Here is a 94,969-nt window from a genome sequence, read left to right on the forward strand (position 1 = left end):
GCGGTGACGGCGCCCGACGGCGTCGGCTCGATCACGGTCGGCGGCCAGACGGTGGCGCTCAACGGCACCCACACCACCATCCCCGACGGCACGCGCGGCAGCCTGGATGTGTGGTGGAACGGCAGCGCCATCCAGTACCAGTACACGCTGCAGCACAACTACCTCGAGAGCCCGGCCACCAACAACGGCCAGGACCTTGAGGCACAGCCGCAGTTCGCGGTCGTGGTCACCGACCAGGACGGCAGCGTCGGCAACGGCGCCCTCACCATCAACATCGTCGACGACCAGCCGACGGCCATCGCTCCCGACGCGGCGGTGATGCTCAACACGGCCGGCACGACCTTCATCGGGAAGCTGGATTTCGACGGCAATGTGGACAACAATTACGGCGCTGATGGCGGCGACACGCGCTTTGCAGCGTCGCTGAACGGCACCGACAGCGGGTTCACATCCGGCGGCCGCCACATCCTCTACTCGGCGTCGCAGGATGGCCATACGCTCACCGGCTTCCTGGATGCGAACGGCGACGGCACCTACACCGCCGCCACCGATAGCGCGGTGTTTACCGTCGCCTTGAACCTCGACCACAGCTACGCCGGGACGAACGACACCTACACCGTCAATCTCATCGGCACGGTCGATGGCGGCGCGCAGACCATCGATTTCAGCAACGGCAGCGCATACAATTTTGTGGGAGGCAATGGGCCCTGGGTTGGCTACATTGACAAGACATCAGCGGATCACGACCTTCTGGTGACGCCGCTGAGCATCAGTGGCGGTACGGTCTCGAGCGGCGGAACCGTAAATGGCACTGCGAATGCACTGGGCGTGAGCGGTGGCGCCTCGATAGGCAGCGGAGAAGGCGTGCGGCTGGATTATGTGACGGGTTTGGCCGGCAGCCCCGGCAGCTCCGGTGATTACGGCACGCAGGCAAGGCAGAACGAGACCTATACCGGCCATTACGACGTCAACGGCGCTACGGTCAGTTTCGGCCTCAACGGCAGTAACTCGACCTCCGTTGAACTCTCTGCCTATATCGATAGCGGATCGGACAGCAATTCCAGCAACGGAAGCGTGACCGCCAACGAAGGCACGCCCGACTCCGTCAACGCAGTCGCCATTCAATACAACAACGCAAGCACGGTGTTCAGTTATGCCGGCCATGCGCTCAACACGTTCTACGTCGTTTCGGTTGGCGGCCATAACTTTACGGTCGAATTTGTGAACACCAGCGGCACCATACATGCCATCGTTGGCGGCATAGTCGATGGCACGACGCTAGGCCTCTACGGCGCAACAAATTACAGCGCGCTCCAGGTCGACTATTATGCCACCAACCATATCTCGACCAACGGCAGCTCTGTCACAGGTACCCCGACCAGCGACACCTTCCAGATCACGGGCTTTGGCGCGACATCGATCACGCCCGGACAGCCGGTCGACCTGCATCTGCCGGTCAATGTGGTGGATGGCGACGGCGATGTCGCCAACGGCGTCATCGGCCTGTATCTGATGCCGTCGTCACCAACGACGATTGACCATTCGGCCGACTCTGCAGGCGTTTCGCATGTTTACACTGCCACGTCCTCGCAGCCTGACGTGATAGGCTCGCTCTTCGACGACTCGATCAGCGCGGCCGGCGTTTCGGGGAATCACATCCTCTACGGGGGCGCGGGCGGCAACGACACGCTCACCGGTGGCGCCGGCAACGACACGCTCATCGCCAGCTCGGGCAACAACACCATGACCGGCGGTGCAGGCACGGACACCTTCGTCATCAATGCCGCGACGTGGACCAGCCATGGCAGCATCCATGATCTGATCACCGACTATCACTCCAGCGAGAATGATGTCGTGGATCTGAGCAAAGTCCTGGATGCTGTTTTCGGCGGCGCCCAGGCGGACGCATCCAGCGTCAGCGCGACCAAGGACGTATCAGGCAATGTCCATATCGACGTCACGCATGGCGGCTCCACTATCGAAGTGGCAACCTTGGCGGCCAATGCGGGCATCTCGAGCACGATCAACATTGTATACGACGACTCGCATCACACTGCGACCGTGCCTGTGCCATAAGGTACATGCATCTCGATCAATCAGCTTTCGCCGAGGGAAAGAATTACCTTCGGCGAAGGCTTGCCGAGAAAGAGGACAGTTGTCCTCCTTGTTCCCTGAGCGTCTGGCTAAAGCAGGGGGCGGCACAGGTGACCCAGGCAGAGCAAGCCGCCGTCTTTTACGACGGTGACTGTGGCCCAACTGGCACAGTACCTAGCCACACTCCTATGCTACACATTAGCAGCGCATGAATTCGCAATTCTGAGAGGGGCTTACATGAAACATTCCGCAAAATTGCTGGCTTCGGCCGTGGCGCTGCTCTTGGCCGGGTCGACGGGCTTCGCCGCCGACATCATCGGCGAGCCGGCAATAAACTATTGCCGCACCGTGGGCACCTCGGACCTGGTGCTGACCGACAACATGGTCGAGCTCAAGGACCATGTGGTGAAGCTGATGGACGAATCGGTCGCCGTAGCCAACAGTCCGGAATGGATTAACTCGTCGCGTCCCGCCTTCGTCTGGGCTTCGGAAGCCAAGGTCGCCTGCGGCATGGCCTATGGCTACCTCAAGACGAACTACAAGGACGAAGACGCGCTCAACAAATGCGAGTGCTTCCACGACCGCATGGTCGAGTACATGCACTGAACTGACGGGCGAGCGCTGCGCCGACCGGTTGCGATGATGGCCATGAAAGCCCGGGCGGAGGCGGACGCCTCCGCGACCCCGGCGCCGGCGGTCCGCGTGGCGCGGCAAGCTGGTTTCCGACACGATCGTTGGCGAGCCCTGGCGCTCGCCTTTGTGGTTGCCGCGGCCGCCTCCGGCTGCCAGTCGAAAAGCGGCGCGTCGGATGTGCTTGACCCATCGGCGATCGCGGCGCCCGCCGGCCAGGCGGGCAGCGCGGCGGCACCCTCACAGCCGGCAAGCAGTGCGACCCAGAGCAGCCCGACCCAGACCCTCGCGGCCCAAGTCCCTGCGGCTCAAGGCGCCGGAACCGCGAGCAGCGCTGCCGTGAGCGGCCCGACCTCGGCCGCGGCAGTGAAGGCCAACCTGACGCTCGGCACGGGGGCGACCAAGGTGACCATGCTGCTGCCGCTTTCAGCCCCCGGAAGCACGGGCGAGAACGGCCGAAAGATGTATGACGGCGCGCGGCTCGCAATGGCCGATCTCGGCGACAAGCTTTTGACGCTGACGATCCAGGATACGCGCGGCGACAGCGGCTATGCCAAGGACCTCGCGGTGAAGGCGATCACCTCGGGCACGGCCAAGGTCGTCGTCGGCCCGTCCGAGCTTGCGGCAGCGCAGCACCTTGCCAAGCTTTCCGGCTCCAAGCGGCCGCCGGTGCTGGCGCTGGCCGACAATTTCGCCGGCGGGCCTGGCGTCTATTCCGTGCGGCTCAGTGAAGCCGATAGTGCCGCGGCGGGCGCGGCGGCAATCGCCGGCAAGGGCGCCAGGAAATTCGTGCTGATGGTGCCGGCGGGCGCGGATTCGAGCGCGGTCGAATCCCGGGTCGCCAACGCGCTCAGCATTTACGGGGCCACGCTTGCGGTGACGCTGCCCTATTCGCCGACCGACGGCGGCGCCAAGGTGGTGTCCGACATGACCTCGCTGGTCGAGGCGCCCGATGCCGTGGTCGTCGCCTGCGACGACGGCAGCCCGGCCGCGGTGCTGGCGGCGCTTAAGGCGAAGGGCATTCCGGGCAAGACGGTGACGCTGATCGGCACCGACCGCTGGCTCGAGCGCCCGATGGATCCGCTCTACGAGGGCGCCTATATCGCGACGCTCGACCAAAGCGAGACCGGGCCGATCGCCGACCGCTTCAAGGCGACCTACAACTATCAGCCGGACGTCAACGTGGCCTATGCCTACGACATGGTGGCGCTGAGCGCGGGCATAGCGAGCTCCGCCGGCCCCGACGGCTTCAACAAGCAGGTGCTGGAGAACGCAACCGGCTTCCGCGGCTCGACCGGCCTGTTCCGCTTCCGCAGCGACGGCTCGAGCCAAAGGTCGATGCCGTTCTTCAAGGTGGAGAAGGGCCAGCTGAAGCTGGTGGAGAAGCAGACGTCGGGGTTTTGAGGGATCTATCAGCTATCTTGAGAAGTCGCCGCCCGGCGTGCCGGAAAGAACCGCGGTATCAGCATCGGCACCCGCCGGGCATACTCGTCGTACTCCGGAAAAGTCCGCCGCAGGGTAGCTTCTTCATGTCTAGCGCGGCGATATTGCAGGGAGAACTGCAGTATGCCCAAAGCAGCCATCAGCGCCGAAAAATGGGAAATGACCATCCCGGCGACGAGAACAGCCTCGCAAATATAGAGAGGATGGCGGACAATCGAATAGGGACCTGTCGTAACGAGGCGGCGGGCGGTGGCCATAATAGAGAAAGAACGGCCGAGCCAGTAAAGACAGAAACTCGAAGCTGTCGTACCTATGAGAATGGCGCAAAGCGCCGCTACCTGTACGGACCCGTTATCGACAGGACGCGTTAAAATCATCGCGACGAGTATCAGGAACGTCCCAACCACCGAAGTTACCCTCGGTTCAATTCCCTTCGCGGTTCCCTGCGCCGGAAGCCGGCTGATCGTCATGAACAGCTGCAGCAGCAGAAGCACCGTCGATGCAAGTTGAGTGACGATTGCCAGCGTGCTCGCGGACGTATCGTGTTGGAAGTAGAGGAACAAGGGAACAACGGTGCAGACTGCCAGGAACGTGAAGACCGATATGACGGCGATGCGCCCAAAGAAATCCTCTGTCAGCATTTCTTTTCCCCTTCCCCGAGAGGCTACTCAAGCAGCACTTAAACGGCCGTACAAGAAGATAATTCCACAGCCCTAAACGACCCGCTGCGTGAAGCTCTGATTAACCGGTTTCGCCTAAGTTAGGCGGATGCCAACGCTTACTCAGCTTCGCGTCCTCGCCCCGATTGCCGTGACCGCTTCGGCGATCACATTGCTCGCGCTCACCCCACACAGCGCCATGTTCGCGTTCTGCCTGATGTTGCCTGTCAATACGGATGGAAGGACTGCTGCGATCCCAAGTTAAGAGCTGCTACTTGCACCGAGAGCGGTTGAGTGGTTGACTTTCCCTCGGGGGTAAATGCAGGCGTGTAATCCGATGGACGTGTTCAGCTTAAAACCGCTGTTGATTTGCGCTCTCATCTTCATTCCGCTTGAGCGCGTTCTGACGCTGCGGCCGCAGAAGATACTTCGCCGAGGAATATTCACCGACCTGATCTACGCGACATGCAACGGTGCGGCGGTCAACCTGCTCCTTGGCATGATGGCGGTACCTCTCATAAACGCCGCAGCCTTTTTTGCCCCCGCGTCGGTAACGCAAGCGCTCGGCGGTCAGTCCTTATGGCTGCAGGTTCTGGAGATTGTCGTTTTGACCGATCTCGGCGTCTATGCCGTTCATCGGACTTTCCACGCCGTGCCGTTCCTCTGGCGCTTTCACTCGATTCACCATGGCGTCGAGGAAATGGACTGGCTTGCGGCCTTCCACACTCATCCCTTTGAGCAGATCATCACGAAATCGATCATACTGATTCCGGTCTTCGTGCTCGGCTTCTCGACGGAGGCGATCTACCTTTACTTCGTGATTTACACCGGGCAAGCGCTGCTGATCCATTCCAACGTCAAGCTGAACTTCGGCCCACTCAGATGGCTCATCGCCAGTCCACAGTTCCATCACTGGCACCACGCAGGCGAGCGTGCCGCCTATGACAAGAACTTCGCCGGCCAACTGGCGATCATCGATCTGCTCTTCGGCACGTTTCGCGTACCTGGATCATCGACCCCATCGAAATACGGTGTCGACGCCCCCATACCGCGAAACTTCTTCGGCCAGCTTGGCTATCCCATGGTCCCGCGCAAGCTGCTGGCGAAACCGCGATCGGCCGAGGCTTCGGACGCGGAACTGTGACCGACTTCGTCGAATCGTGGCGGCGGCTTGGGCTGCGCATCCTGCCGCCGACATGGCCGTCGCTCGTCATAGCCGTCTGCGCCGGTCTCACTTTAGGCGCCTACAGGGCGATTGCTGATGTCACAATATTCGCCGGCGCCATCGGCGAAATGGAACTCCAGACGATATCAAAAATCCCGGCCTTGGCGCGCATCTTGATTTTTATCCCGGCTTGTATCACCGATGAACTGATCTTCCGCCTTGTGGTGGTGTCGACGATCGCCTGGCTTCTGACACTGGCGACCGGCGAGCGGGTCTGGTGCTATTGGACGGCGATCCTCATAACCGCGCTGGCCATCTATCCCGCATGGCATATCGGCTATTTGCAGACACTGACGCCGTCAACGATGGTCGTGCTCCGGCAGATATTCACGCACGGTTGCGCCGGCATTCTGTGGGGCTACCTATACTGGCGATTTGGTCTTCTGGCTTCGATCTTGGGCCACATCGGCGAGCATGTGTCGCTGGAGCCGCTGACGAGTCTTCTGCTCGGCGCCTGAGAAGCAACGATCTTTGTGGAAACAGGATCAATGTAACGGGTTGCGGGCGAATTTGCGAAACTTCGTCGCCGGCGCTAGCTCGATACTGCGGATTGTTTAATTTCGACCACTGGCCCGGCGCGAACCGCACGTATGACTGCGACGGAAACCACAGCGATCGCTGCTCCGGCGAGCACATCCGCAAAAAAGTGGCCGCCTTCCGGGACTGTGGCGAGGATCATCATCGTATTAATAGCGGCCACCGGCCAAAACAGGATCGAGCGCCGCAAATTGTAAGTGATGATGATGCCCAGCGCAGTGTGAAAGGAAGGAAAGCTGGTAAGCCCTATCGTGTTGCCGATCACGAATGTGAATGGCGTGGAGCTGCGCAGTTGCGCGAGGGTCGATAGATGAGCGAGGCCTCCGATACCCGTGAAATGGCTGAAGATACCGTGGTCTGGCGCATGGAAGGAATACGCACCCGCAGCGGGCACGATTAGCATCAAGACGCCAGTCAGAAGGCCCGAGACCGCAACCAGGGCCACCAATTCCAGCATCCGCTCACGTCCGCCGCCGAGCGAATGCACCAAGAAGGCTAGCGGAACCTGGTAGGCAAGGGCAGCGTAGCAGAAGACCATTACGGCTGCCACCGACGGGACCATGTTGGCGAGCTCGACGGCTCGGATCCAGTTAAAGCCGACCGCAGCATCAAACGAGGCCAGGTAGGCGTCCATCAGCGGGCGCGTGGTGTTCGCCGCGAGGTACATGAACAGGAAACTCGCCACCGAAAGCGGAATGAAGAGCATAAGAAAAATACCTATGTTCTCCATGGAACTGACAGTGCGCACCAAAAAGGTTTGCATGGCGTCCGGGAACCTGGGCCGGCGTATCTCCACAATCCGCGCGGCCGCAACGAAGAATGCCACCAGAGGCACAGCTTTCAACAGATAGACCCAATTGGACGGGCTGAACGTCACATCCGACAGCGGGAGCATAACGAGATCGGCTGCTACAAAGATCGCCGTCACGCAAATAATGATTGCCACGTAGCGATGGGAGACTGACCGTTTCATCCCGCTTCACCATTGGCTCACGTGGCGGACTTAGGCAGAGCTAATTAAGCTGCTCCAGGATCCCAGAACTGGTTGCCACCACAATCGCGTGGTACATCTGCAAGGCTAACGCACAGATAGCGGCTGCGGATATCGGCACGCCAAACGGCACAACACCCTTGCGGTCCATATGCTGCACATAATGGCGAAATACCCCGGCCGGCAGCAGAAAGGGATTCTTGATCACACCAGCCGTGCCGATCGCGAAAACCAGCAGCAAAATGGCAAACACGAAGAGGTTGCTTCCGCCAATCAGAAGTGGCGCGATGCTCATCAGCTTGACGTCGCCGGCGCCGATCTTGCGCAAGAGCCAGAATGGAAAGAGCGCGAGGAACAGCGCGGCGCCGCCAAAGGCGCTGATTCCCATTTCCAGCCATGAGTGCGTTTGCAATGCCTGGAACTGCAGCACACCAAGCCCAAGGCAGAGCAGCAGCAGCACGTCACGGTTGGATATCCTCTGCGTGCTGAAATCTATCCACGCGATCCTTGCGAGCAGCAGGATGGCCAGCCCCTTGAATACGAGCGAAGCGGCCAGCAAGACGGTCATGACCGCTCTATGTTCCGGACGCTGGATGACAGAAGCTTCAGATTGTTGGCCACGGTCGGATCGTTGGGCGCCAGTTCATAAGCCTTGAGGAAGTTGCTGCGCGCGTCCTGCAGCTTGCCGCGCAGCAGGTAGGAATAACCGATGTTGTTGTAATATTCCGGCGTCGCGCCGAGCAGCCGGTAGGCCCGGCCATAGGCCATGTCGGCCAGATCGAAGCGCCTTATACGGTCGCAGGAGGCAGCGAGACCTAGCCAAGCGACGCCATCATTCGGAGCCAGCCTCGTCGCCTTGTAGAACAACGCGCCGGCATTGCCGTAATTTTCAGAACGGAACTGTGTCTTGGCCTCGGCGATCGCCTGGTCCGAGGCATAATAGTCGACATCGCTGATTGTCTTCAGCCCTTTGAACGTATCGCCAAAGGCAGTGTAGTCGCCCTCGGCCGGCTCATTGGTGCGAACCACGCCTCCGGTCAGGTCCGTCCCCTTCGTCTGGCAGCCGGCAAGCACGACCAGCAGCATGCTGGTTGCGGCGGCAAGGCGCATCGGCCTTATCATTTTGTGCCCCAAGGAGCCCTCCGACTCAATTTTAGAAGATAATCATATGACGGATCAGAAGAAAATGCCCTTCATTCGAATGATCACCGGCAGCATAATGATCATCAGCACCACCGGAAAGATGCAAAGGCCAAGCGGGATCGTCATCTTGACGGGCAAGGAGTTGGCACGTTCTTCCGCTTGCAGAATCCGCTGATCGCGCATCTCGGCGCTGTAGACGCGCAGGGCGTCGGTGAGACTGGTGCCCAGCTCTTCCGATTGCCGGAACAGCACTGCCAAGGCCTTCGCTTCATCCAGTCCGACGCGATCGGCGAGCTCGCGCAAGGCTTCGCGCAACGGCTTCCCTGCCCGCAATTGCAAGTTCATGATCGTAAGCTGGATGCCCAGCCATTTATGCGTGCCCGCCAGTTCCTGGCTCACCCGTTCGACCGCCGCTTCGAGGCTCATGCCGGCATCGGCGCAGGTGATCATCATGTCCATGAAATCGGGAAAGGCACGGCGATAAATCCGCTTCTGCTTATTCTCGAAGCGATCGAGCATGATGCTCGGGATGACGATACAGCCAAGGCCGATCAGGCCCGCGCCCACAAAGGCGAAGAAGCCGGGCAATCGCGCCGGCAATATCCTCGAGAGCAAGGCATACATGAGCAGAAAGCCGATGGCGACGGCTCCCAGCCGGCAAAGCGTGTAGATGAGCGGTGCGCTCGCGCCATAAAACCCGGCGCGAAAGAGCTTGGCTTCGAGAGCGTCCGGCTCGTTGCGTTCCTTCTCCATCGATCTGAAATAGGCTTCGACCGGCTTTTGCGCCGCGGCCTTCACAAGATCGTCCTGCCCAAGGATCGAGCGGCGATCCACGGACCCATCGCCCACGAGATTGCCCGCCACAAGCCTGCGCGTCTGCATTGCCGGTAGGAACGTCAAGGCGGCGAACAGGAACAGGGCTACCGCCGCCACGAAGACGGCGAGGGAGACCAGAAAGGTGAGGTCGGTCATACTCGAAAGCAGGCTCATGGTCGCTCCTAGAAATCGAAGGTGACCATGCGGTACATGATGTAGACGCCGAGCAGCGCCCAGGCTCCGAACGTCATGAACGCCGGCAGGATCATCGGACTACCCCAGACCTTGCCATAATAGGATGGGGCCACGAGCATCAGGATCAGGAACATGAAGACAGGAAACAGTGAGATTATCCATGCCGACACGCGGCCCTCTGACGACAGCGCCCTGATCTTCAATTTGAGCTTCTGCCTTTCGCGCAGGACGGATGACAGGTTCGCGAGGATTTCCGTGAGGTTCCCGCCCGTCTTGGCCTGGATAGACAGCGACACCGATAGCAGGTGAAGGCCCTCGAAGCCGACCCGCTCCGACAATTTCCGTACCGCCTGCTCGATGCTGAGCCCGAAGGTGATTTCGTCTGCAACAATGCCGAATTCCGTTCCGAGCGGATCGGACATCTCGCGTCCGACGAGACTTATTGCGACCGAGGCGGGGTGGCCGGCCCGGAGCGAACGGACGATCATGTCAAGCGCATCGGGCAATTGCCTGGCGAACTTCGATATCCGCCTTTTGCAGGCGCGGCGCAGGACAAGCAGCGGCAATGCGAATCCCACGCCCAGAAAGATCAGGAAAGCCGCCGGCGCCGAGAGACCAATCAGCAACCAGAGAAGCAACGCCAGCCCTAAACCGGCGATGAGGAACGACACCGCGAAAGTCATCGGGTTTCCGGTTATGCCGGACCGGGTATAGAGCCGGTTCAACCAGATAAAGTTGGATGCGAAGTCGCCTGAGCCGGTCAGGCCGCGCTCGCGCAGCAGGCTTTGCAGGGTCTGCTCCGCCGGCGCATCGTCAGCGAGACGACGAAGCCGGTGGTTAACCGCGAGCAGGTGCGAACGCCTACGTGTGAGGGAAACATATAAGGCCTCACCGGCAAGGATGACGGAAGCTGCCGCAACCACATAGATGAAATAAAGCAGCGTCTGTCCCGTCAGCATTACATGGCTACCTGCGGATTGAAGGCATCCTTGGCGAAATGAAGGCCAAGCGTTGCTGCCTCAGAGGCGAAACGCGGGCGCACGCCGGTGGCGCGGAAATCGCCGATGATCGTCCCGTCGGCGGCAACATCGCGCCTGACGTAGTGGTAGATCTCCTGAAGCTGGACGACATTGCCTTCCATGCCGGTGATCTCAGAAATCGAGATCACACGCCGGCCACCATCGGAAAGACGCTGCGTCTGCACGATGATATCGATGGCTGAAGCTATCTGCGCGCGAATGGAATCATGCGACATAGGCATTCCCGCCATGCCGACCATCTGTTCCAGGCGCGATATTGCATCGCGCGGCGTGTTGGCGTGGATGGTCGTCATCGAGCCTTCGTGGCCGGTGTTCATGGCCTGCAGCATGTCGAAGGCTTCCTCGCCACGCACTTCGCCGACGATGATCCGGTCGGGCCGCATGCGCAGCGCATTCTTCACCAACTCCCGCTGGCGGATCTCGCCCTTGCCTTCGACATTGGGGGGACGCGTCTCCAGCCGGCCGACATGCGGCTGCTGCAACTGCAATTCCGCCGCATCCTCGATCGTGACCAGACGCTCCTTCGATGGAATGTAGCTCGACAGGGCGTTGAGCAGCGTGGTCTTGCCGCTGCCGGTGCCGCCCGAAACCAGGATCGACTTGCGCGCTTGCACCGCGATCCTGAGCATGTCGATCATCGGCTGGCGAATCGAATTGAACGCCATCAGGCGTTCCAGCGAATAAGGATTCTTCGAGAATTTGCGGATCGACACCAGTGGGCCGTCGATCGAAACCGGTCGCACGGCGATGTTGACGCGCGAGCCGTCATCGAGGCGCGCATCCGCCATCGGCGATGACTCATCGACCCGACGGCCGATATTAGACACGATCTTGTTGATGATCCGCAGCAGATGCGCCTCGTCGCGAAAGCGGATCGAGGTTTGCTCGATAATGCCGCGACGCTCGATGAAAACGCGCTCATGCGTGTTGATCATGATATCGGTGATCGAGTCGTCCTTGAGCAGAGGCTCGATCGGACCAAGGCCGAGCATCTCGTCGGCCGTGTCGCTGGTCAGTTGATCCAGCTCGCGAGCATTCAAAGGCACGTTCCGGCCGCGCACGAATTCGCGCACGATCGGCCGAATCTCATTGAGGATTTCGTCCTTGGACGCGATTTCCAATGTCGTCAGGTTAAAACGGTCGATGAGATGGCGATGCAGCTCGACCTTGAGGGTCAGGAAGTCATCGCCCTGCGGCTCCGCTTCTGCCGCGGGAGCCGATGCCGCTCCATTCGGCGCGGCGGCGACAACCGGCGCCAGCGGCGTCTTCCGTTCGTTTGATCCTTTGATGAAGCGACCCAACATGCCGCTTACCCCCTTATATCTCCCCAGTTCGAAACTAAGCGTTAACCACGAGGGGCACAAGCGGCTAAGAAGGCCCGGGCGGATATTACTTGAGACATAGTTAAGAAATCGAGATTTGATAAATCGTTTTATTTTTCGCTTGCTTCGTGTCGACAGACTAAAGTCCTAAGACGTTCGACGACTCCCAAACATCAGACCTACTAACTCCTGTAATATAAAGGAATATGTCGTATTCCTAATGTGGCGATCGCGAGCCACGGGCGTGGCGGAATTGTGAATGAATGGTTAAGATCGCTTGAAAAATGAAACGAATCAAGCTGTTGTGCGTGGTGAGAGAGCTTCAAATCGAGTATTGAAAGGTTAAAGGATTGTTAATCCGTTTGACCGGTTTTTTTACGCGACCTAGGATTGAACGTGACGGGGGATGCTTGGGTATGGGGTTCATTCCTTGGCTCTGTCTCGTCGGGTTCAAACCTCCAAAGGGAGAAATTGGCATGAAGAAGCTCATGACGATGGCCCGGCAGTTCCGCGACGACGATAACGGCGCTGCCATGGTCGAATATTCGATTCTGATCGGCATCATCACCGCGGCGGTGATCACGTTCATCATCGCGGTTGGCGTCTATGTCACAAACGCCTGGAGCACGCTGTGCACCAATCTGGCGACCGACCCGAACAACGGCACAGGCATGAACTGCACCGGCGCTGCCGCGGCGGCCTAATACGTAAACCAGAAAATGACCGGGCCCGAAGACGACCGTCGGGCCTGGTCGAGCAAGTATATATAACAGGGCAATCTTGGGCTGAGCGTGATTTGCCGACGTTACGGCGAGTTTGCAGAATGGGGCTTGGGGTAAATGCGCGCCAATACACTGATCATGATCGTGCTCGCCGGTATATTCGGCGTTTTGGCAGTCGTGCTTGTCAATATTTGGCTGGCGGGCCAGCGCAGTGCGATGGCCAGTGGCGGACAGGCCACCAGCACGGTGGTGGTCGCGGCAGTACCCTTGAAATTCGGCGATTCGCTGACCACCGATAAACTGCGCGAAATCGCTTGGCCGGCGGGAGCAGTGCCCGCTGGCGCCTTCAAAACGGTCAAGGATGCGATGGCCGGCAACGGCGCCCGGCAAGCTCTTCAGACAATCAGCGCGAATGAGCCGGTGCTGGCCTCAAAAATTACCGGCGCCGGGCAGCGCGCCACTTTGTCGGCGGTGCTTGGCGAGGGCATGAAAGCGGTCTCCATCCGCGTGAACGACGTGCTGGGTGTTGCGGGATTTGTTTTCCCGGGCGACAGGGTCGACGTGCTTCTGACCCGGAACGTACGTGGCGATGACGGCGCCGACAGGAGTTTTGTCGACGTGCTGCTGCAGAGCGTGAAAGTGCTTGCCGTCGACCAGGTTGCCGACGAAAGCAAGGACAACCCTCAAGTCGTGAAAGCCGTCACGGTAGAAGTCAGCACCAAGGACGCCCAGAAGCTGACGCTCGCGGCGGGCGCAGGGCAATTGTCATTGGCATTGCGCCAGGCTGCCGGCAGCAAGGGCGAGGTTAACGAGAGGGTGACGCTGGCGGACCTGACCGCCGATACGCCGGACGATGTCGCCAAGCGCCAGGCTGAGCTTGACAGGCAGAAAGCCGAGGAAGCCGCGCGCAAGCAGGCCGATGAGAAGATCGATGGCTTGGCCAAGGCGGTGGAACGGGTCGGCAGCCAGATCGACCAGATGAGCAAGGTAAAACCGGTCACGGTCGTGGCCGCGGCGCCCCAGGCGCAGCCGCAGGTCAAAGAAGTGATCAAATACGTCCAGCCGGAGCCGCCGAAGCAAGCGACGATCGGCGTTTTCCGGGGCATCAAGCTGGAAACATACGAAGTGCCGCGACAAGACTGACGAAGGTCGGCGCGGCGGGCTGCCAAGGGCAGCGAATTGGGGAGACGAGGAATGCAGGGGTTTTGGTTCAGGATAGCGGCGGCCGCGCTATCCTTCGTGGTTGTACCGGCGATACTTGGCCATTCGGCCAGGGCGGCTGACCGGTTCATCGACGTGTCGAGCCCCTCGCTGCACCGCGTTTTCGTGCCCGTTTCGCAATCCGCCACGATCCAGGTGAACGCCACTTTGGGCGACATCGTGGTCGGCGACGAAAAGATCGCCGACGCGCAGCCGATGACCGACAAGACGCTCTACATCATCGGCAAAGCCGTCGGCACCACTACGGTCAACCTGTTCTCCGAGGACAAACGTTCGCTGGGCGCCATCCAGATCGAGGTCGGCCAGGATGTCAGCGACATGGCGGTCGCCATTCGCCAGGTGGCACCTAAGGCGCGCATCGAGATCGGTTCTATCAACGGTAAGGTCCGGCTTTCCGGACACGTGAAGGACGCCGCGACGCTGGCATCCATCGTCGAAGTCACCCAGCAATATGGCCCGGACGCCATCATCAACGCCGTGACGATCGACGACAGCGAGCAGGTCAATTTGTCCGTGCGTATCCTTGAGGCCAAGCGCAATGCCGGCCGCGATCTCGGCGTGTCGTTCCGAAGCAGAGGCAGCGATGCAACCAAGTTTGGAACAGGTATCGCGGCTACCACTCCAGATGGAGTAGACCCTGGTACCTTAGTTTCGGGTCTGTTGTCGAAAACCAATCCCTTTGCGACATTGATCACCCAGATCATCGACAGCAATATCAAGGTCGACCTGATCATCGAGGCGCTTGAAGCAAAGGGCGTCGTTCGCACGCTGGCCGAACCGAACCTGACCACGGTGTCCGGCGAAACGGCCAGCTTCAATGCCGGCGGCGAGGTGCCGGTTCGCAGCGTCAACGCCCAAGGTGAAGTCGAGATCGTCTTCAAGCAGTTCGGCGTCAATTTGAATTTCACGCCGGTGGTGCTGGACGACGGCAAAATCCACATCAAGCTGGCCCCGGAGGTCAGCGACCTGACTGGCTTTACCGCCGCCGGCGATCCCATCTTCACCAATCGCAAGCTGTCGACCGTCGTCGACCTGCGCGACGGCCAGAGCTTCGCGGTGGGCGGCCTGCTCTCCAGCAAGAACACCATACAGCAAAACCAGGTGCCGTGGCTCGGCCAGGTGCCGATCATCGGCGCGCTGTTCCACAATTCGAGCACGCAGAAGGAAGAGACCGAACTTGTCGTCATCGTCACGCCGCATCTTGTGCGGCCGGTGAAGCCTGGCGAGCAGTTGGCGACGCCTTTCGACAAGACGAAGCCTGCCAATGATCCGGAGCTCATGCTGCTCGGCCAGCTCGAAGTCAACAAGGACATGATCCGCATGTACGAGCATGGCGAAGGCGTCACCGGGCCATATGGCCACATGCTGGATGTCAAATCGAAGGACAAGCTGCTCTATGTCAAAAAGTAAGCTCCTGCTCGTCCTTCTCGGCAGCAGTCTGCTCGCGGGCTGCGCGGCCGACTATCTGCACAACTACGACACGATGACGCTGGCTTCGGGCGACTCGCAGAAGGCTAACCAGCTGCTGCAGACGGTCGATTCCTACAATCCGGCTTCCAACAACACGAAGATCGAAGGCAACGGGGCTCGGTCGGTCGGAGTTGTCCAGAAATACAAGCTGCCGCCAAGCACGGCCGCGCCGACGACGAACATGACAGTCAATGTCGGGCCGTCGAACGCGACTACTGGGGTGAACTGAAGAGAAGGATTCAGCGCGTCGGGCGCGCGAGGACACCCGACACGAATGGAGAGTAGGGTCATGTTGGGGACCATTCGTGAATTCTGGCGTGATCAGCGCGGCGTAGCGATGATCCTCGTTTCCATTATGCTGCCGGTTCTGGTCGGCTTTGCATTGCTGGCGATCGACATGAGCCGCGCCAACGGACTGCACAGCGATCTCCAGAAGGGCGTCGACGCGCTGTCACTGGCCGCCGCGGCGGAGCTCGACGGCAATCCGGATGCCATCACGCGCGCCAATCGGGCTTTCACCAACCTCCTGGCCAACGAGACGCTGTTTTCGACGGCCGGCAAGCATCCAATCGCGACGACCGACGTCACCATCACCTACCTGACTGGAATACCGGCGAACGACAACATCAAGCTAACCGCGGCCGGCCTCGATTCCAATGGTGTCAATTGGGCAAGCACCGACCCCAAGCTCGTAAAGTTCGCGGAAGTCACGGTGGACGCCTCCAGCACGACGGTGGACGGGGCCGGTGCCTTCGCCACGATCTTCCCGGCGAGCTTCATCGGCGGCGGCGACAGGATGGATCTCCGACCACAAGCGGTGGCCGGCTTCACCAACGCGCTGTGCCAGTTCACGCCGATGTTCATCTGCAACCCCTATACCTCTCTCGGCGCCCTTCAGACAGCCGTTTCGGGAACGAGCAAGCCGATGATCCTGCTCAAGGAGCAGACCGGCGGAAATAATGCCCAATATCTGCCCGGCAATTACGGGTTCCTGTCCTCTCCAGAGGGTGACAAATCCACGGCGACCCTTACCGAAATGTTCGCTGTGACGAACCCGCCGGCCTGTTACGGTCAAAACGGAGTTACAACACGCCCGGGCAACATTCCGCCCGTCAATAACGGTATCAACACCCGTTTCGATATTTACGATAACAGTGGGCCGTATAAGACCGACCCCAAAGTCAACCCGCCAGCGCCCAACGTGCGCAAAGGCATGGTTGTCTCCAACGCCGGAAAGAACAATTGCAGTTATTCCGCCCCGAACAGCGGCCAAGCGAACAACTATATGGCGCTCCCGCATGACACCGGCTGCTGCGCGCAGGCCGGAGTGCCTGGCAACGGCATATGGAACTTCTCCGGTTATTGGAGCGTCAATCACGGCAATGCGAGCACTTCCGGGGTGCTGACCGCGTGCGGCGCAAACCCCAGCCGTTACTGCGTTTACAAATACGAAATCAACAACCCGACGCTGAAGAGCGGCCAGGAGAAGACAGCGCCTCAGTGCAACACGACGACGCAGAGCGCGGACAGGCGGTTGCTCTACGTCGCCATTGTCGACTGTGTCAACAATACAGTCAAAGGCGGCAATCAGACGTTACCAGTTCAGGCCTTCGCCAGCATGTTCGTCACCGAACCGGCAGGAGGGCCGCCCGACGCCAACATATACGCCGAGTTCGAGGACATCAGCACCTCTGTTGGCCAAGGTACGCTGAAGAAGCTTCAGCGTAACGAAGCGCAGCTTTACCGGTAAAGCCATGCTGATCGCGCTCAAACAAATCCTCCGTCGGTTCAAGCGCGACGACGATGGCGCTATCCTGGTCGAGATGACCCTTGTGACGCCTTTCGTGTTGCTGTTGTCGGCCGGCGTCTTTGAGTTCGGGAACATCCTGAATACGCGCATGCTGCTAGACGCCGGCGTTAGGGACGCGGCTCGCTATATGGCGCGTTGCAGCAGCGATTGGAACACTTGCTCCGGATACGCAACGAACCTCGCGGTGAAGGGCGCCATAACCGGCGGCAGCACAAGGGTCACAGGATGGACCACGGACGAGGTCAAGATCACAAAGGTAAAGTCCCTTCAAGCGATCGATCCCGCTACCGGCACTGAACTTTATCTTAGCAGCACCAGCAACGTCGATGTCGTGCAGGTCCAGACGTCGTACCCTTACCCGGGCGTCGGGCTCTGGTCTTATCTTGGCTTCGGCCAGCTCACCCTAACCGTCTTCCATCAGGAGCGCGTCCTCGGATGGTGAAGCTGCGGCGCAGGTTTTGGGCAAGCGAATGCGGCGCGACGATGGTGGAAGCGGCTATAGCCATGCCGCTGCTGCTGGCCCTTCTGCTCGGTTTCGTCGACTTCGGCTACGCCTTCTACCAATGGAATGCAGCAGACAAAGCTGTGCAAGCCGGAGCCAGGCTGGCGCAGATTTCCAGCCCCGTCGCCAGCGGGCTGGCCCTCGAAGCCAAGACGCCCAGCAACTCGCTCGACGTCGGCGCCGCTGTTCCGGCCAACACCTATAATTATATCTGCACCGCCAATAGCGCGGGAACAGCCTCGTGCACCTGCGGAACGGGTGCGACCTGCCAGGATCTCACTGCAAGTCAGGCTGCCTTCGACTTCATTTTCAACGGCAGCGCCGGCCGGGCTGGAATGCATTCATACCTGCCGATGCTGACGAAGTCGCAGGTTCGCATACAGTATCAGGCTTCGGGCCTCGGTTACTGGACCCGTCCCAATGGTCCCGTCCCGACCATCACTGTCAGTATCGTCAATCATCAATTCCAATTCTTCTTCCTGCGCGGTCTGCTCGGATTCTCCAACATCACCATGCCCTCCATGCTGAGCACGGTCACGGGCGAAGATTTAAAGAGCACCTACCCATGAACGCCATCGACACCAGAGTTCTCCCAACCAAGCGCAAGCAGGTGGCGCTGTTTTCCGCCGATGCGAATTTCAAGCGAGATGTCACCACGCGCCTCGACGCGCTGGCGATCTATAACGTCAAGATTTCGGACGCGGCGGAATTCCTCAGAGGGCCGCCCGCCGACAGCCGGCCCGGCATCATCATCCTCGATCTCGGCAATGGCGAGCTGCTCGGCAATCCGGCGATCGTGGAGGCGCGCGCGGCCTGGGCGTCGGTGCCGCTGATCGCGATTTCCGACGAGCTCACCTCAGAGCAGACGCGCGTGCTGGTGCGCATGAACGCGTCCGACTGGCTGCATAAGCCGCTCGACGCCAAGGAACTGCTCAACGCCGTCACCTTCCACGACACCGGCAACCAGGGCACCAAGAGCCGCATCATCACCTTCATCGCCGCGAGCGGCGGCGCCGGCGCCACCACGCTGGCGATCTCGGCGGCGGAGCACCTTGCCTCGAAGTCGGCCGAGCGGGCGGCCGCGACCTGCCTCGTGGACCTCGACTTCCAGAGCGCCAATTGCGGCGCCTATCTCAACCAGTTCAACCAGTTCGACTTGACCGGCATCATCGGCCAGCCGGACCGGCTCGATGTCGAGCTGATGGATGTCATCAAGCTGTCGCGGCCGTCGGGCCTCACGCTCTATTCCTTCGAGCGGCCGCAGCTGCCTTTCGAGCCGCACGGTTCCGACTTCGTGTTCCGGCTGCTCGATCTCGTCGCCTACCGCTTCGACGACATCGTCATCGACCTGCCCAATATCGAGACGCCGTGGCACGATTCGGTGCTGCGCACGAGCGACGAGATCTTCATCGTCTTCGAGCTCAACGTCGCTTCGCTGAGGCAAGGCAAGCGGCTCTACAAGAAGATCCGGGAATTGCGCGGCAACAAGGTCAGCATCACGCTGGTCGCCAACAAGCACAAGCGCAAATGGTTCGGCAACCACTTCTCGCGCAGCGAGCTGGAGAAGATCTTCAAGGCGCCGCACATCAAGTCGCTGGCGCTGGACAATGCGCTCTTGGCCGACGCGCTGAATCGCGCCATCCTGCCCTCCGAGGTGGACGGACGCGCGCGCTTCAACAAGGACTTGAAACGCATGTTCAAGGAACGGCTGGACAATGCCCAGCGCTAGCTCGAAGCGGCGCGTGACGGCGCGCCTCGCGGCTGCCTGCCTGATCGGCATGGCGTCGATGTCGGCCTGCGATTTCGCGCAAGCCGCATCGGGTCTGCCGCCCCTGCCCGCCATGGGTCCCAGCCTGCGCAAGACGGTCGCTTTCCAGACCGGCGAGCAGCCGGGAACAATCATCATCCGCAAAAGCGAGAAGGCGCTCTACCTGGTGACCGCACCGGGCCAGGCGCTGCGCTACCAGATCAGCGTCGGCCGCGATGGCTTCGGCTGGACCGGAACGGTCAAGGTCGCCTCCAAAACCGAATGGCCGGAATGGCGCCCGCCCATGGAAATGCGCGCGCGCCAGCCGGAACTGCCGGCGATGGTGCCGGCCGGCCCCTACAATCCGCTCGGCGCCAGGGCGCTTTATCTCTCGCGCGACGGGCGCGACACGCTCTATCGTATCCATGGCACCAACGATCCCAAGGGCGTCGGTTTCGACGGCACGTCCGGATGCTTCCGGCTGACGAACACCGATGTGATCGATCTCTTCAGGCGCGTCGCGGTGGGCGCAAAGGTGGTGGTTGAATGACGATGATCAGCGAGCCGGACGTTCCGGCAATCGAACTCGGTCACCGGGAAACCGTTCCGGAAAAGCCCAGCCGGGCCAGGATGATCGGCGTCATCACGGTCGGCGCGTTGCTCGTCACCGCCGTCAACGTGACGGCCGCCATCTATCTCTATCGCGGCATCAACGACCTCAAGACAATCGAGGCGCGGCTGGGAGAGCTCGGCCAATTCGAGCAGCGGATTGGCGCCCGCATCGACACTGTCAACAACGGTTTCCAGAGCCGGTTCGAGACGCTTGACCGCCAGCTGCAGGCGAATTTCGGCCAGATCAACGGCAATATCGCCAGGCTGGAGCAAGGCCAGCCGGTCGCAGCCAGCGGGCCGGCGCCCAGCGCTCCCGAGCCGGCCATGCTCGACAATACCACTGTGGCGGATGCGTCCGCGGCCGACGAAGGCGGCGCCGCTCCCGCCGACGCGCAGCCTTCGTTCAAGCGCAAGGTCGCGCCCCCGGGTCCGAACCCGTCCTACCAGCGCATCCAGCAGCCCGACGGTAAGGTCTACTACAAGAAGATCAACTGAGCGCGGCGGCTGTTCCGCCGCCCGAGCCGGACCGCCCGGTTACAGATCACGCTGCAGTTCAAGCACGCGAACCGCGCGGGCTTCGGCGCGCACCCTGGCCTCGCGCAGGAAAGCGACGTGAGTGTAGGCGCAGGCCGCCAAGCCGAGGCACAGCACCAGGCTGTTCTTCAAGCTGAAGTCGAGCATGAGCGAAAAGCGCAAGCCGTTCGGTATGGCGAAAGCGGCGATGGTGCTCGCCGTTTCCGCATTGCTGCTCAACGCCATCATCTTGCCGGCGAAGATCAAGGCAGCGTGATTGGCCAGGAAGAAGCCGGCCGACCTCTTCGCCTGGCAAATCATCCAGCAGGCGCCCGCAGCGAAAACAAGGATAGCCGCGTCGACGGCCATAGACCCGCCGAGATAGACATGCGCCTGCTGCCAGAACATGGTCGAGAACGGCCGCAGCTCGAGCCAGGCGTGCCACACAGCGGGGCTGGCCGGATAAAAGCCGAGAAGCAGCGCCGCTGTCCGCTCCGCCGCCAGCAGAACCAGCATCAGGGCCGGAAAGGCAAAGAGCAGTATCGGCTTGCGCATCATGTCATCCCCTCGACATCCGATGGCCGATTCTAGGCCGCATTGGTTGCGCGAGACTTAACGCAACGCCTTGCTTTTCAAGGAATGTCGCTCATGTCTAATGTGTGGACGGGTTCAACGGTCGGGATGGCGCCGTGTCGACAGGAGCTAACGGGCTGGGCTCGAGCGGCATCACCGGCTGCCGGCACGATGCCGCGGAGACCCGCGCGTGAGCCAGGCGAGACCGCCCGGCCGCCCGCTGCTGGCCTCGACGCTCGGTTTTCTCGGGCTGTTCGCCGGCATGCTGCTGATCGCCGAGGGCAGGCGCTGGCTGCCGCCCGACCCGCCCGCGGTCACGCCGGCCCAAGATGCCGCAGACCTCAAGCCGGGCTCACAGGCCGCGGTTCAAGACACGCGGCCGGGCGAGCCGGCACGCAAGATCGCCGAGGATCTCATAGCGCCGCCGCCGCTCGACCCGTCCGGGATCGAGCGCATCGAGCCGCGCCCTCCGCTCGGCGAACTCGGGCTAGCGCCGCGACCGAAAACGCCGATGCCGCGGGATTGGCGCGAGACGCTGCTTTTTCGCCCGGTCGCGACATCCTCGGCGGTCTTCGAGGCCATGGGACACACGGTCGCCATCAGCGGGACGATCGGCATAGACCCCGACGGGACCTGCACGTTCGACAACACCGCCTGGCCGTGCGGCCAGCGAGCGCGGGCCGCCTTCAACGCCTGGCTGCGCGGCCGGGCGCTGAAATGCCTGCTGCCGCCGGATGCCGACCGCTTCGCCATCGCCGCGCCCTGCGCGCTCGGCAGGCAGGATGTCGGAGCCTGGCTGGTCTCCAACGGCTGGGCGATGGCCGCTCCCACCGGCCTTTACGGCAAGGCGGAAGCGGTGGCGAGAGAGGCCAGGATGGGCATTTTCGGTCCGCCGCAATAGCGCAATCGCGGGAAAGCCCATGACCGGCTCCGTCATGGAATTGCGTGAAAGCAGAATGGTCAGAGCGATCGAGCGATTCTAGAAAACCGTGGGCTGCTTCGGCCGGGCAGGTCATCAAGCACGCAAGCCGCGGGCCGCGGCCACGTGCGTGGGCCGGACACATCGCTTAGAGAAGAAGCCGACTTTGCATCAAATTGTACGCTTCCCTGAAACCGAAATTGCAACGGACCTCCTGTAAGCCAATGCGTCGAACAGGAGATTGGCCCTTGACCACGAAAACATCGACCGCGCCGGCTCAAACGTGGAAGCATCTCATCTTGCTGGCCGTGCTTGGCACCGCCGGCTGCGTCGCCCTTTCGCTCGCGCTGAACTATCTGCTGCTTTTCAGCGACAGCCTGACGCCGTTCGCCCGAGGGGCAGTCACGGCCATCATCGTGCCGATTGTCATCGGTCTGCCGCTGTTTGCCTTCACCGGCTGGCAACAGATCGAGATCCGCCGTTACCGGCAGGAGCTCACCAAATCCGGCACCTACGACCAGCTGACCGGATGCTTGAACGGCAAAGTGTTCACATCGATGGTCGACAGGAGAGCGGCGAGACCGGCCGGTCCGCGCTCCGGCGCCTTTCTGGTCATCCATCCGGAGCATCTGGCGTCGATCAACCTTCGCTTCGGTCTGGAATGGGGCGACGAGGCCTTGCGGCTGATCGCATCAGCCATCCGATCCTCGGTTCGCAAGGACGATCTGATCGGCCGGATCGGAACCTCGATGTTCGGCGTCTTCCTTCCGGGCGCGAGCGAAGCGGACGCCAAGGACGTCGGCGAACGCGTTCGCGGCGCGGTCGGCGAAATCTATTTCGCACCGAAAGGCGACAAGGACGTGCTTGCGATCAGCGTGGGCGGCGTCATTTTCGAGCGCGAGCTGGATTTCGAGGACATGTTTCGCTTCGCGGAGGAAGGTATGGCCGAGGCCCCTGACGAAGCCGGCCTGCGGCTGTCGCACGTCACCAACTGAAGCGGTGCGATCGGTCTGCTTCCTGGTCGCACCGGTAAACGCGGCTGGGCCGTGGCGGCGCCGGAACTGGAGGCCTCGCCCGGAATCGAACCGGGATTGAAGGATTTGCAGTCCTCTGCGTGAACCGCCGCGAGGCCTCGCAGGCGAGGCATTGCGATAGGTTGGCGCCAGACCATCGCCAAGCGCGGCCCGATGCGACAATTACAGGGAGGGCTGGTGCTGCGAGAGAGGATTGAACTCTAGGTAGTTTTAATAAAAACAATAACTTACGTGATATTTTGTAACATTGTGACGTCCAGTGAAATGACCATGCCGCTCGACCACGGTCGATCCTGTTCCCTCGAAAAGGCGCGCGCCTTTGCCTTGGCCTCCTGTTGCGATAGCATGGCGACATTAGCTGTGCCTGAAGAATCGAATTTCGCTGAGGGGGCGAGATTTCATGGAGATGCAGCAGGTCCGATATTTTCTGGCCCTGTCTAACACGTTGAATTTCACCAGGGCGGCCGAGGAGTGCAACGTCACTCAGCCGGCCCTTACGCGCGCCATCAAGACGCTTGAAGAGGAGTTAGGGGGGGAGCTTCTTCGGCGCGAGCGTCAGCATTCGCATCTGACGGAACTCGGGCGCCGCATGCTGCCGTTGCTGCAACAGTGCTATGATGCGGCCACTTCCGCCAAATCGCTGGCCAAGGCTGTGCAAAGCAGTGACGTTGCGCCGCTCAACGTCACCATCTCCAACAGTATCAACATTGCGCTTTTGGTTTCGCCGTTCACCGAGCTCTTCCGGGCCTATCCCGGTGTGCATCTCAAGATTCACCGGGGTTCACCGGCGGCAGTAATAGAGGCGCTGAGAGGCGGCGACGTGGAGTTGGCGATTGCCGGTCCGCTCGGGCAGGCCTGGGACCGCCTGGACACATGGCCGCTGTTCCAGGAAGGAATCGAGCTCGCCGTAAATTCGGATCATCCGCTCGCCCGTCGAAACGAGGCAGATGTCGCGCTGGCGCAGCTTGCCGCCGAACCTGTGCTCAGCCGGATCGATTGGGAAACGAGCGAGGAACTCGCGCGATCTCTTTCCGCCAAGGGGTATACGCCCCGGACCGCGCATGAAGTCGAGACGGACCAGGATCTGCTCGCGCTGCTCGAGGCCAATGCCGGAGTGGGCTTTGTCACCCTTACTGCTCCGCGATCCCCGACCACACGCCGGCTCAAACTTCGTGATCTGGATGTCTCGAGGATCGTTTCGGTTTATGCGGTAGCCGGCAGGCATCGCTCGCCGGTCGCGACAACCCTGCTCAACCTTTTGAGGGCCGCCGACTGGTCGTCCTTCGGCGTCAGCGAGCCCGCCTGAGCGCCGCGATCAGGTCGTCAATGTCCATGCGACGGCGGTAGTCCGGATCGACAAAGCGATCCCTGATGATCCCGTCAGTTCCGACGATGAAGGTGGCTGGAATGGGCATAAACCAGCTGCTGTTGCCCTGATAGTTGGGGATGTCGAGCCCCAGGCCCATGAGCCTTTCCATTTCGGCGCCAACCCAGATCGCGAGGTTGAGCGACAACGCATATCCATTGTCCATGTCGATCAGGAATGGGAACTGTGCACCGACCAGTGCCTTCATGGTCTTCGCAAATTTGCGACGCTCCGGCATGATCGCAACCACCTGTCCGCCCAATTCCGCGATCTCGTGGTGCACCTCGACAATCCCGATGGCGTTCAAGCGGCAATAAGGACACCAGTGACCGCGCTGAAAGGTGATGACGGCTGGCCCCTTGGCCAGGATTTCGGCGAGGCTGACGAGCCTGCCATCGTCATCAGGCAACAGGAAGCCAGGCATGGCTTCGCCCGGAGCGGGCGCCATTGTGCCGGCACCTTGCTTCTCAAGGCGATCCACCAGTCGTTCTACGGCGTCGGCGAATTCCGAATTCAGGCGGCGAACCGCCGCTGCAACTACCGCCAGACGCTCATTGAGGGGCGCATCAAGCTCGATGGCTGCCTGGACGGACTGCTCGAATGTCATTCCCTGGTCGTCGGCCGCCATGTCTGCACTTTCACACCTCCCCTACCCTACCACCGGAACCCCTCGGCAATTGCCATGTTTTTCCTGCATGGTTTTGATGCCCTGCCTGCATCGACACATGCCAGGGCCTCCGCTCTGCTTCGCTGGCCCGGGCCGGAGCGTTACACCATGTTCCTGATATCCGCTGCAAAAGTCGGGAAAGCCCAGACCATCTCAGACAGGTCTCGCGTCGTGATGCCGTGCTTCATCGCGAGCGCAAAAATGTGGATCAGCTCTTCCCCGGCATGGCCGACCAGGTGAGCTCCGAGGATCCTGCCTGTCGTTTCCTCGACGATGATCTTCGACCATGCGACCGGCTCCGCGTAAGTCCTGGCGGAGAGCCAGCCCTGCATGTCGTTCAGATGGACGTTGACGACGAAGCCGCGTTCTCTCGCCTGGGCCTCGGTCAACCCGACTGCCGCCACGGCCGGAATGCTGTAGAGAGATGCAGGTATGTGACTGTAGTCGGGCCGATGCTTCGGGCCGTCGACGATGTTGCGACCGACGATCCCGCCTTCATAGGTCGCAATCGGTGAAAGCTGCGGGGAGTTCCACACGGCATCGCCGCAGACATAGACGTCTGGATTGGAACGCGAGCGCAGATGCTCGTCGATCTCGATGCGGCCTTCGCGATGCACAATGACGCCCGCCCCGAGATCGAGGCCCTCGACATTGGCGACGCGTCCCGCGCAATTGACGGCCCGATCCGCGTCAACCCTCCATTCGGCGCCATCCTTCCCAAAGCTCACCCGCAGTCGCCCGTTGGCCTCTTCGATCTTTTTGACCCAAGCCTTGGTATGGATGCTGATGCCCAGGCGCTCACTTTCGGCACGGATTTGGGCAACGGCATCTTCGTCGAAGCCTCCGAGGAGTTGCGGCAGCGCCTCGAGGATCGTGACCTCGACGCCGGCGCGTGCATAGACGTGGCCCAGTTCGAAGGCGATAACGCCGCCGCCAATGAACACAACGGCGCGAGGCAACACAGGATCGCTCAGCACATCGTCGGATGTGGTCAGGAATTCTGCGCCGGCGATCGACAGCGGGCGCGGCTTCGAGCCGGTGGCGATGACGATGTTTCTGGCCTCGATCTCTCGGGTGCCGACGCGGATGGCATTGCTGGCCATAAATGTGGCCTCGCCGTTGATGACATGGACGCCTCGCCTTGCCATCAATCCAGACAGCCGGGATGGAATATCCGCGATGATGTCCTTTTCCCGCTCGATCAGGGCTCGCCAATCGAGCCTCGGCGGTTCGATTTCGATTGCATGATTGCCGGCTCTTCCGATCTCGTCGAGCGCGTGGGCCGCCGCAACCAGCACCTTCTTCGGCGTGCATCCGCGATTGGGACAGGTGCCGCCGAGATCGCGAGCCTCGATCATGGCGACGGAGAGTCCGGCGGCACGCGTCGCCCCCGTGACGCCCATTCCTGCATTGCCGCCGCCCAGGATCACGACGTCATACTTTTCCATCGCAGCGCCTCCGCCGACCTCAGTGAAGCTTGATCCGCGGTCTGGCGCGCCTGACGATCATCTCGCCGATCGAAGCGAGCGTTGTCTTGGCGAGCCCGTGCACCGCCCTGAGATGCATCTTGTGCAGCGAGCGATAGACGAGCCTCGCGACAAGACCTTCGATCTTCAGTCCGCCGATGAGGCTGCCGAACGCACCGTAGTCAGCAAGTGAAACGAGCGAGCCGTAGTCGCGGTAGCGATACGCCGGCGCGGCACGCCCTGAAAGACGCGCCACGATCACCTTGGCCATGTGGTCTGCCTGCTGATGGGCCGTCTGGGCGCGCGGCGGCAAGGCGTTGTCTTCACCCGGCAGCACGCAGTTCGCGCAGTCGCCGATCGCGAACACATTGTCGTCTCCGACCGCCCGCAAGGTTTCGTCGACGATCAGGCGGTTGATGCGGTCGGTTTCGAGGCCATCAAGGCCCTTCAGGAATTCCGGCGCCTTGATACCGGCCGCCCAGACGACCAATTCAGCAGGCAGAAAGAGCTTTTCGCCAAGCTGGATGCCGTCTTCGGTCACTTCGGTGACCCTAATTCCGCATCGTATCTGGACGCCCAGCTTGATCAGCAAGCGTGCCGTTGCGCGCGCCATCTCCTCAGGCAATGCAGGCAGAATCCGGGGCCCTGCTTCGACGATGGTGATGCGGATCAGCCTTTCGAAATCGATATTGTCGAGATTGTGCGACGCAATTTCGCGCATCGACTTGTGCAGTTCCGCAGCCAGTTCGACACCGGTTGCGCCGGCGCCGACGATGACGCAATGGAGTTGGCCCGGCGACAGCTGCTCATATTGCGCGTTGGCGCGCAGGCATGCGTCGACCATGCGCTTGTTGAACCGGACGGCCTGCTCGGCGGTGTCAAGCGAGATGGCGTGGCGCGCGGCGCCCAGTGTGCCGAAATCGTTGCTGACGCTGCCTACGGCCATGACCAGCGTGTCGTAGCCCAGAACACGTGGCGGTATGACTTGGCGGCCGTCATCGTCGAAGCTGGGCGCGACGAAAACCTGGCGCTTGGCACGATCGATGCCGACGACCTCGCCAATGCGGTATCGGTAGCCATGGCGGCTGGCATGGGCGATGTATTCAACCGCGTCGTGCGACGCGCTCATGGCACCGGATGCCACCTCATGCAAAAGCGGTTTCCAGATATGGGTGCGGTTTCGGTCGACGAGTGTGACGGAAAGCCGCCGGTTGCCGAACTTGCGGCCGAGGCGCGTTGCCAGTTCCAGGCCGCCGGCGCCGCCGCCCACAATCACCACGCGATGTAGTGACTTGTCCGCATGCGAAGGGGTCTCCGGGATCGTGCGGAAAAGCGCCGCGTCGTTGGCGAGCACGGCTTCCGGAATCAACCGCATGCTGGGGGTGACGATCTGCATCGATGGTCTCCGTATCTTTCTCGGCGCGGCGCATCACTCTTGGGATTCGTGGATCACGATGCCCTGAAGCATGTCGACCTCGCATTCCCAGGGCTTATCGGTGAGGACGCGCTGCCCGTGCTCGTATCCTGCCTGCCAGCGCGTTCGGATTCCCGAGCGGGTGAAATCGATGTCCTTGGTGTGGTCCTCGCCGTCCAGTCGCGGCGAAAGCAGGCGGACGAGGTGCATGACCGACGGACAGCCATAGGAGGCGAGTTCCTTGAACATCGGATCCTCGCGACGCTCCTCGGGCACGAGCCTGCCCATTTCGCGCACGACATGCCGCAACCGATGCAGTTGTTCCTGCCGAGCGACATGGCTCCGGCCGCGACTGGCGTATTGAAGGTCCTTCTGCCGCCCCATGACCTGCCAGATCGATTTTGGCTCGGTGGCGCGGGGCTGCCACATGTTGACCGCAAAGATCAGCGCATCCCGCCTTGGTCGCGCATCGAGCACCACCTCGATCGGCGTGTTTGAATAGATGCCGCCGTCCCAATAGGGCTCGCCGTCGATGCAGACCGCCGGAAACGCCGGCGGCAAGGCGCCTGACGCCATGATGTGCGATGCCGACAGGGTCATCTCGCGCGTGTCGAAGTATTTGAGCTCGCTCGTGTTGACGTTGACCGCGCCGACCGTCAGCCGCGTGTGGCGACCGTTGAGGTAGTCGAAATCGACCAGATTGTTCAGCGTCCTTTTGAGCGGATCGGTGGTGTAGTAGGAGGCATTCTCGACACCGACCTTGCGGTTCACTCCAAACATGGCGCTCGGGTTCGGTTCGAAAAATCCCGGGATGCCGCGCATCACCGTGCCCATGTTGGCAAAGATGTTGCTCGGGACCATCATCCGGAAAAATTCGTCGAATGGACTGCTCCGGCTCACACCATCCCAGAATTCCTGAAGCCTGGGCAGACGATCGCCGGGCCTGTTCCCGGCGATCAGCGCGGCGTTGATGGCGCCGATGGAGGTGCCTATGACCCAATCCGGTTCGATGCCGCCTTCGACCAGTGCCTGATAGACGCCGGCCTGATAAGCGCCGAGCGCGCCGCCGCCTTGAAGGACAAGGACGGTCTGACGTTTGACGTCGCCCTGGTGTCCGGTCGCCGGTTCTGCTTGCGGGGCGGACAGGTTTTGCGTGATCTTGTTCATGGCCTTCGCTCCTCGTGCAGGTCTAGTGAGCGGTCCAACCGCCTTCGATCGGCATTACGGCGCCGGTGATCGAGGCCGCCTCGTCCGACGCCAGGAACAGACACAGCGCGGCAACCTGCTCGACGGTGACGAATTGTTTGGTGGGCTGCGCGGCCAACAGGACATCCTTGATCACCTGCTGCTCGGTGATCCCGCGGGCCTTGGCCGTGTCGGGTATCTGCTTCTCGACAAGCGGGGTGAGCACGTAGCCTGGGCAAACGGCGTTGACCGTGATGCCTTGTTCGGCGACCTCCAGCGCGACGGTTTTGGTCAGGCCGGCGACGCCGTGCTTGGCCGCGACATAGGCGGACTTGAAGGGCGATGCGACGAGCGCGTGCGCCGAGGCCACGTTGATGATGCGACCCCATTTGCGCGCCTTCATCGCCTGCAACGCGCGCCGGATCGTATAGAACGAAGACATGAGATCGATCGCCACGACCGCTTCCCATTTCTCGATCGGGAAGTCGTCGATCGGCGCGACATGCTGGATGCCGGCATTGTTGACCAGTATGTCAATGGCGCCGAACTCGGCGATGGCCTTGTCCATCATCGAAGTGATTGCGTCGCCCTTGCTCATGTCGGCATTGTCGTATCGAACGGCGACCCGATGATCGGCGGCGAGCTTTGCCCGAAGCCGTTCGATCTCGGCGGCGTCGCCAAAGCCGTTCAGAACGATGTTGCAGCCCTTGGCCGCGAGGGCTTCGGCAATACCTTGCCCGATGCCGCTGGTCGAACCGGTGATGAGCGCTGTCTTGCCTTTGAACATCGTCTTGTCCTTCTGATTGCGCGGCTATGAGGCACGGCGCGGGCCGGCTCTGGATTTGAGGATTAGTATGGTGAACCGCCGCAAGCTGCGGAAATGCCGTTGAGACATGGATTCGATAGCTGACGGTCAGATCGTTGGCTCCGAGGCCGGACGCCGATCGACCGGTCGGGTTGTTTGACGTAAGGGCAGCTAGTAAGATTGCGCCGCAATGCGGGCGGTGCCGTATGCGCGTCCAGTGAGGGGAGCGTGCAGTGGAGATCAGCCAGGTCCGATACTTCTTGGCCGTCGCCAAGGAGCTCAATTTCACCAGGGCAGCCGAGCAGTGCAATGTCACGCAGCCCGCGCTGTCGCGCGCGATCAAGCTTTTGGAAGATGAATTCGGCGGGCCGCTTTTCCACCGTGAGCGCCGCTTCACTCACCTCACCGAGCTCGGCCGTATGGTCGAGACCTATCTCGAAGGCGTCTTCGAGAACTCGCGCCAGGCAAAGCAGATCGCCGAGCAGTATGTGACCCTGAAGAAGATGCCGCTCAAGGTCGGCATCATGAGCACGATCGCCCCGGACGAGATCATCGAACTCATCGCGGCTGTGCGCGCGCACCATCCCGGCGTCGAGTTGCATCTTTGCGATGCGGACGCGGTGAGCCTCAGGAAAAGGCTGATCGAGGGTGAACTCGAGGCTGCTATCTACGCTTTGCCCTCAGATGTTCCGGACGATGAAGTGCACTCCCTGCCGCTGTTCCAGGAGCAGATGGTGATGGCTGTCCACCTGGCCCATCGCCTAGCCAACCAGCGCGTCGTGCGGGTGAAGGACATGAGCAACGAAAGCTATATCCACCGCAACAACTGCGAGTTCGCCGGCTATGCCGATGCCATCCTTGCCGAGCAGGGCGTTACGGTCAGCCCGGTCTACTGGAGCGATCGCGATGACTGGACATTGGCGATGATCGCCGCGGGGCTTGGGTTCGGGTTCATGCCCGAACATACCGCCAAGCATCCCGGCGTGGTGCCTCTGCCGATCACCGAGCCGGAGTTCTGGCGCGAGGTCAATCTCGTCACGGTGCGCGGCCGCAGGCATTCGCCCGCGGTCGGCGCATTGGTGCGCGAAGCCACGCAGAAGAAATGGTTCGGCGAGCGGGTGAAGGCGCTGTCCGCCGCCGAGTAGGCTTGTCGGGCGGCACCGTCGCATCGATATCCGGCAACGTGCCCGTTCGTCAGTTCTTTTTGACGGTTGAAGTCACCGACTGAATGACCTCGGTTGCCATCTTGAACTGTGCGGGGCGATCCGTGATGCCATGCCGCTTGGCGATCCAGTCGAAATCGCTGTAGGCGGCGTAAACCGAACCGTCGGCGGTCTGGTAGACCAGCACGCGCACGGGCCAGTCGAGCCCGGCCTCTGGGTTGGATGTGATGAACGTCGTGCCGAGTGCTGGATTGCCGAACATGACGAGCCGCGAAGGCCTTACGTCGTTGCCCGCATTCTTGCCAAGCTGAGCCTGGTCGATGACGCCAAAGAACTTGATGCCTTTCTTGAGCACGTCCTTCTTGATGCGGGCGACGGTTTCGGCGACGGAATAGTCGCTCTTCACCGTGACGACGCCGTCCGAAGCGGCAGCCGGCAGGGCAACAGCCATCAGCATGGCGGCGCCTGCAAGCAGAGTTTTGAGATGGTTGCTCATGTCGGTCTCCTTGGTTGAATAACTGAGCTGCGGTTTTTGGTTTCAGGGCTTGGGCGTTCGCAGCACACGCGCTATCGCGATCGCACCAGCGAGAACCGCGGCAAGGACGGCCACGCATGCAGTCCAGCCGACACGGTCATAGATCTGTCCGATGAGGAAGCTGCCGGCGAGCCCGCCCCCATAGTAGGATGCGAGATAGATGCCGCTCGCAGCGGCGCGATCGTGCGACGCGGTCCGGCTGACATGTCCCGTGGCTATCGCCTGAGCCAGGAAGGTGCCGACGGCAGTGAGCGCCATCCCGACGAGAACAACCGGAAGATTTGGCACAAGCAGCAGAAGCAAACCGATGATCGCCAGCGCAAGCGTCGCTCCGATCCCTCCCCTGGAGCCAAGGCTCGCTGCGACTCGGCCGGCAAGCGGAGTGGTCAACATCGATGGCAGGAAAACGAAATAGACTGCGCCCAGGGCCATCGGCGTGAGCGAAAGCGGGACCGCGACGAGCTGGAAATTCACGTAAGTGAACGTGCCGATAAAGACGAACAGGATCAGAAAACCGATCGCGAAACAGGCCCGCAGCTCGACGTTCCGCAACGGCGCTTTCCAGGCGGCGCGGACAGGCTTGCCCTCCAGGTCGGCGCGCATCATTTCCGAGGTCTTCTGCAGTGTGAACCAGACAAGAGCGGCGCCGAGCAGATTAAGCGCGGCGAAGGTCAGGAAGTTGGTGGAGATGCCGAACGTGTCGGCGACCGCCGCCGACATCAACCGGCCGAAAAAGTTGCTGGCCACATTGCCGGTCACATAGGCCGCAAGCGCGCTCGTGGTCTGCCGCGCTGAAAAATGCTCGGCCAGATAGGCCATCGTCAGCGTGAAGGCTGTCGACATGCAAAGGCCCTGTGCCACGCGCAGCAAGGCGAAAACAACGATATTGTCTGTCTGCGACAGCAGCGTCGTCGGGATCGCCAGGATGGCCAGGCTGATCCAGATGCCGTTGCGGCGATCAATGCCGCGCCCAAAGAGCGCGACGGCGATACCAGCCACCGCCATGCCGAACGTGCTGGCGTTCACGGCGAAGCCCATGGTGGCGCGGCTGACGCCGAATTTCACCACCAGCGAAGGCAGGATGGCCTGGGTGGCGAACAGGTCAACCAGCGTCAGGAACGCAATCAGCGCGATCAGGCTGAAGCGCCAGCTGTCTGCGGCCAAAATGCGAACCTTTGTCGGTTCCGTCCGTTCACTCGTCGTCATGACAGGCTCCGTCGCCACGTCCTCGGGCAATCGCCCGAGGATGGGCCTTCTTCCGATGTCGGGATCACTTCACCGCTGCGAGCGGCTCACATCATGTGGTCTTCGTGCATCGCAGGCGGCAGCACGTCGGCCGAATAGAGGACGGCCGGAACCTTGCCGTTGTTCTTCCACCAGTGGGCGAGCTGGCCGAATTCGGCGGTCACGTCGCCGGCCGGATGTTCAATGCCGACCTTGCAGGTGCTTGCGTATTCGGTGATGGAACCTTCGACGACGATAATGTTGGCGGGGCGGACATTGTGCTCGTGCCACGGCACAACGCCGCCGGGCTGAACGACGAGCTTGCGAAGGCGCAGCATGTTGCCTTTCCACGCCTCACCCTTGCTGCTCAAATCGATTGCGGAAAGCACCGTGTCGGTGACGCCGACCGGCTTGCTGGGATGTTCCTGGATATCGGTGGTGGCGGCCTGCCCGGCAGGGCAGTCGCCTGCGAAAGCCGGAGCCGCCGAAAATGCAGCGGTCGCGGACAGCATGCCCAGGGCGAACGCGAGGTTGAGTTTCTTGGTAGCCATCTCGTATTTCTCCTTTGTCGGTGCCCAATCGCGGGAGGCGGGGCATGACGAGGAGAGTGACCGGAGCGTCGTCGAAAGAGAAATGCTGACTGGCTCTTAAATCGATACCTGAAAACTATCGTGGATCATCATACCGACGCGAAAGTCCGTGCCACGACATAGAGCGTGGCCTCGGTTCTTTTCTTCGATTTGCTATGCAGCCGTTTTCCTTACCGACAGATCGATGCCGCTTTCCGGCCAGCTGTGTGCCTTAACGCTGTTGACGAAGGTTGATGTGGCTGGCGAAAACCGACGCCCGGCAACAACGACAAGCGATACCTCTCGCCAAACCTCCGGATCGATAACAGGCCTGATCTGCAAGCCCGGGATGACGGCGCTGAATTCCGGGATGAAGCAGATACCCAGCCCGCCCGAGACCATGTTTTGGATCCAGTCTTCGCGTTCGCTGGCGTAGGAGATCCTGAGCTTCACACCGCGTTCATTGCAAAGGCCTGCAAGGTAGTCGCGATACTCGCAGTTCAGGCGCCTGAGATAGTTTTCGCCGTCGAGCTCCGAGATGGCGACATTGTCGTTACGGGCCAGCCGATGCCCATTGGGAAACGCAAGCACGAACCGCTCGCGATAGAGCGGCGTGACATCGAACCGCTCCGGGAAACTATCGCTCGAGGCCATGATGGCGACATCGATCTCACCCGCTTCCAGCAGCTGCGACAGGGATGCCGGCACGCCCTCGACAAGCTGCAACTGGATGCCTTGCTGGCGCCGGTTGAAATCCGTCAACAGACCGGTAAATCGGCGCGGACCGATCGTGCACATCACCCCAACCTTGAGATTTGCGTTCTCCAAGCACAGAAACCTCGACGCCTCCTGGTGAACGCCGGTCACCTCATCGAGGATTTGCTGAAATCTGGGGCGGAGCAAAGCGCCCAGATCCGTTAGGTGCGTCAGGTTCCGCTCGCGGCGAAACAGCAGGCCGCCGACCTCGTCCTCGAGCTGCTGGATGGCCCGCGACAGCGCCGGCTGGGTGACGTTGCACTTCTCGCCGGCGCGCGTGAAATTCCGGGTCTCGCAAACGGCCAGGAAGTAGCGGATGTGATGGATGTCCATGCGTATCGTCCCTCAGCTGTATAGATGCATTTGCATGCTCGAAGACTGCCGCAACGGGCCGGATCATGCCAATGCGCGGGGGCTATAAAGTCGATACCGTTTCGTCATGCGACGATGGCGGGCCAAGGCCCGCCATCCAACTGTCCGGTCGTAGCTGACGCTGAGGGGTATCAGCTGTGATGACCCAGGGCAAACAGCTGGGCGCAGAACTGCGCGTGCGGCTTGCTCATGGCGGCGTCGTTGCATTCCTTCATCATCGCGTCCTGCGTGTTCTTCGGCGTCGCTTTCCACGCGGTCTCGAAGTCGGCGCTCGACTTCATCGTCTTCATGCCCGCATCGGTGAAGAAGGGCTGCATGTTGGAGGGTTCGTCGAGGGCGCCGGCGAAGGCCACGCCACCAAGAACGGAAAGGGCAAAAGCGCCGAGGCAGATAGCTTTAAGGTTCATTTTGAAGTCCTTCTCTGGTTAGGTAGTCGTCCACTCGACAACCGTTTGATTGGTTTGACAGCAATTCAGAATTACTGACTTCCTCCTTGCTGGTATGAACCTTGCCGCAGTCACCTGCCAACTCGCCAATGCCATCTGCGTATGAAGACTATGCCGGTTCTGCATCCACAGATGCTTCCCGGCACGGGCACTAATTGACTCCGCCCAAAGCGAGGACATTGGCACAGAATTGGACATGCGGCTTGCGCATCGCCGGGTCGTCGCATGCCTTCGTCATCTTTGCCCGGTCATGCTTCGACAGGGCGAACCAGGCTTTCTTGAATCCAGCCATCGGTTTCATCGTCTTCATCGTGGCGTCCGTGTAGAAGGTCGGCAGTGCAGCGAGGTCGGTGAACGGGTTGGCGGACGCCGGGTTCGCGCCAAAGGCGATGGCAAGCACAGCGACGCAGGCAAGTTTTTTTCTCATCGTTGATCTCCTTTGCACTTCAGGCGCGGCCTGGGTGAACGGCGCCAGCCTGATCGGGAACAGAGTGCGGCGCGTGAGGACGGGCAGCCAATGCAATCTGCCTATGGACTTCATGCCACCTTGGCATTTCGGCTGAACAAGAAGATGCGGCAGTCTCTCTCTCCAATCGCCCTTGCCGGCGACCTTGGGGATGGAGACCAGATCATGCCTGCTCAGTCCGCAGTGAGAACAGTCGCAGCCGCCACGCCGACAGCGCATCTTGGTGTCGAAGACCGGACGATCGACATCGTGCTGGCAAACGACGCGCATGCTGCTTTCGTCTGGGGTGTGCTCGACCGGCTGCTGGACGAGCCGAACTGCAACGTGAGCAGCGTTACCGCGTCGGGCTTCGCGGCGATGCAAGCGGCGGTCTTTGCCTATGGGCTGAGCGTCGGCGGCAGGCGCGGCGCGCGGACAGCGCTCGCCAATTTCTGGCGGCGCGTCAGCCACGCCTCGATGTTCGCCATCGACAGAACGAGCCTGCTGCGCTCGATGCTGGAACAATCGATCGACCTCAAGCGGATCCGCGACGAAGACTGCCCGGTGAAACTGGACGTCGTAGCCGTCAACGCCCGCAGCGACGCTTTGAAGACATTCTCGTGCAGGCAGTTGTCGATCGACGCGATCGTGGCGGCAGCCACTGTTCCGTTCCTGTCCGCAGCCGTTGAAATCGACGGCGACTTCTATTGGGGCGATGGCGACATCTCGCAATTGCCGACCGCGTTTTCGACCGGAGCCCCCCATGGTCTGATGGTCACCGGCAAGCCGTCGCGGTGTCCGGATCGCAGCCTCGCCTCTACCCATTGCGCGACCGGATGCGCCGCGGTTCACACGATCTTCGATAGCCAATATCGAGCTGCACCTCCGCTGCTTCTGAGACCCTGGATCGACTGGGGCGAGCTGACTGACATTCGTGACAGGGGACGGCAATCTGCCGAGAACTGGCTTGCGGCCGATCTTTCACGCGCCCATGAGCGCCCCGCTTTCGACTGCAGAACCCAATACGTCTAGGCGCTTCCCTCCCGCCTAGCCGCGCCTGCTTCGCATACTCCCGAATGCAGGCGCCAGGCCCTCCGGTTCCCCGGCCGGAGGGCCTTTTTCGTACCGCTCTCCAGAACATAGTGGCCGCGTATCAATTCCATGCCGAGACAGCATTTCAGCTCGACATCGCGATCGGAGAGACTGATCTGCAGACGGGCCTCTAGGCCGGTCTTTCTCTCGAAACGCCAACCAGGAGACAAGCCTGTGATCAACACCAAGACCCTCATCGGATCGGCCCTCGCGGCTGCCACCACGCTCGCCGCGACGGCGGCATACAGCGGCCCGGCCGCCAAGCCCGGCTTCGCCTTCGAAAAATGTTACGGCGTCGTGAAGGCTGGCCAGAACGACTGCCAGACCGCCACGCATTCCTGCGCCGGCACCGCGACCGCCGACAACCAGCCGGATTCGTGGCTCTACGTGCCCGCCGGCAGCTGCGCCAAGATCGCGGGCGGCAGCGACAAGCCGAAAGCCTAGCAACTTCCACCTCGAGCCAACCAGACCAGAATGGAGGAGACCGATGTCCGTGATGTTTTCACCTCTCGCGATCCCCGCATCGGCGGGCATCGGTCTTCGCTCGCCTCACATCGCCGAGATGCTCACGCGGCGCCCTTCGGCTGGCTGGCTCGAGGTCCACGCCGAGAACTACATGGGTGACGGCGCTGGCGTCGAGGCGCTGGAAAGGCTGCGCCAGATCTACCCGCTGTCCGTGCACGGCGTCGGCCTGTCGCTCGGCAGCGCAGGAGGTCTGGACCGTGACCACCTGGAACGGCTGCGCAAGGTCTGCGAGCGCTTCGAGCCCGATCTGGTCTCCGAGCATCTCGCCTGGAGCGTCGCGGACGGCGCCTATCTCAACGACCTCTTACCGCTGCGCTATGACGAAGAGGCGCTGGCGGTCGTTGCCCGCAATGTCGAGACGCTCCAGGATACGCTGAAGCGGCGCGTGCTGATCGAGAACCTGTCGGCATACCTGGCATTCGCGGACTCCTCGATGAACGAGGCGGAGTTCCTGGCAGCGCTCGTGGCACGGACCGGCTGTGGCCTGCTGCTCGACGTCAACAACGTCCATGTTTCCGCGCACAACTTGCAATATGACTCCGAGGCTTTCATCGACGCGTTGCCTGCGGAGGCCATCGGCGAAATCCACCTCGCCGGTCATGCAACCAACCAGGTCGGGACCGACACCGTGCTGATCGACGATCACGGCTCGCGCGTGCCGCCAGTGGTCTGGGCCCTCTACCGGCATGCCATAGACCGGCTCGGGCCGCGCCCAACCTTGATCGAGTGGGACACCGACGTTCCCGTTCTCGATGTGCTGCTTGGCGAAGCGATGTGGGCCGACATGCTGACCGCTTCGATCATGTTCAACCGCAGGCAGGCCGCGCGACGCGACCAAACAACCGAAGCGCGGGCGAGGCCTATCTCACTTTCTTACGAATGCGAAACGACGACCAGCATGCCCGTCCTTGCGGCGTTTGCCGCTGCCAGGGTCGCGAAACGGTCCGTCTCCTTGGCGCTGCCCTCGCTTGAGGAGATATACCATGCTGCCGCTTGAGCACTTGCAGACCACCATGGCGCGCGCCGTGCTGGCCCTGGAACCATCGATTGGCGCGAAAGCGCTCACCGCCGGCAAGGCCGATCCGCTGGCACGCCTTCGCATTTACCAAAACAACACCCGCAGCTCGCTGACCGCCGTGCTGATGGCGGTCTTTCCGGTTACGGTTCACCTGGTCGACGAGCGTTTCTTCCGCTACGCAGCAAGCGAGTTCATTCGACGCCATCCACCGGCGGAATCGCGACTGGCGCGCTATGGCGCCGGCTTCCCGCGCTTCCTCAAGTCGATCGACACGCTGTCCGACATGCCGATCGTCGCTGAAACGGCGCGGCTCGAATGGGCCATCGCCGAAGCGCTCGATGCGGCTTCCTTGCCAGCCCGGAGTCTCGCAGACTTCGAGAATATGGATCTGGGCACTTCTCCGGACATCCTGATGCAGCCGTCGCTCAGGCTGATCCTCTCGCACTGGTCGATCCTGTCCGTATGGACGGCGCACCAGCAGGACGCTGCCGACCGGCATAGCGGCTGGACAAGACGCGCCGAACGTGTGGCGCTGTGGCGAGCGGGAGACAGCATCCGGCTCGTTCGGCTCGATCGTGCGAACTTCGCTTTCCTGCACTCCCTGAAGCATGGCCTCGGCCTTGAGCATGCCGCCGGCCGCGCACTGGCGCTCGATCCGGGTTTCGATCTCGTATCCGCGCTCGTGCGTCTTTTCGGCGACGGGCTCGTCACCGCTGTGCGAGCCGCCGCGAACTCCCACTCAAACTCATGGAGACAGTCATGACCGCAGTATCAGATCATCCTTCATCCGGCCCGGCCGGCCTTGCCGGCCTCTACAGGCGCATCATCAAGCTGCCCGAACATATACCGTTTTCGCTCGTCCAACTCGCCGCTCGCGTGGCAGTGGCGCATGTCTTCTGGCAGTCGGCCCAGAGCAAGCTTGCGTCCTGGCCGGTGACGCTGCAGCTGTTCGCCAACGAATACAATTTGCCGTTTATCGACCCGTCGATTGCGGCGCCTCTGGCGACGACGGCGGAAATCACAGGTTCGGTGTTGATCTTCCTTGGACTGTTCTCGCGCCTCGCAGCCTTGATGCTGCTCGGCGTCGTCGCCGTCATCCAGATCTTCGTCTATCCGGAGAACTGGGCCGAGCATTTGCTGTGGTCCTCGTTGCTGCTTCTGGTGCTGACACGCGGCGCCGGCGTCTTTTCGCTCGACCAGGTTGCCGAGCGGATCCTTTCAGCATCCAAAAAATAGAAGTTCCGGCAAGGTGGAAACGGACGATGCGCATCTTCATCGTTCACGCTCACCCTGAGCCCAACAGCTTCAACGGCGCGCTGACGCGCGCGGCTGAGCAAGCGCTGGTTACGGCCGGGCACGAGGTCGTTATCTCCGACCTTTATGCAATGGGCTTCAATCCGGTGTCGGATCGCCACAACTTCACGACCGTGCGCGATGCGAACTACTATCGCCAGCAGGCTGAAGAGGCGAATGCCGCCGTTCACGACGGATTTGCCCCGGACATCCAGGCCGAGATGGACAAGCTTTTCTGGTGCGACGCCTTGATCCTGCAGTTTCCGCTCTGGTGGTTCGGGCTGCCGGCGATTCTCAAGGGCTGGGTTGACCGCGTGTTCGCATCGGGTGGCCGCATCTATGGCGGCGGCAAATGGTATGATCGCGGTGTCTTCGCCGGAAAGCGCGCAATGTGTTCCGTCACAATCGGCGGTCCGCCGCCGATCTATTCCGACCGAGGACTGAACGGCCCGATCGGTTCGATCCTGTTTCCGATCAACCACGGGATGCTCTATTTTGTCGGCTTCTCCGTTATCGAGCCTTTCCTTGTGCACGCGCCGGCGCGCATCGGCGATGCCGAGCGCCAGATGTGGCTCGATCGATATCGCGACCGCGTCCTCGGCCTCGCACATGCCCCCACGATCGCTTATCCGAAGCTGGCGGATTTCGACGACACCCATGTTCTGAAGTCGGGTTGAACCAATGGGCGCGGGCCTTCGCCTGCCAGGAGCATCAGCGAGTTCAAAGGAAAAAAGGCTGGTGCTGCGAGAGAGGATTGAACTCTCGACCTCTCCCTTACCAAGGGAGTGCTCTACCACTGAGCTACCGCAGCCTGCGATGGCGGCGCTTCTGCCATATCGAACCGGCAAGCGCAAGGCCAAGAAAAACCCAAAGCGTCGCATGCGATTCTTGCCAACAATTATGGCGGCTCGAAGCGGCATGCGCAGCTGGTCAACAGCCCGAAACCCGCGCGGCCACCTGCTTTCATGACATCGCCGGGCCAAAATGCTACCCATTGCGGAGTCGCAGCCGGCTGACCATCGGTCAGGGATTGGACGATGGGCGAGAAGACAAATCCACCGAAAAAGGGCGAAGCCGCGCGCAAGGAGCGGTTGGCCGAGGCGCTGCGCGCCAATCTGCAGAAGCGCAAGGCGCAGACGCGTTCCCGACGGGCGGGCGACGCTGACAACCAGCGCGCCCGCGACGCTGACAACCAGCGCGCCCGCGACGCTGACAACCAGCGCGCCCGCGACGCTGACAAGCAGCGCGCCAGCGATGCCGATCAGCGGTCGGAAGGCTTGCCGACTGCTGGAAAAATGCACAAGGACTGACCAAATCAGCCATACTGCCCGGCCATAGTCGGTCCGGTTTTATGAAAATCCTATTTCTTGAACCAAGCCGGCCAATAGTCTAAGCCGGGCACACTCAACCGATTGAAGCGGCCCGTTCGGGCCGAGGGGACGTTTTCTTATGGATCGCATCAGAATTGTCGGCGGCAATGAGCTTGCCGGTACCATTCCGATCTCGGGCGCCAAGAACGCGGCACTGCCGCTGATGATCGCCTCTCTGCTCACCGACGACACGCTGACGCTCGAAAACGTGCCGCATCTGGCCGATGTCGAGCAGCTGATCCGCATCCTGGGTAATCACGGCGTCGACTATTCCGTCAACGGCCGGCGCGAGAGCCAGCAGAAAGGCTATTCGCGCACCATCAATTTTTCCGCCCGCAACATCGTCGACACCACCGCGCCTTACGAGCTGGTGTCGAAGATGCGCGCGTCCTTCTGGGTTATCGGCCCGCTGCTTGCCCGCATGGGCGAGGCCAAGGTGTCGCTGCCAGGCGGCTGCGCCATCGGCACGCGCCCGGTCGATCTGTTCCTAGAAGGTCTGCAGGCGCTGGACGCCGAGCTCGACGTCGACAATGGCTATGTCGTGGCCAAGACCAGGAACGGCCGTCTCCACGGCAATCGCTACGTGTTCCCGAAAGTGTCGGTCGGCGCCACCCATGTGCTGATGATGGCGGCCTCGCTCGCCAAAGGTGAGACGGTGCTCGAAAACGCCGCCTGCGAGCCGGAAATCGTCAATCTCGCCGAATGCCTGATCGCCATGGGCGCCAAGATTCACGGCGCCGGCACCCCCACCATCACCATCCAAGGCGTCGAGGCGCTGTCCGGCGCCCGTGTCCGCGTCATCCCCGACCGCATCGAGACCGGCACCTATGCCATGGCGGTGGCGATGACCGGCGGCGATGTGATGCTGGAAGGCGCGCGGCCCGACCTGTTGCAGACGGCGCTCGACGTTCTCGTCGAGACCGGCGCCGAGATCACGCCCACCAACGAGGGCATCCGCGTCAAGCGCAACGGCGCCGGCATTGCGCCGGTCGACGTGACCACCGCCCCCTTCCCCGCTTTCCCAACCGACCTGCAGGCGCAGTTTATGGGCCTGATGACGATGGCCAAGGGCAAGTCGCGCATCACCGAGACGATCTTCGAGAACCGCTTCATGCATGTGCAGGAGCTCGCGCGTCTCGGCGCCCACATCACGCTTTCCGGCCAGACGGCGATCGTCGACGGCGTCGCCAAGCTCAAGGGCGCTCCCGTCATGGCGACCGACCTGCGCGCCTCGGTGTCGCTGGTGATCGCCGCCCTTGCCGCCGAAGGCGAGACCACGGTCAACCGCGTCTACCACCTCGACCGGGGCTTCGAGCGGCTGGAGGAGAAGCTCTCGGGCTGCGGCGCTGTGATCGAGCGCATTTCGGGCTGACGTTCCGCGGCATTCTTTCCGGGCGGTTGCGCCGAGCGGAAAGACCCACTAGAGCGTGGAGTTCAACCACGCTCTAGCTTTTTGTGTGAGCATGATCCTTACCGAAAGCCGGTTTCCACTTTTCGGGATCATGCTCTAACAGAACGCTGAATTGTCAACGTTCAGGTGCGCATCCCGCATGGCAGCTCTCAAGCTCATCGCGCTCGACGATCAGGATCTGAGCATCGTCTCGGCGCATGTCCAGGACGCCGTGATGAAGGTCTCCGACTTGGAGTACCTGCCGGCGGCCAAGCGCTTCGTGCTGACCATGAACCGCTTCGTCTGGGAAGCGAAATCGGGCCTCTTCCGCCAGCACAATGAACGGCGGCAGAGCGTTCTGCATTTCGACCGCGTGCTCGGCGTCAAGACCAGCGGCATTCAACGCGACAAGCCCGCCGAAGTGCTGTCGCTGCTGGCGATCAGCTTCATTGCCATCAGCAAGCCGGCCGGCATCGTCGAGCTGGTGTTTTCGGGCGGCGGCACCATCATGCTCGACGTTGAATGCATCGAGGCCAGGCTTGCCGATGTCGGCGGCTCCTGGGAAGCCACCTCGCGACCTGTGCACAGAGGTTGACGATGGCCATCACGCTCCGCCAGTCCGATACCGATTTCGAACAGCATTTTTCGGCCTTCCTCACCACCAAGCGGGAAGTGTCGGCCGATGTCGAGGCCGTGGTGCGGGACATCATCGCACGCGTGCGCGCTGAAGGCGACAAGGCGCTGATCGACTACACGCTGAAGTTCGACAAAGCCGATCTCGGCGCGCTCGGCATCGCCGTCTCGAAAAGCGACATCGCCAAGGCCTATGAAGCGGCCGATCCGGCCACCATCGAGGCGCTCAAATTCGCGCGCGACCGTATCCGCTCGCATCACGAGCGGCAGAAGCCGAAGGACGACCGCTACACGGACGCCGCCGGCGTCGAGCTGGGCTCGCGCTGGACGGCGATCGAGGCCGTCGGCCTTTATGTGCCCGGCGGCACGGCGAGCTATCCGAGCTCGGTGCTGATGAATGCCGTGCCGGCCAAGGTCGCCGGCGTCGAGCGCATCGTCATCGTCGTACCGGCGTCGGGCGGCGTCATCAATCCGCTGGTGCTGGTGGCGGCCGACCTTGCCGGCGTCTCGGAGATCTACCGCGCCGGCGGCGCGCAGGCCGTTGCGGCGCTTGCCTACGGCACCGAGACGATCAGGCCCGTTGCCAAGATCGTCGGTCCCGGCAATGCCTATGTCGCCGCGGCCAAGCGCCAGGTGTTTGGCACCGTCGGCATCGACATGATCGCCGGCCCGTCGGAAGTGCTGGTCGTGGCCGACGCCGACAACGATCCGGACTGGATTGCGGCCGACCTTCTGGCGCAGGCAGAGCATGATGTCTCGGCGCAGTCGATCCTGATCACCGACAATGCCGAATTCGGCAAGGCGGTCGAGCAGGCGGTCGAACGCCAGCTGAAAGTCCTGCCGCGCGCCGATACGGCGGCCGCAAGCTGGCGCGATTTCGGCGCGGTGATCCTGGTCCCGACGCTGGAGGCCTCGCTGCCACTGGTCGACAGGATCGCGGCCGAGCATGTCGAGCTTGCTTTCGACGATGCCGAGGGCTTCCTTTCCAGGATGCGCAACGCCGGCGCCGTATTCATCGGCCGGCATACGCCGGAGGTCATCGGCGACTATGTCGGCGGCTCCAACCACGTGTTGCCGACGGCACGCTCGGCGCGCTTTTCCTCCGGTCTGTCGGTGCTCGATTTCGTCAAGCGCAGCTCCATCCTGAAGCTCGGGCCGGAGCAGCTCAAAGCGCTGGCGCCCGCCGCGATCGCGCTTGCCAAGGCGGAGGGCCTCGAGGCGCATGCCCGCTCCGTCGCGATCAGGCTGAACATGTAGCAATGTCCGGTCACAATCAAACCCGCGACAGGCTGATCGACGTCGAGCTCGACGAGACGATCGGACGTTCGACGCCCGACGTCGAGCACGAGCGGGCGGTGGCGATCTTCGACCTCATCGAGGAAAACAGTTTCAAGCCGGTCAACGACGACGGCCCCGGTCCCTACAAGCTCAAGCTGTCGCTGGCTGAGTCGCGCCTGGTCTTTGCCGTCAGCCGCGAGAACGACGCCGAGGTGGTCACCCACATCCTGTCGCTGACGCCGCTCAGGCGTATCGTCAAGGACTATTATCTGATCTGCGAAAGCTACTACGAGGCCATCCGCTCCTCGACGCCGAGCCATATCGAGGCGATCGACATGGGCCGGCGCGGCCTGCACAATGAGGGCTCGCAGACCTTGATGGACCGGCTCGCCGGCAAGATCGAGATCGATTTCGACACGGCGCGCCGGCTGTTCACGCTGGTCTGCGTGCTGCACTGGCGGGGCTAGACCAGGATCATGTTTCGTTGAAACACCGTCCTGATCCAGCTCTTTGTTGGAGCATGATCTTTTCCAAGAACCGGTTCCCACTTTTTGGGATCATGCTCTTTTGTCGGAGCATGATCTTTCCCAAAAACCGGTTCCCACTTTTTGGGATCATGCTCTAGTGCCCGCCCTGCCCCACTCGATCCTGTTTTTGTGCGGCATGAACGCGGTACGCTCGCCGATCGCGGAGCAACTGGCGCGCCGCATGCTGCCCGCCACCACCTTCGTCGCCTCGGCCGGCGTGCGCGCCGGCGAGCGCGACCCGTTCGTCGACGCGGTGCTTGCCGAGAACGGCCTGTCGCTCGGCGAGCGCCAGCCACGGACGCTGGAGGATCTGGAGGATGATTATTTCGACCTGATCGTGACGCTGGCGCCGGAGGCGCACCACGCCGCGCTCGAGCTCACCCGCTCGCTCGCCGTCGAGGTCGAATACTGGCCGATGCCCGACCCGACCGACACCGGCGGCACCCGCGAGCACATCATGGCGGCCTACCGCGACGTGCGCGAGCGGCTGAGGGCCCGTATAAGCCGACGTTTCCTGCTTCCGGAGGTTAAAAACGCGACGGATTAAGCGTGTTCACAAGCGGACGATTATCATATAGGTTCCGCCGCAAATTCCGGTTGGACTCGGATGATTTCAGGTCTATTCGACCTGAAATCATCCGAGTCCAGATCAAGATGTCGTCCGACAACCGCTACACACTTTTCGGCATCATGCTCTAGGCGCCGGAACGCCCATCCAAGCAAAGGTATCGAATGCCGAAGGAAGAAGTCCTCGAGTTTCCAGGTGTGGTCACCGAACTGCTGCCCAATGCGATGTTCCGCGTGAAGCTCGAAAACGAACATGAAATCATCGCCCACACTGCCGGCCGCATGCGCAAGAACCGCATCCGCGTGCTGACCGGTGACAAGGTCCTGGTCGAGATGACGCCTTACGACCTGACCAAGGGCCGCATCACCTACCGTTTCAAGTAGCAAATCGGCGTTAAGCGCGATGAGCATCCTGCAGAAGCTCGTGCTTGCCTCGGGTTCGCCGCGCCGCATCGAACTCTTGCAGCAGGCCGGCATCGAGCCGGACCGGGTGCTCCCCGCCGATGTCGACGAGACGCCGCAGCGCGCCGAGCATCCGCGTTCGCTGGCCAAGCGCCTGTCAAAGGACAAGGCCGAGAAGGCGCTGGCCTCGCTGAAAAGCGAGGAAGATTACGCGCCCGCCTTCATCCTTGCCGCCGACACGGTGGTGGCGGTTGGGCGGCGCATCCTGCCCAAGGCCGAGACGATCGACGACGCCATCAATTGCCTCGGCCTGCTCTCCGGCCGCTCGCACCGCGTCTATTCCGGCGTCTGCCTGATCACGCCGGGCGGCAAGCTGCGCCAGCGGCTGGTGGAAACCAGGGTTCGCTTCAAGCGGCTGCCGCGTGAGGAGATCGATGCCTATGTCGCATCGGGCGAATGGCGCGGCAAGGCCGGCGGCTATGCCGTGCAGGGCCTGGCCGGCTCCTTCGTCGTCAAGCTGGTCGGTTCCTACACCAATGTGGTCGGCCTTCCGCTTTATGAAAGTGTCGCCTTGCTTTCGGGCGAAGGGTTCAAGGCGCACCAGAACTGGCACGCCTCACGCTCATGAGCCTGGACGACAAGGTGACACCGCTTCGGCCGAAGCGGCCCTGCCCCGAATGCGGAAAACCCTCCTCGCGCGAGCACTATCCGTTCTGCTCCGCGCGCTGCAAGGACATCGACCTCAATCGCTGGCTGAAAGGCGCCTATGTCATTCCCGGCCGAGACGGCGAGGAGGACGAAGACGACAGCCCGAAGCCGGAACCCGCGCCCAAGGACGAGGGTTAAGCGGCAGCTGCCATTGGTTTTCGGCGATTTTCTTTCCCGACAGAATCAACGGATCAGCCAAGTACTTGTTTTCACTCAATTCCGAAGGGGAAAAGAGCCGCGCGCTTTTCCCAGAATTGCGCTTGTTTTTTACGCAATTCCGAGGCGGAAAACCACTGCACACTTTTCCTGGAATTGCTCTGGACAGCCAAGATACCCGTGCTATAACCCACGCGCTTTCAAGGGGCGCCCGGCGCTTCTCTGAAATCCGGCGGGCGGTTCCCGCTAGCCGGCGCAGGCCCAGATAGCTCAGTTGGTAGAGCAGCGGACTGAAAATCCGCGTGTCGGTGGTTCGAATCCGCCTCTGGGCACCATCCCTTCTTCCCCCGATATTCCCTATCGCCGAAGCGTCTACGCTCAAGCCTCCGCAAATTACTGAATTAGCTTTTCTCTCGCGAATGCTCGCCAAGCGCGCGATGAAGCCAAAGGCCTCCTCGAGGCTGCCGATCCGGCACAGCAGCGCAAATTCCAGAAAGCTGGAAGCCGGCGGATCCTGGCCGAGATTTGCGCCAGTTTCAGACATGGCTAAAGGTCGGATTTTTCAATTGTGCGGCACGGCCGCAGCCGATTTTTTATATTCTATAAAATTTATAGACTTTGACCCGATTCGCACGCAATATCAGAGCCGGGTGTGGGGCTGCCGCTTCAAGGAGGAGACCTTATGACCACACGCCAATTGCCTGCGCTGCACGAGGGGCACGCACCCGTCATGTTGCATGGAGCGTTTGACGAAGCGTTGGAGGCCTACCAAGACTGGGCGCCGGGCGCGGATGAGCCCCAAGTGGAATTCGAGGGCCGGCTGGTGCCGATCAGCTCCGTCTTCGGCCGCATGCGCACCTGCACGGACATCCTTCCATGGCGCCTCGAGGGCGACGTCTCGGCGATCGTCGGCGACGCATCGATCTCCAGCGGCGACAGGCCGGCCACTTATGCCGATGCCGCTCTCATTCTTCGTTCGCTGTGCGTCGGCAAGCTGCGTGACGCCGGCATCCTTCGATAGGCTATAGCCAGCCTCTGCCGCCGCAGCCAGACCTGTCTCGGCTGCGGCGGCAGCAGCGGCATTCGAAACCGCGTGTGGTTACAGCCTTTCGGCGAATGCGCCTTCAACGGGCCATAAGAACCGCCAGCCCTGGGTCCTCGATCATGGACTTGGTCACGCCGCCGAAAATCCGCTCGCGCAGCCGGGAATGGCCGTAAGCCCCCATGACCACGAGCTCGGCGCCGGTGTCGGTCGCATGCTGGCGAAGAACGTCGGCGACGGAATGGCCCGAGCTCGGCAGGCGATCCACCGCGACCTTGACGCCATGTCGCGAGAGATAGGCCGCCACATCCGCTCCCGGCTCCGCGCCGTGATGCCGTTCGTCATCGATCGGATCGATCATGGCGATGCGGACCTCATCGGCGGATGACAGGATGTCGAGCGCCTCCCGCACGGCGCGCGAGGCCTCCGGGCTGGCGTCCCACGCGACAAGGACGCGTTTCGGTTTCAATGTCGCGCGTGCTCCCTCCGGGACCAGCAGGACAGGCTTCCCGGACGAGAACAGGCTGCCTGCAAGGACCTTGTCCTTGAGCAAGCGGCTTGCGAGCAGCTCGGGTCCGACGATGGTCAGGTCGGCGTAACGGGCCCGCCGACCGATGATCTCATCTGTCCAGGACTGCTCCGGGTATTCGCTGCTGAGGTCGGCCGATACGGCGCTTTCCGACAGCATCTTGGATACCACCGAGCTGCGCTTCTCCAGGGTTTCCATTTCGGCTTCGCGCTCCGCGAGCCACGCCGGCGAGACCACCGCTGCGTATTCTCCGCCTGACGGAGGCGCCGCGATGACCACGACAAGCACGGAGAGATGTGCATCGATTTCCTCGCACAGACCAGCGGCGAGCCTCAGATCATCGTCTCCGTGATCGGGCCCGGTAACCGTGAGCAACGTCTTGAATGGCATGGCGGCCGCTCCTTTTCCAGGAAGTTTCACACGGAATGTAGCCGTAGCGAGCCGGTTGGAATCCTTCCTTGCGCTGAATCAAAACGCCGCCTCGCAAGATTGATCCCGGTCAACGTGCGTGAGCGTCGCATGGCTTAGCCTGATAGCGATGGCTGGAGGCTGATCAATGAGATTCCGGGCGACGATTGGTCTTTTCGCGCTGACGCTGAGCGCCGCGGCGGCGCAGCAGATGAGCAATGGACAGCAGGAATATCTGAATTCCTGCGCGGTCTGCCATGGCGTGGACCGCAAGGGCGACGGGCCCTTGGCCGATGAACTGCGTAAGCGCCCGGCCGATCTGACGACGCTGGCCAAGCGCAATGGCGGGGAATTTCCCTACTGGCGGGTCTACGCCACGATCGACGGTCGCGGTCTCGTCCCGTCGCATGGCGAGCGCGACATGCCGGTGTGGGGCAACCAGTTCCTGCCTGACGACGTAAAGCGCTACGGTCCCTACGGCGGGGAGGCCGTGACTACGGAACGCATCCATAACCTCACCGGTTACGTCCAGACGCTTCAGCGTTAGCGAATCCGGCGAGACTTCGGTCGGCGGGCCGAACGATGTGCAACCAGGGCCAAGGACATACCCCAATGATCACCGAGAACCAGGATGTCGTGGTCGAGATGTTGAAGAACCCTGCCAGCTATGGCGAGGTTGGTCCGGTCGAGACGATCGAAACGCACATTTCCCGGATCTTCCTCGTCGGGCGGCGCGCGTTCAAGATGAAGCGGGCGGTCAAGCTGCCCTATGTCGATTTCTCGACGCCGGCGTTGCGGCTCGCCGCCTGCGAGAGGGAGGTGGAGCTGAACTCCAGAACAGCGCCCGGCCTCTATCTCGATGTCCACCGCATCACGCGTACCGGAGCCCGGCTTGCCCTGGATGAGGCGGGAGAACTGGTCGACGCCGTCATCGAGATGGTCCGCTTCGACCAGTCCAAGCTCCTCGATCGCATGGCCGCGGCGGGGGAGTTGACACAAGCGCTGATGACAGGCGTGGCCCGCATGATCGCGCACTATCACCGCGGCGCTGAAGTGATCCATGCCGGCAGCGGGTCGGCGAATATCGGCGGCGTCCTCGAAATCAATGCGGCCGGTTTCGCGACAAGCCATGTGTTCAACGGAAAGGAGATCGAAATGCTCAACGCGGCACTTCGAGACGCCCTTGCCCGCCATGCCGGCCTGCTCGACCGTCGCGAGGCGGCAGGCCGGGTCCGCCGCTGCCATGGCGACCTGCATCTGCGCAACATCTGCGTCTTCGATGGCGAGCCTCGGCTGTTCGACTGCATCGAGTTCAATGATCAGATCGCCACCGTCGATGTCCTCTACGATCTCGCGTTCCTGCTGATGGATCTGTGGCATCGCGGGTTTCCGCAATTCGCCAATCTGGTGATGAACCGCTATCTCGATGACGCCGACGACGAAGACGGTTTCATGCTCCTGCCTTTCTTCATGGCGGTGCGGGCAGCGGTGCGCGCGCATGTGACGGCGACGCAGGTCGAGGAGGGCAGCCAGGATCCGACAAAACTGATTGCCGAAGCGCGGTCCTATTTCCAACTCGCGCAAGCCCTGCTTGCCGAAACGCCGCCTCGGCTCGTGGCAATCGGCGGCTTGAGCGGCTCGGGCAAGACCACGGTCGCCGAGGCGCTCGCCCCTCGGATCGGCGCGCCGCCCGGCGCCCGGATCGTCGAGAGCGACCGCATTCGCAAGGCCATGCATGGCGTGGCGGCCGAAACGAGGCTGCCGGACAAGGCCTACCGTCCCGGCGTATCGGAACGCGTCTACCGCCAGATAGCCTGGCTCGCGGAGCTTATCCTTGCCGAAGGCGGCTGCGTCGTCGCCGACGCGGTCTTCGACAGGCCGGAGGATCGCGACAGGGTCGAGCGCGCGGCGAGCGGGACAAACGTCCCGTTTGCCGGTTTTTTGCTGGCGGCAGATCCGTCGGTGCTTTGGCGCCGGGTCAGCGAGCGCAAGGGTGGCCCCTCGGATGCCACCGTGGACATCCTCTCAAGACAATTGCAGCGCTCGGGCGGTCCGTCGAGTTGGCGCAAGATCCAAGCCGATCGCGACGTCGCCGAAATCACCGCGGAGATGCAGACTTTCGCCGACAGCGCCACCGCGGCTCCGGCCGGTATCAAGAAGACCGGATCGTAGCGACGTCGCCTCGGCCCAGATCGTGCCGGAGCCCGGATCAGAACTTGTAGCTGATGCCCGCACGCACCGTCTGCTGATGCAGGTCGACTTTCACGCCCTGAGGAAAGGACTTGGAGCCGAAATCGTTGTAGCGGTACTCGAGGCTCGCGATCCAGTTGTCCGACAAAGCATGCTCGATGCCCGCGCCGGCGGTCCAGCCGACAAAAGTCCTGCTTTCATCATAGTTGAAAATCGGCATCTCCACGGAGGCATTCGCGAAGGCCACGCCACCCGTCACGAAGAGCATCGTGCGATCGACGGCATAGCCCGCGCGCAGACGCGCGCTACCTTGCCAATCCGTTCCACCCCTGGCGAAAAGTTCGTTGAAGAACAAGATATCCTTCTTTGTCCAGGCATGCTCGACGTCAACCTCGACGCCGCCGACGAAGTTGCCATTGAACTGCCAGTTATAGCCGGCATGCACGCCCAGAAGTCCGCCATTGAGGCCATCGACATCGGCGGCGGGGTCGGAATCGACATTTACCTTGCTGTTCATCCAGGCATAGCCACCATGCAGACCTACATAACCGCCCGTCCAGACAAAGCCCGCGGGCACAGCCGCAGGACCTGGTTCGAACGTCACGGAATCAGCCGCGAATGCCGTGCCCGAAACGGAAAGAAAGATGGTCGAAGCAAGAAGAAGCGTCTTCATGGAAACCCCAGGATCGTGATGCCAATGCGTGCCTTTCGAAGGCACAGGACGCCAAGGAACCTCGACACGCTGGTTCCGCACACTCGGGGCGAAATGCATGAACTCCTGTCCGCTGGCGGTGCGACCGATCTAGGCCGGACAAGGGCCGAAGGAAACGAGTCGGACACCGGTTTTTGTCCCGGAAGGGCCTGCAATCGTCCCAATCTTCATTGGCCAGAGGAAAATGCTTGCCCTTCCGCGGCGGAGTGTCAGGCCGACCCGACTGGAAAGTGCTTGCGCGGTGAAAATCCGGTTGCACTCGGCATAAACGTCGCGAATGCTGTCCAGCACCTCGTGGATCAGGCAGAGGCGTAGTCGAGCGATCATCGTGTTTCAGAACGCCGTTCAAAATCAAAAGGCAGAAAAGTCGTGACGGTCGGGTCGGACCTCAGCCAGATCGTTCGCTCCGATACCGTGTCGCCTTCCGAAAACTTCCGGCAATGGCGGGCCGGGCTTGCCAGCCTTTTCGAAGCGGCGCCGCTTGACGGAGCCGTGGAAACCTTCCGTGCCGATCTGCACTGCCTCAATCTCGGCAGCTTTCTCATCGGCATGTCAAAGGCCTCACCCCAGGTGTTTTGCCGCGATCGAAGCCTTGTCTCCGCGGTGGGCGTGGATCATCTGCTGATCCAGTTGTACGTCTCCGGCGAATGCGAGTTCAAGGTCGATGGTTCTCAATCGCGCGGCGGGACCGGCGACATTGTCTGTTTCGATCTTTCACGTCCAATGAGCTCGCAGGCGGGCGATCTCGAAACGATCAGCCTCGTGGTCCCACGACAACTCGTTCGCTTGCCCCGGCGCGCATTCGACGCAGTACATGGCGCCGTGTTGGACGGTGCGACGACGTTGGGCGTGCTCCTGCGCGAGCACTTGTTGTCCATGGCAAAAGTTGCTCCGCGCCTTGGGGCGCATGACGGCAAGCTGGTCACGGAAGCAGCGGCCGCGCTGATCTCCGCCGGACTATCGGCGGCGGTTTCCGGACCGGCCGCTTCCGAGAGCGAGTTGATCGGCAGCGGCCTGCAATCGATCCAGAGCTTCATCGAACGGAACCTCACCGATGAAGCCCTGTCGCCTGAAACGATCATGCGCCATTTTGGTCTGTCGCGTTCGGTTCTTTATCGTACGTTCGAGCCCTTAGGCGGGGTTGCAGACTACATACGCGATCGCCGCCTCGACAGGGCGTTCCTGCAACTCGCTTCCATAGGAAAAGGACGCGGCGGCGTCTCCAGACTCGCCTATACCAATGGCTTCGCGAGCGAGGCGGCATTCTCCCGTGCCTTCCGCCAGCGCTTCGGCATGAATCCGCGCGAAGCCATTCTGGAGTCGGACCGGCGTGCGGCAGGCAAAAGCCACGCACAGGACAATTGGATGCAGGCCTGGCTGCGCGGTCTGAGCGCGACGGGCTCCAGATGATGCATGAGCGCCGACCGGCAGTTCCTCTTGCGCTTGGCTACGGGTGTGCAGGCCGGTGAACATCAAGAAGAGGCAATCGCAGCGCCGTTTGCCGGTCAGCGTAGCTCCAGCGTCGCCAGGGACAGGCCGGGCTCGCTCGGGTGGTGCGCGACCGAGAAGCCAAACTCCAGGCACATCGTGAGCATCTTGCGGTTTTCGTTGAGGATCGTGCCCTCGATGCGGCCGATGCGTTCAGCCCTCGCATAGTCGATGACCTGTTTCAGCAGATCCCATCCCAGGCCATGGCCTTGCAGATCGGATCGCACGAGCAGCGCATATTCACCGCTCCTGTGATCGGGGTCGCAGGAAAGCCGGCCGATTCCCGCCAGCGCTCCCGTGTCCTTTTCAAGCGCGACGAAGGCGATGTCGCGGTCGTAGTCGAGCTGCGTGAGCCGCTTCAGCATCTGGTCGGGGAAGTTCTTCCGCAGCGACAGGAAGCGCAGTCTGAGGTCGTCGGGGGAAATCCTCGCCAGGAACGCGGGATAAAGCGCCACGTCCGCCGGCATGATCGGCCGGACGTGAAAGGTCATGCCGTCCGACTGGAAATCACGGCTCCATCCCGACGGATAGGGCCTTATGGCAAGCGCCGGGTTCGGCGCCGGTTCATTCACCCGTCGCGGGTCGATCTCGATACGGGCATCGAGCGCAACCACGCTTTCGGCATCGGCCAGCAGCGGGTTGATGTCGAGGGAGACGAGGCAGGGGAAGTCGACGATCATTTGCGACAGGCCGTTCAGCGCGGCGATGATCGCGCCGCGGTTGGCCGGCTTGCGATCGCGATAGCCGGCAAGCAGGCGGCCTATCCTGGTCGCGTCGATCGCGTCTCCGGCCAGCACGTCGTCAAGCGGCGGCAGGGCGATCGCGGTATCGTTCACGACCTCGACCGCCGTGCCGCCGGCGCCAAACAGAATGACCGGGCCGAACATCGGGTCCAGGTTCATGCCCAGGATGAGTTCCTGCGCATGCTTGCGCGCGACCATGGCTTGCACCGCGTAGCCGTCCGCCTTCACTTGCGGCGACCGCGCGCGCAGGCGTGTCTCGATCGACCGGGCGGCCTCCGCGGCCTTGTCGGCGGTCGCGATGTCGAGGACCACGCCGCCGACGTCCGACTTGTGCGAGACCACCTTCGACAGCAATTTGACAACCACCCTTTCCGAGCTTTGAAGAAGCTCGCCGGCCGCCTGCGCCACGTCCGCGACGGATCCGGCGACGATGGTTCGCGGCACGGGAATGCCGTAGGCTTCTATCGCGGCTTTTGCTTCCGGTTCCGTCAGCAAGCGCCGTCCTTCGGCGGCCACCTTCCGGAAGATGGCGTGCGCCGATGCCTTGCCGTCGAACCGGTCATCACCCCGGCTCGAGGGAGTCCGCAGGAGCGCCCGCTGGGCTCGCGACCATTCGCCGAGATAGGACGCCGCGACCGCCGCGTCTTCCGGCGTCTCGAAGTTCGCGATGCCGGCTTCCGTCAGGACGCGCCGGCCTTCGCGCGCGGTATGCTCGCCGAGCCAGCACGCGAGAAGCGGTTTTCCGCCGATCTCGCCCTCGTCGCCGAGCTCGGCGACCTTCCTGGCCGCGTCCGGCGAGGAACCGAGCCCGGTGGGGCAATTCATGACCAGGATAACGTCCGTCCCCGGATCCGCGGCCAGGGCTTCGAGCGCCGCCCCGTAGCGTTCCGGCGCGGCGTCACCGACGATGTCGACCGGGTTCGCACGCGACCAGGTCGGCGGCAGCGTACGGTCGAGCCGCTCGATCGTCGAGGTCGCAAGTTCAGCCAGCTCGCCGCCACGGTCGACGATCTTGTCGACGGCAAGTACGCCGGCCCCGCCGCCGTTGGTGACAATGCCGACCCGTGCCCGCTCTAGGGGAGCGTGGCGCGCGACCGTCTCGGCGGCGTCGAGCAGCTCGGCGAGATCATCCACACGCAGCACCCCTGCCCTGCGCAAGGCGGCGTCCACTACCCTGTCCGCGCCCGAAAGCGCGCCGGTATGCGTCGCGGCCGCCCTCGCCGCCTGCTCGTGCCGGCCGGGCTTGATCGCGATAACCGGCTTGAGGCGCGCCGCCGCCCGCGCGGCCGACATGAACTTGCGCGGATTGGGTATGGTTTCGAGATACATCACGATGGCGCGCGTGTGGAAATCGCCCGCCAGCATGTCGAGGCAGTCGCCGACGTCGACGTCCGCCATGTCGCCGAGGGAGATGATCCGGGAAAAGCCGACATTGTTCTCGGCCGCCCAGTCGATCAGCGACGTGGCGATCGCGCCGGACTGCGAGATCAGCGCAATGTTCCCGGTCCTCGCCGCCATATGGGCGAAACTGGCGTTGAGCTTCGCCGGAGGGACCATCAGCCCGACGGTGTTCGGGCCAATGATGCGCATGAGCGAGGGCTTGGCCGCATCGAGCATGGCCTGGCGCAGACCGTTGGCGTGATTGAGCCCCGCGGTGATGACGACGGCGGCTCGCGTACCCTTTTCCCCCAGTTCCCGCACGATGTCGGGCACAGTCTCGGGAGGGGTCAAGATCACGGCCAGATCGGGAACCCCAGGCAGATCGGCAGCCCGGCCGTAGCAGCGGTGGCCGGCCACTTCCGAACGCTTGGGATTGACCGGCCAGATCTCCCCCTCGAAGCCGCCGCCGACAATGTTGTCGAAGACAACGCGGCCGACCGAGCCAACGCGCTCGGTCGCGCCCACGACAACGACCGATTTCGGTGAGACCGCGTATTCAAGATTTCGGATCGTCATTCTGGAGAACTCCTTGCCGCCACATTCACTGAAGGCGCCTGGCATTCATTGCGCTGGATCAAAGCGTCATCCGCCCCCCGCGGCTAGCTACTGCCCTCAAGCTGTCTCTGCTGGCGAAGATCGCCGTGGAAGGAGAATCCGATGAGCTACTATTTCAGCAAGAGCCTCGACATGCCGTTCGCCGCGGCGATCGAACACGTCACCAAAAAGCTTGCCGGCAAGGGCTTCGGTATTCTGACGAGGATCGATGTCCAGCACACGATGAAGGTCAAGCTGGGCGTCGACTTCAAGCCATACATGATCCTCGGCGCCTGCAATCCGCATTTCGCATGGCGCGCGCTGCAGGCCGAGGACAAGATCGGCGCGATGCTGCCCTGCAACGTGATCGTGACCGAGGCCGCCCCCGGCAAGGCCGAGGTAGCGACGGTCGATCCGATGGTCGCGATGGGAGCGATCGACAACCCGCAGCTTGCCGCGACGGCAAAGGATGTCCGGCTGCTGCTGCGGGAAATGATCGAAGAACTTTGACTGTTGCCATGAGCGAAACCGTGCTGCGGCGCACGTTGCTGATCATCGCCGTTCTCGGTCTGGCGCTCGGGCTAGGCGTCTGGCGATATGGCATCGACATCGCCTCGCCCGATATGATCTGGGCGGCGGCAACTTTGCCCGTCGTGGCGGCGCTTGCCATCTCGATCTTGCGGGATTTCTGGATCGGCCGGATCGGAGTCGACGCCATCGCGCTGGTTTCGATGTCGGCGGCGCTGTTGCTTGGGCAGGCCTTGGCGGCGGTGGTCGTCGCCATCATGTATGCCGGCGGCACGGTGCTCGAGGATCTGGCGCGCGGCCGGGCGGAGCGGAATCTCAAGGCTCTGACCGACAGGGCGCCGCGTGTGGCGCACCGGAAATCCGCACATGGCACCGAGACCGTCGCGATCGACCAGGTTGCGGTCGGCGACGAGCTTCTGGTGCGCGCCGGCGAATTGCTGCCCGTGGACGGCATCCTGATCGACGCATCAGCCCTGCTCGATGAGTCGACCGTCACAGGAGAACCCCTGCCGGAGCGGCGCGGCGCCGGCGACGCATTGCGCAGCGGCACCGTCAATGCAGGCGAGGCCTTTGTCATGCGGGCTTCCGCCGTCGCCAACAAAAGCACCTACGCCGCGATCGTGCGCATGGTCGCCGCCGCGCAGACGGCCAAGGCGCCGTTCATACGCATTGCAGACCGCTTTGCCCTGCTCTTGCTTCCAGCCACGCTGCTGGTTGCCGGCATCGCCTGGTATCTTTCCAATGATCCAGTCCGCGCCCTCGCCGTTCTGGTGGTCGCGACGCCCTGCCCACTGATCCTCGCGGCGCCCGTTGCATTCATCGGCGGCGTGTCGCGCGCCGCCCGCGCCGGCATCCTCATGAAGGGCAGCGCGGCGCTGGAGGCGCTCGCCCAGATACGCACCGCGATCTTCGACAAGACAGGGACCCTGACGCTCGGCGGCGCCGAGCTGATCGAGATCGACGTCGCTCCAGGCCAGGGAACCGATGAGCCGCTGCGGCTGCTCGCCTCGCTTGAACAGGCTTCGCATCACGTCCTTGCGGATTCGATTGTCCGCATTGCCCGACATGGAAACCTTTTGCTTTCCCAACCCCGTGATGTCCGCGAGCATCGGGGAGAAGGTCTTGAGGGTCAGGTGGACGGGATGTCGGTCGTGGCCGGGTCGAGGCCGCTTGTTCTTGGAAACGGGCCGTTGCCCAATTGGGCGAAGAGCGGAGAGAGCCGTTACCGCGACACGCAGGTGCTCAGGGTGTTTGTGACCATCGATGGCCGGCTTGCCGCTGTTTTCACATTCGGAGACGCCATACGCGAGGATGCTCCCGGCACTGTCGGGGCTTTGCGTTCGGCAGGCGTCACCCGGATAGTCATGCTGACCGGCGATGACGGCGCGGCGGCCGAAAAGGTCTCCGCTTCGCTCGATCTCGATGCCGTCTTTTCCGATGCCACGCCGGCCGACAAGGTTGGAACAGTCGAGGCCGAGAAGGCGACGGCGCCGACGATGATGGTCGGCGACGGCATCAACGATGCTCCCGCCCTTGCCGCGGCGACCGTAGGCATTGCCATGGGAGCCCGCGGCGGGACAGCCTCGTCGGAGGCGGCGGACGTGGTCGTGCTGACCGACAGGCTGCAGCCTGTCGCGGAAGCACTGCGTATCGCCAGGCGCACGCGCGGGATCGCCCTGCAGAGCATCGTCGTCGGGCTGGCGCTCTCGGGCGCGGCGATGATCGCGGCCGCCATGGGGCATATAACGCCGGTGGCGGGAGCACTGCTGCAAGAGGGCATAGACGTCGCCGTCATCGTCAATGCGCTGCGGGCCCTTGGCGGTGGGCGTCTCGAGCACAGTCAAACCGGGAGGAGGTCGTGACCCAGGAGAATCTGGTGGTTTGCACCAAATGCGGCGTGGTCAACCGCCTGCCGCCGAACCGAAACAGCGCCGAAGCGCAATGCGGAAAATGCGGCGCCCGGCTGTTTTCCGGGGTTCCGCAGGACATCGACGCGGCGAACTTCGACCGTCAGATCGGGCGCGGCAGCCTGCCTGTCCTCGTCGACGTCTGGGCTCCGTGGTGCGGTCCCTGCAAGATGATGGCGCCGGCCTATGAGGCCGCCGCCAAGGCGCTCGAGCCGCACATCCGGCTGGTCAAGCTGAACTCCGACAAGGAGCAGGCCGTCGCGACGAGGCTGGGCATTCGCGGCATCCCCACCATGATCCTGTTTCACCGCCAGCAGGAAATCGCGCGCATATCGGGGGCGATGAGCACCGGCCAGATCGTCAATTGGGTTCGCGGCCACCTGCCGACAGGTACGAGCTGATCCTCCCGACGATCCAGGTTCCGTTTGACCTTGATCAAGGTGACATCCGGCCGCCGCGATAGGAATGGCCTCAAAGGAGTTTGCCATGACCAGCTTGCACGATCTCACCCCCAGATTCAGGAACATCCGCCTGCTTCTCGCACGCGAAAAAGGTCATCCGGAGGGGGACCGCGAAGAAGGCTACGATGTGCTGGCGCCGCTTACCGACGAGGGACGGCTCGACGCGGAGGAGTGGAAATCGCACAAGGGCTTCTGTCGCGTCCGCCGCTTCCGCACCGGCGAGGACGATCTTGTCGGCCGCTTGCGGCGCAAGCCAGGCGGTCAATGGTATTTCGACTACGCCGAGGGCGATCGTGACGACGAGGTCGGCTTTCATCTTGGCGAGGAGCGCTTCGTCACCGGCGAGTACGTCTCGATCAAGCGCAACGGGGCCATGCACACGTACCAGGTGGCCCGCGTCGAGCAGCCATAGCAGGCCTTCCGCAGGTGACCGGAGGGGGCCATGTCGCGCCGCGTCCTCGTTCTCGTCGGCCATCCCGACCCGTCTCCTGACCGGCTCTGCCGGGCTTTGGCCTCGGCATATGCTGCAGCGGCGGACAAGGCGGGCCATAGCGTGCGCAAGATCGACCTGGCCCCGCTGGACTTTCCGATGCTGCGGACAATGCAGGAGTTCGAGCATGGGGAGATTCCCGAAGGCCTCAAGGAAGCAGGCGAGGCGGTCGTCTGGGCGGAGCATTTCGTCTTTGTCTTCCCGCTCTGGCTGGGCACCGCGCCGGCCTTGCTGAAAGCTTTCCTCGAGCAGGTGATGCGGCCAGGTACGGCGTTCGCCTATCCGGCCAAAGGCGAAGGTTTCGCCAAGTCCTTGCTGCGCGGCCGCTCCGCCCGCCTGGTGGTGACCATGGGAATGCCGGCGGCCGTCTACCGGATATGGTTCCTCAGCCACGGGATTGCCGGCATGCGGCGCGGTATCCTCAATTTTGTCGGCATCAGGCCGGTGCGGGAAACCTTGTTCGGCATGGTTGCGAGCGCCAGCGACGCTAAGCGGGCAAAGTGGCTGAGGCAGATGGAACGGCTGGGCGAACGCGCGGCTTAGTGCGTTTCACCATTCATGGAAACGGCAAACCTCTCCACCTCTTTGTCCTGGCGCGATTCCGGACGAAAAACCGTTGCGCACTTTTTCCTGGAATTGCTCCAGGACCGTCACGGCTTAAGGACGGCGGCGCCACTCAGCCTGCCCATACGCAAATCATCCAGAGCCTGGTTTGCCCGCTCCAGCGGATAGGCTTTGGTATGCGTGCGCACCCGGGCGTCTCTCGCTATCGGGAAGAATTCCTCGGCGTCACGACGGGTCAGGTTGGCGACCGACACCAATTCTCTTTCTTCCCACAGAAGCTTGTAGGGCATCGATGGAATGTCGCTCATGTGGATGCCGCCGCAGACCACCCGGCCGCCCTTGCGGACAGCCCGTAACGCCGCCGGCACAAGGTCGCCGACCGGAGCGAAAATGATCGCGGCGTCAAGCTCGGCCGGAGGCAATTCATCGGACGCGCCTGCCCAGGCGACGCCCAAGGAGCGCGCGAATTCCTGTGCCTGGATGTCGCCAGGCCGGGTGAAGGCAAAGAGCTCACGTCCCTGCCAGATCGCCACCTGGGTGATGATATGCGCGGCGGCGCCGAAGCCGTAGATGCCCAGTCGGCGGCCATCGCCGGCCTTTTTGAGGCAGCGCCAGCCGATCAGACCAGCGCACAGGAGCGGCGCCAGCGACACCGGATCGGCGGCGGCATCGAGCTCGAAGGCGAAATGCTCATCGGCAACGACATGACTGGCGAAGCCGCCGTCGCGCGTGTAGCCGGTGAAGAGCGGCTGGTCGCAGAGGTTTTCGGCGCCGGCGCTGCAATAGGGGCAATGTCCGCAAGTGTGCCCCAGCCATGGAACACCCACCCTCTGCCCGAGCCGGGATCGTGGCACGCCTTCACCGACAAGATCGACGATGCCGACTATTTCGTGACCCGGCACGAGCGGCAGCTTCGGCCATGGCAAGTCACCGTCCACGACGTGCAGGTCGGTGCGGCATACCGCGCATGCCTCCACCTTGAGCCTGATCTCGCCCGCTCCCGGCAAAGGATCCGGGCGGTCGACGAGGCTCAAAAGCGTGCCGGGCTTTTCCAGCACCATCGCCTTCATCACGTTTCTCCGGGTTCCTCAAAAGACAGAAGAGACCGGACCCGCTTCCGTTCCGCAACGAGAATGGAAACGCGCCGGCTTGCGCCTCGTTCCTATCGCGGGCGCCTGATCCTTACCGGGTACGGCCGGGCGTGACTCGCCGGGACGTGTTTCCTGGCAAGGAGCATTCCGAAATAAAGGCCTGCGGCGGCAAGATAGGCAAGGCCGAGTATGCCGGTCCAGATTTCAATCATATCGGAGGTCATGGTCGGTTTCCCTTGGTCTGCTCCGACCGGATAATGCCGGGTCAAGTCATGCCGCCCTTGATCGTGGTCAATCGCGGACCCAACTGGCGCGCGGCATGCCTGGCCCGACCGGGTGATTTCGGGGTCGCACTAAGTAGTTTCCCGTAGGGACATAACCGAATTTCGGCATGGCCGGATTTGGGCGATTGCTGTTGTCACAAATTCACTGGGACCACAGCCATGTATGCTCAAGCCTCCGCCAAGATCGAACTGCCGTCCTACCTTCCCCATCAGAGCCCCGTGCCGGTCTTCGACGGGCCGGCAACGCCGGTCAGCTTCTTCACGGCTGGCGCCGAAATCTACGCTCAGGGCGAGAAGGCCGGCGCACTCTATCAGGTCGAATTCGGCGCGGTCCGCATCTACCGCCTGCTCGCCGACGGTCGCAGGCAGATCAGCGCGTTCCACCTTGCCGGAGAAACCTTCGGTTTCGAGGCCGACGCCACGCACCACTTCTTCGCCGAGGCGATCAACGCGACCGGTGTGCGGGTCTTTCGCGCTCCGTCGGGCACGGACATGTCGCGCCAGCTCCTGCCTCTGGCGCTCAAAGGCCTGACCCGGGCTCAGGAACATCTCCTGGTGCTCGGCCGCCAAAACGCCATCGAGCGCGTCGCGGCATTCCTCGTCGAAATGTCGGAGCGTCAGGGTGGGTTGCGGCAGGTGGAATTGCCAATGTCGCGCAACGACATCGGCGACTATCTCGGCCTCACCATCGAAACCGTGTCGCGGGTCTTCACCCGCCTGAAAGAGAAGGGCGTGATCCGCCTGCTCAGCCTGCGCAGCATTGAAATTCTGAAACGCGACACGCTGCTGGCAATGGGTGAATGAGGCCATTGCGCCAATCCCGCGCATCAATCCTGAAAAGGGGCTGAAAATGAAAACCATGCTTACGACCCACACCGGATTTCGCTTCGAAGTGCGTCAGGCGCGTCCCGACGATGAGCCGATCGTCGCCGAGTTCTTCACCCATGTGACGCCGGAGGATCTGCGTTTCCGCTTCCTCGGAGCGGTGAAGGAAGTTTCGCATGACCGGCTGGTGGCGATGACCCGCTCCGACGATCCGCACGTCCATAATTTTCTCGCCTTCTCCACCGACGGAATGCTGATCGCGGTGGCGACCCTCGCCGCGGATCCGGCCGATCGGCGTGGCGAAGTCGCCATCTGCATCCGCGAGGACCGCAAGCATCTCGGCGTCAGCTGGGAATTTCTCGGCTATGTCGCGCGTTATGCCGACGATCATGGCATAGAGACCATCGAGTCGATCGAGAGCCGCGAAAACCGCGCAGCGATCGAACTCGAGCGCGAGATGGGCTTCATCGTCACGACCGATCCCAACGACCCGACGCTCGTCCTGGTTCAGCGGAAGCTCGGCGCCACGTTGGCGGGCTAGAGCAATTCCAGGAAAAGCGAGCAGCGGTTTTCCGTTCCGGAGTTTGCGTGAAAGCAAGGAATTGGAGCAGTTCGGCGATCTATCAAACGCTGAACTGCTCCAAGATGTCTCGGCATTTGTTTTGGTGATATTGCCCGGAAGCGCCGCCCGCTTCCGGGCGAAATCATTTAGTCTTTGCCTTCGAAGCCGAGCAACTCGGCGGCCACCGCGCGTTCCTCATCGGCGGGAATGACAAGCACGTCGACCAAGGAATCCGAGGCGCTGATCAGTTCTTCACCACGCGCGTTCAACGCCTTGTCGAGCGCGACGCCCAGCCATCCTGCCGCTTCGCAGATGCTCTGCCGGATCGCGGGCGCATGCTCGCCGATGCCCGCCGTGAACACGAGGGTGTCGAGCCCGCCAATCGCCGCGGCAAGCGATCCGATCTCGCGCCCGACACGATAGACGAAAAGATCGACGGCGCGCATCGCCGCAGGGTCTTTCGATGCAAGCAGCGTCTGCATGTTTCCCGAAATGCCCGACACCCCGAGCAGGCCGGATCGCTGGTAGAGCAGGTCGGCAAGTTCGTCCGAAGACAGCTTCCGGTCCTGCAGAAGGTGCAGGAGGATGCCGGGATCGATCGCGCCGCAACGCGTGCTCATGACGAGGCCGTCAAGCGTCGAGAAGCCCATGGTGGTGGCGTGGCTCACGCCTGCCTTCATCGCGCACAGGCTTGCGCCGCTGCCGAGATGAGCAACGATCGTCCGGCCGCCGGCAGTGGCGCCGTAACGGTTGTGCAGCTCGCTGGCGACGTGGCTGTAGGAGAGCCCATGGAAACCGTAGGAGACGATGCCTTGCTCCGCCATCTCGTGCGGCAGGCCATAAAGCCTTGCGTGCTCGGGCCGTGCCGCGTGGAAGGCCGTATCGAAGCAGCCGACCTGCATGGTGCCGGGCAGGAGGCGGCTGGCCAGGTCGACGAGCTCTAGGTTGATCGCCTGATGTATCGGGGCGAGCGGCTCGAGCTCGCGCAAGGCACCGAGCGTGCGCTCGCCGAGCAGCGTTGCGCGGGCAAATTCCCGGCCGCCATGCACGATGCGATGCCCAACCCGACGCACCCGGCGCAGGAGGCCGCGATCCGCAAGATAGGACGCAACGGCTTCGAACGCCTTGCCGATGGAGATCGGCTGCTCGCCGAGGCTCCTGTCGAATGGCGGTGTCATTGCCGTGGGCGCGACGTGGAGCCGGGGCCGCTCGCCGATCGACGAGACGCTGCCGCGCACCAGCAGATGGAGCTCGTCACGCCATTGGAAGACGGCGAACTTCAGGCTTGATGAGCCGCCATTGAGGACGAGAATTGCATCGGTCATGACCGGCCGGTCCCAGCCGTTTGTGCAAGCCCGATCCTCTCAATCCAGCGCCTCGTCATCGATTACCGCTCCCACTTCCAGCCGAGTATCTCGGGCATGTCCTGCCCGTGCTTGCGGATATAGGCTCCGTGCTCGATCAGCTTGCCCTCCATGGCCTGCCTCAACTGGATGTGCGCGCCGGCCGGCTCGGGAATGCGGTCGAGCACGCCAAGCACGAGATGATAGCGGTCGAGCCCATTGAGCACGGTCATGTCGAACGGCGTCGTCGTCGTCCCTTCCTCATTGTAGCCGCGCACATGGATGTTCTCGTGATTGGTCCGACGGTAGGTCAGGCGGTGGATCGTCCACGGATAGCCGTGATAGGCGAAGATGACAGGCTTATCCCTGGTGAACAACGCGTCGAACTCGCGGTCCGACAGCCCGTGCGGGTGATGTTCCTTCGGCTGCAGCGTCATGAGATCGACAATGTTCACCACACGGACCTTGAGGTCGGGAATGTGGCGCCTGAGGATCTGAACGGCGGCCAGCGTCTCGAGCGTCGGCACGTCGCCGGCGCAGGCCATCACCACATCCGGCTCGGCCCCGCCGTCGGTCGACGCCCATTCCCATATGCCGATGCCGGCGCCGCAGTGGACTTTCGCCTCGTCGATGGACAGCCACTGCCAGGAATTGGCCTTGCCGGCGACGATGACGTTGATGCGGTTCCATGTCCGCAGCACATGGTCGGTCACGCAAAGCAGGCTGTTGGCATCCGCCGGCAGATAGACGCGCACGACGTCCGCCTTCTTGTTCAGCGCCACGTCGATAAAGCCTGGATCCTGATGGCTGAACCCATTGTGCTCCTGCTGCCAGACATGGCTCGACAACAGATAGTTCAGCGAAGCGATCGGCCGCCGCCAGGCGAGCTTGCGGCAGGCATCCAGCCACTTGGCATGCTGGTTGAACATGGAATCGACGATGTGCGTGAAGGCCTCGTAACAGGAGAAGAAGCCATGGCGTCCGGTAAGCAGGTAACCTTCCAGCCACCCCTGGCACGTATGCTCGGATAGAATTTCCATAACCCTGCCTTCCCGCGCCAGGTGGACATCCTCGGGAAGGATCTCTTCCATCCAGGCGCGCTCCGTCACCTCGAAGACGTCCTGCCACCGGTTCGAGGCGGTCTCGTCGGGCCCGACGATGCGGAAGTTCCTCGCAGCCCGGTTCAACGTCATGACGTCGCGCAGGAAACCGCCCATGACACGGGTCGACTCCGCCTTGACGCCGCCGGGCCGCTCGACCCGGACGGCGTGCTCATCCAGGCCAGGCAGTTCGAGGGACCGCCGCAGCAGGCCGCCATTGGCATGCGGATTGGAGCTCATGCGCCTGTCGCCTTGCGGCGCGGTGGCGCGGATCGCGGCCACGGGCGCGCCGGCGGCATCGAAAAGCTCTTGGGGCCGGTAGCTTCTCATCCATTCTTCGAGCATCCTCAGATGCTCGGGATTTTCGGCGAGGCCGGAGAGCGGGACCTGGTGGGCGCGCCAGAATCCCTCCGTCTTCAGCCCGTCGACCTCCTTCGGGCCGGTCCAGCCCTTCGGGCTGCGCAGCACGATCATCGGCCATTTCGGCCGCGGCTGCGCGGTCTTCGCGCCGCTGCGGGCCGCATCCTGGATCGCCTTGATGCGGTCCAGGGCATCGTCGAGCACGACCGCCATCCGCTCATGCATCAAGGCCGGATCGTCACCTTCGACGAACAGCGGCTCGTAACCGTAGCCGATGAACAGCGCACTCAGCTCTTCCTCGGGGATACGCGCCAGAATGGTGGGATTGGCGATCTTGTAGCCGTTGAGGTGGAGGATCGGCAGCACCGCGCCGTCAAGCGCCGGATTGAGGAACTTGTTGGAATGCCAGGAGGTGGCGAGCGGCCCGGTTTCCGCCTCGCCGTCGCCAACGACGCAGGCGACGACAAGGTCCGGGTTATCGAAGGCCGCGCCATAGGCGTGCGAAAGCGCGTAGCCAAGCTCGCCGCCTTCATGGATCGAGCCGGGCACATCAGGCGCCGCATGGCTTGGGATGCCGCCAGGAAACGAGAACTGGCGGAAGAGCTTCTTCATTCCAGCCTCGCCCAGGGCGATGTCCGGGTTGGTCTCGCTGTAGGTGCCTTCGAGATAGGTGTTCGCCACCATCGCCGGCCCGCCATGGCCGGGACCGCAGACATAGATGACATTGGCATCGCGCTGCCTGATGGCGCGGTTGAGATGCGCATAGATGAAGCTGAGACCCGGCGAGGTCCCCCAGTGGCCGAGCAGCCTTGGCTTGACATGCTCCAACCGAAGGGGTTCGCGAAGCAGCGGATTGTCGAGCAGGTAGATCTGCCCGATGGTCAGATAGTTGGCGGCACGCCAGTAGGCATCGATGTCGTGCAGTTCCTGTGCGGACAAACGATTGGTGCTGGGATGCTCGGTCATTTCTCATTCCTTCGCTGGTTCCAAACCGACGCCGGCTGAAGCACAACGCATTGACGCTGCCACCGGTTCACGACGGCCCGGTGTCAAGACCGGTCGCTCATCGATCTATCCGGCGAAGAACGATCGAGCTTTGATCCATCGCAAATACCGGCCAGGATGAGGGAACCTCCGGAACGGCTTCAGCGGTCCCCTCGGAATGGACAGGCCGGCAATCGACCGGCAATCAAGACCTGCCAACGGCCTTCCTGACTTCAAAAGCGCAACGCGCCCATGCCCCGACCGGGCTTGATCCTGGAGGACCTGCCGCCGACAATTGAAGCGATCCGCATCATCCCCCGCGGTTCGCCGTCCATCGGTCGATCTTTTCTTCCTGCAATTTGCGCCAGCGCAAATCGCCGAGTCGTCCGACGAACTAGAAGGGCGCAACGGTTGATGCCGTGGTGAATCAACGAAAGGACTATTCCAATGAAATTGCCCCTCATTGCCGCGGCGGTCGCGTTGCTCTCGATGGCCGGCGCCGCGCATGCGGAGGAACATGTCGTCCAGATGCTGAACAAGGGTGAAAAGGGCGTGATGGTCTTCCAGCCCAACTTCGTGCGGGCGGCGCCCGGCGACACGATCAAGTTCGTGCCGACCGACAAGACCCACAACGCCGAGATAGTCAATGGAATGCTCCCGGACGGCGCTGAGCCCTTCAAGGGCAAGGCGAGCGAGGAGATCACGGTCACCCTCACCAAGGAAGGTGTCTATGGCGTGAAATGCGCTCCCCATTACGGCATGGGCATGGTGGCGCTGATCGTCATCGGCAAGCCGGTCAACCTGGAGGCGGCGGAAGCCGTCAAGCAGGTCGGCAAGGCAAAGCCCGTCTTTGCCGAACTGTTCGCCGAGGCGGCCAAAACCGCTTCGAACTGATCAGACAGAATGGGGGGCTGCTTCCGGCAATGGCGGGCCGGAAGCACAGGCCGGGCAGACCTGGGGAGAGGTCTGACCCGGCCATTTTCATTTCCGGTTGCACGTCGCCGCAATGCCGATCACCACAACGGCATGCTCAGCCTCCAAAGTCGGAGATCTGCTGTTGGATTTGCGCAAGCGCAAAGACCCTCTGCATGAGCGGCCCAGCCGAATCTGCAGGTTTGATCCTACGCAAGGAATATTGTCCTTCGAGCCGTAATGTCCTCGAATGATCCTCAATCTTTTCGTCGGCACGATCGTCATCAGCCTGACGGTCCTGATCCATACGTTCGGCCTTATCGCCATCACTCACGTGATGGCACGGCTCGTTGCGCTCTTTCGCATGCACGGGCGGCGCAGCCGGGTGCTGGCCATGATCACCGTCGTCATGGGGCTTTTCGCGGTCATGACCGCGGAAGTCTGGCTTTGGGCTGGGCTTTATCGGCTGCTCGGGATCCTAGGCGATTTCGAGACGGCGCTTTACTTCTCGACCATAACCTTCTCGACCGTCGGCTATGGTGATGTCGTGCCCGCCCATGGCTGGCGCGTTCTGGCGGCCCTGGAAGGCATCAACGGCTTTCTGCTGATCGGCTGGTCGACCGCCTACCTTATCGCGGCCGGCACCCGTGTCGGTCCCTTCAGGATCGGCGAGCATTTCTGATCCGCCGTCCGAAGCCTCTTCAAACCGCCACCGAATGCCTGCCGGTTCCGCTGCTGAGGTATTTGTCGAATTTCGCCGCCACCGTGCGGACAAGCGGGCGGCTTGCGGCCGGCACGACGAAGTTCTCGCCTTCCAGCCGAAGAAGCTGGCCCGCCCCGCTGATGGCCAGTCGGCTCGCTTCGCAAAGCAGCCTTTGGCCGACATTTCCAAAGCGTTCGACAAGCTCCACCGCCGAGAAGGCGAAGTTGCACATCAGGCGCTCGATGACCCAGCCACGCGCCTCATCTTCGACGCTGAATTCTATGCCGCGCGCTATCGCCAGCTCTCCCGAATCCACGGCTTTCTGGTATTCGCCCGTCGCAACGATGTTTTGTGCATGACCCTGGCGATACCGGCTGATCGAGGAGGGGCCCAGACCGATCAGGGTTTCGCACTGGTCCTCGGTGTAGCCCTGGAAATTGCGGCGGATCTTGCCGGCACGGGCGGCAACCGCCAGGGCATCCTGCGGCTTTGCGAAATGGTCCAATCCCAATGCCTCGTAGCCGGCATCGACAATCAGCTGCGCGGCAAGCTGCGACTGCGCCAGGCGCGCGACGGAGTCGGGCAGCCAGGCTTCATCGATCATCGTCTGATGCTTCTTGAACCACGGCACATGCGCGTATCCGAACAGCGCAAGCCTGTCCGGCGCCAAGGTCAGCGCCTGGGCAACGGTCGCCGCAACGCTCTTGCCGGTCTGATGCGGCAGGCCGTAGAGCAGGTCCAGGTTGACGGAGGTGACGCCCCGCGCCCGCACCGCATCGACAATGCTCTTGGTCAGCGCAAAACTCTGCTCGCGATTGATCGCCTTCTGCACCTTGGGATCGAAATCCTGGACACCGAGGCTCGCCCTCGTCATGCCGATCGCGGCAAACGCGTCAAGGCGACCCTCATCCATGTCGTTCGGGTCGATCTCGACGCTGAGGCCGGCATCGTCGAGGAAGTCGAATTGGTCCCGCAACGCCTTTCCGAGCATGAGGATGTCGTCGGGCTTCAGCATTGTCGGGGAGCCGCCACCGAAATGAACGGCGCGGACCCTGCCACGGCCGCTCACAAGGCCGCCGACCGTTTCGATCTCCTTGTGAAGTGAGCGCAGGAAGGTGGCGACGGGCTCATAGTGACGTGTCTGCTTGGTATGGCAGGCGCAGAACCAGCACAGCCGGTCGCAATAGGGAACATGGAGATACAGCGATATCTCGTCATCGCCTTCGAGCGCGTCCATCCACCCACGAACCGTGACCACGTCAACGCCTGGATGAAAATGCGGCGCCGTCGGATAGCTCGTGTAACGCGGCACGTTGTCGCCAAGGCTCACGGTCGGAGCTGGGCGCGGCGGATCGATGGGAGCAGCGGGCGGGGTCATGACGGTGAAACTGCCTGAACGACGCCGGCAAAACCTTGATCTCGATCAAGGCGACTCGGGTCGAAGCCAGCGCAGATTGCCGTTCCTATTTGACCATGGGCGTCGCAATGGCCGCCAGACAGGATGTTCAACAAGCCGACGTCCCCGCAATTTGCAAATCCTGCGAAGCGCGGCAGGATGGATTATGCGGCGCCTTCAATGCCCGCCAACTCGCCGAGTTGGCCAAGGCCTCGTCCAGGCATGAGGTTCCGGCTGGGACGGAACTGCCCGACGACGGAACCTACTCCAACCTTCTGTCCGGCGTGGTCAAGCTCACGAGAAATCTCTCGGATGGTCGTCAGCAGATTGTCGGGTTCCATTTCGCGCCCGATTTCCTGGGCAGGCCGTTCGAGGCAAAGAAGCCGATCAGGGCCGAGGCCTTGACGAATGTGGCGCTGTGCTCGTTTCCCAGGGCAATCATCGATCGGATGGCAAACGAGATGCCGGAGCTTGGACGTCTGCTGCTGAAGCATGCGCTGAACGAGCTCGACGAAGCACGCGACTGGATGGCGGCGCTGGGGCGCAAGACCGCATCGGAGAAGGTCGCAAGCTTCCTCCTCATGGTCGCCAGAAACACCGATCCCGCCCACCATCCGGCAAGCCCGATAAGCTTCGACCTGCCGCTGACACGCACCGATATCGCCGATTTTCTTGGGCTGACCATCGAGACGGTCAGCCGGGAATTGTCCAGGTTGCGGTCCGACGGCACGATCCGGATCGTAAACAAGCGGCAGATCAGCCTCGCAAGCATGGCTCGGATCGAGGAACGCTGCGGCGACTGAGCAGCAACGATCCTCCGCAAGCCTTCGCCTGGCTGGACCTCACCAAGGTCCCAGGGTTCGGCCTTGCAGGTCGTCCCTTGCCCGGAGCGGGATCAGATCGCGGCGCTCGGCGCCGACGCCCTCCAAATAAAAGCAGTCCGCGTTTGACCTGGATCAAGGCCGGGGGAACGGGAAATCTCGAAAAGGTGCCTCGGGCGGGTATTTCCGCCGGAACTTTTGAGACGAGATCGGGGACTTGCGATGAAATTTGGCACGGAGATCGTCCTTCTAAGCCTGTTTGCCTTTGGCGCCCTCGTAGCCGCCGGCTTGGGGGTGGATGAACCTTTTCGCCAGCATATGTGGGTTTTGTTCTTTGCCTTGGTTGGCTTCACCGCGATCCTGCTGCGCAATACGGATTTCAAGCCTGCGGCGCCGATCGACCCATCCGCCTACATGGATGGTCCGATCCGCTACGGTGCCATTGCGACGGTGTTCTGGGGCGTCGTCGGCATGCTGGTCGGATTGGTCATCGCGCTGGAGCTTGCATACCCCCAGCTTAACATCGGGCCTTGGTTCAATTTCGGCCGGCTGCGGCCCCTTCACACCTCCGGTGTGATCTTCGCCTTTGGCGGCAACGCCCTTCTGTGCACATCCATGTATGTCGTGCAACGCACGTCCCGCGCGAGGCTGTTTGGCGGCAATCTCGCCTGGTTCGTCTTCTGGGGCTACCAGCTGTTCATCGTCATGGCCGCGACCGGCTATCTACTGGGCATCACCGAAGGCCGCGAATATGCCGAGCCGGAATGGTATGTCGACCTCTGGCTGACCGTCGTCTGGGTCGCGTATCTGATCCTTTTCCTCGGCACCATTCTGAAGCGCAAGGAACCGCATATTTACGTCGCCAACTGGTTCTACCTGTCCTTCATCATCACCATCGCGATGCTGCATGTGGTCAACAACCTGTCGATGCCGGTCTCGTTTCTCGGCTCGAAGAGCTACTCGGCATTCTCAGGTGTTCAGGACGCGCTGACGCAGTGGTGGTACGGCCATAATGCGGTCGGGTTCTTCCTGACGGCGGGTTTCCTCGGGATGATGTATTACTTCGTGCCCAAGCAGGTGAACCGCCCGGTCTACTCCTACCGGCTGTCGATCATCCACTTCTGGGCGCTGATCTTCCTCTATATCTGGGCCGGGCCGCATCACCTCCACTACACCGCCCTGCCCGATTGGGCGCAGACGCTCGGCATGGTGTTCTCGATCATGCTGTGGATGCCTTCCTGGGGTGGCATGATCAACGGCCTCATGACCCTCTCCGGCGCCTGGGACAAGATCCGCACCGACCCGATCGTCCGCATGATGGTGGCCGCGATCGCCTTCTACGGCATGTCGACCTTCGAGGGGCCGATGATGTCGATCAAGACGGTCAACTCGCTCTCGCACTATACGGACTGGACAATCGGCCACGTCCATTCGGGCGCGCTCGGCTGGGTCGGCCTGATCACCTTCGGCGCGATCTACTACATGGTCCCCAAGCTCTGGAACCGCGAGCGGCTCTATTCGATGCGGCTTGTCACCTGGCACTTCTGGCTGGCGACGCTCGGCATCGTTGTCTACGCGGCAGTGATGTGGGTCTCGGGCATCATGCAGGGGCTCATGTGGCGCGAATACGACGAGCAGGGATTCCTCGTCTATTCCTTCGCCGAAACGGTCGCCGCCATGCATCCCTACTACGTCATGCGCGCCGCGGGCGGCGCCATGTACCTGGCCGGCATGCTGATCATGGCCTGGAACGTCACCATGACCATTCGTGGCTACCAGCGCAAAGAGCAACCTTTGCCGGGTTCCGCCCCTGCCCTCCAGCCTGCCGAATAAGGAGCCAGACATGGGCCTGATAGACAAACACGCGCTGATCGAGAAGAACGCGACGCTTCTTCTGGTCGGATCCCTGCTGGTCGTGACCGTTGGCGGCATCGTCGAGATCGCGCCGCTCTTCTATCTCGACAACACGATCGAGAAGGTCGAGGGCATGCGCCCCTACACTCCGCTGGAGCTCGCCGGACGCAACATCTATGTGCGCGAGGGATGCTACCTCTGCCACAGCCAGATGATCCGGCCGTTCCGCGACGAGGTGGAACGCTATGGCCACTACAGCCTGGCGGCCGAGTCGATGTACGACCATCCGTTCCAATGGGGATCCAAGCGAACCGGCCCCGACCTTGCGCGCGTCGGCGACCGCTACTCGAATGCATGGCACGTGCAGCATCTTGCCGACCCACGTTCCGTGGTGCCGGAATCGGTCATGCCGAACTACGCGTTCTTGAAAGACACGCCGATCGAGGTGAAGGATTTCTCGACGCATCTGATAGCGAACAGGCGCGTCGGGGTGCCCTACTCCGACGACATGGTCGCCAACGCCAACGCCGACCTTATGGCGCAGGCCGATCCCAATGCCGACACGACCGGCCTGGAGAAACGTTACCCCAAGGCCAAGGTCGGCGACTTCGACGGCAACCCGCAACAGGTCACCGAGATGGATGCTCTCGTAGCCTATCTCCAGATGCTCGGCACCCTGGTCGATTTCAAGAACTACGACGAAGCAGCCGGCTACCGCTGAGGAGGGCAACCCATGGAATACAACTTGATGCGGGAGTTCGCCGACAGTTGGGGCCTGCTTGCCATGGCTTTGTTCTTTGTCGGATGCATTGTCTTCGCGCTGCGTCCGGGTGGCAAAGAGCATGCCGACCACGCCGCCAAAATTCCTCTCCAGGACGATTGATCATGAGCAACGAGCATATCGACGAAATCTCGGGCATCACGACGACCGGCCACGAATGGGACGGTATCAAGGAGCTCAACAATCCTCTGCCGCGCTGGTGGGTGATCACCTTCTACATCACCGTCGCCTGGGCACTCGCCTACACGATTGCCTATCCCGCCTGGCCGATGCTGAGTTCCGCCACAAGGGGCGTCCTGGGCTTCTCCAGCCGCAACGAGGTCAAGAACGAAATGGCCGCGGCTGACGCCGCCAAGGCCAAATACGTCACGGCGATACAGTCCAAGACCGTTTCGGAAATCGCCGCTGACGACACGCTGCGCGAATTCGCCGTGGCCGCCGGCGGCGCGGCATTCAAGGTCAATTGCGTGCAGTGCCACGGCTCGGGCGCGCAAGGATCGACAGGGTTTCCGAATCTCAACGATGACGATTGGCTCTGGGGCGGCAAGGCGGAGCAGATCCAGCAGACGATCACGCACGGCATCCGCTTCGCGGCGGACGCCGACACACGTCAGTCGGAGATGACCGCTTTTGCCGACGTGCTCAAGCCGGAACAGATCGCCCAGGTCAGCGCCTATGTGGCGAGCCTTTCCGGACCGGTGAAGGACAAGAGCCTGATCGAGCCCGGCGCCAAGGTTTTCGCGGACAACTGCGCCGCCTGCCATGGCGAGAACGCGAAGGGCAACCGCGACCTCGGAGCACCTAATCTGACGGATGCCATCTGGCTCCACGGCTCCGGCGAGGCCGCGATTGCTGCGCAGGTGCGAGCCCCGAAGAACGGGGTGATGCCTGCCTGGGTCGGCCGCCTCGGCGAGACGACGGTCAAGGAACTGGCTGTCTATGTCCATTCGCTTGGCGGCGGAGAATAGGAGCGGGGCCTATTCTCGGCCCTCAGCCGTTCAAGCGACGAGGCCCGGCCATGCCGGGCCTCGATTTGCTTTTTGATGGCTCAATTTGACCTGCATCAACGCGATGCGCCCGCGCGATTGCGAGATTGCCGGAAACAAGGCGGCATCATTTCGCCGCGATTGGAGATCGTCGTGCTGGATCAGTCGCAGGTAGAACGGCTCGAGGCCGAAGCGGTCAACTCCGCGAAGACACGACAGCCGCTTTATGCCGCGCGCAAGAAGATCTTTCCGAAGCGCGCCTCCGGCCGTTTCCGCCAGTTCAAATGGCTGGTGATGGCGATCACGCTCGGCATCTATTACCTGACCCCCTGGCTGCGCTGGGATCGGGGGGCCTTCGCTCCCGACCAGGCCGTTCTCATCGACCTGGCGAACCGGCGTTTCTACTTCTTCTTCATCGAGATCTGGCCGCAGGAATTCTACTACGTCGCCGGCCTTCTGATGATGGCGGGCGTCGGTCTTTTCCTGATCACATCGACGGTCGGGCGGGCCTGGTGCGGCTATACCTGCCCGCAAACCGTCTGGGTCGACCTGTTCCTTGTGGTGGAACGGGCGATCGAAGGCGATCGCAATGCCCGCATGAAGCTTGATGCCGCTCCCTGGAGCGCCCGCAAGCTGTTCCTGCGCGTATCCAAGCACGCCATCTGGCTTGTCATCGCAGTGGCCACGGGCGGCGCCTGGATCTTCTACTTCGCCGATGCGCCGAAGCTGCTCGGCGAAGTCGTCACCGGCACGGCGGCACCCATCGCCTATGCCACGATCGCAGTGCTCACCGGCACCACCTATGTGTTCGGCGGGCTGATGCGCGAGCAGGTCTGCACCTATATGTGCCCGTGGCCGCGCATCCAGGCGGCGATGCTCGACGAGAACTCGCTGACCGTCACATACAACGACTGGCGCGGCGAGCCGCGTTCGCGCCACGCCAAGAAGGCCTCGGCCGCGGGGCAATTGGTCGGCGACTGCGTCGACTGCAACGCCTGTGTCGCCGTCTGCCCCATGGGAATCGACATCCGCGACGGCCAGCAGCTGGAATGCATCACCTGCGCGCTGTGCATCGATGCCTGCGACGGCATCATGGACAAGCTCGGCCGCGAACGCGGGCTGATCTCCTACGCAACGCTGGCGGACTACAACGCCAACATGGCGATGGCCACTTGCGGTGGTACCGGCCCGGTCAATCCGGCGCTGGTGAGGACGCCGAGCGGCAGCTTCGCCGACGGCCTGGCACATTTCCATCTGGGCAAGATCTTCCGGTTGCGCACCTACATCTATCTCGGCGTGTGGTCGGCGATCGGCCTGGTGCTCGTCTATTCGCTGCTGACGCGCGAACGGCTGGAGCTGAATGTCCTGCATGATCGCAATCCGCAGTTCGTGACGCTCTCGGACGGCTCGATCCGGAACGGCTATACGGTCAAGCTGCTCAACATGATACCCGAGCCGAGGACGGTCGAGATCACGCTGCACGGTCTCGACGGCGGTGAGATGAGCATCGTCGGCATCGACCAGCCCGCAAGCCGCTCGTACTCCATCCCGGTCGAACCCGACCGGCTGAAGACGCTGAAGGTCTTCGTCCGGCAACCGCTCGATCAGATCAGGAAGCCGGCGCAAAGTTTCGAATTCCGCATCGACGACACGGCAAGTTCCGAAACCGCCGAATACACCGCCACCTTCAATGCCCCGGAGAACAGCAGATGAGCGTCGAAATGCGGAAGCCGCGCGAGTTCACCGGCAAGCACATGCTGGTCTCCATTCTGGCGTTCTTCGCGGTGGTGATCGGAGTCAACGTCACCATGGCCACGCTCGCCCAGAAGAGCTGGACCGGCCTTGTGGTCGAGAACACCTATGTCGCAAGCCAGCAGTTCAACGAAGAAGCGAGGAAAGGAAGGGCGCAGGCGGCGCTGGGCTGGACAGGCAGGCTGACCGTCGCTTCCGGCGAGGTCCGTTACAGCCTTGTCGACAGCCAGGGCAAACCGGTGCCGCTGCGCGGCGTCAAGGTGCTGTTCCGCCACCCGGCCTATGAGGCCGAGGACGAAGCCCTGACACTTGCCGCGGTGGCGGGGGGCACTCCCGGCAACGCCGGCGCATTTGCCGTCCGGCACACGCCCAGGAACGGCGTCTGGATCGTGGAGATCGATGCGGATGCCGGGCTGACGTCGCCGTTCCGCGATGTCCGCCGTGTCATGATCTCGAATGGAGCCCTGCAATGAGCTGCTGCGCGCCTGGGGCTGAAATGGCATTGGAGGTCGCCGGCGCGGCGTCAGCATCGCCGTCGAGCGAGGAGATCAAGCTGGCGAGCCGCTCCCTGGACGGCGACATCCACCAGACCGACCTGTCGGTGCCAACGGTTCATTGCGGAGCTTGCATCCAGGCGATCGAGGCGGCGCTCGGCTCGGTCGAAAACGTCGAGTCCGCTCGCGTCAACCTGTCGACGAAGCGTGTGTCGATCCGCTGGCGCGGGGACATCGTCCCGCCATTCTTTGCCGTGCTCGGCCGGCTCGGCTATCAGGCGCACCTGTTCGACCCGGAGATTCACGAGAAGGACAGGACGCTCTCGGAGCTGATCCGCGCTGTTGCCGTGGCGGGCTTCGCAGCCGGCAATATCATGCTGCTCTCGGTGTCGGTCTGGTCCGGCGCGGAAGGCCCGACGCGCGATCTGTTCCACTGGCTGTCCGCGTTGATCGCCATCCCGGCGCTCGCCTTCGCCGGCGGGATCTACTTCCGCTCCGCCGCGAACGCGCTGCGCCATGGCCGCATGAACATGGACGTACCGATCGCGGTGGGCGTTTCGCTCGCCTACGCGATGAGCCTCTACGAGACCATCACTCACGGCGAGCACGCCTATTTCGACGCCTCGGTGTCGCTGCTTTTCTTCCTGCTGATCGGGCGCACGCTTGATCACGTGATGCGCGAGCGGGCGCGAACCGCGGTCAATGGCCTGTCACGGCTTGCCGCGCGAGGGGCTGTTGTCCTGCGCGACGACGGAATACGCGAATACGTGCCCGTCGCCGAACTCGCGCCGGGAATGCGCCTGCTCATTGCGGCTGGAGAGCGGATACCGGTCGACGGCGATATCGTCAGCGGGAATTCCGACCTCGATTGCTCTATCGTCACCGGCGAAAGCGCGCCGAAAGCCGTGAGCGCCGGCACGCACGTCCAGGCCGGCACGCTGAACCTGACCGGTTCGCTGACGATGCAGGCAACCGCCGCGGCGAAGGATTCCTTCCTGGCGGAAATGGTCCGGCTGATGGAGGCCGCCGAGGGTGGCCGCTCGCGCTACAGGCGGATTGCCGACCGGGTATCGGCACTCTACGCGCCCGTGGTCCATCTGGCGGCCTTTGCCACCTTCCTCGGCTGGATGGTTGCGTCCGGCGATTGGCACCGCGCCATGACCATCGCGATCGCCGTGCTGATCATCACCTGCCCGTGCGCGCTCGGCCTCGCGGTTCCGATCGTCCAGGTCGTTGCGGCCCGGCGCCTGTTCGAAGCCGGCGTCATGGTCAAGGACGGTTCGGCCATGGAGCGTCTCGCGGCGATCGACGCGGCTGTGTTCGACAAGACCGGGACGCTGACTCTGGGACTGCCCAGGCTCGTCAACGCGGCGTCGGTCGATCCGGCCACGCTGGCGATCGCGGCCGACCTGGCGGCGCATTCCCGGCACCCGTTCTCAAAGGCTCTGGCGGCCTATGGCAGCGTTCGCGGTCGAACCCAATTCGACCGCGTGCAGGAGGAGCCGGGCTTCGGCATCGAAGCGTCCGCCGGCGGCGACATCTGGCGCCTTGGCCGGCGCGGCTGGGCCGGATGGAAGGCCCGTACCGGCGGTGAAGGGCGATATGGCGGGCTTGGCGGAACGGTTCTCGCGAAGAATGGCAGGATCGTCGCGTGCTTCGCCTTCGAGGATGCCACGCGCGCCGATGCGAAGGCGGCGGTGGAAAGTTTGAAGGACGCCGGCATCTCGGTCGAGATGCTTTCCGGCGACACCGCGAGAGCCTGCGGCGAGGCGGCGGGAACCTTGGGCATCGAGAATTTCGTGCCGGCCCTGCTGCCCTCGGGCAAGGTCGAGAGGATCGAGACGCTGGCCCGCGCCGGCCACAAAGTGCTGATGGTGGGCGACGGCCTCAACGACACGCCGGCGCTCGGGGCCGCGCATGTCTCGATGGCTCCGGCGACCGCGGCCGACATCGGCCGCCAGGCCGCGGACTTCGTCTTCCTGCGCGAAAGCCTGCTGGCGGTGCCGCTCGCCCTGGATGTCTCGCGCAAGGCTGGCCGGCTCATCCGCCAGAACATCGCCATCGCGATCATCTACAATGCATTCGCCGTGCCGATCGCCATCCTCGGACATGTGACGCCGCTGATCGCGGCGATCGCGATGAGCGCTTCCTCGCTGATCGTGATCGCAAATGCGATGCGGCTTCAGACGACGGCGAAAGCGGCTCATGAAGCCGCTCCCGCCAGGCGCCGCACCGACGTCATCGGAGCGGCCCACCCATGACCACGCTCGTCTATCTCATTCCCGTGGCCCTGTTCCTCGGCGCACTCGGTCTGTCCGGCTTCCTGTGGGCCTTGCGCAGCGGCCAGTACGAGGATCTCGATGGAGCCGCCGAGCGGATACTGATCGAGCCTGATCAGCGAGAGGGCGACGCCCAGCGATCAAACTGACGTAGATCAAGGCAGCGTTGCTCCCGACGTCCGAGAGTAAGGCTGACGAAAGCGGGAGATTTCGATGCAGGCTCGGGACATCATGACGACGCCGGTGGTCACAATCGCCACCTCCGCCTCGGTCGCCGAAGCGGCCGATCTGATGCTGGCCAGGAACATTCGTTGCCTGCCGGTCGTGGGAGACGATGGATCGCTGGCTGGCGTCATCAGCGAAGGCGATTTCCTGCGCCGAGGCGAACTTGGCACCAGACGGGCGCGGCCTCGCTGGCTGGAGTTTCTTGTCGGTCCAGGCAAGCTCGCCGACGAATATGTCCGTTCGAGCGGCCGCCGCGTGGCCGAGGTTATGACCGCCGGCGTCGTTTCGGCAGCGCCTGGCGCTTCGCTTGCCGAGATCGTCGAACTCATGGCGACCCACGACATCAAGAACGTGCCCATCCTTGACGCGGGCAAGATCGTCGGCATCGTCAGCCGCTCCGATCTGATGCGCATCCTGCTTCGCACTCTGCCCAAGTCAGGCTCCGCGACTGTCGACGACGAGGTCATCCGCAGGAACATTCTTGCCGAGCTGCGGGGGCAGTCCTGGAGTGTCGGCGGCGACCTTATCGGCGTCACCGTCGACAAGGGAAACGTTGAGCTCAACGGCGCCGTCTTCGACGAACGTCAGCGAAAGGCTGCCGTCGTTGCGGCCGAGAACGTTGCCGGGGTCAAGAAGGTCACGGACAAGCTCTTTTGCGCCGGGCCGTTCTCGGTGGTGCTTGTTTCTTGAAGACCGCGCGCTCCCGGCGGACGCGCTCAAATCGCGGACAAGGGTATCAGGGGCGAACCAACAGCAGCGCAAAGGCAATGAGCGCCGCGCCGGAGATTGCATCGGCCATCCTCTTGCCGCCGCTCAGCCGCCCGCCGAGCAGCAGCCACATCGATCCGGTCACTGCCGTGATCACGAGCAGCGTAACCCAAGCGATGCCCAGCGCGGCCGTCTCGATGTCCATCGGCACGATGGCCACGCAATAGATGAACGCCTTAGGATTGAGGGCGGTGGTTGCCAGGATGGAGATGCCGCCGTTTTCGATTGCCTCGGCGCGCCTGGCCGCCAGCAGCCGAAAACCAAGGATCACCAGCCATGCGGCGGCAACCAATTGAACCATCTGGACAGTGGCAGCCGGCACCAGGGAACGCAGCGAAAGCCAGAAGGCCGCCGCGATCCCGTATCCGCATGCCTGCGCGGCAAGGAGCGTGGTGGCGTTCTGCCGCTTGACGGCGCCTGCCGCCAGAAGAGCGTTGGTCGGCCCTGGCGCGGCAAAAAGCAGAAATGCTTCCAGAAGATGCAGATTGTCCAAACTGCCTGTCTCGCGCACGAACCTGTCGACTGCGGAAGTCCCACCGGCGCCGACTGCCGTCAACGCCTCCTGTATTCGTCACAGGGGACGAAGCCGCCTGTTCTCGGCTGGGGTAGCCCGGGCGGCTCACAGCGGCAACCTATCAAGGCCGCGGCGTCGTTGCTCGATCAACGGATAGACTGCAGACGCGCAATCAAGTCGCCATTGCGGCAATAGGCCGGCGGGTGATCCGCATGCCCGGTTTCGTCGAGCCAGGCCGCGCATTCATCCTGGTGGCCGCAGGAGCGGCATCGGTCCACGGCGCGATTGGTGACGGCGACGTGGTCCGCCACGACTCGCAGTTGCCTGTCGACGCCCATTTTCTGCATCATGCGTCCCATCAAGGCGGTTCGGGCGTCAGCGCCCATCAGATATTCGAGAAAGCTCATGCCGGCACACTCCTCAGACGGCCAAACAATTGCCATGCCAGGCAGCGCGCGGCATTGATCTCGATCAACCCGGGTGAACCGGCCGGCCTAGCCCGTGGTACCAAACATCGCGCCAATGCCGGCCGTCAGGGCCATCGCCAGCGCTCCCCAAAAGGTGACGCGAGCCGTCGCCTTCCACACATTGGCGCCACCGGCCCTCGCACCGATTGCACCCAACACCGCGAGGAACAGCAACGATGCGAGCGAGACTACGGCAACAAGTCTCGAGGGCGGCGAAATCAGCACCATCGCCAGGGGCATGACCGCACCGATTGAAAACGCCGCCGCGGAAGCCAGCGCGGCCAGGATGGGCCGTGCGGCGGTTGCCTCGGAGATACCGAGCTCGTCGCGGGCATGGGCGCCGAGCGCGTCCTTGGCCATCAACTGGTCAGCCACCTGCAACGCCAGGTGAGGCTCCACGCCGCGATCGATATAGATCTGCGCAAGCTCCTGTCTCTCGAATTCCGGCTGGGTCGCCAGTTCCTCCCGTTCACGGGAGAGATCCGCCTTCTCGGTATCGGCCTGGGAACTGACGGATACATATTCGCCGGCGGCCATCGACATGGCGCCGGCCACAAGGCCGGCGACACCCGCCACGAGGACACCGGTCGTGGTGGCGTTGGCGGCCGCAACCCCGATGATCAGGCTGGCCGTCGAAACGATGCCGTCATTGGCGCCGAGCACGGCGGCCCGCAGCCAGCCAACGCGCGACACAAGATGATTTTCAGTGTGAAGACGGCTCATGATCGCGGTGATGAACAGTTGGAAGTTGCCATTGTGTTGCCTCCACATCGCCAAGCACAGGAATGCAGCTTCATTGCTCCGTGATGGGAGCAAATGCCCTGATCCAAGTCAAACGGCTGCATGGATTTGCCGGCGCCACTTTTCGCAGGCCAAGCTGCGCTGACAGCCAGCTGTCAGCTAACTCGTGAGATATTGCGGTGAGAGGGCATGCGACGGTCCGGCCGTTGCGCGCCCCTGAAGCCAGGATGCAATGCTTATGAAACAGATCGCCTTGTCGCTCTTCGTGATCGCCTCGTCGGGCGCCTATGTCTGGGATCAGGCCGGCACGCCACCGGCCAACGACCTGGTCGATATGGATGGCGCCGCCAATGCCGCAACGCAGGGCTCTTCGCAGCCATTGGTCCCATCGGCCGGCCCATCGGCGTTGGCCGATCCGGAGGTGGCGCCGGCGAAGTCCCAGCGTAAAATTCCCCAAGAGGCGCGACGGGAGGCAACCCCACAGCGGCCGGTCGAAGTCAAAGCGGACACCACAGCGTCGATCGCAACGGCTCCAAAGCCGGCACCGCCTGCCGATCCGCCGCTGGCCGTGAAGCCGGCGCCCCCGCCGCCGAAACAAGATCCCGCGCCGGCAGCCGCGAGTGCGCCCACGCCGGGTGCGCCGACATTCGCGGTGACACCTGCGGTGTATATCCCGATCCCGCAGCCGCGCCCCACATATCCGCAGGCCCTCGCGCGGGTCATTCATACCGGCATGAAGCTCGCGGCCCATGGCTATGCCGACGGGGTCTACACCGGCCCCGCGGCCGACGCCTACTATGGCATCATCCAGATCCAGGCGCTCGTCCAGGGCGGCCGCCTGACGGCGCTCAAGGTCCTGAAATACCCCAATGACCGCCGCACCTCCGTCAGCATCAACCGCCAGGCCTTGCCCATGCTGCGCGACGAGGCGATCAGCGCGCAAAGCGCTGACGTCGACATCATCTCGGGCGCCACGCTGACAAGCAGGGCTTTTATCCAATCGCTGGGTGGCGCCCTGAAGAAGGCGTCATCGTAATTCCATGCGCGAGACGAGGATCATGATGGGCATGCCCATCACCGTCGACCTCGGCGGCGCGGCCGGCGATCTTGTCGGGAAGGTCTTCGACTATTTCGACGATGTCGACCGGCGTTTCAGCACTTACCGTCCAGACAGCGAGATCTCCGCCATAAACCGGGGCGACATTCCGGTCCGCGACTGGAGCGGCCAGATGATCGACGTGATGAGGATCGCCGAGCAGACCAGAAGGGAAACCGCCGGGTATTTCGATATCCGCAGGCCTGACGGCGTGCTCGATCCCTCCGGCATCGTCAAGGGCTGGGCTATCCGTAACGCGGCCGAAATCGCCCGCGGGGCGAATGTCGGCGACTTCTTCATCGAGGCGGGCGGCGACATCCAATCCTGCGGCAGGAATGCCTCCGGCCGAGACTGGAGCGTCGGCATCCGCAACCCGTTCCACGCGGACGAGATCGTCAAGGTGGTCTATCCGCGCGGACATGGCGTGGCCACTTCCGGCACATATGCGCGCGGGCAGCACATCTACAATCCTCGCGCGGCTCATGACCCGATCAGCGACATCGTCAGCCTCACCGTCATCGGCTCCAACGTGCTCGAGGCCGACCGCTTCGCCACCGCCGCCTTTGCGATGGGAAGGGACGGCATCCTCTTTATCGAGCAGACGCCGGGGCTCGAAGGATATCTCATCGACAGCAACCGCCGTGCCACGCCGACAAGCGGCTTCGGAGCCTTCTGCCAGCCATGATCAAGACCCTCGACCGGCTTCTCGACCACCTCACAATGTACCGGCTGGTGCTCTACTACCTGGCGGCCTTGCTGATCGCCGCCTTCGTCTTCGGCTTCCTGAAGCTTGTGCCGCATGATCCAACAGCACTCGCTTTCATGACCGCCCTGGTGCTGGCCACGTGCTGGATCACCAACAGGGTTTTTGCACGCATCTTCGGGGTTCCGGCCAACAGCGAGTCCGTCTACATCACCGCGCTGATCCTGGCGCTCATTCTCGATCCGATTGCCCCCACCGATGCCAAGGCCATCGGCGCCGTGGCGTTCGCCTCGGTCTGGGCCATCTCGTCGAAATACATCCTGGCCGTCGGCGGGAAGCACCTGTTCAATCCGGCCGCCCTTGGCGTTGCGTTGACAGCGCTCCTGCTCGATCATCCCGCCACATGGTGGGTGGGCGGCAACATCTGGCTCTTCCCCCTGGTGCTTGTGGGCGGCGCTCTTGTCGTGCGCAAGCTGCGCCGGCTCGATCTCGTTGCCACGTTTCTCGCAGTGGCGCTGGCGACGATACTGGCGACCACCGACCCATCCCAATATGGCGCCGCGCTCGCGGAGACCTTCAGCTCGTCGCCGCTGCTGTTCTTCGCCTTCGTCATGCTGACCGAGCCGCTAACGGCTCCGACGACACGCTGGCCGCGTATCGCCTTTGCCGCCATCGTCGGCTTTCTGTTCGCGCCCAACATCCATATCGGCTCGTTCTATTTCACGCCCGAGCTCGCTCTCCTGGCGGGTAACCTCTTCGCTTACGCCGTGAGCCCGAAGGGGCGGTTCGTGTTGACTTTGGAACGCATCGAGCAAACCGCCGTCGACAGCTACGACTTCATCTTCAGGTCGCAGCGGAAGCTCGCCTTCCAGGCGGGCCAGTACCTCGAATGGACACTTGGCCTCGACCGTCCCGACAATCGCGGCAACCGCCGCTACTTCACGGTCGCCTCATCGCCCACCGAGCAATCGGTGCGGCTGGGTGTCAAGTTCTATCCGCGGTCGAGCGCCTTCAAGCAGGCGCTGGGTGGCATGAAACCCGGCGCCACGATCCACGCGTCGCAACTGGCCGGCGATTTCACGCTTCCATCCGATCCGAACACCAAGATCGCTTTCCTGGCCGGCGGCATCGGCATCACGCCATTCCGTTCGATGCTGCAATATCTGATCGACCGCCAGGAAGCGCGCCCTGTCGTTGTCCTCTACGGCACGGAGAGTCAGGACGACATCGCCTATCGAGACGTGCTTGGCCGGGCGAGACGCGAACTCGGAATAAAGACGTTCCATGCGGTAGCCGAGGGTGCTGAGCGCGGGCAGTACCCGGGCTATATCGACGCGCGCCTGGTGCGCCTCACAATGCCCGACTATCTCGAACGCACCTTCTACATCTCCGGCCCGCAGGTCATGGTCAAGGCGCTGCGCGGGAAGCTGCTGGCCATGGGGGTTCGCCGTTCCCGGATCAAAGTCGACTATTTCCCCGGATTCGCCTGAACGCTCAACCATGCCGTGGCAGGTGGATGGTCACCGCCAGGCCGGAATTGGCATTGGCCATTTCGAGACGGCCGCCATAGGCTTCGACGATATCCGAAACGATCGCCAGGCCGAGGCCGTTGCCGCCGCCCTTGCTGTCAAGCTGAACGCCACGCACCAGAGCGGCGTTCAGGGCGGCCTCGGGAATGCCCGGCCCATCATCGACCACCTTGATGATCACCTCGCCTGCGCGTGCCGATGCGCTCACATGAACCACGGACCTCGCGAAACGCGCCGCGTTCTCGACCAGATTGCCAAGAATCTCGGATAGGTTGCCCTCGTCGACCGGCGCGATGAAATCCTCGGCGGCATCGATGACGAATGAGAGCTGCTTGCCCCTCGGCGTGCGCTTGACCACCGCAACCACGCCGCTCGCCACCTCCCGGACAAGGCAAGCGGCATCGCCGGAAACGCCGGGCGCCAGACGAGCGCGTGCCAACTCCCGCTCGACGTGGCGGCGAATCGCGCTCGCGCTCTTCTCGATTTCGTCGGCAAGCTCGCTTTCGCCCTTCTTGCGCAGTGTCCGGATGTCGGCGGACAGGACCTGCAGCGGCGTCTTGAGGCCGTGGGCGAGATCGGTGGCGCGCGAGCGCGCCCGAGAGAGGGCTTTCTCCTGGGCGTCGAGCAGACGGTTGATCTCGTCGGCGAGCGGCTGCACTTCGCTCGGCGCGGCCACGTCCAACCGTGCCGTCCGCTGCGCGATCACGTTCTTGACGGCGATCCTCAGGCTTTCCAGCGGCGCCAGGCCGACGGTGATCTGGATGAAGAAAGCTCCCATCAGGGCGGAGGCCAGCACAATGAGGGCCGGCGCAAGGTCACGGACATACTCGCCAACGGAAACTTCCACATTGCGATGGTCTTCCGCCACGACGGCGCGAAAGGCCCGCCCGTCGGCATCGGTGATCGTACGAACGACGGCGACGGTGAGCTCGCCACCCGGCCCCTTGAGTTCTTCCTTCTGCAGCTCGCCATTGGCAGCCTGTTTGGGCAGGGCCAGCGTTGCATCCCACAGGGAACGCGACCGAACGAGGCTGTGGGTGCCCACATCCTCCACTTGCCAGTAATGCCCGGACAGCGGGCTGGCGAAGCGTTGGTCGGCCAGCGTGGACGCCACCAACAGACGGCCATCGGCCGTGAAGCTCGTCGCGGCGATCAGTTCATTGAGATCGTCCGTCAACTCGCTGACAACACGCCTTTCGACATTCAGTTCGAACAGATAGCGAAGACCTACACCAGCGATGGCAAGGGCGATGACAATCGATATCGCCGCGGCCGACCAGAGCCTGAAACGGATCGAATTGCGCATCAATCCGGCCCGTCGGGGACAAAGTAACCGAAACCGCGCCGCGTCTTGATGACGTTGCTGCCAAGCTTGCGCCGCAGACGCGCGACGATGACCTCGATGGTGTTGGGATCGCGTTCGTTGTCGGAACTGTACAGATGCTCGGCAAGCTCGGTCGACGCAACCACACGGCCGGCGTGATGCATCAGGAACGCGAGAAGCCGATATTCCAGCGGCGAAAGCGCCACCGGAACGCCGCGAAGCGAGATGCGCATCTGGCGCGTGTCGAGCAGCAAAGGGCCTGATTTCAGCACCGGTGCGGCCTGCCCGCTCGAGCGCCGCAGGATGGCTCGCAGCCGCGCCAGAAGCTCCTCCATTTCGAAAGGCTTTGGAAGATAGTCGTCGGCGCCGGCGTTGATGCCCTCCACACGCTCGGTCCACAGCCCCCTCGCTGTCAGGATGAGGACGGGAAAGCGGCGGCCATTGGCGCGCCAGCGCTTCAGCACCGTGAGGCCGTCGAGCTTCGGCAGGCCGAGGTCGAGAATCGCCGCGTCGAAGTTCTCGACATCGCCCGCGAACCAGGCCGCTTCACCATTGTCCACGATGTCGACGGCCATGCCCGAGGACTTCAGGACCGCCGCGATGTCGGCCGCGATGCGCGGTTCGTCTTCAGCCACGAGGATCTTCATCTGTGGCCGCCTTCATCGCCCAAGACACCGCCCGCGCCGGCATCGACGTCAACGATCCGGCGCCGGCCGTCAGCGGCGACCACCTGGAACCGATAAATCCACTTGCCTCCGGCGCGAATGAGATCGACCGAAACGATCTCGCCGGGAGCCTTGGCGCGCACGATGGCCATGATATCGGCAAGACCCTCGATTTCGCCGCGCTCATAAAGATCGCGCGCCCGATCATGATCGTCGTCATCGTCCTGCGCCCTGAGGGCCGACGGCAAGGTCATCACAAGCGCGGCCACGCCCAGAGCTGCCAGGCTCATCGATATGGTTTTCATGGAAAAGAGCTGTCGCATGCGGAAGCTGTCAAACCGCTGTCAATCATCGTCAGCCGGCGGCAAGGGGCACATCTCTATCAAGGACCATCGCGCCCGATGGCGGGTGCGCGGAGAAGGATACGAAACCATGCGCAATCTTCCTGTCTTGCTTGTCGCCCTTGGCGGCCTGGCCGCTTTTGTCATACCCGCCGCCGCGGAATCCGACCACGGATCATGCGCGGCCGCACCCGCCGGTTCTTCCGCAACAATCGACCTCGAGTCCATCCCGATGATGAGCGTCACCGGGCCCAAGTCGGTCAAAGGTGTCGGCGACGACGAATGCGGCGACGACAAGCCCGTAGCCGGCAGGCGCAGCGATCGGGAAGACGCGGAATTCGGGGACAGCGACGACTGAGGGCCGATCGAACGTACAACCACCATCACCCTAATCCCCCTGGAGAATATCCGCGATGCCCGAAATTCAGCATATCCACCCTATGCTCGTGCATTTCCCAATCGTGCTCATGTACGCGCTCGTGATCATCGACCTTGCCGCGCTCAGCCACCGCAACGCCGTGACGACGCGCTCGGGCGTGGGGACGATTTCCACCTTTGCCGCCGTCGGGGCGGGGTTGTTTGCCGTCTGCACGTGGTACTTCGGCGGCATGGCCCTCGACCACGCGGAGGCCGCCGGCTTCAGCAGCGGGATAGCGGAAATCCATGAGGGCCTGGGCGGGATCAGTGCCCTGACCTTTCTGGGCTGGGGCCTGCTGCGGCTCGTCCTGTGGGTGCGAAATCGAGAGCTCGGCACGCTGGCTCCGGCCATTCCCGCGATTGAAATAGCCGGCGCGGCGCTGGTCACCGTAACGGGCTATTATGGCGGGCAGCTGGTCTACGACCTTGGCGTGAACGTCACCAAGGCCGCGGTTGGAGGGTGACGTTTCGATGTTCGGCCTCGATCCGCCGCCATACAGGAAGCGCGCCCTTACACTTGTAGACCGGTGCGAGTGGTGCCCTGCGGCGGTCATCGAGCTGCCTCCCCCGGCTTAACCCGCAATGCTGCCCGGTTTGGTCGTGGCTCGATCCAGATGTGGGCCAATCGCTTTTCGTCTGCGCTTGCCGCGGCTGCCATGGGCGAAGAGCCAGCTTTTGGTGACCTCCGACACAAGCACGTACAGCGCGGTGATCGCGAGCAGCCCGGCCAGTACCGGTCCTGCCAGAGGCACGAACCCGAACCAGCTGGCGAACGGGGCAAAGGGGACGGCGATGGAGATGATGCCGACGCCGAGGGTCAGGCCCGCGAGCAAATGGCTGGGACGGCTGCGCCACGGCCTTTTGTGGGTTCGCACGACGAGCACGATGGCAAGCTCGGTGAGCACGGATTCCACGAACCACGCGGTCTGAAACGTGGCTGCCGTGGCATGAACGGCCAGTAGAAGGAACGCGAAGGTTGCAAAGTCGAATAGGGAGCTTACCAGCCCGAAGCTCACCATGAAACGCCTGACGAAACGGATGTCCCAGTGACGCGGCCTGCGCACCTGGTCGGCATCGACATTGTCACCCGCGATCGCCAGAGCCGGGATGTCGGAGAGGAAATTGTTCAGCAGGATCTGCTTGGCCAGCAGCGGCAGGAACGGCAGATAGAGCGAGGCCGCCGCCATGCTGATCATGTTGCCGAAATTGGCGCTGGTCGTGATGGAGATGTATTTCATCGTGTTGGCGAAGGTCTTTCGGCCGTCATCGACGCCCCGCACCAATACGCCCAGGTCGCGCTTCAGCAAGATGATGTCCGCTGCCTCGCGCGCGACATCCACGGCGGTATCGACCGAAATGCCGATGTCGGCTTCATGAAGCGCCGGCGCGTCGTTGATGCCGTCGCCAAGATAGCCGACGACGTGGCCGCTCCGGCGCAGCGCCTCGACAATTCGCTCCTTCTGGTTCGGATCGATCTCCACGAAGAGATCGGTGTGGCGCACACTGGCGAGAAGCCCATTCTTCGTCAGTTTCGACAGGTCTTCGCCGGTCATGATCCTGTCGGACCGGAGGCCTACAGCCTCGGCCAGGTGCGCGGCGACATAGCGGTTGTCGCCGGAAATGACCTTTACGCCAATGCCGCGGTCGGCAAGCGCCGACAGTGTTTTCCGCACACCCTCCTTCGGGGGATCGAGAAAGAGCAGGAAGCCCGCGAATGCCATTCCGGTTTCGTCGTCACGGCTGAAGCCCGCTTTATCCCGAAATCTCCGGATCGCCAGGCCAAGAACGCGATACCCTTGCGCGCCCCAGCGCCTGAATTTGTCGTCGATCGCCTGGCGCTCCGCCGCGCCAAGGGGTGCCAAGCCGTGCGGGCCTTGAACGAAACCACAAGCCTCGACGACGTTCTGGACGGCTCCCTTGGTAATGAGGATCTGTTCGCACGAACTGTCTTGCGCGGCGACGGACAGCCGCTTGCGGACAAAATCGTAAGGGATCTCGTCGATCTTGGTAAAACCGGACAGATCCTCCTGACCATGCGGAGCACTTGCAATTGCCTCGTCAAGGGGATTCTTGAGCCCTGTCTGCAAGGTCGCGTTCAGCCGCGCCCAAAGCAGGACGTCCTTCGAAGCGGTGCCCTCGACATCGAACGATCCATCGAGGTGAATGACGCCCTCCGTCAGTGTTCCTGTCTTGTCGGTGCAGAGCAGGTCCATGCTGCCGAGGTTCTCGATCGCGTCGAGGCGACGCACGATGACGCCGCTGGCGGCCATGGTCCGCGCGCCTTTGGCCAAGGTGACGCTGATGATTGCGGGAAGCAGTTCAGGCGTCAGGCCGACAGCGAGGGCGAGCGAAAACAAAAGGGATTCGATCAGCGGCCGGTTGAGCATCACATTGGCGAAGAACACCATGATGACGATCGCAAGCATGATCTCGGTCATCAGGTATCCGAACATTCTGATGCCTCTGGCGAACTCGGTTTCCGGGATACGCCGCTCCAGGGCTTCAGCGATCGACGCGAACTCGGTCCGCGCTCCCGTCGCGACGGCAAGCACCTTCGCCGTTCCGCTGCGAACCGAGGTGCCGGTGAACACGGCATTGGTCCGTCGCGCGATGCCGGCTTCGGGCGCGGAACGGCCGGGGGATTTCACGACGGGAAAGGTTTCGCCGGTCAGAACGGATTCGCTGACGTTGAAATCCCGCGACTCCAGGACGACACCATCGACGGGGATGAGATTTCCCGCCGACAAGCAGACGACGTCGCCAGGAACGATATTCTCGACATCGACAGTCCGTTCGAAGCTGTCCCGAAGCACGGTGGCCTTGCGGGAGATGCGCTGCTGCAGCGCCTCCATGGCACGAGAGGCCCCATATTCCTGAGTGAAGCTAAGGATACAGCTGGCAAGCACAATCGCGCCGATGATTGCTGCTTCATGACCCTCGCCGACGAACACCGAAACGGCGGCGGCAAAGACCAGGATCAGGACCAGCGGGCTGCGAAACTGTTGCGCGAATACAGCCAATGCCGATCGGTTCGACTGAGGCGCCAGAGCGTTTCGTCCGAATTTGGCAAGCCGGGCCGCGGCATCCGCGCTCAGCAGTCCGGAAGTGGAGGTCTCCAGTAGTCCAACCAGCCGATCTGTCTCAAGCGACCAGTAGGCCTGCTTGGCGATGTCGGGCGCGCGGCCAGTCGACTGCGGTTCGGCGGGCCGGACCGCCGCCCGTTCCGTCGGATCGGCTCCACCGGTGACCATGGCCGACCGATCAGTTCGACAACAGGCGATTGATATTGCTCTCGCCGATGAGCGTGCGTGTGACCCCGCCGAAGGCCCATTCCCGCAGCCGGCTGTGACCATAGGCGCCGGAGACGATCAGATCGGCGTGGATTGAGCGCGCAAACGCCGCCAGCCTGCCGCCATCCGCATCGCCGGCGATCACTTCGGTTCGCGCCATCACGCCATGCTGTTCCAGAAAGACCGCGACGTCGGCGAGGCTGTTTCGCACATCCTCCCCGGACTCGGTTTCCATCGTGGCGACGACCACCTCGTTGGCCTTGGTTAGAAACGGCAGGGAATCCGATAGGGCTCTTCGCGCTTCCCGGCTGTCCTTCCAGGCGACAAGGACGGTCTTGCCCAGGAGGTGCTCGGCATTGCCCGCGGTGACCAGCACAGGGCGACCGGCGCCGAGCACGAGGCTTCCAACGTCGACGGCGCGGAAGACATCCTCCCCGCCATCGGAGGTCACGATGAGATCGGCTGAGCGGGCCGCAAGGCCGAGGGCGCGGGTCGGTCCGCAGATGTATTGCGTCCATTCGCTGCTGACCGAGCCCGGGACGAGCTTCTCGAAGATATCGCGCAATCCGGCAAGGCGCTTCTCGATCTCGGTGCGCTGGATCTGCATGACCTCGCCTTCGTAGACCAGGCCCTCTCCCGTGGACACCAAAGGCGGAACGTCGGCTGCGGCAAGGCCGACGAGGTGAGCATCGAAGCGCTGCGCCAGTTCCGCCGCCAGCTTCACGACCGGCGCGGGGTCTGTATCAACGGCCAGATTGACGATTATCGTTTTATAGGACATGCAGGCACCTCGCCCGGAAAGCGGAATGCCTTGTCACTTGCATTGTGCGAGCCTGGGGCGCCTTGATACAGATCAAATCGTCACAGCGGTGCGGCTGTTTGGCGGGCGGAATGATGAGTGCCAAATCGGCGATCGCTGCTGTTTCTCGATCCGGAGACCGCTCGTGAGCAAGACGGAACAGGGCCGGCCAGAAGCAGCCAGAGCATCGCCACTGGCCGTCGACAGCTTGCCGGACCACGAGCTTCTCGCCCTGATGTTCGACCAAGCTCCGGGTTTCATGACCTTGCTCAGCGAGCCGGGCCATGTCTTTCAGCTGACCAACGCCGCTTACCAGCGCTTGATCGGCCATCGGCAGGTCATAGGCAAGTCGGTTCGCGAGGCCTTGCCTGAACTCGAGGGTCAGGGATTCTTCGAATTGCTCGATCGCGTCAGCCAAACCGGCGAGCCCTATGTCGGCCGCAATGCCAAGATCATCCTGCGCAATGTCCAAACCGGCCTTGCGGAGGAGAGTATCCTGGACTTCGTCTACCAGCCCGTCAGGGCCAGGGATGGCCAGATCACCGCAATCTTTGTTCAGGGCACCGACGTCAGCGACCTGTCGTTCGCCAATGCCGCGCTGCAGCTGCGTGAGGATCACCTGCGTTCGATCCTGGCGACGGTTCCCGATGCGATGATCGTCATCGACGAAGGCGCCAACATCCAATCCTTCAGCACGGCGGCCGAGACGCTGTTTGGCTACAAGGCCGGCGAAGTCGTCGGGCAAAACGTCAAGATGCTGATGCCCTCGCCGTACCGGGAGGAGCACGACATATACATACAGCGTTACCTGACGACCGGAGAACGCCGCATTATCGGGCTCGGCAGAACGGTAACCGGGATGCGCAAGGACGGCTCGACCTTTCCGATGGAACTCGCGGTCGGCGAAATGCATCCGGGAACGGGCCGTTTCTTTACCGGCTTCTGCCGCGACCTGACGGAGCGCCACAGAACGGAAGCCCGGATGCAGGAGCAGCAGCAGGAGCTCCTGCATATGGCGCGTTTCACCGCGCTCGGCGAAATGGCCTCCACATTGGCGCATGAGATAAACCAGCCTCTGACGGCAATCACGAACTACCTGAAGGGCAGCCGCCGTCTGCTCGAGAAGAGCAGGGACGACAATGCCCCAATGTTGCGGGAAGCCGTCGAGAAGGCCGCCGAACAGGCCTTGCGCGCCGGCGACGTCATCCGTCGTCTCAGGGATTTTGTCGCCAGGGGCGAAAGCGAGCGCCAGGTCGAACGCCTGTCGGCGCTCATCGAGGACGCTTCATCGCTGGCTCTGGTCGGCGCCAGGGAGGCGGATGTGCGCGTCAGCTACGATCTCGATCCGTCGGCCGAACTGGTCTTGACCGACCGGATCCAGATTGAGCAGGTCTTGCTGAACCTGATGAGAAACGCCGTGGAGGCCATGCAAGGCGCGCCCCGCCGGGAATTGCACGTCGTCACCAAGGCACGGCACGATGCAATGGTGGAGATCGGCGTGATCGACACCGGCCCAGGGTTGGCGCCCGAGGTTTCAGCCCAGCTTTTCCAGCCTTTCGTCACCACCAAGAAGCAGGGAATGGGAGTGGGCCTGTCCATTTGTCGCACTATCGTCGAGTCGCACGGTGGTCATATTTGGGCAGAGTCGATGCCCGGCGGGGGGACCGCGTTCCGGTTCACCTTGCGTGCCGTAGAGAAGGACGAGGTTGCCCGTGGCCAATGATGTCGTTCATGTCGTCGATGATGACGTCGATGTCCGCAAGTCGCTGGGTTTCCTTCTGGCGACAGCCGACTTTGCCGTGCGCCTGCATGAATCGGCCACCGCGTTCCTGGCACCGGAGCCGAAGGAGATCGACGGCTGCATCGTCACCGATGTGCGTATGCCCGGCATTGACGGCATCGAGTTCCTGCGGCAGTTGAGAGCACGCGGCCTGAGCGCGCCGGTGATTGTGATGACAGGCCATGCCGACGTTGCGCTCGCCGTCCAGGCGATGAAGGAAGGCGCTGCCGATTTCATCGAAAAGCCATTCGACGATCAGGTGCTCATCGACGCCATTCGTTCCGCGCTCGACCACCGAAGCCAGCCCGTCGCGGCGCACCCGCAATCAGTCGAGATTCGAAAGAATCTTGCGACGCTGTCGGAGCGGGAGCGCCAAGTGCTCGACGGCCTTGTTTCGGGACTGCCGAACAAGACGATTGCCTACGATCTCGGAATCAGCCCGCGGACCGTGGAAATCCATCGCGCCAATGTCATGAGCAAGATGGGCGCCAGCAGCCTCTCGCATCTGGTGCGCATGGCCTTGATCGCCGACCCGAAGAGCTAAGGCGCGTCGCGCTGAAATGCGTGCCGCCCAGAAACGCCACACGGGGGGCGGCGCGCATCAGTGCGGATTGTGCAGAGAACCAGGCTGGTGTTCCTCCGGATTCCAGACACGCCAGTGGGTCGGGCGGATGTCGACCCGCGCGCCGGTTGCGACATCCTTCCAGCCTGCCGGCGCCTTCTCACAGGGGAACACAAGCGCGTGCACGCCATCGTTGTCGATGACGGCCAGTTCGAGGTTGCGCCCGGACGGCGCGCTTGCGATCGGATTCCACATTGGGCCAGTGTGATCGAAGATTCGCCTCGCGCTTTGATTTGAGTCACATTTTTCCGGCCAGGAGGTTCCCCGGCGCAAATCGGCGTCCATTGAACGAGCGTGGTTCGGGCAGTTGAAGCCGCTGTCAGTCGCATTGAAACGGTCGCCGGAGAGGCGCCGCGAATTGACATAGCTCAAAGTGAAGTTCTCGCATGCCTCGTATGGTGTCGGCCAGGTAGGTCAACGCGTGACCCAAAACGGATTTCGGCTGCACAGGAGCTCGACATGAATTACCAGCGGTTTTTCGAGGATGCGATCGACCAGCTCCACGCGGAGCGGCGCTACCGCGTCTTCGCCGACCTCGAGCGCATGGTGGGCAAGTTCCCGCGCGCCATCTGGCGTTCCAACGGCCGCGCCCAGGAAATCACCGTCTGGTGCTCCAACGACTATCTCGGCATGGGCCAGAACGAGGATGTGATTGCCGCCTTCCAGGCCGCTGCCGGCAAGATGGGCTCGGGCGCCGGCGGCACCCGCAACATCTCCGGCACCTCCAACCCGCTGGTCGAGCTCGAGCAGGAGATCTTCCGCCACAACGATGTCGCGCATCTGGAAAGCTTGCTTCAGGCTGCGGGCCGCGAGCGCGCCAAGCTGATCGTGTTCGAGAGCGTCTATTCGATGGACGGCGACATAGCGCCGATCAGGCAGATCGTCGAGCTGGCCGAGCGCTACAACGCCATGACCTATATCGACGAGGTGCATGCGGTGGGGATGTACGGACCGCGCGGCGGCGGCATCACCGAACGCGAGGGCCTGGCCGACCGCATCGACATCATCCAGGGCACGCTGGCCAAGGCGTTCGGCACGCTCGGCGGCTACATCACCGGCACAAGTGCTGTGATCGACGCGGTGCGCTCCTATGCGCCGGGCTTCATCTTCACCACCGCGCTGCCGCCGGCGATTGCCGCAGCCACCACCGCCTCGATCCGCCACCTGAAGCGCTCGCAGGCCGAGCGCGACGCGCAGCAGCGCCAGGCCGCCAGAACCAAGCAGGTGCTTGCCGCGGCGGGCCTGCCGGTGATGGCATCGGCCACCCATATCGTGCCGGTGCTGGTCGGCGACCCCGAGCTCTGCAAGATGGCGAGCGACCGGCTGCTTGGCGTGCACGGCATCTATATCCAGCCGATCAACTATCCGACGGTGCCGCGCGGCACCGAGCGGCTGCGCATCACGCCGACACCGTTCCATTCGGACGCACTGATCGCCGAACTGCAGGACGCGCTGGTCGAGACCTGGGATGCGCTCGGCATCCCCTATGCCGGCTCCGGCCGTCCCGCCGTCGCCAAGACCGACCGCATCATTCC

At 62.6% G+C, this 94,969-nt stretch carries 100 protein-coding genes and 3 tRNA genes; 66 read left to right on the top strand and 37 right to left on the bottom strand.

The window, feature by feature from the left end; all coding sequences use genetic code 11:
• The 3 genes from DPM35_RS30910 to DPM35_RS30920 all read left to right on the top strand — a co-directional run.
• A partial coding sequence (locus DPM35_RS30910; RefSeq protein WP_425373436.1) for a beta strand repeat-containing protein occupies nt 1–2,076 on the top strand: 2,076 nt, incomplete at its 5' end.
• Nucleotides 2,077–2,331: 255 nt separating this feature from the next.
• Nucleotides 2,332–2,700: a hypothetical protein gene (locus DPM35_RS30915; protein WP_112131285.1), complete on the top strand. Its 369-nt coding sequence runs from the start codon at nt 2,332–2,334 to the stop codon at nt 2,698–2,700.
• A 42-nt stretch (nt 2,701–2,742) separates the two neighbouring features.
• Nucleotides 2,743–4,128 carry a type 1 periplasmic-binding domain-containing protein gene (locus DPM35_RS30920; protein ID WP_245431733.1) on the top strand — a complete coding sequence of 462 codons (1,386 nt, stop codon included), beginning with the start codon at nt 2,743–2,745 and terminating at the stop codon, nt 4,126–4,128.
• A gap of 8 nt (nt 4,129–4,136) precedes the next feature.
• On the opposite strand, the gene DPM35_RS30925 is transcribed toward DPM35_RS30920, so the two are convergent.
• Complete coding sequence (locus DPM35_RS30925) at nt 4,137–4,808, bottom strand: methyltransferase family protein (RefSeq protein ID WP_112131286.1); 672 nt, start codon at nt 4,806–4,808, stop codon at nt 4,137–4,139.
• Between the two features lie 355 nt (nt 4,809–5,163).
• On the opposite strand from DPM35_RS30925, the gene DPM35_RS30930 reads away from it, so the two are divergent.
• Both DPM35_RS30930 and DPM35_RS30935 read left to right on the top strand, forming a co-directional pair.
• The gene (locus tag DPM35_RS30930) at nt 5,164–5,970 is read left to right on the top strand and encodes a sterol desaturase family protein (RefSeq protein ID WP_112131287.1); all 807 of its coding nucleotides are present in this window, start codon (nt 5,164–5,166) and stop codon (nt 5,968–5,970) included.
• Nucleotides 5,967–6,509, top strand: a complete 543-nt coding sequence (locus tag DPM35_RS30935; RefSeq protein ID WP_112131288.1) for a CPBP family glutamic-type intramembrane protease — start codon at nt 5,967–5,969, stop codon at nt 6,507–6,509. The genes DPM35_RS30930 and DPM35_RS30935 overlap by 4 nt, the downstream gene beginning before the upstream one ends.
• 74 nt (nt 6,510–6,583) lie before the next feature.
• On the opposite strand, the gene DPM35_RS30940 is transcribed toward DPM35_RS30935, so the two are convergent.
• Genes DPM35_RS30940 through DPM35_RS30965 form a run of 6 tightly spaced genes read right to left on the bottom strand, consistent with a single transcriptional unit; the run spans nt 6,584 to nt 12,077 of the window.
• Nucleotides 6,584–7,561 carry a phosphatase PAP2 family protein gene (locus tag DPM35_RS30940; protein WP_112131289.1) on the bottom strand — a complete coding sequence of 326 codons (978 nt, stop codon included), beginning with the start codon at nt 7,559–7,561 and terminating at the stop codon, nt 6,584–6,586.
• A gap of 40 nt (nt 7,562–7,601) precedes the next feature.
• The gene (locus tag DPM35_RS30945; protein WP_112131290.1) at nt 7,602–8,147 is read right to left on the bottom strand and encodes a prepilin peptidase; all 546 of its coding nucleotides are present in this window, start codon (nt 8,145–8,147) and stop codon (nt 7,602–7,604) included.
• The gene (locus tag DPM35_RS30950) at nt 8,144–8,701 is read right to left on the bottom strand and encodes a tetratricopeptide repeat protein (protein ID WP_181592242.1); all 558 of its coding nucleotides are present in this window, start codon (nt 8,699–8,701) and stop codon (nt 8,144–8,146) included. The genes DPM35_RS30945 and DPM35_RS30950 overlap by 4 nt, the downstream gene beginning before the upstream one ends.
• Nucleotides 8,702–8,755: 54 nt before the next feature.
• Nucleotides 8,756–9,712: a type II secretion system F family protein gene (locus DPM35_RS30955; protein ID WP_181592243.1), complete on the bottom strand. Its 957-nt coding sequence runs from the start codon at nt 9,710–9,712 to the stop codon at nt 8,756–8,758.
• 8 nt (nt 9,713–9,720) lie between these two features.
• Entirely contained in the window at nt 9,721–10,692 is a 972-nt protein-coding gene (locus tag DPM35_RS30960; protein WP_112131291.1) for a type II secretion system F family protein, read from the bottom strand.
• Entirely contained in the window at nt 10,692–12,077 is a 1,386-nt protein-coding gene (locus DPM35_RS30965; protein WP_112131292.1) for a TadA family conjugal transfer-associated ATPase, read from the bottom strand. The genes DPM35_RS30960 and DPM35_RS30965 overlap by 1 nt, the downstream gene beginning before the upstream one ends.
• 494 nt (nt 12,078–12,571) lie before the next feature.
• Here DPM35_RS30965 and DPM35_RS30970 point away from each other — a divergent pair, with 494 nt between their 5' ends.
• From DPM35_RS30970 to DPM35_RS31015, 10 genes are all read left to right on the top strand, one after another.
• Entirely contained in the window at nt 12,572–12,799 is a 228-nt protein-coding gene (locus tag DPM35_RS30970; RefSeq protein ID WP_112131293.1) for a Flp family type IVb pilin, read from the top strand.
• Nucleotides 12,800–12,934: 135 nt separating this feature from the next.
• Nucleotides 12,935–13,960: a Flp pilus assembly protein CpaB gene (gene cpaB, locus DPM35_RS30975; protein ID WP_112131294.1), complete on the top strand. Its 1,026-nt coding sequence runs from the start codon at nt 12,935–12,937 to the stop codon at nt 13,958–13,960.
• 51 nt (nt 13,961–14,011) lie between these two features.
• Nucleotides 14,012–15,448, top strand: coding sequence for a type II and III secretion system protein family protein (locus DPM35_RS30980; protein ID WP_112131295.1), 1,437 nt, complete (start codon nt 14,012–14,014; stop codon nt 15,446–15,448).
• Nucleotides 15,435–15,737 (top strand): hypothetical protein, encoded by a 303-nt coding sequence (locus DPM35_RS30985; protein ID WP_112131296.1) that lies wholly within the window; start codon nt 15,435–15,437, stop codon nt 15,735–15,737. The genes DPM35_RS30980 and DPM35_RS30985 overlap by 14 nt, the downstream gene beginning before the upstream one ends.
• A gap of 60 nt (nt 15,738–15,797) precedes the next feature.
• The gene (locus DPM35_RS30990) at nt 15,798–17,258 is read left to right on the top strand and encodes a TadE/TadG family type IV pilus assembly protein (protein WP_181592244.1); all 1,461 of its coding nucleotides are present in this window, start codon (nt 15,798–15,800) and stop codon (nt 17,256–17,258) included.
• Nucleotides 17,259–17,262: 4 nt separating this feature from the next.
• A complete protein-coding gene (locus DPM35_RS30995; protein ID WP_112131298.1) occupies nt 17,263–17,760 on the top strand; it encodes a TadE/TadG family type IV pilus assembly protein in 498 nt (165 codons plus the stop codon).
• The gene (locus DPM35_RS31000; protein WP_112131299.1) at nt 17,754–18,389 is read left to right on the top strand and encodes a TadE/TadG family type IV pilus assembly protein; all 636 of its coding nucleotides are present in this window, start codon (nt 17,754–17,756) and stop codon (nt 18,387–18,389) included. Before DPM35_RS30995 ends, DPM35_RS31000 begins: the two co-directional genes overlap by 7 nt.
• Nucleotides 18,386–19,549 (top strand): CpaE/TadZ family protein, encoded by a 1,164-nt coding sequence (locus tag DPM35_RS31005; RefSeq protein ID WP_112131300.1) that lies wholly within the window; start codon nt 18,386–18,388, stop codon nt 19,547–19,549. Before DPM35_RS31000 ends, DPM35_RS31005 begins: the two co-directional genes overlap by 4 nt.
• The gene (locus DPM35_RS31010) at nt 19,536–20,117 is read left to right on the top strand and encodes a L,D-transpeptidase (RefSeq protein ID WP_112131301.1); all 582 of its coding nucleotides are present in this window, start codon (nt 19,536–19,538) and stop codon (nt 20,115–20,117) included. The genes DPM35_RS31005 and DPM35_RS31010 overlap by 14 nt, the downstream gene beginning before the upstream one ends.
• Nucleotides 20,114–20,674 carry a hypothetical protein gene (locus DPM35_RS31015; protein WP_112131302.1) on the top strand — a complete coding sequence of 187 codons (561 nt, stop codon included), beginning with the start codon at nt 20,114–20,116 and terminating at the stop codon, nt 20,672–20,674. Before DPM35_RS31010 ends, DPM35_RS31015 begins: the two co-directional genes overlap by 4 nt.
• Before the next feature lie 39 nt (nt 20,675–20,713).
• Here DPM35_RS31015 and DPM35_RS31020 read toward each other — a convergent pair whose 3' ends face one another.
• Nucleotides 20,714–21,250 carry a hypothetical protein gene (locus DPM35_RS31020; protein ID WP_112131303.1) on the bottom strand — a complete coding sequence of 179 codons (537 nt, stop codon included), beginning with the start codon at nt 21,248–21,250 and terminating at the stop codon, nt 20,714–20,716.
• A 205-nt stretch (nt 21,251–21,455) separates the two neighbouring features.
• Here DPM35_RS31020 and DPM35_RS31025 point away from each other — a divergent pair, with 205 nt between their 5' ends.
• Nucleotides 21,456–22,166, top strand: coding sequence for a thermonuclease family protein (locus tag DPM35_RS31025; protein WP_112131304.1), 711 nt, complete (start codon nt 21,456–21,458; stop codon nt 22,164–22,166).
• Nucleotides 22,167–22,432: 266 nt separating this feature from the next.
• Nucleotides 22,433–23,179 (top strand): GGDEF domain-containing protein, encoded by a 747-nt coding sequence (locus DPM35_RS31030; protein ID WP_245431734.1) that lies wholly within the window; start codon nt 22,433–22,435, stop codon nt 23,177–23,179.
• Between the two features lie 67 nt (nt 23,180–23,246).
• Here the strand turns inward: DPM35_RS31030 and DPM35_RS31035 are convergent.
• Nucleotides 23,247–23,316: transfer RNA gene (locus DPM35_RS31035), tRNA-Cys, on the bottom strand.
• Nucleotides 23,317–23,618: 302 nt separating this feature from the next.
• Between DPM35_RS31035 and DPM35_RS31040 the strand changes: the two genes are divergently transcribed.
• On the top strand, nt 23,619–24,524 hold the full coding sequence (locus DPM35_RS31040) for a LysR family transcriptional regulator (RefSeq protein ID WP_112131306.1): 906 nt from the start codon (nt 23,619–23,621) through the stop codon (nt 24,522–24,524).
• Here DPM35_RS31040 and DPM35_RS31045 read toward each other — a convergent pair.
• The 5 genes from DPM35_RS31045 to DPM35_RS31065 form a co-directional block, all read right to left on the bottom strand.
• A complete protein-coding gene (locus DPM35_RS31045) occupies nt 24,508–25,212 on the bottom strand; it encodes a peroxiredoxin-like family protein (RefSeq protein ID WP_112131307.1) in 705 nt (234 codons plus the stop codon). The genes DPM35_RS31040 and DPM35_RS31045 overlap by 17 nt on opposite strands.
• Nucleotides 25,213–25,352: 140 nt before the next feature.
• Nucleotides 25,353–26,699 carry a dihydrolipoyl dehydrogenase family protein gene (locus tag DPM35_RS31050; RefSeq protein WP_112131308.1) on the bottom strand — a complete coding sequence of 449 codons (1,347 nt, stop codon included), beginning with the start codon at nt 26,697–26,699 and terminating at the stop codon, nt 25,353–25,355.
• Nucleotides 26,700–26,718: 19 nt separating this feature from the next.
• On the bottom strand, nt 26,719–28,113 hold the full coding sequence (locus DPM35_RS31055) for an NAD(P)/FAD-dependent oxidoreductase (protein ID WP_245431736.1): 1,395 nt from the start codon (nt 28,111–28,113) through the stop codon (nt 26,719–26,721).
• 33 nt (nt 28,114–28,146) lie between these two features.
• Nucleotides 28,147–29,298, bottom strand: coding sequence for a patatin-like phospholipase family protein (locus DPM35_RS31060; RefSeq protein WP_112131309.1), 1,152 nt, complete (start codon nt 29,296–29,298; stop codon nt 28,147–28,149).
• 22 nt (nt 29,299–29,320) lie between these two features.
• Nucleotides 29,321–30,103 carry a 3-hydroxybutyrate dehydrogenase gene (locus DPM35_RS31065; RefSeq protein ID WP_112131310.1) on the bottom strand — a complete coding sequence of 261 codons (783 nt, stop codon included), beginning with the start codon at nt 30,101–30,103 and terminating at the stop codon, nt 29,321–29,323.
• Between the two features lie 251 nt (nt 30,104–30,354).
• On the opposite strand from DPM35_RS31065, the gene DPM35_RS31070 reads away from it, so the two are divergent.
• The gene (locus tag DPM35_RS31070; protein ID WP_112131311.1) at nt 30,355–31,266 is read left to right on the top strand and encodes a LysR family transcriptional regulator; all 912 of its coding nucleotides are present in this window, start codon (nt 30,355–30,357) and stop codon (nt 31,264–31,266) included.
• Between the two features lie 49 nt (nt 31,267–31,315).
• On the opposite strand, the gene DPM35_RS31075 is transcribed toward DPM35_RS31070, so the two are convergent.
• From DPM35_RS31075 to DPM35_RS31100, 6 genes are all read right to left on the bottom strand, one after another.
• A complete protein-coding gene (locus tag DPM35_RS31075; protein WP_041002666.1) occupies nt 31,316–31,780 on the bottom strand; it encodes a DUF302 domain-containing protein in 465 nt (154 codons plus the stop codon).
• A 42-nt stretch (nt 31,781–31,822) separates the two neighbouring features.
• Nucleotides 31,823–33,025, bottom strand: coding sequence for an MFS transporter (locus DPM35_RS31080; RefSeq protein ID WP_112131372.1), 1,203 nt, complete (start codon nt 33,023–33,025; stop codon nt 31,823–31,825).
• 86 nt (nt 33,026–33,111) lie between these two features.
• Nucleotides 33,112–33,594 carry a cupin domain-containing protein gene (locus DPM35_RS31085; RefSeq protein WP_112131312.1) on the bottom strand — a complete coding sequence of 161 codons (483 nt, stop codon included), beginning with the start codon at nt 33,592–33,594 and terminating at the stop codon, nt 33,112–33,114.
• Nucleotides 33,595–33,786: 192 nt separating this feature from the next.
• A complete protein-coding gene (locus DPM35_RS31090; protein ID WP_112131313.1) occupies nt 33,787–34,701 on the bottom strand; it encodes a LysR family transcriptional regulator in 915 nt (304 codons plus the stop codon).
• Nucleotides 34,702–34,871: 170 nt separating this feature from the next.
• Nucleotides 34,872–35,147: a hypothetical protein gene (locus DPM35_RS31095; RefSeq protein WP_112131314.1), complete on the bottom strand. Its 276-nt coding sequence runs from the start codon at nt 35,145–35,147 to the stop codon at nt 34,872–34,874.
• A 190-nt stretch (nt 35,148–35,337) separates the two neighbouring features.
• A complete protein-coding gene (locus tag DPM35_RS31100) occupies nt 35,338–35,922 on the bottom strand; it encodes a hypothetical protein (RefSeq protein WP_146768016.1) in 585 nt (194 codons plus the stop codon).
• Between DPM35_RS31100 and DPM35_RS31105 the strand changes: the two genes are divergently transcribed.
• From DPM35_RS31105 to DPM35_RS31130, 6 genes are all read left to right on the top strand, one after another.
• Entirely contained in the window at nt 35,902–36,663 is a 762-nt protein-coding gene (locus tag DPM35_RS31105) for a patatin-like phospholipase family protein (RefSeq protein ID WP_146768017.1), read from the top strand. The genes DPM35_RS31100 and DPM35_RS31105 overlap by 21 nt on opposite strands.
• Nucleotides 36,664–36,897: 234 nt before the next feature.
• Nucleotides 36,898–37,167: a BufA1 family periplasmic bufferin-type metallophore gene (locus DPM35_RS31110; RefSeq protein WP_095819763.1), complete on the top strand. Its 270-nt coding sequence runs from the start codon at nt 36,898–36,900 to the stop codon at nt 37,165–37,167.
• A 43-nt stretch (nt 37,168–37,210) separates the two neighbouring features.
• Nucleotides 37,211–38,245, top strand: a complete 1,035-nt coding sequence (bufB, locus tag DPM35_RS31115) for an MNIO family bufferin maturase (protein ID WP_112131317.1) — start codon at nt 37,211–37,213, stop codon at nt 38,243–38,245.
• Entirely contained in the window at nt 38,232–39,029 is a 798-nt protein-coding gene (locus DPM35_RS31120) for an HvfC/BufC N-terminal domain-containing protein (protein ID WP_112131318.1), read from the top strand. Before bufB ends, DPM35_RS31120 begins: the two co-directional genes overlap by 14 nt.
• The gene (locus DPM35_RS31125) at nt 39,026–39,502 is read left to right on the top strand and encodes a DoxX family protein (RefSeq protein ID WP_112131319.1); all 477 of its coding nucleotides are present in this window, start codon (nt 39,026–39,028) and stop codon (nt 39,500–39,502) included. The genes DPM35_RS31120 and DPM35_RS31125 overlap by 4 nt, the downstream gene beginning before the upstream one ends.
• Nucleotides 39,406–40,236, top strand: coding sequence for an NAD(P)H-dependent oxidoreductase (locus DPM35_RS31130; protein WP_198419741.1), 831 nt, complete (start codon nt 39,406–39,408; stop codon nt 40,234–40,236). The genes DPM35_RS31125 and DPM35_RS31130 overlap by 97 nt, the downstream gene beginning before the upstream one ends.
• Nucleotides 40,237–40,295: 59 nt before the next feature.
• Here DPM35_RS31130 and DPM35_RS31135 read toward each other — a convergent pair.
• A tRNA-Thr gene (locus tag DPM35_RS31135) sits at nt 40,296–40,370 on the bottom strand.
• A 226-nt stretch (nt 40,371–40,596) separates the two neighbouring features.
• Between DPM35_RS31135 and DPM35_RS31140 the strand changes: the two genes are divergently transcribed.
• The 11 genes from DPM35_RS31140 to DPM35_RS31190 all read left to right on the top strand — a co-directional run bounded on the left by DPM35_RS31140 (nt 40,597) and on the right by DPM35_RS31190 (nt 47,611).
• Nucleotides 40,597–40,869, top strand: coding sequence for a hypothetical protein (locus DPM35_RS31140; RefSeq protein WP_112131321.1), 273 nt, complete (start codon nt 40,597–40,599; stop codon nt 40,867–40,869).
• Nucleotides 40,870–41,008: 139 nt separating this feature from the next.
• Nucleotides 41,009–42,301 (top strand): UDP-N-acetylglucosamine 1-carboxyvinyltransferase, encoded by a 1,293-nt coding sequence (gene murA / locus DPM35_RS31145; protein WP_112131322.1) that lies wholly within the window; start codon nt 41,009–41,011, stop codon nt 42,299–42,301.
• 178 nt (nt 42,302–42,479) lie between these two features.
• The gene (locus DPM35_RS31150; protein ID WP_112131323.1) at nt 42,480–42,914 is read left to right on the top strand and encodes a DUF2948 family protein; all 435 of its coding nucleotides are present in this window, start codon (nt 42,480–42,482) and stop codon (nt 42,912–42,914) included.
• A 2-nt stretch (nt 42,915–42,916) separates the two neighbouring features.
• Entirely contained in the window at nt 42,917–44,209 is a 1,293-nt protein-coding gene (gene hisD, locus DPM35_RS31155) for a histidinol dehydrogenase (protein WP_112131324.1), read from the top strand.
• A 2-nt stretch (nt 44,210–44,211) separates the two neighbouring features.
• Nucleotides 44,212–44,697 (top strand): UPF0262 family protein, encoded by a 486-nt coding sequence (locus tag DPM35_RS31160; RefSeq protein ID WP_112131325.1) that lies wholly within the window; start codon nt 44,212–44,214, stop codon nt 44,695–44,697.
• 196 nt (nt 44,698–44,893) lie between these two features.
• Nucleotides 44,894–45,304 carry an arsenate-mycothiol transferase ArsC gene (locus DPM35_RS31165; RefSeq protein ID WP_112131326.1) on the top strand — a complete coding sequence of 137 codons (411 nt, stop codon included), beginning with the start codon at nt 44,894–44,896 and terminating at the stop codon, nt 45,302–45,304.
• 185 nt (nt 45,305–45,489) lie between these two features.
• Nucleotides 45,490–45,708, top strand: a complete 219-nt coding sequence (gene infA, locus DPM35_RS31170; protein WP_006200926.1) for a translation initiation factor IF-1 — start codon at nt 45,490–45,492, stop codon at nt 45,706–45,708.
• Nucleotides 45,709–45,727: 19 nt separating this feature from the next.
• Complete coding sequence (locus DPM35_RS31175; RefSeq protein WP_112131327.1) at nt 45,728–46,354, top strand: Maf-like protein; 627 nt, start codon at nt 45,728–45,730, stop codon at nt 46,352–46,354.
• Nucleotides 46,351–46,572, top strand: coding sequence for a DNA gyrase inhibitor YacG (yacG, locus tag DPM35_RS31180; protein WP_112131328.1), 222 nt, complete (start codon nt 46,351–46,353; stop codon nt 46,570–46,572). The genes DPM35_RS31175 and yacG overlap by 4 nt, the downstream gene beginning before the upstream one ends.
• Before the next feature lie 277 nt (nt 46,573–46,849).
• Nucleotides 46,850–46,925: transfer RNA gene (locus tag DPM35_RS31185), tRNA-Phe, on the top strand.
• A gap of 347 nt (nt 46,926–47,272) precedes the next feature.
• Nucleotides 47,273–47,611, top strand: a complete 339-nt coding sequence (locus DPM35_RS31190; protein WP_112131329.1) for a BRA0787 family protein — start codon at nt 47,273–47,275, stop codon at nt 47,609–47,611.
• 103 nt (nt 47,612–47,714) lie between these two features.
• Here the strand turns inward: DPM35_RS31190 and DPM35_RS31195 are convergent, their stop codons facing one another.
• Nucleotides 47,715–48,551, bottom strand: a complete 837-nt coding sequence (locus tag DPM35_RS31195) for a universal stress protein (protein WP_112131330.1) — start codon at nt 48,549–48,551, stop codon at nt 47,715–47,717.
• A gap of 166 nt (nt 48,552–48,717) precedes the next feature.
• Here DPM35_RS31195 and DPM35_RS31200 point away from each other — a divergent pair, with 166 nt between their 5' ends.
• Both DPM35_RS31200 and DPM35_RS31205 read left to right on the top strand, forming a co-directional pair.
• Entirely contained in the window at nt 48,718–49,116 is a 399-nt protein-coding gene (locus DPM35_RS31200; protein ID WP_112131331.1) for a c-type cytochrome, read from the top strand.
• A gap of 65 nt (nt 49,117–49,181) precedes the next feature.
• A complete protein-coding gene (locus DPM35_RS31205; protein WP_112131332.1) occupies nt 49,182–50,741 on the top strand; it encodes a bifunctional aminoglycoside phosphotransferase/ATP-binding protein in 1,560 nt (519 codons plus the stop codon).
• Between the two features lie 37 nt (nt 50,742–50,778).
• Here the strand turns inward: DPM35_RS31205 and DPM35_RS31210 are convergent, their stop codons facing one another.
• Nucleotides 50,779–51,432 (bottom strand): outer membrane protein, encoded by a 654-nt coding sequence (locus tag DPM35_RS31210; RefSeq protein WP_181592245.1) that lies wholly within the window; start codon nt 51,430–51,432, stop codon nt 50,779–50,781.
• 408 nt (nt 51,433–51,840) lie between these two features.
• On the opposite strand from DPM35_RS31210, the gene DPM35_RS31215 reads away from it, so the two are divergent.
• Nucleotides 51,841–52,881: an AraC-like ligand-binding domain-containing protein gene (locus DPM35_RS31215; RefSeq protein ID WP_112131334.1), complete on the top strand. Its 1,041-nt coding sequence runs from the start codon at nt 51,841–51,843 to the stop codon at nt 52,879–52,881.
• A gap of 95 nt (nt 52,882–52,976) precedes the next feature.
• Here the strand turns inward: DPM35_RS31215 and DPM35_RS31220 are convergent, their stop codons facing one another.
• Nucleotides 52,977–55,658: a bifunctional acetate--CoA ligase family protein/GNAT family N-acetyltransferase gene (locus DPM35_RS31220; protein WP_112131335.1), complete on the bottom strand. Its 2,682-nt coding sequence runs from the start codon at nt 55,656–55,658 to the stop codon at nt 52,977–52,979.
• 141 nt (nt 55,659–55,799) lie between these two features.
• Between DPM35_RS31220 and DPM35_RS31225 the strand changes: the two genes are divergently transcribed.
• The 5 genes from DPM35_RS31225 (at nt 55,800) to DPM35_RS31245 (ending at nt 59,605) form a co-directional block, all read left to right on the top strand.
• Nucleotides 55,800–56,186 carry a DUF302 domain-containing protein gene (locus DPM35_RS31225; RefSeq protein ID WP_112131336.1) on the top strand — a complete coding sequence of 129 codons (387 nt, stop codon included), beginning with the start codon at nt 55,800–55,802 and terminating at the stop codon, nt 56,184–56,186.
• Nucleotides 56,187–56,194: 8 nt separating this feature from the next.
• On the top strand, nt 56,195–58,066 hold the full coding sequence (locus tag DPM35_RS31230) for a heavy metal translocating P-type ATPase (RefSeq protein ID WP_112131337.1): 1,872 nt from the start codon (nt 56,195–56,197) through the stop codon (nt 58,064–58,066).
• The gene (gene trxC, locus DPM35_RS31235; RefSeq protein WP_112131338.1) at nt 58,063–58,512 is read left to right on the top strand and encodes a thioredoxin TrxC; all 450 of its coding nucleotides are present in this window, start codon (nt 58,063–58,065) and stop codon (nt 58,510–58,512) included. The genes DPM35_RS31230 and trxC overlap by 4 nt, the downstream gene beginning before the upstream one ends.
• 85 nt (nt 58,513–58,597) lie before the next feature.
• Nucleotides 58,598–58,984 (top strand): hypothetical protein, encoded by a 387-nt coding sequence (locus DPM35_RS31240; RefSeq protein WP_112131373.1) that lies wholly within the window; start codon nt 58,598–58,600, stop codon nt 58,982–58,984.
• 30 nt (nt 58,985–59,014) lie between these two features.
• A complete protein-coding gene (locus DPM35_RS31245) occupies nt 59,015–59,605 on the top strand; it encodes an NAD(P)H-dependent oxidoreductase (RefSeq protein ID WP_112131339.1) in 591 nt (196 codons plus the stop codon).
• A 107-nt stretch (nt 59,606–59,712) separates the two neighbouring features.
• Here DPM35_RS31245 and DPM35_RS31250 read toward each other — a convergent pair whose 3' ends face one another.
• Nucleotides 59,713–60,696 (bottom strand): zinc-dependent alcohol dehydrogenase family protein, encoded by a 984-nt coding sequence (locus DPM35_RS31250; protein WP_112131340.1) that lies wholly within the window; start codon nt 60,694–60,696, stop codon nt 59,713–59,715.
• Between the two features lie 464 nt (nt 60,697–61,160).
• Here DPM35_RS31250 and DPM35_RS31255 point away from each other — a divergent pair, with 464 nt between their 5' ends.
• Both DPM35_RS31255 and DPM35_RS31260 read left to right on the top strand, forming a co-directional pair.
• Nucleotides 61,161–61,805, top strand: coding sequence for a helix-turn-helix domain-containing protein (locus DPM35_RS31255; RefSeq protein WP_112131341.1), 645 nt, complete (start codon nt 61,161–61,163; stop codon nt 61,803–61,805).
• 46 nt (nt 61,806–61,851) lie between these two features.
• Nucleotides 61,852–62,367 (top strand): GNAT family N-acetyltransferase, encoded by a 516-nt coding sequence (locus tag DPM35_RS31260; protein ID WP_112131374.1) that lies wholly within the window; start codon nt 61,852–61,854, stop codon nt 62,365–62,367.
• A gap of 167 nt (nt 62,368–62,534) precedes the next feature.
• Here the strand turns inward: DPM35_RS31260 and DPM35_RS31265 are convergent, their stop codons facing one another.
• Both DPM35_RS31265 and DPM35_RS31270 read right to left on the bottom strand, forming a co-directional pair.
• Nucleotides 62,535–63,713: an acetate/propionate family kinase gene (locus DPM35_RS31265; RefSeq protein ID WP_112131342.1), complete on the bottom strand. Its 1,179-nt coding sequence runs from the start codon at nt 63,711–63,713 to the stop codon at nt 62,535–62,537.
• A 62-nt stretch (nt 63,714–63,775) separates the two neighbouring features.
• On the bottom strand, nt 63,776–66,157 hold the full coding sequence (locus tag DPM35_RS31270) for a phosphoketolase family protein (protein ID WP_112131343.1): 2,382 nt from the start codon (nt 66,155–66,157) through the stop codon (nt 63,776–63,778).
• A 465-nt stretch (nt 66,158–66,622) separates the two neighbouring features.
• On the opposite strand from DPM35_RS31270, the gene DPM35_RS31275 reads away from it, so the two are divergent.
• On the top strand, nt 66,623–67,069 hold the full coding sequence (locus DPM35_RS31275) for a pseudoazurin (protein ID WP_112131344.1): 447 nt from the start codon (nt 66,623–66,625) through the stop codon (nt 67,067–67,069).
• A gap of 268 nt (nt 67,070–67,337) precedes the next feature.
• Entirely contained in the window at nt 67,338–67,769 is a 432-nt protein-coding gene (locus DPM35_RS31280; protein ID WP_112131345.1) for a potassium channel family protein, read from the top strand.
• Between the two features lie 19 nt (nt 67,770–67,788).
• On the opposite strand, the gene hemN is transcribed toward DPM35_RS31280, so the two are convergent.
• The gene (gene hemN, locus DPM35_RS31285; RefSeq protein WP_112131346.1) at nt 67,789–69,168 is read right to left on the bottom strand and encodes an oxygen-independent coproporphyrinogen III oxidase; all 1,380 of its coding nucleotides are present in this window, start codon (nt 69,166–69,168) and stop codon (nt 67,789–67,791) included.
• A 107-nt stretch (nt 69,169–69,275) separates the two neighbouring features.
• On the opposite strand from hemN, the gene DPM35_RS31290 reads away from it, so the two are divergent.
• The 10 genes from DPM35_RS31290 (at nt 69,276) to DPM35_RS31335 (ending at nt 79,068) form a co-directional block, all read left to right on the top strand.
• On the top strand, nt 69,276–69,989 hold the full coding sequence (locus DPM35_RS31290; protein WP_112131375.1) for a Crp/Fnr family transcriptional regulator: 714 nt from the start codon (nt 69,276–69,278) through the stop codon (nt 69,987–69,989).
• A gap of 240 nt (nt 69,990–70,229) precedes the next feature.
• On the top strand, nt 70,230–71,840 hold the full coding sequence (ccoN, locus tag DPM35_RS31295) for a cytochrome-c oxidase, cbb3-type subunit I (protein WP_112131347.1): 1,611 nt from the start codon (nt 70,230–70,232) through the stop codon (nt 71,838–71,840).
• A 10-nt stretch (nt 71,841–71,850) separates the two neighbouring features.
• Nucleotides 71,851–72,582 carry a cytochrome-c oxidase, cbb3-type subunit II gene (gene ccoO / locus DPM35_RS31300; RefSeq protein ID WP_112131348.1) on the top strand — a complete coding sequence of 244 codons (732 nt, stop codon included), beginning with the start codon at nt 71,851–71,853 and terminating at the stop codon, nt 72,580–72,582.
• A gap of 12 nt (nt 72,583–72,594) precedes the next feature.
• Entirely contained in the window at nt 72,595–72,744 is a 150-nt protein-coding gene (locus DPM35_RS31305; RefSeq protein WP_112131349.1) for a cbb3-type cytochrome c oxidase subunit 3, read from the top strand.
• A 2-nt stretch (nt 72,745–72,746) separates the two neighbouring features.
• Complete coding sequence (gene ccoP, locus DPM35_RS31310) at nt 72,747–73,610, top strand: cytochrome-c oxidase, cbb3-type subunit III (protein WP_112131350.1); 864 nt, start codon at nt 72,747–72,749, stop codon at nt 73,608–73,610.
• A 171-nt stretch (nt 73,611–73,781) separates the two neighbouring features.
• A complete protein-coding gene (gene ccoG, locus DPM35_RS31315; RefSeq protein ID WP_112131376.1) occupies nt 73,782–75,341 on the top strand; it encodes a cytochrome c oxidase accessory protein CcoG in 1,560 nt (519 codons plus the stop codon).
• On the top strand, nt 75,338–75,853 hold the full coding sequence (locus DPM35_RS31320; protein ID WP_112131351.1) for a FixH family protein: 516 nt from the start codon (nt 75,338–75,340) through the stop codon (nt 75,851–75,853). Before ccoG ends, DPM35_RS31320 begins: the two co-directional genes overlap by 4 nt.
• Nucleotides 75,850–78,135, top strand: a complete 2,286-nt coding sequence (locus DPM35_RS31325; protein WP_112131352.1) for a cation-translocating P-type ATPase — start codon at nt 75,850–75,852, stop codon at nt 78,133–78,135. Before DPM35_RS31320 ends, DPM35_RS31325 begins: the two co-directional genes overlap by 4 nt.
• Entirely contained in the window at nt 78,132–78,302 is a 171-nt protein-coding gene (gene ccoS / locus DPM35_RS31330) for a cbb3-type cytochrome oxidase assembly protein CcoS (RefSeq protein WP_112131353.1), read from the top strand. Before DPM35_RS31325 ends, ccoS begins: the two co-directional genes overlap by 4 nt.
• 64 nt (nt 78,303–78,366) lie before the next feature.
• A complete protein-coding gene (locus DPM35_RS31335; protein ID WP_112131354.1) occupies nt 78,367–79,068 on the top strand; it encodes a CBS domain-containing protein in 702 nt (233 codons plus the stop codon).
• Between the two features lie 46 nt (nt 79,069–79,114).
• Here the strand turns inward: DPM35_RS31335 and DPM35_RS31340 are convergent, their stop codons facing one another.
• From DPM35_RS31340 to DPM35_RS31350, 3 genes are all read right to left on the bottom strand, one after another.
• Nucleotides 79,115–79,702, bottom strand: a complete 588-nt coding sequence (locus tag DPM35_RS31340) for a hypothetical protein (protein WP_245431737.1) — start codon at nt 79,700–79,702, stop codon at nt 79,115–79,117.
• A gap of 104 nt (nt 79,703–79,806) precedes the next feature.
• The gene (locus tag DPM35_RS31345) at nt 79,807–80,067 is read right to left on the bottom strand and encodes a DUF6455 family protein (RefSeq protein ID WP_112131356.1); all 261 of its coding nucleotides are present in this window, start codon (nt 80,065–80,067) and stop codon (nt 79,807–79,809) included.
• Between the two features lie 87 nt (nt 80,068–80,154).
• Entirely contained in the window at nt 80,155–80,850 is a 696-nt protein-coding gene (locus tag DPM35_RS31350) for a VIT1/CCC1 transporter family protein (RefSeq protein WP_112131377.1), read from the bottom strand.
• Nucleotides 80,851–81,106: 256 nt separating this feature from the next.
• Between DPM35_RS31350 and DPM35_RS31355 the strand changes: the two genes are divergently transcribed.
• From DPM35_RS31355 to DPM35_RS31365, 3 genes are read left to right on the top strand one after another with little or no spacing between them, the layout of a single operon-like run.
• A complete protein-coding gene (locus tag DPM35_RS31355; RefSeq protein WP_112131357.1) occupies nt 81,107–81,904 on the top strand; it encodes an FMN-binding protein in 798 nt (265 codons plus the stop codon).
• Nucleotides 81,905–81,926: 22 nt separating this feature from the next.
• On the top strand, nt 81,927–82,649 hold the full coding sequence (locus tag DPM35_RS31360; RefSeq protein WP_245431739.1) for an FAD:protein FMN transferase: 723 nt from the start codon (nt 81,927–81,929) through the stop codon (nt 82,647–82,649).
• The gene (locus DPM35_RS31365; RefSeq protein WP_112131359.1) at nt 82,646–84,157 is read left to right on the top strand and encodes an RnfABCDGE type electron transport complex subunit D; all 1,512 of its coding nucleotides are present in this window, start codon (nt 82,646–82,648) and stop codon (nt 84,155–84,157) included. Before DPM35_RS31360 ends, DPM35_RS31365 begins: the two co-directional genes overlap by 4 nt.
• A gap of 4 nt (nt 84,158–84,161) precedes the next feature.
• Here DPM35_RS31365 and DPM35_RS31370 read toward each other — a convergent pair whose 3' ends face one another.
• Genes DPM35_RS31370 through DPM35_RS31380 form a run of 3 tightly spaced genes read right to left on the bottom strand, consistent with a single transcriptional unit; the run spans nt 84,162 to nt 86,475 of the window.
• Complete coding sequence (locus DPM35_RS31370) at nt 84,162–85,502, bottom strand: sensor histidine kinase (protein ID WP_112131360.1); 1,341 nt, start codon at nt 85,500–85,502, stop codon at nt 84,162–84,164.
• The gene (locus DPM35_RS31375) at nt 85,502–86,167 is read right to left on the bottom strand and encodes a response regulator transcription factor (protein WP_112131361.1); all 666 of its coding nucleotides are present in this window, start codon (nt 86,165–86,167) and stop codon (nt 85,502–85,504) included. The genes DPM35_RS31370 and DPM35_RS31375 overlap by 1 nt, the downstream gene beginning before the upstream one ends.
• A complete protein-coding gene (locus DPM35_RS31380) occupies nt 86,164–86,475 on the bottom strand; it encodes a PepSY domain-containing protein (protein ID WP_245431741.1) in 312 nt (103 codons plus the stop codon). The genes DPM35_RS31375 and DPM35_RS31380 overlap by 4 nt, the downstream gene beginning before the upstream one ends.
• Before the next feature lie 31 nt (nt 86,476–86,506).
• Here DPM35_RS31380 and DPM35_RS31385 point away from each other — a divergent pair, with 31 nt between their 5' ends.
• Nucleotides 86,507–86,884, top strand: a complete 378-nt coding sequence (locus DPM35_RS31385; protein WP_112131362.1) for a hypothetical protein — start codon at nt 86,507–86,509, stop codon at nt 86,882–86,884.
• Nucleotides 86,885–86,939: 55 nt separating this feature from the next.
• Entirely contained in the window at nt 86,940–87,407 is a 468-nt protein-coding gene (locus tag DPM35_RS31390) for a DUF2231 domain-containing protein (protein ID WP_112131363.1), read from the top strand.
• Between the two features lie 108 nt (nt 87,408–87,515).
• On the opposite strand, the gene mgtA is transcribed toward DPM35_RS31390, so the two are convergent.
• Together mgtA and DPM35_RS31400 are read right to left on the bottom strand one after the other, a co-directional pair.
• Nucleotides 87,516–90,194 carry a magnesium-translocating P-type ATPase gene (gene mgtA, locus DPM35_RS31395; protein WP_112131364.1) on the bottom strand — a complete coding sequence of 893 codons (2,679 nt, stop codon included), beginning with the start codon at nt 90,192–90,194 and terminating at the stop codon, nt 87,516–87,518.
• Nucleotides 90,195–90,204: 10 nt separating this feature from the next.
• Nucleotides 90,205–91,014, bottom strand: a complete 810-nt coding sequence (locus DPM35_RS31400) for a universal stress protein (protein ID WP_112131365.1) — start codon at nt 91,012–91,014, stop codon at nt 90,205–90,207.
• A 253-nt stretch (nt 91,015–91,267) separates the two neighbouring features.
• Here DPM35_RS31400 and DPM35_RS31405 point away from each other — a divergent pair, with 253 nt between their 5' ends.
• Entirely contained in the window at nt 91,268–92,755 is a 1,488-nt protein-coding gene (locus DPM35_RS31405) for a PAS domain S-box protein (RefSeq protein WP_112131379.1), read from the top strand.
• Nucleotides 92,745–93,356 carry a response regulator FixJ gene (gene fixJ, locus DPM35_RS31410; protein WP_112131380.1) on the top strand — a complete coding sequence of 204 codons (612 nt, stop codon included), beginning with the start codon at nt 92,745–92,747 and terminating at the stop codon, nt 93,354–93,356. The genes DPM35_RS31405 and fixJ overlap by 11 nt, the downstream gene beginning before the upstream one ends.
• Nucleotides 93,357–93,413: 57 nt before the next feature.
• Here the strand turns inward: fixJ and DPM35_RS33255 are convergent, their stop codons facing one another.
• Nucleotides 93,414–93,806 (bottom strand): hypothetical protein, encoded by a 393-nt coding sequence (locus DPM35_RS33255; protein WP_342633686.1) that lies wholly within the window; start codon nt 93,804–93,806, stop codon nt 93,414–93,416.
• An 87-nt stretch (nt 93,807–93,893) separates the two neighbouring features.
• On the opposite strand from DPM35_RS33255, the gene hemA reads away from it, so the two are divergent.
• On the top strand, nt 93,894–94,969 hold a 1,076-nt coding region (gene hemA, locus DPM35_RS31420; RefSeq protein WP_112131367.1), incomplete at its 3' end, for a 5-aminolevulinate synthase.

Source organism: Mesorhizobium atlanticum (genome assembly GCF_003289965.1).
Lineage (GTDB): Bacteria > Pseudomonadota > Alphaproteobacteria > Rhizobiales > Rhizobiaceae > Mesorhizobium > Mesorhizobium atlanticum.

What these genes read in the sequence shown, in the direction of transcription:
- DPM35_RS31265 (WP_112131342.1), bottom strand. Translation starts at nt 63,713, where the DNA reads ATGACCGATGCAATTCTCGTCCTCAATGGCGGCTCATCAAGCCTGAAG.
- ccoO (WP_112131348.1), top strand. Translation starts at nt 71,851, where the DNA reads ATGGGCCTGATAGACAAACACGCGCTGATCGAGAAGAACGCGACGCTT.
- DPM35_RS31200 (WP_112131331.1), top strand. Translation starts at nt 48,718, where the DNA reads ATGAGATTCCGGGCGACGATTGGTCTTTTCGCGCTGACGCTGAGCGCC.
- DPM35_RS31010 (WP_112131301.1), top strand. Translation starts at nt 19,536, where the DNA reads ATGCCCAGCGCTAGCTCGAAGCGGCGCGTGACGGCGCGCCTCGCGGCT.
- ccoN (WP_112131347.1), top strand. Translation starts at nt 70,230, where the DNA reads ATGAAATTTGGCACGGAGATCGTCCTTCTAAGCCTGTTTGCCTTTGGC.
- DPM35_RS31260 (WP_112131374.1), top strand. Translation starts at nt 61,852, where the DNA reads ATGAAAACCATGCTTACGACCCACACCGGATTTCGCTTCGAAGTGCGT.
- DPM35_RS31205 (WP_112131332.1), top strand. Translation starts at nt 49,182, where the DNA reads ATGATCACCGAGAACCAGGATGTCGTGGTCGAGATGTTGAAGAACCCT.
- DPM35_RS31355 (WP_112131357.1), top strand. Translation starts at nt 81,107, where the DNA reads ATGAAACAGATCGCCTTGTCGCTCTTCGTGATCGCCTCGTCGGGCGCC.
- DPM35_RS31190 (WP_112131329.1), top strand. Translation starts at nt 47,273, where the DNA reads ATGACCACACGCCAATTGCCTGCGCTGCACGAGGGGCACGCACCCGTC.
- DPM35_RS31140 (WP_112131321.1), top strand. Translation starts at nt 40,597, where the DNA reads ATGGGCGAGAAGACAAATCCACCGAAAAAGGGCGAAGCCGCGCGCAAG.
- bufB (WP_112131317.1), top strand. Translation starts at nt 37,211, where the DNA reads ATGTCCGTGATGTTTTCACCTCTCGCGATCCCCGCATCGGCGGGCATC.
- DPM35_RS30960 (WP_112131291.1), bottom strand. Translation starts at nt 10,692, where the DNA reads ATGCTGACGGGACAGACGCTGCTTTATTTCATCTATGTGGTTGCGGCA.
- DPM35_RS30945 (WP_112131290.1), bottom strand. Translation starts at nt 8,147, where the DNA reads ATGACCGTCTTGCTGGCCGCTTCGCTCGTATTCAAGGGGCTGGCCATC.
- DPM35_RS31075 (WP_041002666.1), bottom strand. Translation starts at nt 31,780, where the DNA reads ATGAGCAACCATCTCAAAACTCTGCTTGCAGGCGCCGCCATGCTGATG.
- DPM35_RS30990 (WP_181592244.1), top strand. Translation starts at nt 15,798, where the DNA reads ATGTTGGGGACCATTCGTGAATTCTGGCGTGATCAGCGCGGCGTAGCG.
- DPM35_RS31065 (WP_112131310.1), bottom strand. Translation starts at nt 30,103, where the DNA reads ATGTTCAAAGGCAAGACAGCGCTCATCACCGGTTCGACCAGCGGCATC.
- DPM35_RS31250 (WP_112131340.1), bottom strand. Translation starts at nt 60,696, where the DNA reads ATGAAGGCGATGGTGCTGGAAAAGCCCGGCACGCTTTTGAGCCTCGTC.
- ccoP (WP_112131350.1), top strand. Translation starts at nt 72,747, where the DNA reads ATGAGCAACGAGCATATCGACGAAATCTCGGGCATCACGACGACCGGC.
- DPM35_RS30995 (WP_112131298.1), top strand. Translation starts at nt 17,263, where the DNA reads ATGCTGATCGCGCTCAAACAAATCCTCCGTCGGTTCAAGCGCGACGAC.
- DPM35_RS31365 (WP_112131359.1), top strand. Translation starts at nt 82,646, where the DNA reads ATGATCAAGACCCTCGACCGGCTTCTCGACCACCTCACAATGTACCGG.
- ccoS (WP_112131353.1), top strand. Translation starts at nt 78,132, where the DNA reads ATGACCACGCTCGTCTATCTCATTCCCGTGGCCCTGTTCCTCGGCGCA.
- DPM35_RS31400 (WP_112131365.1), bottom strand. Translation starts at nt 91,014, where the DNA reads ATGTCCTATAAAACGATAATCGTCAATCTGGCCGTTGATACAGACCCC.
- DPM35_RS31390 (WP_112131363.1), top strand. Translation starts at nt 86,940, where the DNA reads ATGCCCGAAATTCAGCATATCCACCCTATGCTCGTGCATTTCCCAATC.
- murA (WP_112131322.1), top strand. Translation starts at nt 41,009, where the DNA reads ATGGATCGCATCAGAATTGTCGGCGGCAATGAGCTTGCCGGTACCATT.
- DPM35_RS31055 (WP_245431736.1), bottom strand. Translation starts at nt 28,113, where the DNA reads ATGCAGATCGTCACCCCCAGCATGCGGTTGATTCCGGAAGCCGTGCTC.
- hemN (WP_112131346.1), bottom strand. Translation starts at nt 69,168, where the DNA reads ATGACCCCGCCCGCTGCTCCCATCGATCCGCCGCGCCCAGCTCCGACC.
- DPM35_RS31085 (WP_112131312.1), bottom strand. Translation starts at nt 33,594, where the DNA reads ATGGCTACCAAGAAACTCAACCTCGCGTTCGCCCTGGGCATGCTGTCC.
- DPM35_RS31150 (WP_112131323.1), top strand. Translation starts at nt 42,480, where the DNA reads ATGGCAGCTCTCAAGCTCATCGCGCTCGACGATCAGGATCTGAGCATC.
- DPM35_RS31050 (WP_112131308.1), bottom strand. Translation starts at nt 26,699, where the DNA reads ATGGAAAAGTATGACGTCGTGATCCTGGGCGGCGGCAATGCAGGAATG.
- DPM35_RS31275 (WP_112131344.1), top strand. Translation starts at nt 66,623, where the DNA reads ATGAAATTGCCCCTCATTGCCGCGGCGGTCGCGTTGCTCTCGATGGCC.
- DPM35_RS31210 (WP_181592245.1), bottom strand. Translation starts at nt 51,432, where the DNA reads ATGAAGACGCTTCTTCTTGCTTCGACCATCTTTCTTTCCGTTTCGGGC.
- DPM35_RS31040 (WP_112131306.1), top strand. Translation starts at nt 23,619, where the DNA reads ATGGAGATGCAGCAGGTCCGATATTTTCTGGCCCTGTCTAACACGTTG.
- DPM35_RS31120 (WP_112131318.1), top strand. Translation starts at nt 38,232, where the DNA reads ATGCTGCCGCTTGAGCACTTGCAGACCACCATGGCGCGCGCCGTGCTG.
- DPM35_RS31380 (WP_245431741.1), bottom strand. Translation starts at nt 86,475, where the DNA reads ATGAGCCTGGCAGCTCTGGGCGTGGCCGCGCTTGTGATGACCTTGCCG.
- DPM35_RS30925 (WP_112131286.1), bottom strand. Translation starts at nt 4,808, where the DNA reads ATGCTGACAGAGGATTTCTTTGGGCGCATCGCCGTCATATCGGTCTTC.
- DPM35_RS31385 (WP_112131362.1), top strand. Translation starts at nt 86,507, where the DNA reads ATGCGGAAGCTGTCAAACCGCTGTCAATCATCGTCAGCCGGCGGCAAG.
- DPM35_RS31045 (WP_112131307.1), bottom strand. Translation starts at nt 25,212, where the DNA reads ATGGCGGCCGACGACCAGGGAATGACATTCGAGCAGTCCGTCCAGGCA.
- mgtA (WP_112131364.1), bottom strand. Translation starts at nt 90,194, where the DNA reads ATGGTCACCGGTGGAGCCGATCCGACGGAACGGGCGGCGGTCCGGCCC.
- DPM35_RS30985 (WP_112131296.1), top strand. Translation starts at nt 15,435, where the DNA reads ATGTCAAAAAGTAAGCTCCTGCTCGTCCTTCTCGGCAGCAGTCTGCTC.
- DPM35_RS30915 (WP_112131285.1), top strand. Translation starts at nt 2,332, where the DNA reads ATGAAACATTCCGCAAAATTGCTGGCTTCGGCCGTGGCGCTGCTCTTG.
- DPM35_RS31225 (WP_112131336.1), top strand. Translation starts at nt 55,800, where the DNA reads ATGAGCTACTATTTCAGCAAGAGCCTCGACATGCCGTTCGCCGCGGCG.
- DPM35_RS30940 (WP_112131289.1), bottom strand. Translation starts at nt 7,561, where the DNA reads ATGAAACGGTCAGTCTCCCATCGCTACGTGGCAATCATTATTTGCGTG.
- DPM35_RS31335 (WP_112131354.1), top strand. Translation starts at nt 78,367, where the DNA reads ATGCAGGCTCGGGACATCATGACGACGCCGGTGGTCACAATCGCCACC.
- DPM35_RS31125 (WP_112131319.1), top strand. Translation starts at nt 39,026, where the DNA reads ATGACCGCAGTATCAGATCATCCTTCATCCGGCCCGGCCGGCCTTGCC.
- DPM35_RS31090 (WP_112131313.1), bottom strand. Translation starts at nt 34,701, where the DNA reads ATGGACATCCATCACATCCGCTACTTCCTGGCCGTTTGCGAGACCCGG.
- DPM35_RS31005 (WP_112131300.1), top strand. Translation starts at nt 18,386, where the DNA reads ATGAACGCCATCGACACCAGAGTTCTCCCAACCAAGCGCAAGCAGGTG.
- DPM35_RS31080 (WP_112131372.1), bottom strand. Translation starts at nt 33,025, where the DNA reads ATGACGACGAGTGAACGGACGGAACCGACAAAGGTTCGCATTTTGGCC.
- DPM35_RS31195 (WP_112131330.1), bottom strand. Translation starts at nt 48,551, where the DNA reads ATGCCATTCAAGACGTTGCTCACGGTTACCGGGCCCGATCACGGAGAC.
- DPM35_RS31280 (WP_112131345.1), top strand. Translation starts at nt 67,338, where the DNA reads ATGATCCTCAATCTTTTCGTCGGCACGATCGTCATCAGCCTGACGGTC.
- DPM35_RS31015 (WP_112131302.1), top strand. Translation starts at nt 20,114, where the DNA reads ATGACGATGATCAGCGAGCCGGACGTTCCGGCAATCGAACTCGGTCAC.
- hisD (WP_112131324.1), top strand. Translation starts at nt 42,917, where the DNA reads ATGGCCATCACGCTCCGCCAGTCCGATACCGATTTCGAACAGCATTTT.
- DPM35_RS31220 (WP_112131335.1), bottom strand. Translation starts at nt 55,658, where the DNA reads ATGACGATCCGAAATCTTGAATACGCGGTCTCACCGAAATCGGTCGTT.
- DPM35_RS31240 (WP_112131373.1), top strand. Translation starts at nt 58,598, where the DNA reads ATGACCAGCTTGCACGATCTCACCCCCAGATTCAGGAACATCCGCCTG.
- DPM35_RS31345 (WP_112131356.1), bottom strand. Translation starts at nt 80,067, where the DNA reads ATGAGCTTTCTCGAATATCTGATGGGCGCTGACGCCCGAACCGCCTTG.
- DPM35_RS31095 (WP_112131314.1), bottom strand. Translation starts at nt 35,147, where the DNA reads ATGAACCTTAAAGCTATCTGCCTCGGCGCTTTTGCCCTTTCCGTTCTT.
- cpaB (WP_112131294.1), top strand. Translation starts at nt 12,935, where the DNA reads ATGCGCGCCAATACACTGATCATGATCGTGCTCGCCGGTATATTCGGC.
- DPM35_RS31375 (WP_112131361.1), bottom strand. Translation starts at nt 86,167, where the DNA reads ATGAAGATCCTCGTGGCTGAAGACGAACCGCGCATCGCGGCCGACATC.
- DPM35_RS31100 (WP_146768016.1), bottom strand. Translation starts at nt 35,922, where the DNA reads ATGCGCGTCGTTTGCCAGCACGATGTCGATCGTCCGGTCTTCGACACC.
- DPM35_RS31370 (WP_112131360.1), bottom strand. Translation starts at nt 85,502, where the DNA reads ATGCGCAATTCGATCCGTTTCAGGCTCTGGTCGGCCGCGGCGATATCG.
- yacG (WP_112131328.1), top strand. Translation starts at nt 46,351, where the DNA reads ATGAGCCTGGACGACAAGGTGACACCGCTTCGGCCGAAGCGGCCCTGC.
- DPM35_RS31060 (WP_112131309.1), bottom strand. Translation starts at nt 29,298, where the DNA reads ATGAACAAGATCACGCAAAACCTGTCCGCCCCGCAAGCAGAACCGGCG.
- DPM35_RS30950 (WP_181592242.1), bottom strand. Translation starts at nt 8,701, where the DNA reads ATGATAAGGCCGATGCGCCTTGCCGCCGCAACCAGCATGCTGCTGGTC.
- DPM35_RS31020 (WP_112131303.1), bottom strand. Translation starts at nt 21,250, where the DNA reads ATGATGCGCAAGCCGATACTGCTCTTTGCCTTTCCGGCCCTGATGCTG.
- DPM35_RS30930 (WP_112131287.1), top strand. Translation starts at nt 5,164, where the DNA reads ATGGACGTGTTCAGCTTAAAACCGCTGTTGATTTGCGCTCTCATCTTC.
- DPM35_RS31165 (WP_112131326.1), top strand. Translation starts at nt 44,894, where the DNA reads ATGAACGCGGTACGCTCGCCGATCGCGGAGCAACTGGCGCGCCGCATG.
- DPM35_RS31405 (WP_112131379.1), top strand. Translation starts at nt 91,268, where the DNA reads ATGTTCGACCAAGCTCCGGGTTTCATGACCTTGCTCAGCGAGCCGGGC.
- DPM35_RS31325 (WP_112131352.1), top strand. Translation starts at nt 75,850, where the DNA reads ATGAGCTGCTGCGCGCCTGGGGCTGAAATGGCATTGGAGGTCGCCGGC.
- DPM35_RS30920 (WP_245431733.1), top strand. Translation starts at nt 2,743, where the DNA reads ATGAAAGCCCGGGCGGAGGCGGACGCCTCCGCGACCCCGGCGCCGGCG.
- DPM35_RS31320 (WP_112131351.1), top strand. Translation starts at nt 75,338, where the DNA reads ATGAGCGTCGAAATGCGGAAGCCGCGCGAGTTCACCGGCAAGCACATG.
- DPM35_RS30970 (WP_112131293.1), top strand. Translation starts at nt 12,572, where the DNA reads ATGAAGAAGCTCATGACGATGGCCCGGCAGTTCCGCGACGACGATAAC.
- DPM35_RS31360 (WP_245431739.1), top strand. Translation starts at nt 81,927, where the DNA reads ATGATGGGCATGCCCATCACCGTCGACCTCGGCGGCGCGGCCGGCGAT.
- DPM35_RS30955 (WP_181592243.1), bottom strand. Translation starts at nt 9,712, where the DNA reads ATGAGCCTGCTTTCGAGTATGACCGACCTCACCTTTCTGGTCTCCCTC.
- infA (WP_006200926.1), top strand. Translation starts at nt 45,490, where the DNA reads ATGCCGAAGGAAGAAGTCCTCGAGTTTCCAGGTGTGGTCACCGAACTG.
- DPM35_RS31000 (WP_112131299.1), top strand. Translation starts at nt 17,754, where the DNA reads ATGGTGAAGCTGCGGCGCAGGTTTTGGGCAAGCGAATGCGGCGCGACG.
- DPM35_RS31255 (WP_112131341.1), top strand. Translation starts at nt 61,161, where the DNA reads ATGTATGCTCAAGCCTCCGCCAAGATCGAACTGCCGTCCTACCTTCCC.
- DPM35_RS31175 (WP_112131327.1), top strand. Translation starts at nt 45,728, where the DNA reads ATGAGCATCCTGCAGAAGCTCGTGCTTGCCTCGGGTTCGCCGCGCCGC.
- DPM35_RS31290 (WP_112131375.1), top strand. Translation starts at nt 69,276, where the DNA reads ATGGCCGCCAGACAGGATGTTCAACAAGCCGACGTCCCCGCAATTTGC.
- DPM35_RS30965 (WP_112131292.1), bottom strand. Translation starts at nt 12,077, where the DNA reads ATGTTGGGTCGCTTCATCAAAGGATCAAACGAACGGAAGACGCCGCTG.
- DPM35_RS31305 (WP_112131349.1), top strand. Translation starts at nt 72,595, where the DNA reads ATGGAATACAACTTGATGCGGGAGTTCGCCGACAGTTGGGGCCTGCTT.
- DPM35_RS31350 (WP_112131377.1), bottom strand. Translation starts at nt 80,850, where the DNA reads ATGAGCCGTCTTCACACTGAAAATCATCTTGTGTCGCGCGTTGGCTGG.
- DPM35_RS31230 (WP_112131337.1), top strand. Translation starts at nt 56,195, where the DNA reads ATGAGCGAAACCGTGCTGCGGCGCACGTTGCTGATCATCGCCGTTCTC.
- DPM35_RS31270 (WP_112131343.1), bottom strand. Translation starts at nt 66,157, where the DNA reads ATGACCGAGCATCCCAGCACCAATCGTTTGTCCGCACAGGAACTGCAC.
- DPM35_RS31245 (WP_112131339.1), top strand. Translation starts at nt 59,015, where the DNA reads ATGTCGCGCCGCGTCCTCGTTCTCGTCGGCCATCCCGACCCGTCTCCT.
- DPM35_RS31160 (WP_112131325.1), top strand. Translation starts at nt 44,212, where the DNA reads ATGTCCGGTCACAATCAAACCCGCGACAGGCTGATCGACGTCGAGCTC.
- DPM35_RS30980 (WP_112131295.1), top strand. Translation starts at nt 14,012, where the DNA reads ATGCAGGGGTTTTGGTTCAGGATAGCGGCGGCCGCGCTATCCTTCGTG.